At 58.0% G+C, this 115,343-nt stretch carries 91 protein-coding genes (2 of these 91 running past the window's edge); 43 read left to right on the top strand and 48 right to left on the bottom strand.

Annotated elements, in window-relative coordinates; translation table 11 throughout:
* From IF654_RS08735 to mtnA, 12 genes are all read right to left on the bottom strand, one after another.
* Positions 1–1,440, bottom strand: partial view of an MBL fold metallo-hydrolase RNA specificity domain-containing protein gene (locus IF654_RS08735; protein ID WP_047275321.1) — the 5' portion only. Its footprint begins 18 nt before the window's first position; 1,440 of the gene's 1,458 nt are visible here — the first part of the coding sequence; its start codon is at positions 1,438–1,440; its stop codon lies off the left edge, out of view.
* A 79-nt stretch (positions 1,441–1,519) separates the two neighbouring features.
* On the bottom strand, positions 1,520–2,890 hold the full coding sequence (locus tag IF654_RS08730) for a Wzz/FepE/Etk N-terminal domain-containing protein (RefSeq protein WP_099421416.1): 1,371 nt from the start codon (positions 2,888–2,890) through the stop codon (positions 1,520–1,522).
* A gap of 309 nt (positions 2,891–3,199) precedes the next feature.
* Positions 3,200–3,448: a lipopolysaccharide assembly protein LapA domain-containing protein gene (locus IF654_RS08725; protein ID WP_047282581.1), complete on the bottom strand. Its 249-nt coding sequence runs from the start codon at positions 3,446–3,448 to the stop codon at positions 3,200–3,202.
* An 11-nt stretch (positions 3,449–3,459) separates the two neighbouring features.
* On the bottom strand, positions 3,460–3,768 hold the full coding sequence (ihfB, locus tag IF654_RS08720; RefSeq protein ID WP_047275326.1) for an integration host factor subunit beta: 309 nt from the start codon (positions 3,766–3,768) through the stop codon (positions 3,460–3,462).
* A gap of 342 nt (positions 3,769–4,110) precedes the next feature.
* Complete coding sequence (rpsA, locus tag IF654_RS08715; RefSeq protein WP_016780248.1) at positions 4,111–5,805, bottom strand: 30S ribosomal protein S1; 1,695 nt, start codon at positions 5,803–5,805, stop codon at positions 4,111–4,113.
* A 123-nt stretch (positions 5,806–5,928) separates the two neighbouring features.
* Positions 5,929–6,618, bottom strand: coding sequence for a (d)CMP kinase (gene cmk / locus IF654_RS08710; RefSeq protein WP_047275329.1), 690 nt, complete (start codon positions 6,616–6,618; stop codon positions 5,929–5,931).
* On the bottom strand, positions 6,615–8,822 hold the full coding sequence (locus IF654_RS08705; RefSeq protein ID WP_047280465.1) for a bifunctional prephenate dehydrogenase/3-phosphoshikimate 1-carboxyvinyltransferase: 2,208 nt from the start codon (positions 8,820–8,822) through the stop codon (positions 6,615–6,617). The genes cmk and IF654_RS08705 overlap by 4 nt, the downstream gene beginning before the upstream one ends.
* 28 nt (positions 8,823–8,850) lie before the next feature.
* Entirely contained in the window at positions 8,851–9,963 is a 1,113-nt protein-coding gene (gene hisC / locus IF654_RS08700) for a histidinol-phosphate transaminase (protein WP_194862581.1), read from the bottom strand.
* Between the two features lie 11 nt (positions 9,964–9,974).
* Positions 9,975–11,069 carry a prephenate dehydratase gene (pheA, locus tag IF654_RS08695; protein ID WP_047275333.1) on the bottom strand — a complete coding sequence of 365 codons (1,095 nt, stop codon included), beginning with the start codon at positions 11,067–11,069 and terminating at the stop codon, positions 9,975–9,977.
* On the bottom strand, positions 11,069–12,154 hold the full coding sequence (serC, locus tag IF654_RS08690) for a 3-phosphoserine/phosphohydroxythreonine transaminase (RefSeq protein ID WP_047275388.1): 1,086 nt from the start codon (positions 12,152–12,154) through the stop codon (positions 11,069–11,071). The genes pheA and serC overlap by 1 nt, the downstream gene beginning before the upstream one ends.
* Before the next feature lie 149 nt (positions 12,155–12,303).
* The gene (gyrA, locus tag IF654_RS08685) at positions 12,304–14,967 is read right to left on the bottom strand and encodes a DNA gyrase subunit A (protein WP_047275335.1); all 2,664 of its coding nucleotides are present in this window, start codon (positions 14,965–14,967) and stop codon (positions 12,304–12,306) included.
* Between the two features lie 273 nt (positions 14,968–15,240).
* Positions 15,241–16,317 (bottom strand): S-methyl-5-thioribose-1-phosphate isomerase, encoded by a 1,077-nt coding sequence (gene mtnA / locus IF654_RS08680; protein WP_047275390.1) that lies wholly within the window; start codon positions 16,315–16,317, stop codon positions 15,241–15,243.
* Between the two features lie 108 nt (positions 16,318–16,425).
* Between mtnA and IF654_RS08675 the strand changes: the two genes are divergently transcribed.
* From IF654_RS08675 to IF654_RS08660, 4 genes are all read left to right on the top strand, one after another.
* The gene (locus tag IF654_RS08675; RefSeq protein ID WP_194862582.1) at positions 16,426–17,757 is read left to right on the top strand and encodes a TRZ/ATZ family hydrolase; all 1,332 of its coding nucleotides are present in this window, start codon (positions 16,426–16,428) and stop codon (positions 17,755–17,757) included.
* A gap of 63 nt (positions 17,758–17,820) precedes the next feature.
* Positions 17,821–18,519, top strand: a complete 699-nt coding sequence (gene ubiG / locus IF654_RS08670; RefSeq protein WP_047275338.1) for a bifunctional 2-polyprenyl-6-hydroxyphenol methylase/3-demethylubiquinol 3-O-methyltransferase UbiG — start codon at positions 17,821–17,823, stop codon at positions 18,517–18,519.
* A 3-nt stretch (positions 18,520–18,522) separates the two neighbouring features.
* The gene (gene mupP / locus IF654_RS08665; RefSeq protein WP_047275340.1) at positions 18,523–19,194 is read left to right on the top strand and encodes an N-acetylmuramic acid 6-phosphate phosphatase MupP; all 672 of its coding nucleotides are present in this window, start codon (positions 18,523–18,525) and stop codon (positions 19,192–19,194) included.
* Positions 19,195–19,239: 45 nt separating this feature from the next.
* Positions 19,240–19,980 carry a YciK family oxidoreductase gene (locus tag IF654_RS08660; protein WP_083333915.1) on the top strand — a complete coding sequence of 247 codons (741 nt, stop codon included), beginning with the start codon at positions 19,240–19,242 and terminating at the stop codon, positions 19,978–19,980.
* Positions 19,981–20,057: 77 nt separating this feature from the next.
* Here the strand turns inward: IF654_RS08660 and IF654_RS08655 are convergent, their stop codons facing one another.
* The 7 genes from IF654_RS08655 to IF654_RS08625 all read right to left on the bottom strand — a co-directional run bounded on the left by IF654_RS08655 (position 20,058) and on the right by IF654_RS08625 (position 27,872).
* On the bottom strand, positions 20,058–20,846 hold the full coding sequence (locus tag IF654_RS08655) for a TenA family transcriptional regulator (protein WP_047275344.1): 789 nt from the start codon (positions 20,844–20,846) through the stop codon (positions 20,058–20,060).
* A gap of 44 nt (positions 20,847–20,890) precedes the next feature.
* The gene (locus IF654_RS08650) at positions 20,891–23,347 is read right to left on the bottom strand and encodes an EAL domain-containing protein (RefSeq protein WP_194862583.1); all 2,457 of its coding nucleotides are present in this window, start codon (positions 23,345–23,347) and stop codon (positions 20,891–20,893) included.
* 202 nt (positions 23,348–23,549) lie between these two features.
* Entirely contained in the window at positions 23,550–25,430 is a 1,881-nt protein-coding gene (locus IF654_RS08645) for an ABC transporter ATP-binding protein (protein WP_230683769.1), read from the bottom strand.
* Entirely contained in the window at positions 25,360–25,995 is a 636-nt protein-coding gene (locus tag IF654_RS08640) for a DsbA family protein (RefSeq protein WP_047275348.1), read from the bottom strand. The genes IF654_RS08645 and IF654_RS08640 overlap by 71 nt, the downstream gene beginning before the upstream one ends.
* Positions 25,996–25,998: 3 nt before the next feature.
* Entirely contained in the window at positions 25,999–26,937 is a 939-nt protein-coding gene (gene trhO / locus IF654_RS08635) for an oxygen-dependent tRNA uridine(34) hydroxylase TrhO (RefSeq protein WP_047275350.1), read from the bottom strand.
* A gap of 102 nt (positions 26,938–27,039) precedes the next feature.
* Entirely contained in the window at positions 27,040–27,345 is a 306-nt protein-coding gene (locus tag IF654_RS08630) for a BolA family protein (protein WP_194862584.1), read from the bottom strand.
* 11 nt (positions 27,346–27,356) lie between these two features.
* The gene (locus IF654_RS08625; RefSeq protein ID WP_047275353.1) at positions 27,357–27,872 is read right to left on the bottom strand and encodes a DUF2059 domain-containing protein; all 516 of its coding nucleotides are present in this window, start codon (positions 27,870–27,872) and stop codon (positions 27,357–27,359) included.
* 194 nt (positions 27,873–28,066) lie between these two features.
* Between IF654_RS08625 and IF654_RS08620 the strand changes: the two genes are divergently transcribed.
* Entirely contained in the window at positions 28,067–29,458 is a 1,392-nt protein-coding gene (locus tag IF654_RS08620) for a class II fumarate hydratase (protein WP_047282588.1), read from the top strand.
* Between the two features lie 66 nt (positions 29,459–29,524).
* On the opposite strand, the gene pap is transcribed toward IF654_RS08620, so the two are convergent.
* Positions 29,525–31,039: a polyphosphate:AMP phosphotransferase gene (gene pap / locus IF654_RS08615; RefSeq protein WP_047280440.1), complete on the bottom strand. Its 1,515-nt coding sequence runs from the start codon at positions 31,037–31,039 to the stop codon at positions 29,525–29,527.
* A 141-nt stretch (positions 31,040–31,180) separates the two neighbouring features.
* Here pap and mnmC point away from each other — a divergent pair, with 141 nt between their 5' ends.
* Positions 31,181–33,160: a bifunctional tRNA (5-methylaminomethyl-2-thiouridine)(34)-methyltransferase MnmC2/FAD-dependent 5-carboxymethylaminomethyl-2-thiouridine(34) oxidoreductase MnmC1 gene (mnmC, locus tag IF654_RS08610; RefSeq protein WP_194862585.1), complete on the top strand. Its 1,980-nt coding sequence runs from the start codon at positions 31,181–31,183 to the stop codon at positions 33,158–33,160.
* 7 nt (positions 33,161–33,167) lie between these two features.
* Here mnmC and IF654_RS08605 read toward each other — a convergent pair whose 3' ends face one another.
* Positions 33,168–37,982 (bottom strand): NEL-type E3 ubiquitin ligase domain-containing protein, encoded by a 4,815-nt coding sequence (locus tag IF654_RS08605; protein WP_194862586.1) that lies wholly within the window; start codon positions 37,980–37,982, stop codon positions 33,168–33,170.
* Positions 37,983–38,566: 584 nt separating this feature from the next.
* On the opposite strand from IF654_RS08605, the gene IF654_RS08600 reads away from it, so the two are divergent.
* The 3 genes from IF654_RS08600 to IF654_RS08590 all read left to right on the top strand — a co-directional run bounded on the left by IF654_RS08600 (position 38,567) and on the right by IF654_RS08590 (position 43,347).
* Positions 38,567–40,339, top strand: coding sequence for an N-acetylglutaminylglutamine amidotransferase (locus IF654_RS08600; RefSeq protein ID WP_094987905.1), 1,773 nt, complete (start codon positions 38,567–38,569; stop codon positions 40,337–40,339).
* A gap of 3 nt (positions 40,340–40,342) precedes the next feature.
* Positions 40,343–42,088: an N-acetylglutaminylglutamine synthetase gene (ngg, locus tag IF654_RS08595; RefSeq protein ID WP_097191963.1), complete on the top strand. Its 1,746-nt coding sequence runs from the start codon at positions 40,343–40,345 to the stop codon at positions 42,086–42,088.
* 71 nt (positions 42,089–42,159) lie between these two features.
* Positions 42,160–43,347 carry an osmoprotectant NAGGN system M42 family peptidase gene (locus IF654_RS08590; RefSeq protein WP_194862587.1) on the top strand — a complete coding sequence of 396 codons (1,188 nt, stop codon included), beginning with the start codon at positions 42,160–42,162 and terminating at the stop codon, positions 43,345–43,347.
* A gap of 38 nt (positions 43,348–43,385) precedes the next feature.
* On the opposite strand, the gene cysG is transcribed toward IF654_RS08590, so the two are convergent.
* The 6 genes from cysG to IF654_RS08560 form a co-directional block, all read right to left on the bottom strand.
* Positions 43,386–44,780, bottom strand: a complete 1,395-nt coding sequence (gene cysG, locus IF654_RS08585; RefSeq protein ID WP_047277719.1) for a siroheme synthase CysG — start codon at positions 44,778–44,780, stop codon at positions 43,386–43,388.
* Positions 44,781–46,061, bottom strand: a complete 1,281-nt coding sequence (gene serS / locus IF654_RS08580) for a serine--tRNA ligase (RefSeq protein WP_070411984.1) — start codon at positions 46,059–46,061, stop codon at positions 44,781–44,783.
* Positions 46,062–46,077: 16 nt separating this feature from the next.
* Complete coding sequence (gene crcB / locus IF654_RS08575) at positions 46,078–46,452, bottom strand: fluoride efflux transporter CrcB (protein WP_047274335.1); 375 nt, start codon at positions 46,450–46,452, stop codon at positions 46,078–46,080.
* Complete coding sequence (locus IF654_RS08570; RefSeq protein WP_047274334.1) at positions 46,449–47,774, bottom strand: replication-associated recombination protein A; 1,326 nt, start codon at positions 47,772–47,774, stop codon at positions 46,449–46,451. Before IF654_RS08570 ends, crcB begins: the two co-directional genes overlap by 4 nt.
* A gap of 150 nt (positions 47,775–47,924) precedes the next feature.
* Positions 47,925–48,548: an outer membrane lipoprotein periplasmic chaperone LolA gene (gene lolA, locus IF654_RS08565; RefSeq protein WP_047280445.1), complete on the bottom strand. Its 624-nt coding sequence runs from the start codon at positions 48,546–48,548 to the stop codon at positions 47,925–47,927.
* 52 nt (positions 48,549–48,600) lie between these two features.
* On the bottom strand, positions 48,601–51,003 hold the full coding sequence (locus tag IF654_RS08560; RefSeq protein WP_047274332.1) for a DNA translocase FtsK: 2,403 nt from the start codon (positions 51,001–51,003) through the stop codon (positions 48,601–48,603).
* A 425-nt stretch (positions 51,004–51,428) separates the two neighbouring features.
* Between IF654_RS08560 and aat the strand changes: the two genes are divergently transcribed.
* The 3 genes from aat to infA all read left to right on the top strand — a co-directional run bounded on the left by aat (position 51,429) and on the right by infA (position 53,250).
* A complete protein-coding gene (gene aat, locus IF654_RS08555; protein WP_047277724.1) occupies positions 51,429–52,115 on the top strand; it encodes a leucyl/phenylalanyl-tRNA--protein transferase in 687 nt (228 codons plus the stop codon).
* Between the two features lie 108 nt (positions 52,116–52,223).
* The gene (locus IF654_RS08550) at positions 52,224–52,931 is read left to right on the top strand and encodes an arginyltransferase (RefSeq protein ID WP_047274330.1); all 708 of its coding nucleotides are present in this window, start codon (positions 52,224–52,226) and stop codon (positions 52,929–52,931) included.
* Between the two features lie 100 nt (positions 52,932–53,031).
* Entirely contained in the window at positions 53,032–53,250 is a 219-nt protein-coding gene (gene infA / locus IF654_RS08545; protein ID WP_002553999.1) for a translation initiation factor IF-1, read from the top strand.
* 121 nt (positions 53,251–53,371) lie between these two features.
* Here the strand turns inward: infA and clpA are convergent, their stop codons facing one another.
* Positions 53,372–55,642, bottom strand: a complete 2,271-nt coding sequence (gene clpA / locus IF654_RS08540) for an ATP-dependent Clp protease ATP-binding subunit ClpA (protein WP_047274328.1) — start codon at positions 55,640–55,642, stop codon at positions 53,372–53,374.
* 29 nt (positions 55,643–55,671) lie between these two features.
* Positions 55,672–56,034, bottom strand: a complete 363-nt coding sequence (clpS, locus tag IF654_RS08535; RefSeq protein ID WP_047274327.1) for an ATP-dependent Clp protease adapter ClpS — start codon at positions 56,032–56,034, stop codon at positions 55,672–55,674.
* Between the two features lie 224 nt (positions 56,035–56,258).
* On the opposite strand from clpS, the gene IF654_RS08530 reads away from it, so the two are divergent.
* The gene (locus IF654_RS08530; protein WP_139047502.1) at positions 56,259–56,531 is read left to right on the top strand and encodes a cold shock domain-containing protein; all 273 of its coding nucleotides are present in this window, start codon (positions 56,259–56,261) and stop codon (positions 56,529–56,531) included.
* Positions 56,532–56,605: 74 nt separating this feature from the next.
* Here IF654_RS08530 and icd read toward each other — a convergent pair whose 3' ends face one another.
* Positions 56,606–57,862 (bottom strand): NADP-dependent isocitrate dehydrogenase, encoded by a 1,257-nt coding sequence (gene icd / locus IF654_RS08525; RefSeq protein ID WP_047274325.1) that lies wholly within the window; start codon positions 57,860–57,862, stop codon positions 56,606–56,608.
* Between the two features lie 466 nt (positions 57,863–58,328).
* Between icd and IF654_RS08520 the strand changes: the two genes are divergently transcribed.
* From IF654_RS08520 to IF654_RS08395, 27 genes are all read left to right on the top strand, one after another.
* On the top strand, positions 58,329–60,551 hold the full coding sequence (locus tag IF654_RS08520; protein WP_047282596.1) for an NADP-dependent isocitrate dehydrogenase: 2,223 nt from the start codon (positions 58,329–58,331) through the stop codon (positions 60,549–60,551).
* Between the two features lie 148 nt (positions 60,552–60,699).
* Positions 60,700–61,146 carry an NUDIX hydrolase gene (locus IF654_RS08515; RefSeq protein WP_047280447.1) on the top strand — a complete coding sequence of 149 codons (447 nt, stop codon included), beginning with the start codon at positions 60,700–60,702 and terminating at the stop codon, positions 61,144–61,146.
* A gap of 59 nt (positions 61,147–61,205) precedes the next feature.
* The gene (mnmA, locus tag IF654_RS08510) at positions 61,206–62,339 is read left to right on the top strand and encodes a tRNA 2-thiouridine(34) synthase MnmA (RefSeq protein WP_047274320.1); all 1,134 of its coding nucleotides are present in this window, start codon (positions 61,206–61,208) and stop codon (positions 62,337–62,339) included.
* A complete protein-coding gene (gene hflD, locus IF654_RS08505; RefSeq protein WP_047274318.1) occupies positions 62,336–62,956 on the top strand; it encodes a high frequency lysogenization protein HflD in 621 nt (206 codons plus the stop codon). Before mnmA ends, hflD begins: the two co-directional genes overlap by 4 nt.
* A gap of 129 nt (positions 62,957–63,085) precedes the next feature.
* Positions 63,086–64,456, top strand: coding sequence for an adenylosuccinate lyase (purB, locus tag IF654_RS08500; protein WP_047274316.1), 1,371 nt, complete (start codon positions 63,086–63,088; stop codon positions 64,454–64,456).
* A gap of 83 nt (positions 64,457–64,539) precedes the next feature.
* Positions 64,540–65,706: a ribosomal protein uL16 3-hydroxylase gene (locus tag IF654_RS08495; RefSeq protein ID WP_047280448.1), complete on the top strand. Its 1,167-nt coding sequence runs from the start codon at positions 64,540–64,542 to the stop codon at positions 65,704–65,706.
* On the top strand, positions 65,699–66,121 hold the full coding sequence (locus IF654_RS08490) for a GNAT family N-acetyltransferase (RefSeq protein ID WP_047274314.1): 423 nt from the start codon (positions 65,699–65,701) through the stop codon (positions 66,119–66,121). Before IF654_RS08495 ends, IF654_RS08490 begins: the two co-directional genes overlap by 8 nt.
* A 150-nt stretch (positions 66,122–66,271) precedes the next feature.
* Positions 66,272–67,015 carry a secretin N-terminal domain-containing protein gene (locus tag IF654_RS08485; RefSeq protein WP_194862588.1) on the top strand — a complete coding sequence of 248 codons (744 nt, stop codon included), beginning with the start codon at positions 66,272–66,274 and terminating at the stop codon, positions 67,013–67,015.
* Positions 67,016–67,246: 231 nt separating this feature from the next.
* Entirely contained in the window at positions 67,247–68,572 is a 1,326-nt protein-coding gene (aceA, locus tag IF654_RS08480; protein ID WP_047274311.1) for an isocitrate lyase, read from the top strand.
* A 540-nt stretch (positions 68,573–69,112) separates the two neighbouring features.
* Positions 69,113–69,526 carry an NADH-quinone oxidoreductase subunit A gene (locus IF654_RS08475; protein ID WP_003446990.1) on the top strand — a complete coding sequence of 138 codons (414 nt, stop codon included), beginning with the start codon at positions 69,113–69,115 and terminating at the stop codon, positions 69,524–69,526.
* A gap of 10 nt (positions 69,527–69,536) precedes the next feature.
* Entirely contained in the window at positions 69,537–70,211 is a 675-nt protein-coding gene (locus tag IF654_RS08470; RefSeq protein ID WP_019412096.1) for a NuoB/complex I 20 kDa subunit family protein, read from the top strand.
* Between the two features lie 73 nt (positions 70,212–70,284).
* Positions 70,285–72,069 (top strand): NADH-quinone oxidoreductase subunit C/D, encoded by a 1,785-nt coding sequence (gene nuoC / locus IF654_RS08465; protein WP_047274306.1) that lies wholly within the window; start codon positions 70,285–70,287, stop codon positions 72,067–72,069.
* 2 nt (positions 72,070–72,071) lie between these two features.
* Positions 72,072–72,569: an NADH-quinone oxidoreductase subunit NuoE gene (gene nuoE / locus IF654_RS08460; protein WP_047274305.1), complete on the top strand. Its 498-nt coding sequence runs from the start codon at positions 72,072–72,074 to the stop codon at positions 72,567–72,569.
* Positions 72,566–73,921: an NADH-quinone oxidoreductase subunit NuoF gene (nuoF, locus tag IF654_RS08455; protein ID WP_047274304.1), complete on the top strand. Its 1,356-nt coding sequence runs from the start codon at positions 72,566–72,568 to the stop codon at positions 73,919–73,921. Before nuoE ends, nuoF begins: the two co-directional genes overlap by 4 nt.
* A 132-nt stretch (positions 73,922–74,053) precedes the next feature.
* The gene (nuoG, locus tag IF654_RS08450) at positions 74,054–76,768 is read left to right on the top strand and encodes an NADH-quinone oxidoreductase subunit NuoG (RefSeq protein ID WP_194862589.1); all 2,715 of its coding nucleotides are present in this window, start codon (positions 74,054–74,056) and stop codon (positions 76,766–76,768) included.
* Positions 76,765–77,772, top strand: coding sequence for an NADH-quinone oxidoreductase subunit NuoH (gene nuoH / locus IF654_RS08445; protein ID WP_047274301.1), 1,008 nt, complete (start codon positions 76,765–76,767; stop codon positions 77,770–77,772). Before nuoG ends, nuoH begins: the two co-directional genes overlap by 4 nt.
* Positions 77,773–77,784: 12 nt before the next feature.
* A complete protein-coding gene (gene nuoI, locus IF654_RS08440; protein ID WP_016780194.1) occupies positions 77,785–78,333 on the top strand; it encodes an NADH-quinone oxidoreductase subunit NuoI in 549 nt (182 codons plus the stop codon).
* A 9-nt stretch (positions 78,334–78,342) separates the two neighbouring features.
* The gene (nuoJ, locus tag IF654_RS08435; protein WP_047274300.1) at positions 78,343–78,846 is read left to right on the top strand and encodes an NADH-quinone oxidoreductase subunit J; all 504 of its coding nucleotides are present in this window, start codon (positions 78,343–78,345) and stop codon (positions 78,844–78,846) included.
* A 1-nt stretch (position 78,847) separates the two neighbouring features.
* Positions 78,848–79,156 (top strand): NADH-quinone oxidoreductase subunit NuoK, encoded by a 309-nt coding sequence (nuoK, locus tag IF654_RS08430; protein ID WP_003446970.1) that lies wholly within the window; start codon positions 78,848–78,850, stop codon positions 79,154–79,156.
* Positions 79,153–81,006 (top strand): NADH-quinone oxidoreductase subunit L, encoded by a 1,854-nt coding sequence (nuoL, locus tag IF654_RS08425; protein ID WP_047277731.1) that lies wholly within the window; start codon positions 79,153–79,155, stop codon positions 81,004–81,006. Before nuoK ends, nuoL begins: the two co-directional genes overlap by 4 nt.
* A 38-nt stretch (positions 81,007–81,044) precedes the next feature.
* Positions 81,045–82,577 carry an NADH-quinone oxidoreductase subunit M gene (gene nuoM / locus IF654_RS08420; RefSeq protein ID WP_047274294.1) on the top strand — a complete coding sequence of 511 codons (1,533 nt, stop codon included), beginning with the start codon at positions 81,045–81,047 and terminating at the stop codon, positions 82,575–82,577.
* Positions 82,578–82,584: 7 nt separating this feature from the next.
* Entirely contained in the window at positions 82,585–84,054 is a 1,470-nt protein-coding gene (nuoN, locus tag IF654_RS08415) for an NADH-quinone oxidoreductase subunit NuoN (protein ID WP_047274292.1), read from the top strand.
* Positions 84,055–84,487: 433 nt separating this feature from the next.
* Complete coding sequence (locus IF654_RS08410) at positions 84,488–85,339, top strand: alpha/beta fold hydrolase (RefSeq protein WP_194862590.1); 852 nt, start codon at positions 84,488–84,490, stop codon at positions 85,337–85,339.
* A 401-nt stretch (positions 85,340–85,740) separates the two neighbouring features.
* On the top strand, positions 85,741–85,872 hold the full coding sequence (locus IF654_RS23100) for a hypothetical protein (RefSeq protein ID WP_255164158.1): 132 nt from the start codon (positions 85,741–85,743) through the stop codon (positions 85,870–85,872).
* A gap of 52 nt (positions 85,873–85,924) precedes the next feature.
* Positions 85,925–87,157, top strand: a complete 1,233-nt coding sequence (locus tag IF654_RS08405) for a YcaO-like family protein (RefSeq protein WP_194862591.1) — start codon at positions 85,925–85,927, stop codon at positions 87,155–87,157.
* A gap of 4 nt (positions 87,158–87,161) precedes the next feature.
* Entirely contained in the window at positions 87,162–88,118 is a 957-nt protein-coding gene (locus IF654_RS08400; RefSeq protein ID WP_194862592.1) for a class I SAM-dependent methyltransferase, read from the top strand.
* 85 nt (positions 88,119–88,203) lie between these two features.
* Complete coding sequence (locus IF654_RS08395) at positions 88,204–90,321, top strand: TonB-dependent receptor family protein (protein WP_194862593.1); 2,118 nt, start codon at positions 88,204–88,206, stop codon at positions 90,319–90,321.
* On the opposite strand, the gene IF654_RS08390 is transcribed toward IF654_RS08395, so the two are convergent.
* On the bottom strand, positions 90,318–91,400 hold the full coding sequence (locus IF654_RS08390) for an AI-2E family transporter (protein WP_047274288.1): 1,083 nt from the start codon (positions 91,398–91,400) through the stop codon (positions 90,318–90,320). The genes IF654_RS08395 and IF654_RS08390 overlap by 4 nt on opposite strands.
* A 160-nt stretch (positions 91,401–91,560) precedes the next feature.
* Between IF654_RS08390 and trhP the strand changes: the two genes are divergently transcribed.
* Positions 91,561–92,916: a prephenate-dependent tRNA uridine(34) hydroxylase TrhP gene (gene trhP / locus IF654_RS08385; RefSeq protein WP_194862594.1), complete on the top strand. Its 1,356-nt coding sequence runs from the start codon at positions 91,561–91,563 to the stop codon at positions 92,914–92,916.
* A 30-nt stretch (positions 92,917–92,946) separates the two neighbouring features.
* Here trhP and IF654_RS08380 read toward each other — a convergent pair whose 3' ends face one another.
* Together IF654_RS08380 and htpG are read right to left on the bottom strand one after the other, a co-directional pair.
* Positions 92,947–93,675: a dienelactone hydrolase family protein gene (locus IF654_RS08380; RefSeq protein ID WP_047274284.1), complete on the bottom strand. Its 729-nt coding sequence runs from the start codon at positions 93,673–93,675 to the stop codon at positions 92,947–92,949.
* Positions 93,676–93,733: 58 nt separating this feature from the next.
* Positions 93,734–95,638, bottom strand: a complete 1,905-nt coding sequence (htpG, locus tag IF654_RS08375) for a molecular chaperone HtpG (RefSeq protein ID WP_047274282.1) — start codon at positions 95,636–95,638, stop codon at positions 93,734–93,736.
* Between the two features lie 336 nt (positions 95,639–95,974).
* Here htpG and IF654_RS08370 point away from each other — a divergent pair, with 336 nt between their 5' ends.
* Positions 95,975–96,253, top strand: coding sequence for a hypothetical protein (locus IF654_RS08370; protein ID WP_047274280.1), 279 nt, complete (start codon positions 95,975–95,977; stop codon positions 96,251–96,253).
* Between the two features lie 67 nt (positions 96,254–96,320).
* Here the strand turns inward: IF654_RS08370 and IF654_RS08365 are convergent, their stop codons facing one another.
* The 12 genes from IF654_RS08365 to sdhC all read right to left on the bottom strand — a co-directional run bounded on the left by IF654_RS08365 (position 96,321) and on the right by sdhC (position 110,914).
* The gene (locus IF654_RS08365) at positions 96,321–96,722 is read right to left on the bottom strand and encodes an MAPEG family protein (protein ID WP_047274278.1); all 402 of its coding nucleotides are present in this window, start codon (positions 96,720–96,722) and stop codon (positions 96,321–96,323) included.
* Positions 96,719–97,459: a DUF599 domain-containing protein gene (locus tag IF654_RS08360; protein WP_194862595.1), complete on the bottom strand. Its 741-nt coding sequence runs from the start codon at positions 97,457–97,459 to the stop codon at positions 96,719–96,721. Before IF654_RS08360 ends, IF654_RS08365 begins: the two co-directional genes overlap by 4 nt.
* Positions 97,460–97,611: 152 nt before the next feature.
* Complete coding sequence (gene brnQ / locus IF654_RS08355) at positions 97,612–98,925, bottom strand: branched-chain amino acid transport system II carrier protein (RefSeq protein WP_047274274.1); 1,314 nt, start codon at positions 98,923–98,925, stop codon at positions 97,612–97,614.
* A gap of 577 nt (positions 98,926–99,502) precedes the next feature.
* Positions 99,503–100,384, bottom strand: a complete 882-nt coding sequence (sucD, locus tag IF654_RS08350) for a succinate--CoA ligase subunit alpha (RefSeq protein WP_016780174.1) — start codon at positions 100,382–100,384, stop codon at positions 99,503–99,505.
* On the bottom strand, positions 100,384–101,550 hold the full coding sequence (gene sucC, locus IF654_RS08345) for an ADP-forming succinate--CoA ligase subunit beta (protein ID WP_047274270.1): 1,167 nt from the start codon (positions 101,548–101,550) through the stop codon (positions 100,384–100,386). The genes sucD and sucC overlap by 1 nt, the downstream gene beginning before the upstream one ends.
* Before the next feature lie 226 nt (positions 101,551–101,776).
* Complete coding sequence (gene lpdA / locus IF654_RS08340) at positions 101,777–103,213, bottom strand: dihydrolipoyl dehydrogenase (RefSeq protein ID WP_047274268.1); 1,437 nt, start codon at positions 103,211–103,213, stop codon at positions 101,777–101,779.
* Between the two features lie 106 nt (positions 103,214–103,319).
* The gene (gene odhB / locus IF654_RS08335) at positions 103,320–104,540 is read right to left on the bottom strand and encodes a 2-oxoglutarate dehydrogenase complex dihydrolipoyllysine-residue succinyltransferase (RefSeq protein ID WP_047274266.1); all 1,221 of its coding nucleotides are present in this window, start codon (positions 104,538–104,540) and stop codon (positions 103,320–103,322) included.
* A gap of 39 nt (positions 104,541–104,579) precedes the next feature.
* A complete protein-coding gene (locus IF654_RS08330; RefSeq protein ID WP_047274264.1) occupies positions 104,580–107,411 on the bottom strand; it encodes a 2-oxoglutarate dehydrogenase E1 component in 2,832 nt (943 codons plus the stop codon).
* Positions 107,412–107,670: 259 nt separating this feature from the next.
* Positions 107,671–108,375, bottom strand: coding sequence for a succinate dehydrogenase iron-sulfur subunit (locus tag IF654_RS08325; RefSeq protein WP_047274262.1), 705 nt, complete (start codon positions 108,373–108,375; stop codon positions 107,671–107,673).
* 11 nt (positions 108,376–108,386) lie between these two features.
* Positions 108,387–110,162: a succinate dehydrogenase flavoprotein subunit gene (gene sdhA, locus IF654_RS08320; protein ID WP_047274260.1), complete on the bottom strand. Its 1,776-nt coding sequence runs from the start codon at positions 110,160–110,162 to the stop codon at positions 108,387–108,389.
* A gap of 3 nt (positions 110,163–110,165) precedes the next feature.
* The gene (sdhD, locus tag IF654_RS08315) at positions 110,166–110,534 is read right to left on the bottom strand and encodes a succinate dehydrogenase, hydrophobic membrane anchor protein (RefSeq protein ID WP_003446906.1); all 369 of its coding nucleotides are present in this window, start codon (positions 110,532–110,534) and stop codon (positions 110,166–110,168) included.
* The gene (sdhC, locus tag IF654_RS08310) at positions 110,528–110,914 is read right to left on the bottom strand and encodes a succinate dehydrogenase, cytochrome b556 subunit (RefSeq protein ID WP_070411961.1); all 387 of its coding nucleotides are present in this window, start codon (positions 110,912–110,914) and stop codon (positions 110,528–110,530) included. The genes sdhD and sdhC overlap by 7 nt, the downstream gene beginning before the upstream one ends.
* 351 nt (positions 110,915–111,265) lie before the next feature.
* Here sdhC and gltA point away from each other — a divergent pair, with 351 nt between their 5' ends.
* Positions 111,266–112,555: a citrate synthase gene (gltA, locus tag IF654_RS08305; protein ID WP_047274256.1), complete on the top strand. Its 1,290-nt coding sequence runs from the start codon at positions 111,266–111,268 to the stop codon at positions 112,553–112,555.
* Between the two features lie 328 nt (positions 112,556–112,883).
* Here gltA and IF654_RS08300 read toward each other — a convergent pair whose 3' ends face one another.
* The 3 genes from IF654_RS08300 to IF654_RS08290 all read right to left on the bottom strand — a co-directional run.
* Positions 112,884–114,542 (bottom strand): cation acetate symporter, encoded by a 1,659-nt coding sequence (locus IF654_RS08300; RefSeq protein ID WP_047274254.1) that lies wholly within the window; start codon positions 114,540–114,542, stop codon positions 112,884–112,886.
* Positions 114,539–114,850 carry a DUF485 domain-containing protein gene (locus IF654_RS08295; protein ID WP_047274253.1) on the bottom strand — a complete coding sequence of 104 codons (312 nt, stop codon included), beginning with the start codon at positions 114,848–114,850 and terminating at the stop codon, positions 114,539–114,541. Before IF654_RS08295 ends, IF654_RS08300 begins: the two co-directional genes overlap by 4 nt.
* Before the next feature lie 225 nt (positions 114,851–115,075).
* Positions 115,076–115,343: the 3' portion of a glycine betaine ABC transporter substrate-binding protein gene (locus IF654_RS08290; RefSeq protein WP_047274250.1), read on the bottom strand. 584 nt of this gene lie beyond the right edge of the window; 268 of the gene's 852 nt are visible here — the last part of the coding sequence; its start codon lies beyond the right edge, outside the window; it ends in the stop codon at positions 115,076–115,078.

The following is a 115,343-nucleotide window of genomic DNA, read 5'->3' as shown; positions in this document are numbered from 1 at the left end:
TAGCTCGAGTGATTGGCTTCGAGTGTTGTAGAGCTTGTAGAGTTCATTCCCTAAGGTTTCTTTTGCAAAAAGCTCGCCGTGCACCAAGCGTATTTGTTTGGGCAACGGGTCGATACCGGATACAAAATTGAGCAAATCTTGTTGGTCAGCATGGGCAGAATATCCGCCTAAGCTCGAAACGCCTGCACGGATAATACAGCGCTCACCTTCTAACTCAACAAAACCACCTGTCGATCCGTATTTTTGAATATTTGCGCCAACTGTACCCTGCGCTTGATAACCCACAAAAAGTACATTATGCCTTGGGTCTGAAAGCATGGCTTTGAGGTAATTAACAATTCGACCGCTGGAGCACATGCCACTTGCCGCTATCACAATGGCGGGGCGACCCGTGCTGCTTAGATAGTTGACTGTTTGCAGGTGTTTTGCGTGGCTATCGATAGTGATTAATTGTTCAAAAAGCAGAGGGTTACGATTATCGCTCAAGTGCTCACGTGCAGACCCATCCCAGTAAGGTTCCAGTTGGCGATATGCAGCTGTTAGCCGACCTGCCAGGGGGGAATCGACGATGACAGGCAATTGCGGCCAATTGACCGGCAAGGATTGATCCTTGTTTGCCGCTGCAGGATTCACTGCAAGCATTGCTTTTCGGTGCAGGATGTCTTCAATTTCGCAGAGCAGTTCTTGGGTACGGCCTATGCTGAATGCCGGAATCAACAAAGTGCCGTGGTCTGCCAATGCCTTGTCGATGGCGTGTTCAAGCTTGAACTGACGGCAAGCCCTGCCCTCATGTAAACGATCGCCGTAGGTGCTTTCCAGGACCAGTACATCCGCACGTTCGGGAGATTGAGGAGACGGTAACAAAGGGGTATGCGGGGCACCTAAATCGCCAGAAAACACGATCCTCAGGTTCTGGTCATGAGCCGGGTAGCTCAGATCACATTCCACATACGCCGAACCCAGGATGTGGCCTGCGCGCTGTAAGCGGATTCGCGGCAGTACATGCTCACCGGATTCAATCGCGTGCCATTGGCCGTAAGGCAACGCCACAATGCGGGCATCTACATACTCTAGATAACGCTCAACTTTTTTGGAGTCGCGACTTATTTCAAGCTTGAAAGCATCCTCAAGAACCAATGGCAAAAGCTTGGCCGAGGGTTCGCTACAAATGATTGGCCCCTCGAAACCCGCTGCCAGCAACCAAGGAATTCGACCCACGTGGTCAGCATGCACATGCGTAACCACCAACGCCTTGATACCTTCCAGGCAAAAATCGATGCCTTGCTGCTGGCTATGAACGCTGGCATTGGCACTTTTTTCAGTTCCCTGAAAAAGGCCACAGTCAATCAACAGACTGGCGTCAGCATCCATCACCAGTTGGTGGCATGAACCTGTGACGCCATTAACGGCCCCATGGTGAATGATGTGTGGATACGGCATAGGCTTGCTCTCGGCTCAACTCCATGAAGAGGCAATTAGTCCACAAGTCAGGTCGAGATGCATCCAGGCATCTAACCGATCAGCGACGATCACTTTGCAAGACTTTTCCGTTACCGCTCACCACACCCTGTGCTCCACTTAACGTCGCAGAGAGCACCGGGGACAGTCTTTGCTGCTGAAGTCGATGCGACTTGACCAAGTACCGCATTAGCACAATGAAGACTCCAAACATGCCACCGAGCAACAAACCCATCACTACAATCAACGACTTTTTGGGTTTAACAGGCGCCATCGGTTCCAACGCTTTACGGTCGATGGAAACAAGCTTCAGGTTTGTGAAATCCAGATTGTTCAAGTTGCCCAACCGTACGACTTCTGCACGCAGAGGTTCAACCCCACTCAAAAACACGTCTTCATTTTGACGCTGCTTGAGCACTTCTACTTCCCTGTTGCTTTGCAGTAATTGCAACTCACGGGCGATCTGTGCAATGCGCCCTTCGGTGAAGTCATCCGTTTTACGCTGCTGCAAGGCCGCACGCTCCGCCTCCAGGGCTTCAACACCCATAAAGTAGAGAGGAATCTGCTGGTTGTTGATTTCGGTGCGCATGACGCTGGTATCGCCCGAACGTACAGAGTCGCCCAAGGCAGAAGGCGTAGTCGGCTTTTGAATCCCCAAGGTTTTGGCAATGCCAATCGCTTCTGACAATTGCGCCATTCTGTCTGAACGCGCTACTTTCAGCTGCTGACGCAAGGCTTTCAACTCGTCTTGTAGCTGAGCACGCTTGAGGTTATCTGCTTCCTGCAACGTGGCGATACGAGCTGCCTTGTCATTTTCATAACTTGAGCGGGCAGCGTCGATCTTGCCTTTGAGCTCAGTCAGACGGTTATTGACGATGACTTTCAGGTCAGCAGCGATCTGCTCGCGCTCTGCATTGATTGCGTAATCAACAAAGCCATTGAGAATCTGCACACCATCCACGCCCTTAGGGTAATTCAGCTCAAGACCAATGAACGCACTGAGTGCATCCGCTTTTTTAGGGTCTGGCAAAACCAGCTTGAGCGAGTCACGGTTGAACTCTTCAAAACTTTGCTCAAGTGTCCGGCCTGGACGCTTGAATTGTCTGAAGAGTTCCTGATTGTCCCGGAAGAAGCCCAGGCGCGAATCGTATGACTCCAGGCTGGCCCCCACTTTCATCAACGCTTCGCTGGGCGGCAGCGTGTAGACGCCTGAGCGATTGAGCGCGTCCAGCTCATTGATCGCCGCAGGGCGAAGAACGCTGGTGACTTGATATTCAGGCGTTGCGTAATAGGCATAGCCCAGTGCTATCATCCCGCTGATGATAGTTGTGGCAATGATAATTTTCTTTTGCTGCCAAATCGCCTGAAATAAAGCAATCAGGTCAATCTCATCCGATGATGAGCCACTGGGTATACGAGAAATACTGGTCACAACAAGGGCCTGCCTTCAAAAGAAACTGCGGGCTCGTCATGCAGAAATTTTTCTTGCGTGCTTGAAATACGATTTATTTTCAACCGGGTAATGGCATCACTGCGCACCTGGTGAAGCACAAAAAATAGCTGGCAATCGAGAACAGCCCGCATTCTGCCAGTATTACAAAACAATACAAGGCTTGAGCATAAGTAGGGATTCTCCTGAGAAATCACTTACACAGAAAAAGCCGTATTTCTTACACCGCCTCACTCAACGCGCCTGACTCGCCTCGTAAAAGCTCAAGCGCATGAACGTTGAACGCGTAGGTCAGTTAAGGTGCATGCGGCGCTTCAAGCCGGCGGATTTTCGCCAGTAGGCAAGAAAACCTATAAGCGGGCCAATCGCTAGCCCTAACAACAGCGCACCGACAAAGAACAATGCTGCTGGCAGCTGTGGCGTATTCCAGCCAAGAAACGTCAGTGATGTCGCTTGCTGATTTTCAAGAATGAAAATAATCACGCCAAAGAAAATCAGCAGAGACACCACCACGACGGCTGTGCGCTTAATAGCACGCATGAGCAGCTCCTTTACTCTTCAGGATTAAAGTCATCTTCCTCGTCCTCATTCACCCGATCCCGCAATTCCTTGCCCGGCTTGAAATGAGGGACGAACTTGCCGTCCAAGCTGACAGACTGTCCGGTTTTTGGGTTACGCCCCACACGAGGTGCACGGTAGTGCAGCGAAAAACTACCAAAACCGCGGATCTCTATTCGATCTCCGGTCGCCAGGGACTGTGACATTTGTTCAAGCATAGTCTTGATGGCCAGCTCCACATCCTTGGATGAGAGTAGCCCTTGATGGGTGACAATTCGTTCGATCAACTCCGACTTCGTCATATTTTTCCCTTCTTTTTCAAGCAGCTAGATCAGCGCTTGAAAGGTTTTAGCATGATCAAGTGACTTTGAACAGCCCAGGGATTGACTTATCTGAAGAAATATTGAAGGGGAACTTTTAGGTAGGTTCGGGTTAATGAAGAGAACCACAGACACGCTGCGATCAGCCCTGCAATAAGCGACACCTGGATTGGCTTGAATTCGACTCAACCAGCGAGAACGCTACACAACCTCGCAGGCATGAGAACCCCAGGAAAGCAAAGCACAGAGGATAGAAAACACTATCAAACTCGCGCGCACAAAAAAGGGCGACCGAAGTCGCCCTTTTTAATGGTCAATCAGAACTTAGTTCTGCTTTTCCATTTGTGCACGCAGCAGGTCGCCCAAAGTGGTCGGACCAGCAGCAATGTCAGAGGTAGCTGGCTTGTCGCGCAGGCTCTGGATTGCTTCTTTCTCTTCAGCATCATCTTTCGACTTGATGGAGAGTTGGATTACGCGGCTCTTACGATCAACGCTGATGATCTTGGCTTCTACTTCTTCGCCTTCTTTCAGAACATTGCGCGCGTCTTCAACGCGGTCACGGCTGATTTCGGAGGCTTTCAGAGTCGCTTCGATATCGTTGGCCAGAGTGATGATGGCGCCTTTAGCGTCAACTTCTTTCACGATGCCCTTAACGATTGCGCCTTTGTCGTTCTCTTGTACGTACTCGGAGAACGGATCGCTTTCCAGCTGCTTGATACCCAGGGAGATGCGCTCACGCTCTGGGTCAACAGACAGGATAACGGTGTCCAGCTCGTCGCCCTTCTTGAAACGACGTACGGCTTCTTCGCCCACTTCGTTCCAGGAGATGTCGGACAGGTGAACCAGACCGTCGATGCCGCCGTCCAGACCAATGAAGATACCGAAATCGGTGATCGACTTGATGGTGCCGGAGATTTTATCGCCCTTGTTGAACTGGCCAGAGAAATCTTCCCATGGGTTAGATTTGCACTGCTTGATGCCCAGGGAGATACGACGACGCTCTTCGTCGATGTCCAGAACCATAACTTCCACTTCGTCGCCGACTTGTACGACTTTCGAAGGGTGGATGTTTTTGTTGGTCCAGTCCATTTCGGACACGTGTACCAAACCTTCAACGCCTTCTTCCAGCTCAGCGAAGCAGCCGTAGTCAGTCAGGTTGGTAACACGAGCGGTAACGCGAGTGCTTTCTGGGTAACGGGCTTTGATAGCAACCCATGGATCTTCGCCCAGTTGCTTGAGGCCCAGGGAAACACGATTGCGCTCGCGATCGTACTTCAGAACCTTTACATCAATCTCGTCGCCAACGTTGACGATTTCGGAAGGATGCTTGATGCGCTTCCACGCCATGTCAGTGATGTGCAGCAGGCCGTCAACGCCACCCAGATCCACGAACGCGCCGTAGTCGGTGAGGTTTTTAACGATACCTTTAACTTGCTGACCTTCTTGCAAGGATTCCAGCAGCGCTTCGCGCTCTGCCGAGTTCTCTGCTTCCAGTACGCTGCGACGCGAAACAACAACGTTGTTGCGCTTCTGGTCAAGTTTGATGACCTTGAATTCCAGCTCTTTACCTTCCAGGTGCGTGGTGTCGCGCACTGGACGAACGTCAACCAGAGAACCTGGCAGGAACGCACGGATGCCGTTAACGTCGACAGTGAAGCCGCCTTTAACCTTACCGTTGATAACGCCCTTGACCACTTCTTCTGCTGCGAAGGCTGCTTCCAGAACGATCCAGCATTCAGCGCGCTTGGCTTTTTCACGGGACAGTTTGGTTTCGCCAAAGCCGTCTTCGACCGCGTCCAGCGCAACGTGAACTTCATCACCGATGTTGATGTTCAGTTCGCCAGCGTCGTTGTGGAACTGCTCCAGCGGGATGAGGCCTTCAGACTTCAAACCAGCGTGAACGGTAACCCAACCAGCTTGGTAATCGATATCAACGATGATAGCGGTGATGATCGAGCCAGCCTGAAGATTCAGGGTTTTTAGGCTTTCTTCAAAGAGTTCTGCAAAGCTTTCGCTCATTTTAATTCCTGTTGAATAAGGGCGAAGGAATACGCCCATCTGCCACATTCCAGACAATGTGGGTTACGTTCATATAAAAGAAGGCATACAGGACTATTTCTGGTCTCCTGCATGCTTTCTTGGTCATCCAGCGATATCGCGCAGGGCGATTTCACTTCTGATGCGTTCAAGCACCTGCTCGACAGACAACTCCGTAGAGTCAAGCTGTATGGCATCAGCCGCCGGCTTGAGCGGGGCTATTGCACGCTGCGTATCACGCTGATCGCGGGCACGTATCTCGTCCAGCAGACCCGGGAGACTAACATCATCGCCCTTTGCCTTCAACTGCAAGTAGCGACGCCTCGCTCTTTCTTCGGCGCTGGCGGTGAGGAAGATCTTGAGCGGAGCGTCCGGAAAAACTACCGTCCCCATATCACGCCCATCTGCGACCAGGCCCGGCAACTCCTTAAAATTTCGCTGACGCTGCAGCAAAGCCTCACGAACAGCGGGCAACGCCGCCACAGCGGATGCACCCGCCGCTACCGCTTCATTGCGAATATCCAGTGTGACATCCGTCCCCTCCAGGATGATCTTGGCAGGTTGACCATTTGTCGCTCCGACGAACTGCACATCCAGATGCGCCGCCAACTGCTGCAGCAACGTCTCGTCATTCAGCGCGACACCATGATCCCGGGCTGCCAGCGCCAGCAGACGATACAAGGCACCTGAATCCAGCAGCTTCCAGCCCAACTCCGTGGCCAGCCGCCCCGCTACGGTGCCTTTACCCGAACCGCTCGGTCCGTCAATGGTAATCACCGGCGCCAACGGATTCACGACTGCGCCTCTTCAGCGACATTCATGCCGACCTGCTTGCACAGCGCCAGGAAGTTGGGGAAGGACGTGGCAACGTTTGCGCAGTCATGGATGCGAATAGGTGCAGTGGCACGCAACGAAGCCACGCTGAACGCCATCGAAATACGATGATCACCATGGCCATGGACTTCGCCGCCCCCTATCGCGCCACCGTCAATGATGATGCCGTCCGGGGTCGTCTCGCACTTTACGCCCAGTGCTTGCAAGCCATCAGCCATCACCTGAATACGGTCCGACTCCTTCACGCGCAACTCTTCAGCGCCTCGCAGTACAGTCCGGCCTTCTGCCACCGCAGCCGCCACAAACAATACCGGGAACTCGTCAATAGCCAGTGGAACCAATGCTTGCGGGATGTCGATACCTTTGAGCTTCGCTGCACGCACATGCAGGTCTGCAACCGGCTCGCCACCCACCTCGCGCAGGTTCTCGAGGGTAATATCGGCCCCCATCAAACGCAGAATGTCGATCACACCGGTACGGGTCGGATTAATCCCGACATGCTCAAGCACCAGATCCGAACCTTCAGCGATCGAAGCGGCAACCAGGAAAAACGCAGAGGAGGAGATATCACCCGGCACTTCAATGTGTGTTGCTGTCAGCTTATGGCCTGACTCAACAGAAGCAGTGGCACCGTTGACTGTCACCGGATAGCCGAAGCCACGCAGCATGCGCTCGGTATGGTCGCGGGTTGGTGCAGGCTCGGTCACCGAGGTCTTGCCTTCAGCGTATAAGCCAGCCAGTAGCAGACAGGACTTAACCTGGGCACTTGCCATCGGCAGGGTGTAATTCATGCCCTTGAGCGCATGCCCGCCTCGAATCGTCATTGGCGGACGCCCTTCGGCGGCGGTTTCAATGACGGCGCCCATTTCACGCAATGGATTGGCCACGCGATTCATTGGACGCTTGGTCAGCGAGGCATCCCCGGTCAGGGTGGTATCAAACGGTTGCGCCGCCAACAAACCTGACAGCAAGCGCATCGAGGTGCCGGAATTGCCCAGATAAATAGGCCCCGGTGGCGCTTTCAGGCCGTGCAGCCCGACACCGTGAATCGTGACGCGCCCCTGATGCGGCCCTTCAATGACCACGCCCATGTCACGAAAAGCCTGCAATGTTGCCAGCGCATCTTCGCCTTCAAGGAACCCTTCCACTTCGGTCGTGCCTTCAGCCAGCGAGCCAAGCATGATCGAGCGGTGGGAAATGGACTTGTCGCCTGGTACACGGATGCGGCCGGTTGCGTGTCCACCAGGATTTGCCAGGAAAATCAGATCATTCGTATTCATAGGGTCCACATATGCCCGGCGGGCCAGGATTTTACCGAAATGCTCGCGAGCAACACGGGCGCGTGTGAACACGCCCAATAATTGATGCCCGTCCCCTGCATCGACCGCGTCGCGCAAGGCGTCGAGATCTGTGCGAAATGTATCCAATGTGCGCAGCACTGCCTCGCGATTGGCGAGGAAAATGTCATGCCACATCACCGGGTCGCTGCCCGCGATTCTTGTGAAATCGCGAAAGCCACCCGCAGCGTAGCGAAAAATATCCAGATTCTCGTTGCGCTTGGCCAGAGAATCCACCAGACCAAATGCCAGCAAGTGTGGCAAATGGCTAGTCGCCGCAAGGACTTCATCGTGACGCTCAACCTGCATGTGCTCGACGTCAGCCCCAAGGGCGCGCCACATCGCATCCACAACCTTGAGCGCTCCGGGGTCCGTGTCGGCTACCGGGGTCAAAATAACTTTGTGCCGCTCGAACAGACGCGCATTTGACGCTTCTACCCCACTTTGCTCAGAGCCCGCAATCGGATGACCCGGGACAAAGCGCGGCGGCATGCTGCCAAACGCTTGAGTAGCTGCGCGCACAATATTGCCTTTGGCGCTGCCGACATCGGTCAGGATGGCCTGGCCCAGATCCATGCCCGCCAATTGAGCGAGCATTTTTTCCATGGCCAGGATCGGCACCGCCAACTGAATCACATCAGCGCCGCGGCAGGCTACTGCCAGATCCGCCTCACAGCGATCAACCACGCCCAGCTCTACGGCCAGGGCACGGGATGCAGCATTGAGATCGACGCCGACCACTTCCACGCACAACCCGCTTTCACGCAGCCCCTTGGCAAAGGAGCCGCCGATGAGCCCCAATCCGACCACTACCAGTCGGCCCACCAAGGGCTTGGCCGACTGTTTCGAGATGACATCACCCACGAGCAAGAACCCTGGTCAACGCTTCAAGCAAGCGGGTGTTTTCAGCGGGCAGCCCCACGGTGATGCGCAGGTGGTTCGGCATGCCGTAGTTGGCGACAGGGCGCACAATCACCCCCTCCTGCAGCAACCCCTGATACACGGGCGCTGCGTCTTGCCCTACATCCAGCGCAATGAAATTGCCTTTGGACGCAATCCAGCTCAGACCCAGCGCCTGGAAACCATCTTGCAACTGCTGCATACCGGCCTGGTTCAGACGCCGGCTTTGTGCCAGATACTCCACATCGCGTAACGCAGCACAGGCAGCCGCCAATGCCAGACTGTTGACGTTGAAGGGCTGACGCACGCGGTTCAGCACATCTGCCACGCCGGCCGCTGACAGGCTGTAACCCACACGCAATGCCGCCAAGCCGTAAGCCTTGGAGAAGGTACGTGATACCAGCAGGTTCGGATAAGCAGACAGAAATTCCAGACCATCTGGCAAATCGCCGCCATCCGCGTATTCGATGTAGGCCTCATCCAGCACCACCAGCACCCGTTGCGGAACATCCTGCAAAAACTCGTTCAACGCATTCGCATCGAACCAGGTCCCGGTCGGGTTGTTCGGGTTGGCAATGAACACCACTCGCGTGGACTCGTCGATCGCGGCCAGCATGGCGGGCAGGTCATGGCCCCAAGCTTTGGCTGGCACTACGCGCGCTTGCGCACCCACAGCCTGCGTGACGATCGGGTACACCGCAAACGCATGCTCGCTGAAGACGGCATTCAGGCCCGGCCCCAGATAGGCTCGCGCCACCAATTCCAGAATGTCATTGGAACCATTCCCCAGCGTGACCTGATCCAGCTCGACGCCACACTGCTCTGCCAGCAATGTCTTGAGGGCGAAACCGTTGCCATCGGGATAACGCGTGAGCTCTGCCAGCGCGTCGCCAATAGCCGCCAACGCTTTAGGGCTGGGCCCCAACGGGTTTTCGTTACTCGCCAACTTGACGATCGTGTCCGGGTTAATCCCCAGCTCGCGCGCCAGCTCGTCCACAGGCTTGCCTGGGACGTAAGGCGAAAGTTGTTGCACGCCCGGCAATGCCAGGGCGAGAAAATCACCGCTCATGTGAAATCGCCTTAAAGAACCGCTTTCGGGTAGGAACCCAACACTTTGAGTGCTACCGCTTCCTGACTGATCTGTTCCAGCACGCTTTTGACCAACGGATCTCGGTGGTGGCCAGCAAAGTCAATGAAGAAAACGTAAGTCCATTTACCACTGCGCGAGGGACGCGTCTCGATGCGCGTGAGATCGATGCCGTTTTCATGAAACGGCACCAGCAACTCATGCAGCGCACCCGGCCGGTTGCTCATGGACACAATGATCGATGTTTTGTCATCACCGGTCGGTGGCACTTCCTGATTGCCGATCATCAAGAACCGCGTGGAGTTGTCCGGGCGGTCTTCAATCTTTTCGGCCAGTCGCGTCAACCCGTAGAGGCCCGCTGCCATATCGCCAGCAATGGCTGCCGAGTTCCACTCACCTTTCACGCGCTTGGCCGCTTCGGCGTTGCTCGATACAGCAATACGCTCGACGTTCGGATAGTGCGCGTCCAGCCACTTGCGGCACTGGGCCAGCGACTGGGCATGGGAATAGATACGGCTGATGCTGTCGGTCTTGGTGTTCTCGCCCACCAGCAAGTGATGGTGAATGCGCAGCTCAACCTCGCCGCAAATCACCATATCGTGCTCAAGGAAGCTATCCAGCGTGTGGTTAACGGCCCCTTCAGTGGAATTTTCCACCGGCACCACACCAAAATTCACTGCCCCGGCCGCCACTTCACGAAACACCTCATCGATGGCAGCCATTGGCTTGCTGATGACGGCATGACCGAAGTGTTTCATTGCGGCGGCTTGCGTGAAGGTCCCTTCAGGCCCCAGGTAAGCCACTTTAAGCGGCTGCTCCAGCGCCAGGCACGACGACATGATTTCGCGGAACAAGCGCGCCATCTCTTCGTTACCTAGCGGGCCTTTGTTGCGCTCCATCACCCGCTTGAGTACCTGCGCCTCACGCTCAGGCCGGTAAAACACCGGCACCTCGCCCTCCGCCAGCGAGCCCATTTTGACGCGCGCGACCTCTTGCGCGCAGCGCGCACGCTCACTGATCAGCTCCAGGACCTTTTCATCCAGGCTGTCAATGCGCAAACGCAGGGCTTTAAGTTCCTGTTCGGACATTAGCCGTGTTCCTTCTCGAACGCCGCCATGTAATCCACCAGCGCATTGACGGCGTTGATGTCCACAGCGTTATAGATCGAAGCCCGCATACCGCCTACCGAACGGTGACCCTTAAGGTTCAACAGGCCGCGTGCCTCGGCACCCGCCAGGAACGGTTTGTCGAGACGGTCATCGGCCAGACGGAACGGGACGTTCATCCACGAGCGGTCGGTCTTGTTGATCGGGTTGCTGTACAGGCCGCTGGCATCGATGAAGTCGTAAAGCGTGCGCTTTTTCACTTCATTGAGCTTGCCAATGGCTTCTACGCCACCCTGCTCTTTCAGCCACTCGAACACCAGGCCAGACAAGTACCACGCCAGGGTCGGCGGCGTGTTGTACATCGAGCCGTTATCGGCCGCGACCTTGTAATCAAGCATCGTCGGGCAGATGGAGCGCGCACGCCCCAGCAGGTCTTCACGGATGATATTGACCACGATGCCGCTCGGACCGATGTTTTTCTGCGCGCCGGCGTAAATCATGCCAAAGCGCGATACATCCACAGGGCGCGACAGGATGTCAGAGGACATGTCGGCCACCAGTGGCACATCACCGGTTTGCGGAATCCAGTCAAACTCCAGACCACCAATGGTTTCGTTAGGCGCGTAATGCACATAGGCCGCGTCCTTATTCAGATTCCACTCGTTCTGACCCGGGATCGCGAAGTAGTCATAAGGCTTGGCCGTGGCAGCCACATTGACCGCACCAAAACGCGACGCTTCTTCAATGGCCTTCTGGGACCAGATGCCCGTGTCGATGTAATCGGCCTTGCCATTTTCCGGCAGCAGGTTCAGCGGGATCTGAGCAAACTGCTGACTTGCGCCGCCTTGCAGAAACAGAACCTTGTAGTTCGAGGGGATAGACAGCAGGTCACGCAGGTCCTGCTCAGCCTTGGTGGCAATGGACACGAACTCATCGCTGCGATGGCTCATTTCCATGACCGACAGGCCTTTGCCATGCCAGTCGAGCAACTCGGACTGGGCACGCAACAGGACAGCTTCAGGAAGCGCAGCTGGACCTGCGCAGAAGTTATAGGCTCGTTTGCTCACATCCACTCTCGCTCTGATTTGGTGGGTCATGCAATAAATCGGTTCTCGGCACTGCGGTTGAACGCGAGACCGCGCCCACGGGGATGCCGATTTTTCATACGGGACAAACAACAAGGGGGCGAATTCTCATCCGCCCCCTGTGTGTCCGCTTATTCTTGCGGTGCTTCTTCGTCAGCGGCAGCCTCTAGCGGTTGCTCGTCGTCAGCGCCGTCCCGGAGGACCTCGCCTTCGATCTCGATACCGTCTTCGCCCTCACCTTCGAGTTCTTCGCCTTCGACTTCCGAAGGCTCCTGAACCCGCTCAAGCCCGACCAGCGTTTCATCGCTTGCCAGCTTGATCAAGGTGACGCCCTGTGTGTTACGTCCCAGGCTCGATACTTCATCGACCCGGGTACGCACCAGAGTGCCCTGATCGGAAATCAGCATGATCTCTTCACCGTCCAGCACCTGAACCGCACCGACCAGACGGCCATTGCGCTCGTTGCTGACCATGGCAATCACGCCCTGACCGCCACGCTTGTATTCAGGGAACTCACTGATCGGGGTGCGCTTGCCATAACCACGCGCCGAAGCCGTCAGGATCTGGCTGCCCTCTTCAGGAATCAGCATCGAAATCAGCTTCTGGCCTTCCGGCAGACGCATGCCGCGCACGCCTCGCGCCGTACGGCCCATGGCACGCACGTCAGACTCTTTGAAGCGCGTCACCTTGCCGCCATCGGAGAACAGCATGACTTCGCGCTCGCCGTCAGTGATCGCGGCGCTGATCAGCACGTCGCCTTCATCCAGTTCCAGGGCGATCAGGCCGACGCTGCGCTGGCGGCTGAAGGCTTCCAGAGGGGTCTTCTTCACAGTGCCGTTGGCAGTGGCCATGAAGATGAAGTGACCTTCGGTGTATTCCTCGACCGGCAGCATGGTGGTGATGTATTCGCCATCATCCAGCGGCAGCAGGTTGACCAGCGGACGACCCCGGGCTGCACGGGAGGCTTCCGGAATTTCATAGGTCTTGAGCCAGTACACCTTGCCTTTGCTGGAGAACAGCAACAGCGTGGTGTGGCTGTTGGCTACCAACAGGTGAGCGATGTAGTCCTCATCCTTGACACCGGTAGCCGACTTGCCCTTGCCGCCACGGCGCTGAGCCTGATAAGCCGCCAGTGGCTGGGTCTTGGCGTAACCACCGTGGGAAATGGTGACCACACGCTCTTCTTCCGGAATCATGTCGCCCAGCGTCAAGTCGAGACGGGCATCCAGGATTTCAGTACGACGCACATCACCGTATTCGGCGCGGATCACTTCCAGCTCTTCGCGAATCACTTCCATCAAGCGCACAGCGCTGTTGAGGATACGGATCAGCTCGCCGATCTGGTTCAGGATTTCCTGGTATTCGGCCAGCAGCTTCTCGTGCTCAAGACCGGTCAGGCGGTGCAGACGCAACTCAAGAATGGCCTGAGCCTGCTCAGGCGACAGGAAGTATTTGCCATCACGCAGGCCGTATTGCGGGTCCAGGTTTTCCGGACGGCAGGAATCGGCACCTGCGCGCTCGACCATGGCCACCACGGCAGTGGACTCCCAAGGCGTGCTGATCAACGCTTCCTTGGCTTCCGACGGCGTAGGCGACGCTTTAATCAGGGCAATCACAGGGTCGATGTTGGACAGTGCAACGGCCTGACCTTCAAGGATGTGACCGCGCTCGCGAGCTTTGCGCAGCTCGAATACCGTACGGCGGGTAACGACTTCGCGGCGGTGGCGCACGAAGGCTTCCAGCAGATCCTTGAGGTTCAGGATGCGCGGACGACCGTCGATCAGGGCCACGATGTTGATGCCGAACACGCTTTGCAGCTGTGTCTGGGCATACAGGTTGTTCAGGATGACTTCCGGGACTTCACCGCGACGCAGCTCGATCACGACACGCATACCGTCTTTGTCGGACTCGTCGCGCAGCTCGGTAATGCCTTCGAGCTTCTTCTCTTTGACCAGTTCGGCGATCTTTTCGATCAGACGCGCCTTGTTCAACTGGTAAGGCAGCTCGGTGATCACGATCTGCTGGCGACCACCGACCTTGTCGATGTCTTCGATGATCGAACGAGCACGCATGTAAATACGGCCACGACCGGTGCGATAGGCTTCGATAATGCCGGCACGGCCGTTGATGATGGCCGCTGTCGGGAAGTCCGGCCCAGGGATGAACTGCATCAGTTCATCGACGCTCAGCTCAGGGTTGTCGATCAGCGCCAGGCAGCCGTCGATCACTTCACCCAGGTTGTGCGGGGGAATGTTGGTGGCCATGCCCACGGCGATACCGCTGGAGCCGTTGACCAGCAAGTTGGGAATACGGGTTGGCATGACCGCCGGGATCATTTCCGTGCCGTCGTAGTTCGGCACCCAGTCCACGGTCTCTTTGTGCAAGTCGGCCAGCAGTTCGTGGGCCAACTTGGTCATGCGCACTTCGGTGTATCGCATGGCGGCGGCGTTGTCGCCGTCGACCGAACCGAAGTTACCCTGACCGTCTACCAGCAGGTAGCGCAGGGAGAATGGCTGAGCCATTCGAACGATGGTGTCGTACACCGCAGTATCACCATGCGGGTGATACTTACCGATTACGTCACCGACCACACGGGCAGATTTCTTGTACGGCTTGTTCCAGTCGTTGTTCAGTTCGCTCATTGCAAACAGCACACGCCGGTGCACGGGCTTCAAGCCATCGCGTGCATCAGGCAGTGCCCGCCCGACAATTACGCTCATTGCGTAGTCGAGGTAGGACTGTTTCAGCTCGTCTTCGATATTGACCGGGAGGATTTCTTTGGCCAGTTCGCCCATGAGAAGCCTGATTCCTTTTTCGGGTGAAACTTCGCCACATCCATTCGGGACGAACGAAGCTCGCCGATGCTGGCCACGTGCCAAGCAACGACTTACGACAAATCAACGAGTTATGACACGGATTTGCGCATTAAGGGCAACCCCTACGGGCCACCCTGGAAACCGCCGGATGTTATCACAATCGCCGCCACGCACCTATCCCCCAGATGCGCATGGCACACAGTAAGCGCACCAATTATCGGCTTAAACGCGCTCTGGGGAGCCGAGAGCGTCTTAATGCAGCCGTTTGCGACACATTAACTGGGCCATTTTGGCGGCATCCGGACGTTCGACGATGCCCTTTTCGGTCACGATCACATCGATCAGGTCCGCGGGCGTGACGTCAAACACCGGATTGAACGCTGACACCTGCGCGCCCACGCGCTTGCCGCCCACGCTCAGCAATTCTTCGCCGTCCCGCTCCTCGATCGGGATCGACTCACCGCTGTCCAGCGCCATGTCAATGGTCGAGCTAGGGGCGACCACCATAAACCGCACGCCATGGTGCATGGCATTGACGGCCAACTGGTAGGTGCCGATTTTGTTCGCCACATCGCCGTTTGCCGTGATGCGGTCAGCCCCCACAATCACCCATGTCACCCCTTTGGTTTTCATGATATGCGCCGCCGCCGAGTCGGCATTCAACGTCACCGGAATCCCTTCATTGGCCAATTCCCAGGCAGTCAGGCGCGAACCTTGCAGCCACGGCCGGGTTTCATCGGCATAGACCTGCTCAATCATGCCTTCTAGGAAGGCCGCACGAATCACCCCCAGCGCCGTACCAAAACCGCCGGTCGCCAGCGCACCGGTATTGCAGTGGGTCAACACCGCCTGGGCGTTGCCTTGATGCCGACGAATCACATCGACACCCAGTTGCGCCATGGTCAGGTTGGCTTCGCGATCACTGTCGTGAATGGCCAGGGCTTCGGCTTCGAGCGCCTCCAGCGCATCCTCGCGATGCTGCACGCGGGCCAGGCGCTCGCGCATACGGTTCAGCGCCCAAAACAGATTGACCGCCGTCGGCCGCGAATCAGCCAATAGCAAAAAGTCGGCTTCCAGCGCCGCCACCCAATCACCGCCAGCCGCCTTGCGCGTGCGTGCAGCGAGCACCACGCCGTAGCCGGCGGCGATACCGATCGCCGGCGCGCCACGCACCACCATGTCGCGAATGGCCTGCGCGACACCCTCAGCGCTGGTGTAGGGCAACCAGCTTTCTTCGAACGGCAAAATACGCTGATCCAACAGATACAGGGCCTCGCCCCGCCAGTCGATGGCCTTCACCTTTTCCGCCGACAACAGTCGATCGCGCATGCCTTCCCCCATCACCCAGAAACAAAGCCGCCGATTATAGCGAGCCCTCCAGCAAGACGCTCGGGTATACTTCGCCTCCTTTTTATAAAGCACTGGACACCCTTTTCGATGCCGACTGCGACTGCGCCCCTCGACTTATTACTGTTGCCAACCTGGTTGGTGCCTGTCGAACCGGCCGGCGTCGTACTCAAGGACCACGGTGTCGGTATTCGTGACGGGCGCATCGTGTTCATCGGCCCGCGCGCAACCGCCCTGAAGCTCACCGCCGTCCAGACCCGCGAGCTGCCCGACAATCTGCTTTGCCCGGGGCTGATCAACGCCCACGGCCATGCAGCCATGACGCTGTTTCGCGGGATGTCCGACGACCTGCCGCTCATGACCTGGCTGCAAGACCATATCTGGCCCGCCGAGGGCAAGTGGGTCGACGAAGCGTTCGTGCGCGACGGCACCGACCTGGCGATTGCCGAACAGCTTAAAGGCGGTATCACCTGCTTCAGCGACATGTACTTTTTCCCCAAGGTCGCCTGCGACCGTGTTCATGAAAGCGGCATCCGCGCGCAAGTCGCGATTCCGATCCTCGACTTCCCGATCCCCGGCGCGAGTTCGGCGGACGAGTCGTTGCGCCAGGCGGTGGAACTGTTTGGCGACCTTAAATTTCATCCAGGGATCAAAATCGCTTTCGGCCCGCATGCGCCCTACACCGTCAGCGACGAGAACCTGGAAAAAATCCGCGTGGTGGCCGATGAGCTGGACGCGTCGATTCATATGCACGTGCACGAAACCGCCCATGAGGTGCATCAGGCGCTGGCGCACACGGGCGAGCGGCCGCTGGCCCGCCTCGCTCGCCTGGGGTTGCTGGGTCCGCGCTTCCAAGCCGTTCACATGACCCAGATCAGCGATGACGACCTGGCGATGCTGGTAGAAAGCAACGCCAGCGTGATTCACTGCCCCGAGTCCAATCTGAAACTGGCCAGTGGCTTTTGCCCGGTCGAGCGTTTATGGCAGGCCGGGGTGAATGTGGCGGTAGGCACAGATGGCGCGGCCAGTAACAATGACCTCGATTTGTTGGGCGAAACCCGCACCGCTGCCTTGCTGGCCAAGGCCGTCGCAGGCTCGGCCACGGCGCTTGACGCTCACCGCGCGTTACGCATGGCGACCCTTAACGGCGCCCGCGCCTTGGGCCTTGAAAGCGATATCGGCTCCATTGAACTCGGTAAATATGCAGACATGGTGGCTTTCGACTTGAGCGGGCTGGCCCAGCAGCCGGTCTACGACCCCGTGTCGCAACTGATCTACGCCACAGGTCGGGACTGCGTCCAGCACCTGTGGGTGGGCGGCAAGCAGTTGGTCGAAGACCGGCGCCTGACCCGCCTGGATGAACAACAGCTGATCGCGAACGCCAAAGCCTGGGGCGAGCGCATCGCCAGCCACACCCATTGAGACCCACGCGGGGGTGTCAGCCCGCCGCATTACCCGGATTTTTCAGTTTTAGAGGATTGACCCATGAGCAACGTTGACCACGCCGAGATCGCCAAATTCGAAGCGCTTGCCCATCGCTGGTGGGACCGTGAGAGCGAATTCAAGCCACTGCACGACATCAACCCGTTGCGCGTCAACTGGATTGACGAGCGCGTGCAACTGGCCGGCAAAAAAGTCCTCGACGTGGGCTGCGGCGGCGGCATTCTCAGTGAATCCATGGCCCAGCGCGGCGCCCAGGTGACGGGCATCGACATGGGCGAGGCGCCATTGGCCGTAGCCCGCCTGCATCAACTTGAGTCCGGCGTGGAAGTGGATTACCGCCAGATCACCGCCGAAGCGCTGGCCGAAGAAATGCCAGAGCAGTTCGACGTGGTCACCTGCCTTGAAATGCTTGAGCACGTGCCCGATCCGGCCTCGGTCATCCGCGCCTGCCATCGTCTGGTCAAACCGGGCGGCCAGGTGTTCTTCTCCACCATCAACCGCAACCCGAAAGCCTATCTGTTCGCGATCATTGGCGCCGAATACATCATGAAGCTGATCCCGCGCGGGACCCACGACTTCAAGAAGTTCATTCGCCCTTCCGAGCTGGGCGCATGGAGCCGTCAGGCCGGACTGAGCGTCAAAGACATCATCGGCCTGACCTACAACCCGCTGACCAAGCATTACAAGCTGGAGTCGGACGTCGACGTCAACTACATGATTCAGACCCTGCGCGAGGAGTAACCCATGCGTTTAAGAGCAGTTCTTTTTGACATGGACGGCACCCTGCTCGATACCGCGCCGGACTTCATTGCCATCTGCCAGGCGATGCGGGCCGAACGCGACCTGCCACCTATCGCTGACAAGCTGATCCGCGACGAAATCTCCGGCGGCGCACGCGCCATGGTAGCCGTGACGTTCAACATGGACCCAGAGTCCCCGGGGTTCGAAGCCCTTCGCCTGGAGTTCCTGGAACGCTACCAGCACAATTGCGCCGTTCACACGCGGCTGTTCGATGGCATGGCCGAGCTGTTGGCCGACATCGAAAAAGCACACCTGATCTGGGGCGTCGTCACCAACAAACCGGTGCGCTTTGCACAGCCGATCATGGAGCGGCTGGGGCTGGCCGAGCGCTCGGCACTGCTGATCTGCCCGGACCATGTCACGCGCAGCAAACCGGACCCCGAGCCGCTGACACTGGCGTGCAAGATGCTCGATCTCGACCCGGCCAGCGTGCTGTACGTCGGTGACGACCTGCGCGATATCGAATCGGGCCGCGATGCAGGCACCAAGACCGCCGCCGTGCGCTTTGGCTATATCAATCCCGACGACAACCCGGATCACTGGGGCGCTGACGTCGTGGTCGATCACCCCTGCGATTTGCGCAAAGTATTGGATAACGCGATGTGCAGTTGCTAAGCAGCAAGCGCCGCCTTAGACCCCATCTTCTCGTAGAGGCTTTATATGTTTGATTACACCGCCCGCCCCGACCTGCTTCAGGGCCGCGTCATTCTCGTTACCGGCGCTGGCCGGGGCATCGGCGCTGCCGCCGCCAAAACCTACGCAGCCCATGGCGCCACGGTGCTGCTGCTGGGCAAAACCGAGGCCAATCTGAGCCAGGTGTACGACGAAATCGAAGCCGCTGGCCACCCGCAGCCTGCGGTTATCCCGTTCAATCTGGAAACGGCACAGCCACATCAGTACGACGAACTGGCCGCCATGATTGAAAGCGAATTCGGTCACCTGGACGGCGTGCTGCACAACGCCTCGATCATCGGGCCGCGCACGCCTTTGGAGCAGTTGTCGGGCGAGAACTTCATGCGCGTGATGCAGGTCAACGTCAACGCCATGTTCATGCTCACCAGCACCCTGCTGCCGCTGCTCAAGCTGTCGCAGGACGCTTCGGTGATCTTCACTTCAAGCAGTGTGGGTCGCAAAGGCCGGGCTTATTGGGGGGCGTACGGCGTGTCCAAGTTTGCCACCGAAGGTTTGATGCAAACCCTGGCCGACGAAGTGGACGGCATCGCGCCGGTTCGCGCCAACAGCGTCAACCCGGGCGCAACCCGCACCAGCATGCGGGCGTTGGCATACCCGGGCGAAAACCCGGAAAACAACCCGCTGCCCGAAGCGATCATGCCGGTGTACCTGTACCTGATGGGCCCGGACAGCACCGGCATAAACGGTCAGGCCTTCGACGCGCAGTAAGCGTCAAGTAAAAAACCGCAGGTTGCGCTGTACGCGACCTGCGGTTTTTTTATGCGCTCACGTTCAAATCAAACGCCTTAACCGGCCTCGACCATCTCCAGGCGCTCGCGCGCCACGGGCGCCTTCTCGTACTGCAGGCAGCTTTGCAGGAACAGGTATTTGTAGTCATAACTTTTGCAAATCGCTTTACGCAGTTCAGTTTGCAGCGCCTCGCTCGGGTTCAAGCCGGCCAGCGTGCAAATAATCTCCAGGGCTTCCCAGGGATGCTCGTCATCGTACTGAGCATGCATCTTCAGCCACTTCATGGCGCGCTTGCGCCCCTCCTGCGGGAATGAGTCCTCATACACCGTGCTGGAACAGACCACTGCTGACCATTCACCCACGGCGCCCTCAATGGCGTAGTTGGTCGCTGCCATCGAGACCGCCAGCGAGTCCGCCGTACACGTGTGCCAGCACCAGTCGTTCAATGCCTGGAATTCTGCCGGGATCTCCTGGGCGATCATGTCGTCCAGGCTCACATCATGGGCACGCGCCCAATGCACCCAGTAATCGGCATGGTTGAGTTCGACGCGAATGTTGCGAATCAGCCAGCGACGCGCCATGTCTTCGCCGGGGTGGCGGCCATAGCGGGTTTTGCCCAGGTTATGCCCCATGTACAGCGAGAATTGCTCGACAACCGGCCAGCCACCGATCAGGTACATGCGCATGGTTTTGGGGTTGATCGTGTTGTCGCGCATGCGTTGATAAATTTCATGCTCCACGACCCGGCGTTTGCTCGGCGCGCAGTCACGAATCAGCTGCTGAGCCCATTGCGGATAACTGGTGGCTTCCATGAGCGGGCCAGTACGAACAAATGTATCGATCACAATCGGGTTCCTTTTGAGAGGTGATTAGACAGACCTGCAAAACCTCAACGCAACGAGCCCGGCGCCTTCAAAGCCAATGGCCATGAGCGCTTGGGGCGGGACAACAGGCTGTCACTGGTGAACAATCGCGGCCGTTCAATGATGTAACCCTGAGCATAATCGACACCAATCTCGATCAATGCCTGCTCAATCTGCGGCGATTCAACGAACTCTGCAATAGTGCGTTTGCCCATAACATGCCCGATATGGTTAATAACCTCAACCATAGCGCGGTTAATGGGATCGTCCAGCATATCCTTTACAAAACTGCCATCGATCTTCAAAAAGTCGACGGGCAGGTGCTTGAGGTACGCAAACGATGACATTCCGGCGCAAAAATCATCCAGCGAGAAGTGGCAACCCAACGCTTTGAGGTCATTGATAAAGCGGATCGCACTGCCCAGATTGGAAATCGCGCTGGTTTCGGTTATTTCGAAACACACCCGCTCCGGCGCCACGCCATAACACGCGAACTGTTCATGCAGGAACTGCAAAAAGTCCTCATCACCGATGGTGGAGCCCGACAAGTTGATGGCACACATTGCCATCGGCTGATCAGAACCCAAGGCCGAGCATTCAGCAATCACTTTGAACACGTTCTCGACCACCCAGCGGTCAATCGATGTCATCAAGCCATAGCGCTCTGCGGCCGGAATAAAGCTGTCGGGCAGGATGATGTGCCCCGACTCATCGTGCAGCCGCAGCAGGATTTCGATATGCCCGTCTTGCACGCCCTGCCCCAGCGGCGTGATTTCCTGGGAATACAGGCAAAACCGGTTCTCTTCCAAGGCCACGTGCAGGCGTTGCACCCACGCCATTTCGCCAAAACGCAAAGACAACTCCGAGTCGTCGGCATGGTAGACCTGCACCCGGTTACGGCCTTTTTCCTTGGCCATGTAACAGGCCATGTCCGCTGCGCGCAACGAGCCTTCCAGCGTCACAGGGGCCTGGTGAATGTGTACCAGACCAATGCTGATGGTGTTAAGGAAAGGACGGCCCTTCCACGCAAAATGCAGGCTTTGAACGGTCTGACGCAAACCTTCGGCAATTTTTTCCGCCATATCCGGCGCGCAGTTCTCCAACAGGATGCCGAACTCATCACCGCCCAGACGCGCCAAGGTATCGCCCTCGCGCAAACCCGAATGCAGCAGCGCACAAATATGGCGCAACAACTCATCGCCTGCCGCATGGCCACAGGTGTCATTGACCAGTTTGAACTGGTCCAGGTCGAGGAACATCAAGGCGTGCCGCCCCTGCTGACGCCCCAGGTTTTGCAGCACCAGATCCAGGCGGTACTCAAACTCACGGCGGTTGGCCAGTCCGGTCAGAGCGTCGTGGGTCGCTTGCCAGGAGAGATTGGCGATGTATTGACGCTCCTGGGTCATGTCATGCAGCACCAGCACAGCGCCGCTCACTTTACCTGCACTGAAAATAGGCGCGCCCATCAGCGTCACGGCGACCGTGGTGCCATCCATGCGCTGGATCAGCTTGGAGTGGTCGCTGCTGTTGCCCAGTTGGCCACTCAGAATATGGTCGATCAATTTAAAACCATCATCAGGCGCATTTTCATCTAGCAACCTGAACAACGCCGCCAGCGGCACACCCTGCGCCTGTTTGGAGTTCCAGTGAGTGAGGTGTTCGGCAGCCGGGTTCATGTAGTCGATGGCGCCATTGACATCGGTGGTAATCACCCCGTCGCCAATCGACTCCAACGTCACCAGCGCACGCTCTTTCTCCACCTGCAACGCCTCGGCAAAGGCCCGGCGCTGCGCCAGGATTTTATGCGTGCGCAACAGGGCCAGCAGAATCAGCATCAGGGCGGTGGCGAGGTTAATGAAGATCAACAACTGTTGAATGAAGCGCGAACCTTCACCCAGGGCGTCACTGAACGCTTTGGCGGCCGGAGTCACGCCTTCGTTGATCTCGAAAATCCGCTGCTTCCAGCGCTGCACGTCGGCGTCGGTGGCCTGATTGGCACTGATTTTTTGGTGCATTTCCTGCGCCAGCGTATCGAGCTGGATCAGGTAGTCGTCACCCACCGTCCATTTTTGGATAGCGGTGTCCAGGTAACTGAAATGGCGAAAGTTGCGATAGAACCAAATGATGCTCGTCACATCATCCGGGCTGTTGCCGCCCTGCAAAATGCCTTCGCGTGCAGCATTCAGATCGGGGGGGGACTGATCCAGCGCCAACCGCAGATTGTGACCACCTTGCGGCACCCGGATAGCCTGGTGGTACTTGTCAAAAATGGCCGGATCGCGGCTGTCCGCGTACAGATTGAGGTAGTAAATGGCATCTTTTTGACCCTTGGACCACAGGCTTTCGCCCGCCACATAACCCCGAACCGCCGAGAGCATATACAGGCTCACGCAGCCCAATAACGCCTGGAACAGCACCACCGCGATAAACGGCCACACAATGCCCAACAGCCGCGGTGTACCAAGTTCACGTTTACGCTTCATGAGTTCCCTTTCATTCAGATTGCTGGATGAAAACCAGAGAAAATGCCTCACAGCTACTTGAGACTAGGTCAATTTCTGACAACCAAAACAACCAGACGTGCAGACCCTCTCTAAAGGCTTCGGGCGGGCAATCAGGCACAAAAAAGAGATTGATGTTGGGGATTCAAGCACTCAACAGGGAAAACGCAACGTCGCCACAGGCTCAACTTTGCTGCAAGTGCCCGTATAACTTGGCGTAGAGCCCGCCTTCAGCCATAAGCTGTTGGTGATCGCCCTGCTCGGCAATGCGGCCGCCATCAAACACCAATACTCGATCCGCCTGTTTTACCGCAGATAGGCGGTGGGCAATGATCAAAGTCGTGCGCCCGCTCAAGAATTTTCCCAAAGCGTGATGCAGGTTGTATTCCGTGGCAGCGTCCAGCGCACTGGTCGCCTCATCGAGGATCACCACTTTGGGATCGGCCAACACCATGCGCGCGATGGCCAGCCGCTGACGTTGACCGCCGGACAGGCGCACGCCGGAGCGCCCGACAATGCTGTCCAGCCCTTGGGGCAAGGTATGAATGGTGCCGTCGAGCTGGGCGATTTCCAGCGCCCGCCAGCAGGCTTCGTCGGTGCGCTCGCGGCCCATGGTCAGGTTGGCGCGCACCGTGTCGTTGAACAGGGCCGGATGCTGCAAGACCACGGCAACATGCTCACGAATGGTGTCGAGCCCGATGGCTGGCTGGCTTTCGCCAGCAAAGAAGATGCTGCCTGACTGAGGCGTGTACAGCCCCAACAGCAACTGCACAAGGGTACTTTTGCCGCCACCGCTGGCCCCGACGATGGCCACCTTTTCGCCCGGTGCAATGGTCAGGTTCAAGTGATCGAGCACGCGCTCTTCGCCATAGCTGAAACACAAGTCCCGCACTTGCACCCCGACGGTCTGCCGGCCCGTGAACGGATCGGCCCCACCGGGGTACTGCGGCTCGTCAGCGCGGGCCAACAATTGGTTGATACGCGTCACCGCCCCGCCCGCCGCATAAAACGCATATTGCAGGTTCAGCAACTGCTCAACGGGGCCGATCATGAACCACAGGTAACTGAAAACCGCGAGCATCTGGCCAATCGACAAGTCCGAGAACAGCACGGTCAACATCGCGGCAGCGCGGAAAATATCGATCCCGAACTGAAACAACAACCCGCTCGCCCGGTTGGAGGCGTCGCTTTTCCATTGCGAGGCCACGGCGAAATCGCGCACCTCTTTAGCCCGGTGCCCAAGGCGCCCGAGGAAGTAGCCCTGACGATTGCCGGCGCGCACCTCCTGGATAGAATCCAGGGTTTCAGTCAGCGCCTGAGTGAAGCGCGCAGTGCTGTCGTTTTCGAGCTTTTTGAGGTGCTTGACCCGCTTACCCAACTGCACCGTGGCGTAAATCACCAGCGGGTTGAACAGCAGGATCAACAGCGCCAGCTGCCAGTGCATCCACAACAAAATCGCGGACGTGCCGACCAGCGTCAGCATCGCCACCAAAAACCGGCTCAGGGTCTCGCCCACGAACTTGTCAAGGGTGTCCAGGTCGGTCACCAAATGCGTGGTCACGGTACCGCTGCCCAAGCTCTCGTATTCCGCCAGCGAGATGCGTTTCAGGCGTTCGATCAACCGCAGGCGGATGCGAAACACGATGTCCTTGGCCAACCGCGAAAACAACCGCGCTTGCAGCACGTTGAACAACAACGCGCCACAACGCAGCATCAACGTCACCAGCAGCATCAGGCCGATATACCCCACTGAAGACTGCAGCGTGGTCGGCAAGAACTGATTCATCACCTTGAGCGCGGCATCGCCATTGCCCAGCAGCACTTCGTCCACGAGCAAGGGCAGCAACAACGGGATCGGCACGCTGCACAGGGTGGCCAGCACTGCGACGCCATTGGCAATCCACAGCGCTTTTTTGTGACGCAGGGCCAGCCGACGGATTTCAGCCCAGGTCAGGCGATCCGGTTGGGAAGTACTCAGAGGGGATTCCTTGGGGTTACCCACGCGCGGCACGGTCCAGCCAGCGCCCGAGCAGATCAGATAAAGGGTCGAGCGGTTGATAGCCATTGGTGAGCAACGCCAGCTGGCCATTGCGCTCAGCCAGCAGCGTTGGGAACCCGGCAATGCCCAAATCTTGCACCCATGTAAAATCAGCCGCCGTCGCGGCGTGTTGCTCGACACTGTCGAAGGCCGCCGCAAATTCGATGCGCGGCACACCGGCTGTTTCAGCCAGCTCCACCAGCACACTGGCCTGGGTCACATCACGGCCCTGCACGTAGAACGCCTGCTGGATCAAACCCGTCAGGGTCCACGCACAATCGGGGGCCAGGCTGCGCGCGGCAACGATCGCCCGACAGGCGGGTTCGGTGTCATACACAAAACCCTCGGGCAACGCTCCGTCAACCGTAAACGGCTGGCCGGTGGCCTCAGTGACCGCCTGCCAATGCTCCAAAATGTAGCGTCGGGTGTGCGGTTCGAGGGCTGATCCACTGCCCGTGCGCAACCCGCCGACCACCAGATGCAACTCCACTGCGGCGGCTTGCGCCTGCTCGACCAAGGCCCGGGCGACGGGCGCAAAGCCCCAGCACCACGAACACATGGGGTCCATCACATAGAGCAGGCGCGCTGACATGGCTCAGGCCTCGGCAGGTTTACGGTAGTTGTGGCCAATCGGGTGCGGCTGGTTACGGGCTTTGGCCAATTCGATCTGCTTTTGGCGGTCGATGGCGCTGCGACGGGTTTTCTCGCTCAGTTTGTCCCAGCAATGCGGGCAGCTGATACCCGGCTGATAATGCTCGGACTCACGGTCGGCCGCGCTGATCGGCGTACGGCAGGCGTGGCATTGATCGTACTCGCCTTCGGTCAGGTCATGGCGCACGGTGACGCGGTTGTCGAACACGAAACAGTCACCCTGCCATTTGGTTTCTTCCTGCGGCACCTCTTCAAGGTATTTCAGGATTCCGCCCTTGAGGTGATACACCTCGTCAAAACCTTGGCTGAGCATGTAGCTGGAGGCTTTTTCGCAACGAATGCCGCCGGTGCAGAACATGGCGACTTTCTTGTGTTTGGCCGGGTCGAAGTTGGCTTTGATGTAGTCCGGGAACTCACGAAAACTGGTGGTTTTCGGATCGATAGCGCCTTCGAACGTGCCAATGGACACTTCGTAGTCATTGCGGGTATCGATCAGCAAAACTTCTGGGTCGCTAATCAGCGCGTTCCAGTTTTCGGGGTCGACGTAGGTACCGACTTTCTTGTTCGGGTCTACGCCTTCAACGCCGAGGGTGACGATTTCTTTCTTGAGCTTGACCTTGGTCCGGTAGAACGGCTGGTCGTCGCAGTAGGATTCCTTGTGGTCGATATCGACCATGCGCGGGTCATTCCTGAGCCAGGCCATCAGCCCGTCGATGCCTTCCCGGCTGCCGGAAACCGTACCGTTGATGCCTTCTTCAGCGATCAGCAAAGTGCCCTTGATGCCATTGTCGACCATGGCCTTGAGCAGCGGCTCACGCAGTTCGACGTAGTCTTCAAGGGTGACGAATTTATACAGTGCAGCGACAACGATTGGCGCAGTCATGGGACTCTCTCCAGGTGGCTACCCTCGTAAGGGGTGAACCGGATGCAAAAAAAACGCGCCGGCTAAGCGGCGCGCTGCGGATTCTAGCAAAAAGCCCGCGGGTTAAGCCAACGGGCGATCACCGCCAGCACAGGTCGGCGATGCCGGGGCCGTGCCGATTTTCGCCCATTCTTCAGGCGTGTACGTGTGCAAGGCCAACGCATGGAACTCGCCCATCAAGTCACCCAGGGTGGCGTATACCTTTTGGTGACGCTTGACGCTGTTGAGACCGGCAAACTGCTCGCTGACCAGCACGGCCTTGAAGTGCGTCTGCAACCCGCGGCTGTGCATGTGGCTTTCATCGAGCACGCTCAGGTGCACGAGCTGCAAGGCGGCAAGCGTCGATTCAATACGTTGTTGCATGTTCATTGAGGCTCCGCTTACTTCTTCTTGGCCGGGGCCGCTTTTGGCTCCAGCTCTGCGGTCATGTCTGCCAGCAGCTTGTTGACCACCGGTACGGCACTTTCGAGTTTGGCCTGGGTCATTTGTGCCGATTGCTGGGTCAGCTGAGGCATTTTTTCCAGGACTTTTTTACCCAGTGGCGACTGGTAGAACGCAACCAGTTCCTTGAGCTCGGGTTCGCTGAAGTTGGTGGTGTACAGCTTGACCATGTCCGGCTTGAGCTTGTCCCAGCCAATGGCCTGATCCAGCGCAGTGTTGGCCTTGGCCTGGTAGGTTTCCAGCAGGGCTTTCTTGGCGGCAGGTGCCTTGGTCTGCTCAAAGCGTTGAGCGAACATTTGCTGCACTTGCATGTAGACCGGGGTACCCAGCTTGTCGGCATGGGCCAGCTTCAGGAAGGTTTCAGCACTGGCAGCGTGGCTGGCTGCATCGGCAAAAACCTGGCCGCTGGCGCATACCAGAGCAACTGCTGTACAGATGGCGCGAAGACGGGTCATCGAGTTTCCTTTATCTAGCAAGCGAGGTCGAACCCCAAGGGCGCCCATTCTGCGCCTAACAAAGTGTGTCACTCAACCCCGAGGGTGATAAGGGTTCTCATCCTGTCGACAAAAGTCGATAAAACCAAAGATTGAACCCCTTTCCCCGATCCGGGCCTAAGCTCAGTGATCCATTTCTGAGAGGAAGCCACCAGATGAGCCGTATCGAAACCGACAGCCTGGGTGAAGTGAATGTGCCAGAGGAGGCCTATTGGGGCGCGCAGACCCAACGTTCGCTGATCAACTTTGCCATCGGCAACGAGAAAATGCCGCTGCCCGTGCTGCATGCCCTGGTGCTGATCAAAAAAGCCGCTGCCCGGGTCAATGATCGTAATGGCGACTTGCCTGCCGACATCGCCCGCCTGATCGAACAGGCCGCCGATGAAGTGCTGGCCGGTGAACACGATGACCAGTTCCCGCTGGCCGTCTGGCAAACCGGCAGCGGCACCCAAAGCAACATGAACGCCAACGAAGTGCTGGCCGGACGCGCCAACGAGCTGGCGGGCAAGGGCCGGGGTGGCAAGTCGCCGGTGCACCCCAATGACCACGTCAACCGCTCCCAAAGCTCCAACGACTGCTTCCCCACCGCCATGCACATCGCCGTGGCCAAAGCGGTGCATGAGCAATTGCTGCCCGCGATCAGCGAACTGACCGGCGGCTTGGCGGAGCTGTCGGCACGACACATGAAGCTGGTGAAAACCGGGCGTACCCACATGATGGACGCCACGCCGATTACCTTTGGTCAGGAAGTGTCGGCGTTTATCGCGCAACTCGATTACGCCGAACGCGGCATCTACGCGGCCCTGCCTGCGGTCTACGAGTTGGCCCAGGGCGGCACCGCCGTCGGCACCGGCCTGAACGCGCCCCACGGGTTTGCCGAAGCGATTGCCGCTGAACTGGCCGCGCTGTCCGGCCTGCCCTTCGTCACTGCACCCAACAAATTCGCCGCGCTGTCGGGGCACGAGCCCTTGACCAACTTGTCAGGTGCGCTGAAAACCCTGGCGGTCATGCTGATGAAACTGGCCAATGACTTCCGCCTGTTGGGTTCCGGCCCACGCGCAGGACTGGCCGAAATCAAACTGCCCGCCAATGAGCCGGGCAGCTCGATCATGCCAGGCAAGGTCAATCCGACGCAGTGCGAAGCCCTGTCGATGCTGGCCTGCCAGGTGATGGGCAACGACGTGACCATCGGCTTTGCCGCCAGCCAGGGTCACTTGCAACTGAACGTGTACAAGCCGGTGATCGTCCACAACCTGCTGCAATCGATCCAGCTGCTGGCAGACGGCTGCAGCAACTTCCAGAAGCATTGCGTCACCGGGCTGGAAGTCGACGCGGCGAAAATGGCTGAACATCTGGAACGTGGCCTGATGCTGGTGACGGCACTCAATCCGCACATTGGTTACGACAAATCGGCCGAAATCGCCAAAAAAGCCTACGCCGAAGGCCTGACCCTGCGCGAAGCCGCGCTGGAGCTGGGTTACCTCACAGACGAAGAATTCGACCAGTGGGTGCGGCCAGAGAACATGTTGGGCACCGGTAAGCACTGACGGCAGGCGCGCAGCGACGACACCACCGTTGTCGTCGCTGCCGAACACCGAGAAAGATCGCGTTCGTTACTTCTTGTGCTTTTTATCGTGCCGGTCGCGTTTCTCGAACGCGGCTTGCAGCGCATCGTTAAGGGTGCGCAGCACTTTGACCCGCGCCCAGCGCTTGTCATTGGCTTCTACCAGAGTCCAGGGCGACACTTCAGTACTGGTGCGGTCCACCATGTCGCATACGGCCGCGCGGTATTCGTCCCACTTTTCGCGGTTGCGCCAGTCTTCCTCAGTGATTTTGAAGCGTTTGAACGGAATGGTTTCACGCGCTTGAAAACGCTCCAACTGGGTGTCCTTGTCAATCGCCAGCCAGAACTTGACCACGATGACGCCCGCATTGTGCAACTGTTCTTCGAAGTCGTTGATCTCGCCATAGGCGCGCAGCCAGTCTTGCTGGGGGCAAAAACCTTCAATGCGCTCCACCAGCACCCGCCCGTACCAGGAGCGGTCGAAGATCGTGAACTTGCCGCGCGCCGGGATCTGCCGCCAAAAGCGCCACAGGTACGGTTGTGCCCGTTCGTCTTCCGAAGGGGCTGCAATCGGTACGATGCTGTATTGACGGGGGTCCAGGGCGGCGGCCACGCGCCGGATCGAGCCGCCTTTGCCCGCCGCATCGTTGCCTTCAAACACCGCCACCAACGCGTGACGGCGCATGCGTTTATCGCGCATCAGCCCGGACAGACGCGCCTGCTCGGTAATCAACTGCTCTTCATAATCGTCTTTGTCCAGACGATGGGTCATGTCCAGACAATCGAGCAGGCTCTTGCCGTCTATAGGGTCCGGCAAAGGCGGCACCGTGATGGAGTGCGGCTTGACTTTGGGGGTATTGATTGCTGCTTGCAGGCCTTCGAGCAGGATTTTGCCCACCGTCAGGCTGCGGTAATACGGGTCCACGCCTTCAACGATGTTCCACGGGGCGAAGTCGCGGCTGGTGCGACGGATCATCCGCTCACCGAAATGCACCACCTTGTCGTATGTTTCGGACTGTTGCCAGTCCAGCGGGCTGATGCGCCAGCTGTGCAGCGGATCGTCCTTCAGGGCTTTGAGCCGGGCTTTCATCTGTTTTTTGGACAGGTGAAACCAGAACTTCAATATCACCGCGCCTTCATTGCAGAGCAGTTTTTCCAGCCGTTCAGCGCCATTGATTGCCTGATCGAGCACCGCGTTCTTGAACTGACCATGCACGCGCCCTTGCAGCATCTGGCTGTACCAGTTGCCGAAAAACACCCCCATCCGCCCCTTGGCCGGCAACTGACGCCAATAACGCCAGGCCGGCGGGTGCGCCAGCTCTTCATCGGTCTGGGTATCGAAGGTGCGCACTTCGATCAGTCGCGGGTCCATCCACTCACTCAGCAACTTGACGGTTTCGCCCTTGCCAGCCCCTTCGATGCCGTTGATCAGCACAATCACCGCAGAACGTTTCTGCTGATGCAGCTCGTATTGCGCTTCGAGCAAGGCCTCACGCAACGCGGGCACTTCGTTGTCGTAAGTTTCTTTGTCGATGACATGGCCAATTTCAGCGGATTCGAACATGGAAAACTCCCTGGCAAGATGCCCACAAGACTAGCGGAATGATCTGTCATGCGTAGGGAAGAATGATCACAAATCTGTCATGGGTCATGCCGTCATCTGCCAATCCGCTAGAATGGCCGCCTTGCCGATGCCGAGCCCCCCATGACAATTGAAATGCCCAATGCCCAGCTCGACTGGGATGACCAGGGTCGCCCCCACTCGCGACTGTTTGACGACGTGTATTTTTCGGACAAATCCGGTCTGGAAGAAACCCGTTATGTGTTCATTGAACAAAATGCCTTGCGCGAGCGCTTTGCCGCCCTGCCCGCCCACGGGCATTTTGTGGTGGGCGAAACCGGTTTCGGCACCGGCCTCAACTTTCTGTGTACGTGGCAGTTGTTCGAAGAAACCGCCCGCCCGGACGCCCGACTGCATTTCGTCAGTGTCGAAAAATACCCGCTGACCCGCGAGGACCTGCAACGCGCCCTCAGCCTCTGGCCAGAGCTGGCGCCGTACAGCGAACCCTTACTGGCGAGCTATTTCGCGATTCATCCGGGGTTCCAGACCCTCAGTCTGGCCAACGGGCGGGTCACACTGACGTTGCTGATTGGCGATGTGCTGGAACAATTGCCGCAGCTCGATGCGCGAATCGACGCCTGGTTTCTGGACGGCTTCGCCCCGGCAAAAAACCCGGCGATGTGGACCCCTGAACTGTTTGCACAGTTGGCGCGTCTGGCAGCACCCGACGCCACGATCAGCACCTTTACCAGCACCGGCTGGGTGCGCCGCGCGCTGAATGAAGCCGGCTTCAAAATGCGTCGCACGCCAGGGATCGGGCACAAGTGGGAAATTCTGCGGGGCGTGTTTTTGGGGATGCCTGAAACTGCGGTGGCCGAACCCGGCGTCAAACCCTGGTTCGCTCGCCCGCCGCAAATCAACGGCCCGCGCACGGCATTGGTGATTGGCGCCGGGCTCTCGGGATGCGCCAGCGCCAACAGCCTGGCCAAACGCGGCTGGCAAGTGACCCTGCTGGAGCGTCACGAACGATTGGCCAAGGAGGCTTCAGGCAACCCGCAGGGCGTGTTGTACCTCAAGCTTTCCGCGCACGGCACCGCGCTGTCGCAGATGATCGTCTGCGGCTTCGGCTACACCCGTCGTGTGCTTGAACACTTGCAACGTGGTCGGGACTGGGACGACTGCGGCGTGCTGCAACTGGGTTTCAACGCCAAGGAAGCTGACCGGCAGGTACAACTGGCCGCCGCCTTTCCTGCTGCGTTGGTTCACTTGCTGGATCAACCCCAAGCGCAAGCCCTGGCCGGTGTCGAACTGGCCCATGGCGGCCTTTTCTACCCTGAGGGCGGCTGGGTTCACCCTCCGGCCTTGTGCCGCTTCCAGACACTGCACCCAAATGTGACAGTCCTGACGCACCATAACGTGCTGCAACTCGACAAGGTGGACGGCCAGTGGCACGCGTTGCACAACGATCGCGTGCTGGCCAGTGCTTCAGTGGCCATATTGGCGGGGGCCGCCGAGGTCAAACGCTTCCCGGCCAGCAGCGGATTGCCCCTCAAGCGCATTCGCGGGCAAATCACCCAATTGATCGAAACCCCCCGCAGTGCCGCGCTGAAAACCGTCGTCTGCGCCGAGGGTTATGTGGCGCCCGGCCGACTTGGCGAGCACACCGTGGGCGCCAGCTTTGATTTCCATAATGACGATTTGACCACCACGCCCGAAGGCCATCAGGGCAATCTGGATTTGCTGCAAGAAATTTCCCCGGATTTGGTGCAGCGTCTGGGCAAGGAACACCTTGATCCGAAGTCCCTGCAGGGCTGGGCTGCGTTTCGCTGCACCAGCCCGGACTACCTGCCCATCGTCGGGCCGCTGGCCGAACCCGACGCCTTCGCCCAGGCATATGCCGTGCTGGGCAAAGACGCCCGGCAAGTGCCGGACATCCCCTGCCCGTGGTACGAGGGCTTGTACGTCAACAGCGGGCATGGTTCGCGTGGGCTGATTACCGCGCCGCTGTCCGGTGAATTACTGGCCGCATGGATCAACGATGAGCCGTTGCCCATGCCGCGCGCCGTTGCCGACGCCTGCCACCCCAACCGCTTTGCCGTGCGCGCCCTGGTGCGCAGGCTTTAACCGCACCTCAACCGGGCAGTGGAGCCGGCAATAAGGCAAGTGTTTTGTTCAGGCTCCACGCGCTCACCGCCGCGTCCATCGCGGCGCGGATTTCATTGACCCGCCGCAGGTAACGCTCGCTGTTCATTTCCGGGGAGTTGCGCAGCAATTCGCTCAGTTGTTCAAAATACGGCGCGGTCATCCGTGAAAACTCTGCCTGATGCTTGCGCATCAAGTGCTCGCGCCAGAACGTGGTGCTGCTGACGAATTGACTCAATGCCACTGTCTTTTCGGCCTTTTCAACCCGGGCTTTGGCTTCGTCCAGATCCGCCTGGGTCACACCGGCAATTTCTTTGAACACCATGTTGCGCGGCTGGTCGGGCAGGTTCAGGTCTTGCGCCAAACCGATCCTGTACGCCAGGTGCACTTCCAGTTCATCTGGCACGTGCCCGCCCGCTGCCGCTCGGGCTTCGCAGGCTTCGCTGGCGACTTTGCCCACTTGATCGAGCCGGAACAGGCCTGTGGCGAACTGCAGCAAGTCAGTTTCCTGAGCGTGCCCCTGTGCATTGAGCATCCCCAAGTGCATCGCGACCTCCAGCGTGCTGAAGGTCAGCGCGACACTGTCGGTGCAACTGCGCGGCGAGGCCGCAATGTTCATCAGATCCACCCGCAGCGTATAGCTTTCATTGGCCGCTTCAATCATCTCCCACACCCGGCGGCTCAGGTCCTGACGCACCGTCTGCGCGTCTGCCGTGGCAGTCAGGCGGCTGATGACAGCAAAGAAGTCTTCCGTTGACGGGTCGGCCTTCAATTCGGCCCACAACGCCTCGCGCCGCAACAGCTCGTGATTGGTGATGCCTGAAGTCCAGAACTCAAAAGCGGCGGAATCGGTCATCAACGCCTCGGTGTTAATCCCGAAACTGCTGCCCCCCTGGGACACGAATCGCGCCAGTCGCAATCGGGTGGTGGCCGACAACGGGTTGCCTGACAAGGAGATATTGCGGGTGACCGAGGCCGACGCCTGATACGTCTGCTCCGGAATCTCCACCAACAGGTTTTCCCGCAGATCGGCCGCTTCCAGCAACGGCCGCGACAGCAGCCCGATGGGCCATTGCTGAATGCGGGTTCGACGCAGGTAGACCCGCCGCACGTTCGGCAGCGTGCTCAAATCCAGCAAAGTGCCCAGCAAGTTGTCATTGAGGTTCAAGGTTTCAAGCGCCTGCAATGCGCCCAACACAACAGCGTCTCCCGTCGAGAGCTGCAACAGGTTGTGGGCCAGCGAGAGATGCCGCAGACGCGACATGTTTTTCAATTGCGCAGGCAGATACACCATACGGTTGTGGTCCATCTGTAACGACGTCAACCCCGTAAACACTTCAAGAAACCCATTGGCCGTGTCGCGACAGTCCATGTTGTTGAGGTTCAAGTGGGTGACATGGCTGAAGTCTATTTCACTCGGCAGATGTGGAATATTGCCAACCCGCAGTCCATCCAGACTCAACTCACAGGCTTGATCGCGGCTGACCCAAGGCATGTGCACCGGATCTTTACGCCAACCGCGTTCAATCAGCCCCGCTACCTGATACCGGCTTTCCGGGTAGTCATGCAGCCTGTGCCCACTCAGCATCTCGGAAGGGGCCGCGTCAATCCACTGCTGCAAGGTCTGGCGCAAGCGTTTTCTCTGACGCTTGCGTTCACGTACGTACGCCAGTGCCTCAAGGTTGCTCTCGGTAATGGAATCCAGATAGGCCTGCACGTGATCGTCGGTGAACTCCGGATAGAGGTCGCGCACCCGACGCTGCAATGAGCGCGCGTAGCGCCCCTGATCCAGCCCGCACAACGGGTAACCGAGCTGACCGCTGGTCATGCGCACCGGCGGTTTGAAGCGCGGCTTGATGGACTGCATGCCCAATGCCTGGGCGGACGCTTCGCGCTGACTGACAGCCAGTGCCCCCAACGCGGCATGAAACCGGGGGGCATCAGCGACCGTTGCAAACCCCAGCGCCTCACGTTCGCTCTTGTTCAGCATCGTTAAAACGGCCTGCGAGAACACGGCCTCTTCGCCAGGCTCAAGCACGTAACGTTGGCCATTGAACACGTAACGCTGATAGCCCAGCCCGGTTTTGACAATCACACGCGAGGGCCTCGTCGAACGCCCCCAGCGCTGCAAGACCGTCCCTGCCGTTGACCCCTCGCGCAGTTCAAACGAGGCACTGGCTGGCCAGTTAGGCAACAGGTTCAGAAAATACCTGACCAGTAGCGTCGTATCTTCCGCCGCCGCTGCGGTCTGTGCGTGCAGAAAAAAACCCTCGTATGCACGATTCAAACGCCCTTCGCGCAGGTAGGCGCGGGCATGTTCGGCCAGCAGCAATGGGACTTTGCCCGCTTTCAACGTGCTGCGTTGCACATCAGTGGCGGATTCGACCAGCGACTGCGCCATCGGCTTAGGCAGCCCGCTGAACGCACGCTCAATTGGGGCAGTCAAGGCAGAATCGGAGACATTGAATCGCTCGTAAAGGTGCTCGAATAACCAGGCCCGATGATCTTCGGCGTACCGGCTCAACGCTTCGGCCAACGCAGCAACGGGCAACGGCGACAACACTGTTTCGCTGCCCAGCAGGGCCTTGATTTGCTCACCGGACAACGAGGCCAATACGGTCTCAAGCACCCGGCCCTGCTCCAGAGACCTGTGGGTGAGGGTCACAAGGTCCCGGCGATCACCATCCACAATGCCGTACTCAAGGTTGGAGCCCCCCGCACCGTTGACCAACACCAACCCCTTGCCTTGGCGCCAGCCGGGCAAATGCGGCAGCAGGGTCAATTGCAAATCGGCCCACTTTGCCTGGGTGTGGCCACCGACTTTCATGTGCTCGATAAAGCCGCTGATCTGACGGTCTATCTCGAAGCGCTTCAAGCTGACATGCAACAACGCAGGGGGTTTCAGGTTTTCCAGATGCACACGTCGCATCACATCGTGCCCGGTGCCGGTCAAGGCCTGCACCTGTTCCAGCGTGGCTTCATCCAGCGCTGCCGGGCCGTGCCCCAAACGGCCCAATAAAACGCCACTGCCCTGCCATTCCAAGGGACGCTCATGGGCGTGCTGCCAGGCGCCCTGCTGATTGTTCAGCAGCCCCGGCTTGAAAGCATTGGGGCGACGCGGATGGACAATGCGCCACTGTTTGCCCGCTGCATCCCGCTCGACGGCAAAGTGCTTGCCATTGACGGTGACGAGTTGCTTGCCATCCATCCTGAAAAAACCGTGCGCATCGCGTGTGTGCTGACGGTGCTCCGCTGCGCCGGTGTACGCGTAATGCTCGACCTGCTTGTTCCACAACCGGGCGGTGCCATCTTCGCGGCTGATCGGTTCAAAATCCTCGAAATACGCTTGGGTGGCCTCGCTCAGGCGACTGGAAGCCTTTTTGAGTGCGACGCCGCCTGCCACAGTGGCCGCCGTGGTGGCGATATCCAGAGCCACGTTGAGCATGTGCTCACGTGCGTGATCGACATCGCCATGGGCCCAATCATCAACCCCTTCGTAGACTTCACCGAGCATCTGCCCCACGGCAACCGCCAGCATCACCCCGCCAAGCACCGGGACAAACAACGACGCCACGTTAACGATAAACAGGCCGACGCTCTGATAGAGCTGCCATTTTTGCTCGCGTGCCTGCTCGTCCAGCACCCCCGTCGGCACGGCCAACACCTGGGCGTCGGCAAACATGTTCTTGACCTGGACCGCACACAAGTACTGCGCGGCGCTCATGCTCAAAGGCGTGGTCACCAGACCCAACCGTTCAGGCACAGCGTTGACCTTTTGCAAAAAGCCGGGGCGCACGCCAAGCGCAACAAACCGGGAAAAGAACTCGACATACTCCGGCCGTCGCAAACGCACCTTCAACTCATCAATGAACACCTGCAATGAACTGAACTCGTAAAACGGGGAAACCGGGTCATTGGGCAGGTAAACAATCACCCGTTCACCGGGATGCAACAGCGGTGCATTCGCCGTAAACATCACGACGCCATCAATCACTGTGTCGAGTATCGACAATGAACTCTGCACAATGGCTTTGCCGTCCAGGGTGGCGTGTGCACCGGATCGGGCGCGCACGTCCGTTGTTAACAAGCCGATAAGGGCTTTGTAAGCCGTTTCGCTGATGTGCTTTTTCAAGTAAGCAATATGCGCATCCACTTCCATGTCATAGCGTTTGAGCAGACGCAGGTTGGATTCTGTTTCCTCCTCCCTGACCGTGTGCACGGACGTACCGGTAGACGCTACGCCCAAAAAATCCTGCAAGTACTGCTGGTATTTGAGCCCGAGATTAAGCTCACGGCACAACGCCGCGAATTGATGCGGATGCACGGGACTCACCAGCCCCGGATGCCGCGCCACCCGGATTTGGCTTTGCGGGTTAAAACCGCCGGGCAGGGCTTCGTCTTCCGAGAAGTTTTGCAAGGCCGCCCACAGCAGGGTTTTGGGTTCGTCGAGTACGGTGTAATGCCGAATGGTGGCCAGCAGCGTGTCATCGGTGATCAAGTGCACGTGCACCGCATGCAGGCGGTCATGAAAAATATCGAGCACCGGGCCAAACCGGCGTTTGACTTCAGCCTCCAGCAGTGGCGCGCAATAGGCTTCGATGCCTTCGAGCTCGGAAAACCGCTGCCCGGACAGGGCATGGTAAGCACGGCTCTGAGCCATGGCGGTGTCAAGCGCCTTGATAATGTCAGCCGGGGCATCGACCAGCCACTTGGGCAGATGCCCGCGAACCAGCTCGAGGGGTTCTAAATCACTGAGGGTGGCGTCGCGGGCATCCAGGGCTAACGTTGCAGGGGTATCAGTCATATCAACAGCTCTACGCAGGGACGAAGGAGGCCCCCACGCTATCCCTGCGCTGCTTGCCCCATGACCTAGATAAATATGACCGACCCACAGAAAGGGGAGCATCGATAAATCGGCCCGCTGCAACCCTGTTTGGCTGAAGGCATGGATCAAAAAAGATCGCCCCCGTGACCGCTCGTAAAGTTTTTTGAACGATCGCGCTTTTCAGGGACTCACAAAAACCATGTCACTAACAGCGGCGCGCTCTGACTGTGTATTCGCGCCGGAAGGATCGGGAGACAGGTCAGAGCTTTACGTCCGATCCAAAACAGGGCCTGAACGCTACTGGTTGTTAGCACTGCGCACGCTGGGTGTGAGGCACCGCAGGATGCCTGACACCCGGCACACGTTTGCCAGGGTGTGTTTGATGTCTACCGCCCGACTTGTTCCACGCCAGCAGACCGTGCTTTTAACCAGTGCAACACGCAGCCACTGCTCCATGACGGGGTGCGGGCTGTACACGCTGAACATCCTGCCACACGGTGCCCAGTGCGCACCGCAACCCGGCAGTAGCGTGAAAGGCCCCGATTTAAAAGGGTTCAAGCAGTATGTGCGGATTAGCTGGAGAGTTACGTTTTGATCAACAACCTGCCGACCTGGCAGCCATCGAACGCATCACCCACCACCTTGCACCCCGTGGTCCCGATGCCTGGGGATTTCACAGTCAAGGGCCGATAGCCCTCGGCCATCGCCGCCTGAAAATCATGGACCTGTCCGATGGTTCTGCGCAGCCCATGATCGACAGCCAATTGGGCCTTTCCCTGGCGTTCAACGGGGCGATCTACAACTTCCCTGAACTCCGCGCCGAACTGGAAGCCTTGGGGTATGCCTTTTATTCCGGGGGCGACACCGAAGTACTGCTCAAGGGGTATCACGCGTGGGGCGAGGCGTTGCTGCCCAAGCTCAATGGCATGTTTGCCTTTGCCATTTGGGAGCGGGACGCCAAGCGCCTGTTCATTGCCCGCGACCGTTTGGGCGTCAAGCCGCTGTACCTGTCGCGCACCGGCGAACGGTTGCGCTTCGCTTCAACCCTGCCAGCCCTGCTCAAGGGTGGCGATATCAGCCCGATGCTCGACCCGGTTGCGCTTAACCATTACCTGAATTTTCATGCGGTGGTGCCGGCCCCGCGCACGCTGGTTGCGGGTATTGAAAAGCTGCCGCCTGCGACGTGGCTACGCATCGATGCCCAAGGCAATACGGAGCAGAAAACCTGGTGGACCTTGCCCTATGGCCCCCACGCCGACGAGGCTCACTTCACACTCGAAGACTGGCGCGACCGCGTACTCGACAGCACCCGTGAAGCCGTGGCCATTCGTCAACGCGCGGCGGTGGATGTCGGCGTGCTGCTCTCCGGCGGTGTGGACTCCAGCTTGTTGGTAGGGTTACTGCGCGAGGTTGGCGTACAAGACTTGTCGACCTTTTCCATCGGTTTTGAGGACGCAGGCGGTGAACGGGGTGATGAATTCCAGTATTCAGACCTGATTGCCAAGCATTACGGCACCCGTCATCACCAGCTGCGCATTGGCGAACACGAAATCATCGAGCAATTGCCTGCGGCTTTCCGCGCCATGAGCGAGCCGATGGTCAGCCATGACTGCATCGCCTTTTACCTGCTGTCGCGCGAAGTCGCCAAGCATTGCAAAGTGGTGCAGAGCGGTCAGGGCGCCGATGAGCTGTTCGCCGGTTATCACTGGTATCCGCAGGTCGATGGCGCCAGCGATCCGTATGCGGCCTATCGCGAGGCGTTCTTTGATCGCAGCTACGACGAATACAAAGCCACCGTGCAGCCACAATGGCTCACGGCCAATGACGCTGCCGGGGACTTTGTGCGCGAGCACTTCGCCCAGCCGGGTGCCGACGCAGGCGTGGACAAGGCGCTGCGCCTGGACAGCACGGTGATGCTGGTGGATGACCCGGTCAAACGGGTCGACAACATGACCATGGCCTGGGGCCTTGAGGCACGAACGCCGTTTCTTGACTACCGGCTGGCCGAACTCTCGGCGCGTATCCCGGCACGTTTCAAACTGCCCGATGGCGGCAAGCAGGTGCTTAAAGAAGCCGCCCGGCGGGTGATCCCCAGCGAGGTGATCGACCGTAAAAAAGGGTACTTCCCGGTCCCCGGCCTGAAACATTTACAGGGCGACACCCTGAACTGGGTGCGTGACTTGCTGCTCGATCCGAGCCAAGACCGCGGCCTGTTCCAGCCCGCCATGCTGGACCGCTTGCTGACCCACCCGCAAAGCCAGTTAACGCCGCTCAATGGCTCCAAACTGTGGCAACTGGCAGCCCTGAACCTGTGGCTGAGCGAACAAGGAATCTGACCCATGAAACCCCTTGCCACCGCTTACAGCCAACGCTTGCTGCGCGGACAAGCACCCTCCTACGAACGCCTGCAAGCGCGCTTCGCCGAAGACGGCAGCGCACTGGACACCCAACCGGTTGCTGTGCACTGCGGATGGGGACGCCTGCTGATCGGGCATACCTTTCCCGACCCGGCCAGCCTGGCCAACGAACTGCTGAATGAGCAAACCGGCGAGCGTGACATCGCCCTGTATGTGGCCGCGCCGCAACAGGTGCTGGCGCAGTCGCCGCAACAGTTGTTTCTCGACCCCTCGGACACCTTGCGCCTGTGGTTTACCGATTACCGCCAGGCCACCCGCGTGTTTCGCGGCTTCCGCATTCGCCGGGCGCAAACCGATGCTGACTGGGAGGCCATCAATTCGCTGTACATCGCCCGCAGCATGTTGCCGATTGACCCGACCCTGCTCACGGCCCGCCATCAGGGCGGCCCGGTGTACTGGATTGCGGAAGATGAAGACAGCGGCGCCGTGATCGGCAGCGTCATGGGTTTGAATCACCACACCGCGTTTCACGACCCGGAAAACGGCAGCAGCCTGTGGTGCCTGGCGGTCGATCCGCTGTGCCCGCGACCCGGCGTAGGCGAGGTGCTGGTGCGCCATCTGGTGGAGCATTTCATGAGCCGTGGTCTGAGCTACCTCGACCTGTCGGTGCTGCACGACAACCAACAGGCGAAGAACCTCTACAACAAGCTGGGGTTTCGTACCCTGTCGACCTTTGCCATCAAGCGCAAGAACGGCATCAATCAGCCTCTGTTCCTGGGCCCCGGCCCTGAAGTCGGGCTCAATCCTTATGCGCGGATTTTGGTGGAAGAAGCCTACAAGCGCGGGATTGACGTGCAGATTGATGACGCCACCGCCGGTCTGTTTACCCTGAGCCACGGCGGGCGGCGCATTCGGTGCCGCGAGTCGCTGTCGGACCTGACCAGCGCCATCAGCATGAGTTTGTGTCAGGACAAAAGCCTGACCCACAAGGTGTTGAGTGAGGCGGGCCTGAGCTTGCCTACGCAACAACTGGCGGGCGAAGCCGACGACAACCTGGCGTTTCTGGAGCAACACGCACGCATCGTGGTCAAACCGCTGGACGGCGAGCAAGGCAATGGCGTGGCCGTTGACTTGAGCGACATTCAGCAGGTGCAGCAGGCCATTGAAGCCGCACGGGCGTTTGACAGTCGCGTGCTGCTTGAGAGTTTCCACGAAGGCCTAGACCTGCGCATTGTGGTGATCGGCTTTGACGTGGTGGCCGCCGCTATCCGGCGACCAGCCCAAGTGGTGGGCGATGGTCATCACAGCATCCTGCAATTGATCCAAGCGCAGAGCCGCCGACGGCAGGCCGCCACCGACGGGGAGAGTCGTATTCCGATCGACGCGGAAACCGAGCGCACGGTGCAGGCTGCCGGGTATGAATACGCCAGTGTGCTGCCCGCGGGCGAAACGCTGGCGGTGCGCCGCGCTGCCAATCTGCACACCGGCGGCTGCCTAGAAGATGTCACCGACATCTTGCACCCGGTGCTCGCGGATGCCGCTGTGCGGGCCGCACGCGCACTGGATATCCCGGTGGTCGGGCTCGACTTGATGGTCCCCGCCGCCGATCAACCCGAGTACGTGTTTATCGAAGCCAATGAGCGGGTCGGGCTGGCCAACCACGAGCCGCAACCCACCGCTGAGCGCTTCATCGACTTGTTGTTTCCTCACCGTCAGCCTGCGCCCTAGGCCAGCCGCTGAACATCCCGTCAGGCCCGCCGCACGCCGTGCGCGCGGTGGGCCTCGTTTCAGGAGTCTTTATGAACCGCACTGTTCCCGAACCCGACCTCGATTACCTGCAACGGGTATTGCTGGAAATGCTCGCCATCCCCAGCCCCACCGGTTTCACCGACACCATTGTGCGTTACGTAGCAGAGCGCCTTGAGGAGCTGGGCATTCCCTTTGAACTGACCCGTCGCGGCACTTTGCGCGCCACCCTCAAGGGGCAGAAAAACAGCCCGGATCGCGCCGTGTCTGCGCATTTGGACACCATTGGCGCCAGCGTGCGTGCGATCAAGGACAACGGCCGTCTGGTGCTGGCCCCGGTTGGCTGCTGGTCCAGCCGTTTTGCCGAAGGCAGCCGCGTGAGCCTGTTTACCGACAACGGCGTGATCCGTGGCAGCGTGTTGCCTTTAATGGCATCAGGGCATGCCTTCAACACCGGCGTCGATGAACTGCCGATCAGTTGGGACCACATTGAGCTGCGCCTTGATGCGTACTGCGCGACCCGCGCCGACTGCGATTCGCTGGGGGTCAACGTGGGGGACTTCGTGGCGTTCGACCCATTGCCGGAATTCACCGAAAGCGGCCACATCAGCGCCCGGCATCTGGATGACAAAGCCGGGGTGGCCGCTTTGCTGGCCGCGTTGAAGGCGATTGTGGAAAGTGGCGAACAGCCGCTAATCGACTGTCACCCGCTGTTCACCATCACCGAAGAAACCGGTAGCGGGGCTGCTGCCGCCCTGCCTTGGGACGTGAGTGAGTTTGTCGGGATCGACATTGCCCCGGTGGCCCCCGGCCAGCATTCCAGCGAACACGCGGTGAGCGTGGCGATGCAGGATTCAGGCGGCCCGTATGACTATCACCTGTCGCGGCATTTGCTGCGCCTGGGCGCGGAGAACGAATTGCCGGTACGCCGGGACATGTTTCGCTACTACTTCAGCGATGCGCACTCAGCGGTCACGGCGGGGCACGATATTCGCTGTTCGCTGCTGGCATTTGGCTGTGATGCCACGCATGGCTATGAACGCACCCACATCGACAGTCTGGCGGCGTTAAGTCGCTTGCTCGGGGCGTACATGATGAGCCCGCCGGTGTTTGCCAGCGATGCGCAGCCTGCGCAAGGCTCGCTGGACAGGTTCAGTCACCAGCTGGAGCACGACACGCAAATGGAGAGCGACACACGGGTGCCGTCAGTGGATAGCCTGGTGGGCGATAACCGCACGTGATAAAAGCCCCTCACCCAGGCCAGGGTGAGGGGTGGAACTTAGACCTCGGCCTGCGCCCCTTCAAACCACGCAAGTTTCTCACGCAGCAGTACGACTTCGCCCACGATCACCAAGGTAGGTGCATGGACTTCGTGCTCAGCGACCAGCGTGGCCAGATTGCCCAGCGTGCCGGTGAATACCCGCTGATTGGTGGTCGTGCCCTGCTGGATCAAGGCGGCCGGGGTGTCCGCAGAACGACCATGGCGGATCAACTGTTCGCAGATAATCGGCAACCCCACCAGCCCCATGTAAAACACCAGGGTTTGCGCCGGGGCGACCAGATCGCTCCATGGCAAGTTGCTGGTGCCGTCTTTGAGGTGACCGGTGACGAATCGCACAGACTGCGCGTAGTCACGATGGGTCAGCGGAATACCGGCATACGCCGCACACCCGCTGGCGGCCGTAATGCCCGGCACCACCTGAAACGGAATCCCGTGGGCGGCCAGTTCTTCGATTTCCTCCCCCCCGCGACCAAAGATGAACGGGTCGCCCCCTTTTAGGCGCACCACACGCTTGCCCTGCTTGGCCAGATCCACCAACTGCTGGTTGATCTGGTCTTGCGGGACCGCATGATCGGCACGGCGCTTACCGACATAAATACGTTCGGCATCACGGCGGCACAGTTCCAGAATCGCAGGCGCCACAAGGCGGTCGTACAGCACCACATCGGCCTGTTGCATCAAGCGCAGTGCGCGGAAGGTCAGCAAGTCCGGATCGCCCGGCCCGGCTCCCACAAGGTAAACCTCGCCGGTCGCCAGCGTCGCTTCGCCATTGATTTTGGCGAGCAACAGACGCTCGGCTTCTGCACCCTGCCCGGCCAGTTGGCGGTCAGCAATCGGCCCCTGAAACACGTCTTCCCAAAACGCTCGACGCTGTTGCACGTCAGGGAACAGGCCTTTGACCTGGGCACGAAAACGCGCAGCCAGACCCGCCAGTTGACCGTAGGTCGAAGGAATCCAGGTTTCGAGCTTGGCGCGGATCAAGCGGGCCAGCACGGGCGCATCGCCCCCGCTGGACACCGCAATCACCAACGGAGAGCGATCGACGATCGCCGGGAATATCACACTGCACAACGCAGGCGCATCCACCACATTGACCGGCACGCAACGCCGATGAGCGTCGGCGCTGACTTGGGCATTGAGCGGTTCGTCGTCCGTTGCGGCAATGATCAGCACACACCCTTGCAGGTCTGCCTCCTCATAGCCGCGCAAGACTTGCTCACCACCGCTGCTGTCGATCAACGCGCACAACTGCGGCTCAATGGCGGGTGCAACCACCCGCAACACCGCGCCGGCGTCTGCCAGCAGGCGGGACTTGCGCAAAGCAATCTCCCCGCCGCCGACCACCAGGACACGGCTGCCACGCAGGTTATGAAACAGCGGCAGAAACTCCATTTAGCCGATGACCTCGATGCCGCCCATGTAAGGCTTGAGCACGTCCGGTACACGGATCGAACCGTCTGCCTGCTGGTAGTTTTCCAGCACCGCCACCAGCGTACGGCCCACCGCCAGACCCGAACCGTTCAAGGTGTGCACCAGCTCCGGCTTGCCGGTTTCCGGGTTACGGAAACGCGCCTGCATGCGGCGCGCCTGGAAATCGCCACAGTTGGAGCACGAGGAAATTTCGCGGTATTTGTCTTGGCTCGGAATCCACACTTCCAGATCGTAGGTCTTGACCGCACTGAACCCCATGTCCCCGGTGCACAGCGCCAGGGTGCGGTACGGCAGTTCAAGCAGTTGCAACACTTTTTCCGCGTTACCCACCAGGCCTTCCAGCGCATCCATCGAGGTGGACGGCTCGACGATCTGCACCATTTCAACCTTGTCGAACTGGTGTTGGCGGATCATGCCGCGTGTATCGCGACCCGACGCACCGGCTTCACTGCGGAAACACGGGGTGTGAGCCACGAACTTGATCGGCAGATTTTTGTGGTCGACGATTTCGCCGGACACGATATTGGTCAACGACACTTCAGCGGTCGGGATCAGGTACAGGTCCGCTTCGCCTTCGCGGCTGATCTTGAACAGGTCTTCTTCGAACTTGGGCAACTGGCCAGTCCCCTGCAACGCCGGGGCCTGAACCAGGTAAGGCGTGTAGGCCTCTTCATAGCCGTGTTCATTGATGTGCAGGTTCAACATGAACTGCGCCAGGGCGCGGTGCAGGCGGGCAATCGGGCCACGCAACAAGGCAAAACGTGCTCCGGACAATTTGGCGGCCGTTTCGAAATCCAGCCAGCCGTGTTGCTCGCCGAGCGCGACGTGGTCCTTGATATCGAAAGCGAACGCAGCCGGTGTACCCCAGCGACGGATCTCGACGTTGTCGTCTTCGTCCGCGCCCACAGGCACAGAAGCGTCCGGCAGGTTAGGCAGGCTCAGCAGGATCGAATCCAGTTCAGTCTGGATGGCGTCCAGCTCAACCTTGCCGTTGGCCAGATCGCTGCCCATGGTTTCTACGCTGGCCATCAGCGGCGCGATGTCTTCGCCGCGCGCCTTGGCTTGACCGATACTTTTGGAGATCGCATTACGCTCTGCCTGCAGCTTCTCGGTCAGGGTCTGGACTTCCTTGCGCTTGGCTTCGAGCGCGTCAATGCGCGCCACGTCCAGCGTGAAGCCTCGGGATGCCAGGCGGTCCGCTACGTCCTGAAGGTTGCTACGTAACAGTTTGGAATCGAGCATGTCGGTTTCTCGTTTATCAAAGTTTGGTCAGGGACAGGCCAGCCCAGGTTGCGAGCAGCCCGCCGAATACGCTGAGAGCCGCATAGCCCAGTGCCAGTGGCACTTGCCCGCTTTCAAGCAGGCGCACCGTATCCAGTGAAAAGGATGAAAAGGTGGTCAAACCGCCCAGGAAACCCACCAGGAGTCCGGCACGGACCTCGATCGGTACTTCCGGGCGGATCAGGAAAAGTCCGTAAAGAATGCCAATCAGCAGGCAGCCCACGATATTAACGGCCAATGTCGCGGTATAGAAGTGCCGCGGCCAATTGGCGTTGATCCAGTTTCCGGTCGCAAAGCGCAACAACGTGCCGGCGACACCGCCGATAGAAACAGCTGCGACCAATGGAATCAAGGTTTTCTCCGCTGCAAGGGGCTGGCACGGTCCAGTGCGGCCAAGTGCTTGAGCTTCTCGCCGATTTTAAGCTCAAGGCCGCGCGGCACCGGTTGATAGAGCGGCAAAGGCTCCAGTTCATCGGGGAAATAATCCTCCCCCGCTGCGTAGGCATCCGGCTCATCGTGGGCGTAACGGTACTCGTCGCCATAACCGAGCTGCTTCATCAGTTTGGTCGGCGCATTGCGTAAGTGCAGCGGCACTTCAAGCGAGCCATATTCCGACGCACTGCGCAGCGCAGCTTTGAACCCCATGTACACCGCATTGCTTTTAGGCGCGCAGGCCAAGTAGGTAATGGCCTGCGCCACAGCCAGTTCGCCTTCAGGGCTGCCGAGACGCTCTTGTACGTCCCAGGCGGCCAGACACAGGCTCAGGGCCCGTGGATCCGCGTTACCGATGTCTTCACTGGCCATGCGCACCACCCGGCGCGCGATGTACAGCGGGTCGCAGCCGCCATCGATCATCCGCGCGAACCAGTACAGCGCGCCGTCGGGATTGGAGCCGCGCACCGATTTGTGCAGGGCCGATATCTGGTCGTAGAACGCTTCGCCGCCTTTGTCGAAACGTCGCTGGGTATCGCCGAGCAAGCTTTGCAGCAGGTCAGTCCCGATTTCGCTGTGGTCTTCAGCCAGGTCAGCCGCGTTTTCAAGCAGGTTGAGCAGGCGCCGACCGTCGCCGTCGGCAGCCCTGAGCAGCACGTGAAAGCCCTCATCGCTGAGGGTCAGCCCCCGCTTGCCCAAGCCCTTTTCTTCGGTCAGGGCGCGTTGCACCAACTTGAGCAAGGCCGCTTCATCCAGACTTTTGAGTACGTACACCCGCGCCCGCGACAGCAGTGCGTTGTTGAGCTCGAAAGACGGGTTTTCGGTGGTAGCGCCGATAAAAATCAGTGTGCCGTCTTCAACATACGGCAGGAACGCGTCCTGCTGCGACTTGTTGAAACGGTGGACTTCATCGACGAACAGGATGGTGCGACGGCCATATTGACCGGCCTGTTGCTTGGCCACTTCCACGGCCTGGCGAATCTCTTTAACCCCCGCCAGCACCGCTGACACGGTTTCAAAGTGCGCGTCAGACACTTGCGCCAGCAACCGCGCCAACGTGGTTTTGCCCACGCCCGGCGGGCCCCAGAAGATCATCGAGTGCAACGCGCCCTGTTCCAGCGCTTCACGCAGGGGCTTGCCGCGGGCCAACAGATGTTGCTGGCCCACGTACTCATCCAGATTGGCGGCGCGCAAACGGGCTGCCAGAGGCTGAGCGATTGGTGCACTTCGAAACAGGTCCATCACTGTTTAAACAACCTCACGTGTGTGCTGCGGGCCAATGCCATGGCGATGCTCACGCCCTGCCACGGGGGCGCTGACTGCGCGAAAAAACCGCTCTGGCACGGCCAGAAAAATACTAGCCGCGCGTCACCGCCCGATCGGCACAGTGAGTTACTCCTGGATGACATCAGCACCTTTGGGCACGACAAACTTGAATGTGCTGGCAGGAATGTCTTCATTCACCTTCACACCGCTGAACAGGATATTGGTGCGCTGACCGACACTGTCGATCAATTGCATATCGTTGATCTTGCCGTTGCGGAAAGACAACCTGAGCGAGTCGAACAGGGTGTCTTTGGTTTTGGGTTTCAACATGAACTCCAACACCTCTCCCGACGGCTTGGAGGTGACGTCAAAACTCTGATCAATTTTTGAGACGTCTCCCGACAACAGCAAAGCAGGGGTCTGGTTCAAACGCTCATCCAGCTTCTTGATGGTCACCTGCTCCAGGTCCGGGTCCCAAAGAGTGACTTTCTTGCCATCCGAGATCATGGTCTGTTCTTGAGGCGCATCGGTGTGCCAGTAGAACAGCCCCGGGCGCTTGACCGACATGACACCGGCCGTTTCCTGCAATTGAGTGCCGCTGCCATCCAGCGTCAACTGACTGAAACGGGCCGAGATGGTATTGGACTGTCCCAACAGTTGGCCTAACCGTTTTACGTCCTGTTCGCCGGCATGAGCCGCAAGAGAAGACATAGCCAGAACCGGTAGCAACAGCATGCTGAAAAAACGCATGAAAACCCTCTTTGATTAGTTAAACCCGGCCCGCGAGTGCGCCGCGGGCCGATCAGTCGCGTAGTGGGGCCGGCGCCAGAACTTCACGCGAGCCATTGGTGTTCATGGAGGTTACAACCCCGGCCATTTCCATGGATTCAATCATGCGGGCCGCGCGGTTGTAGCCGATTTTCAATTTTCGCTGAACGGCTGAAATAGAGGCGCGACGGCTTTCCAGTACAAACTGGACAGCTTCGTCATACAAGGCGTCGGTTTCTGCATCATCACCGCCTTCGCTACCACCGCCCTCAAAGCCGCTGCCTGCTTCTTCCACCCCGCTGAGGATGTCGTCGTTGTAATCCGGGCTGCCGCGCAGCTTCCAGGCTTCAACCACACGGTGCACTTCTTCGTCGGACACAAACGCGCCATGCACGCGAATCGGCAAGCTAGTGCCAGGCGGCATGTAGAGCATGTCACCGTGCCCCAGCAGTTGCTCGGCACCGCCCTGGTCGATGATGGTCCGGGAGTCGATCTTGCTCGACACCTGAAACGCCATGCGGGTCGGAATGTTGGCCTTGATCAGACCGGTGATCACATCCACCGAAGGACGCTGGGTCGCGAGAATCAAGTGAATCCCCGCCGCCCGGGCCTTTTGCGCAATGCGGGCGATCAGCTCTTCCACCTTCTTGCCGACGATCATCATCATGTCGGCAAATTCGTCGACCACCACGACGATGGTCGGCAATTTGGTCAGCAGCGGCGCTTCGTCGTGGATGCTTTCGCGCTTGTACAGCGGATCGGTCAACGGCTCGCCCGCTTCTTGGGCGTCCTTGATCTTCTGGTTGAAGCCCGCGAGGTTACGCACGCCCATCTTGGCCATCAGCTTGTAGCGACGCTCCATCTCTGCCACGCTCCAGCGCAATGCGTTGGCGGCGTCTTTCATGTCGGTCACTACCGGGCACAGCAAGTGCGGGATGCCTTCGTAAATCGACAGTTCGAGCATTTTCGGGTCAATCATGATCAGCTTGGCGTCTTCCGGACCCGACTTGAACAGGATCGACAGAATCATTGCGTTGACGCCAACCGACTTACCGGAACCCGTAGTACCGGCTACCAGCAAGTGCGGCATTTTCGCCAGATCGGTAATCACCGGTTTGCCGCCGATGTCATGCCCCAGGGCCAGGGCAACGGGCGACTTGGCATTATCAAATTCGGGGGTCGACAGCACTTCGCTGAAGCGCACGATCTGGCGGTCTTCGTTAGGAATCTCGATACCCACGGTGGTTTTACCCGGAATGACTTCAACCACCCGCACGCTGGTTACCGCCAGAGAACGTGCAAGGTCCTTGGCCAGGTTGGCAATGCGACTGACTTTGACGCCTGCTGCGGGCTGAATCTCGTAACGGGTAATGACCGGGCCCGGGTGGATGGAGTCCACCGAGACCTCTACGCCGAACTCCTTGAGCTTGATCTCGAGCAGATGCCCCACCGCCGCCAGTGATTCAGGGGAGTAGTTGAGCTGCTTCTTTTCGGCCGGGTCGAGAATCGAGATCGGTGGCAGCGTGCCTTCAACCGCACTGTCGACAAACAGCGGCACCTGCTTCTCTTTCTGCACACGCTTGCTGGGCTCCGGCGCCTTGGTGGGCACTGGGGTAATCACGGCCGGCACGTGTTTTTCACGTTCAGACATGTGCTTGCTCAGGGCCTGTTCGCGCTCGATCAGGCGCTCCTTGGCCTTGGCCTGCTCGCGCTTGTCGGAAACGCTGGGAGCCACCACTTCACTGACACGGGTGTCGACTTCTCGCAGTTGCGCTTGCAGTTGCTTGCGTTCAGCACGATCTGACCACCAGCGATTGGCAGCGCCCTGAATCAACTCAAACAGATCAAGGGTGATCTTGCCCGTCAGGTCCATCACCTTGAACCACGACAAGTCCGTGAATACGGTCAGGCCAAACAGGAACAACGCAATCAGCAGCAGCGTACTGCCCTGCACGTTCAACGCGTTCCTGGCCAGATCCCCCAGACTTTCGCCCAGTGCACCACCGGCACCCGCCGGCAGGCCGGAAGCCGAGTGAAAATGAATGTGGGCCAGGGCCGCGCCGGACAGCACCAGAAACACCAGCCCGATCAGACGCCACGAAAACAGCCAGCCGCTCCACTGCCAGGGCTGATGCCGCTCACGGAAGATCTGGTAAGCCTTGACCGCCAGCAGCAGCGGAAAGATGTAGGCGAAGTAGCCCAGCACCATGAACAGGATGTCCGCGCTGTAAGAACCGGCAGGCCCGCCGAAGTTCTGCACATCCACCACGCGGCTGTTATGACTCCAGCCGGGATCGTCTTTGGCATAGGTCAGCAACGCCATCATCAGGAACAGGCAAAGGGCGCCAATCGCAATCAACGCACCTTCCTTGAGCCGGTAGTGCAATTGCTGACGCCAGAGAGGAACTTCTTTAGGTGCTGCTGTGGATTTCTTCAAAACGCGTGTTTTCCTGCGCCTGTGGCGCGCCCTACTATGGATTGACTGCAAAAATACTGCTCACGGCGAGCAGGTGACAAGTTCAGACATGAAACTGGACTAGCCTTACACACAGCCTTGTACTATTACGTGTTTTTTCATGACCAGCCCGCCATGTAAAACAGTGAATACTGTGCAGCTTAGAACAGCTCAAACAGGCGGGCCATTGTACGGGTTTGAGCCGCCGATGCCATGCTGGCACCCGAGGTTACAGAAATTGTCTTGTGCTACGCCCCAAAGCGCCAATTTGAGCATGCATTGCCTTGTGTGACAAAGACTTATAACAGGCGCCCCACAGCCCCTGAATTGACTGCCAGATCGACTGAGACCGCACTTGCGCGACAGAGTTGCAGCCGCCCTCCCCTTCTACTGTAAGACTCAATGCCATGCTGACCTGGTTGAAACGCGACTCCCTGACATTCCCCCCCTTGGCCAACGCCATGCGCGAGCCCAATGGTTTACTTGCCGCAGGCGGCGATTTGTCGGCCGACCGCCTGGTCCAGGCCTATCGTCATGGCTGTTTTCCGTGGTTTTCCGAAGGCCAGCCCATCCTGTGGTGGTCGCCAGACCCGCGCACGGTGCTATTTCCGGATGAGCTGCATGTTTCACGCAGTTTGGGCAAAGTGCTGCGCCAGCAGCGATACACCGTTACCTACGACCGGGATTTTGTGGCGGTCATCCAGGCCTGCGCGGCACCACGCGCCTACGCCGATGGCACGTGGATCACGGACGACATGCAAAATGCTTACATCGAACTGCACGAACGTGGACACGCCCATTCTGTTGAGGTGTGGGAGAACGATGAACTGGTGGGCGGGTTGTACGGCCTGGCGATGGGCCAGCTGTTTTTTGGCGAATCCATGTTCAGCCGCGCCGACAACGCGTCCAAAGTCGGATTTGCCACCCTGGTCAAACAGCTTCAGGCCTGGGGATTTGTCTTGATTGACTGTCAGATGCCTACCCGCCATCTCGAAAGCCTCGGCGCACGCTCCATCCCGCGCGCGCAGTTCGCCGATTACCTGCACAACCATCTCGACCAACCGACAACCGCCTGCTGGCCCCGCCAAGCATGACCGTAGCGCAAAGTTGCCCGCGCCGAGTGCGGGAGAACACTCCAGGTTTAACGGGCGAGTTTTCCGAGCTGGCTTACACTTAATTCAAGGATTCACCGAGGGCCGATCATGACCGAGCTGGCGCGTTTGAAGTTTTATGCCACTCAACCTCACGCTTGCAGCTACCTGCCCGACGAACAAGCCACAACGCTGTTCCTCGATCCCAGCCAGCCGATGGACGTGCAGGTGTACGCCGACTTGTCCGAAATGGGCTTTCGCCGCAGTGGCGACCACCTTTACCGCCCACACTGCCTGCGATGCGATGCATGCACGGCAACACGCATCCCTGTGGCGCTTTTTAACCCGAGCCGTCAGCAAAAGCGCATCTTCAAGCGCAATGCAGACCTGCACGTGCAGGTAGCCAGGCCGGGGTTCAGCGAAGAACACTTCGACCTGTATCAGCGCTACATCGAGCAACGCCATGCCGATGGCGATATGTACCCGCCCAGCCGCGATCAATTTTCGACGTTTCTGGTGCGCGACCTGCCATTTTCCAGATTCTATGAATTCAGGCTGGACGGACGGCTGCTGGCAGTGGCCGTGACAGATGTGCTGCCTAACGGCCTGTCTGCGGTTTACACCTTTTATGATCCTGACGAAGAGCGCCGCAGCCTGGGCCGCTATTGCATCCTGTGGCAAATCACGGAAGCCGAGCGCCTTGGACTGGAAGCGGTTTACCTCGGTTACTGGATCAAAAACTGCAAAAAAATGAATTACAAGACCGAATACAGGCCTATTGAACTGCTGATTAACCAAAGATGGAGCACTCTTTACTGAACCCCCTTGGCGTGAACCCCACTTTTCGGGCACAATGCACGCCGCTTTTGCCTGGCGCAGTTGCACCGGGCCATTCACTGGACACCGAGGGCTTTACTGCATGTCGAAAGAAGACAGCTTCGAAATGGAAGGCACTGTCGTCGACACCCTGCCCAACACCATGTTTCGCGTGGAGTTGGAAAATGGGCACGTCGTAACCGCGCATATCTCCGGCAAGATGCGCAAGAACTACATTCGTATTCTTACCGGTGACAAAGTGCGCGTCGAGCTGACGCCCTATGACTTGAGCAAAGGGCGCATCACTTACCGCGCTCGCTAATCAAGTCAATACAAAACGCCCGGTTCTGCCGGGCGTTTTTGTTTGCCTGCGATTTGTCAGCATCCGGATCACCACGCCATAAAAAAAGCGCCTTTCGGCGCTTTTTTTATGCTGGGCTGATTTAAGCCATTTCAACCGCGGTTTCAAACTCGAAGGTCAACTCGCCGTCTTTCAGGTCGATGTGAACCACACCGCCATGATCGGCCAATTCGCCAAAGAGGATCTCTTCCGCCAGCGGGCGCTTGATCTTGTCCTGAATCAGACGCGCCATCGGGCGCGCACCCATCAGCACATCGTAACCACCCGCTGCCAGCCAGCCACGTGCCGCGTCTGTGACATCAAGCTGCACGTGTTTGTCTTCCAGCTGCGCCTGAAGCTCGGTAAGGAACTTGTCCACCACACTTTTGATGACCTCGTGACTGAGGCGACCAAACTGAATAATGGTGTCCAGGCGGTTGCGGAACTCCGGCGTGAAGCTTTTCTTGATCGCTTCCATCGCATCGGACGAGTGATCCTGGAAGGTAAACCCGATCGAAGCCCTGGAAGCGGTCTCGGCCCCGGCATTGGTGGTCATGATAATGATCACGTTACGGAAGTCGGCCTTACGCCCGTTGTTGTCGGTGAGCGTCCCGTGGTCCATGACCTGCAACAACAGGTTAAAGACTTCAGGGTGCGCCTTCTCGATTTCATCGAGCAGCAACACGCAATGCGGCTGCTTGGTGATTGCCTCCGTCAGCAACCCCCCCTGATCAAACCCTACGTACCCGGGAGGAGCGCCGATCAGACGCGAGACGGTGTGCCTTTCCATGTACTCGGACATGTCAAAGCGCACCAGCTCAACACCCAGCGCCTTGGCCAGTTGACGGGCCGCTTCGGTTTTACCCACGCCCGTCGGGCCTGCGAACAGGAAGGAACCGACCGGTTTGTCAGGCGATTTGAGTCCTGCACGCGAGAGCTTGATAGCCGTCGACAACGAATCAATGGCCGCATCCTGACCAAATACGGTCAGTTTCAAGTCACGCTCAAGGTTGCGCAGGAGTTCTTTATCGGAACTGGACACATGCTTAGGCGGAATTCGGGCGATTTTCGCCACGATGTCTTCCACCTGCTCGACCTCAATACGCTTGACGCGCTTCTCAACCGGCTGCAGGCGCTGGTAAGCACCCGCCTCGTCGATGACATCAATGGCCTTGTCGGGCATATGGCGATCGTTGATGTAGCGTGATGCCAGCTCAGCCGCGGCACGCAGCGATTCGTCGCTGTATTCGATGCTGTGGTGCTGCTCAAAACGCCCTTTCAGCCCGCGCAGAATGCCGATGGTGTCTTCAACCGACGGCTCGGACACGTCCACTTTCTGGAAGCGACGCGCCAGTGCACGGTCCTTCTCGAAAATGCCACGAAATTCCTGGAACGTCGTGGAACCGATGCAGCGGATGTCCCCGGAAGACAGGAGCGGCTTGAGCAGATTGGACGCGTCCATCACGCCACCCGATGCAGCGCCAGCACCAATAATGGTGTGGATCTCATCGATAAACAGGATGGCTTGCGGGCGCTTCTTCAGCTCACCCAGCAACGCCTTGAACCGCTTCTCGAAATCGCCACGGTATTTGGTACCGGCCAGTAACGCACCCAGGTCCAACGAATAGACGATGCTATTGGCCAACAAGTCCGGCACTTGATTATCAACAATACGCTTAGCCAGGCCTTCAGCAATTGCGGTTTTACCCACCCCGGCCTCACCGACCAGCAACGGATTGTTTTTACGGCGACGCGCAAGGATTTGAGCCACGCGCTCGACTTCGTGCTCACGCCCAACCAGCGGGTCAATGCGACCCTGACGAGCCAGCTCGTTCAAGTTGCTGGCATAGGCGTCCAGCGGATTGCTCGAAGAGGAGGTTTCACCGCCTTCCTCATCTTGCATGTCCTGTTCGCCGTCGGAATGTTCACCGTGGCCCGGCACTTTGGAGATGCCGTGTGCAATGAAATTCACCACATCGATGCGGGCAACGCTTTGTTGCTTGAGCAGGAATACCGCCTGGCTTTCCTGCTCGCTGAAAATGGCCACGAGCACGTTGGCGCCGGTCACTTCACGCTTGCCCGAACTTTGGACGTGAAATACCGCACGCTGCAGGACCCGTTGAAAACCGAGCGTAGGCTGGGTTTCACGGTCTTCATCGTGAACGGGGATCAGAGGGGTTGTGGAATCAATAAACTCTTGCAGGTCATGCTTGAGTTTGTCGAGGTTTGCGCCGCAGGCGCGTAGAACGGTTGCGGCTGCCTCATTATCTAAAAGCGCAAGAAGGAGGTGCTCAACCGTCATGAACTCATGACGCTTGGAGCGGGCTTCCTTGAAGGCAAGATTGAGGGTGACTTCGAGCTCGCGGTTTAACATGGCTTCACCTCATACCCAAGTGGTCGGCGTTAACCGTCCTTCTCGATTTCACAGAGTAGCGGATGCTGGCTTTCGCGTGCGTACTGATTTACCTGCATGGCCTTGGTCTCGGCAATGTCGCGGGTAAAGATGCCGCACACTGCCCGTCCTTCTGTATGAACGGCCAGCATGACCTTGGTCGCCAATTCGCGATTCAAGTTAAAAAACACCTCAAGTACTTCGACGACGAAATCCATGGGTGTGTAGTCATCGTTGAACAAAACCACCTTGTACATCGGCGGCGCCTGAAGTGCGGGCTTAGCCTCTTGCACAGCCAAGCCAGCGGAGTCGTCGTCATCAAAATCGGGTCGATCCTGATTGAATGTTAGTCGAATCTGGCTGATTGCATGCATGGAAAGAAAGGTTCGTCGTTGTGCGGTTACAGTGATGGAGGCAGGCGCGTCAAATTTCAACAGCGCCGCCGCGTGACCTTGACTATCGGTAAAACGGTGTTACAACCATTGGTACCCAATGTGGGGAGTAAAGGTCCGCACAGTCAACCACTTTCAGGGTCGATGTGCGAGTGAACTGGATGATACTCCAGTGATGGAGTCGTTTGCAGCAGAGGGATATGAGTATGCAAGGCACGGTCAAGTGGTTCAACAATGCCAAAGGCTTCGGCTTTATCAACACGGACGCCAAGGAAGGCAAAGATGAACAAGGAGACAAGATCGACTTTTTCGCCCACTTTTCAGCCATTGAAATGGACGGCTACAAGACGCTCAAAGCGGGCCAGCCAGTCAATTTCGAAATCACTCAAGGCCCCAAAGGCCTGCACGCAGTGAAGATCACCAGCAATAAAGTCACCTCCCCCACGACTGCGACAGAGGCCAACACCCTCTCGGTCTGACCCGCCGATCCCACAGTCAGTGCAAAAAAGGCCGATTCACTCACATGAATCGGCCTTTTCTGTCATTTAAAGCCCTACATATGGGCAATCAGCGCATCGCCAAAACCTGAAGACGACACCAACGTAGCGCCTTCCATCAGGCGTTCGAAGTCATACGTCACGGTTTTGGCCGAAATCGCACCATTGGTGCCTTTGATAATCAGGTCCGCCGCTTCGGTCCAGCCCATGTGTCGCAGCATCATTTCAGCAGACAGGATGAGTGATCCGGGGTTGACCTGATCCTTGCCCGCGTACTTGGGCGCCGTGCCGTGGGTGGCCTCGAACATTGCGATGGTGTCCGATAGGTTGGCGCCCGGCGCAATACCGATACCGCCCACTTCTGCTGCAAGCGCATCGGACAGGTAGTCACCGTTGAGATTAAGCGTGGCGATCACGTCATATTCGGCGGGACGCAGCAGAATCTGCTGGAGCATGGCGTCGGCAATGGCGTCCTTGACGATGACATTGCGCCCGGTTTTAGGGTTCTTGAATTGCATCCACGGGCCACCGTCGAGCAGGGTTGCACCGAACTCCTCGGCCGCCACTTCATAGGCCCACTCCTTGAAGGCACCTTCAGTGAACTTCATGATGTTGCCTTTGTGCACGATGGTCAGCGACTCGCGGTCGTTGTCCACCACATATTGCAAGGCTTTGCGCGCCAGACGCTTGGTGCCTTCTCGGGAGACCGGTTTGACGCCGATGCCGCAGTCCTGGTCGAAACGGATTTTGGTCACACCCATTTCTTCTTTCAGGAACTTGATCACCTTGTTCGCTTCAGGCGAACCGGCTTTCCATTCGATGCCGGCATAAATGTCTTCGGAGTTCTCGCGGAAGATGGTCATGTCGACGTCGCCCGGCTTTTTGACCGGACTGGGCACGCCTTCAAACCAACGCACGGGGCGCAGGCAGACATACAGATCGAGTTGCTGGCGCAGGGCTACGTTCAAGGAGCGAATACCGCCACCAACCGGCGTGGTCAGCGGGCCCTTGATCGACACGACGTATTCCTTGACCGCATCCAGTGTTTCCTGAGGCAGCCACGTGTCCTGATCGTAAACCTGAGTCGCCTTCTCGCCCGCATACACCTCCATCCAGGAGATGTTGCGCTTGCCGCCGTAGGCCTTGCTCACGGCAGCATCCACCACTTTGATCATGACCGGGCTGATATCGACACCGATGCCGTCACCTTCGATGTAAGGAATGATCGGGTTGTCGGGCACGTTCAGGGAGTGGTCTGCATTGACGGTGATTTTTTCACCTGCGGCTGGAACCTTGATCTTGTTGTATCCCATGCTGAACTCCATATGTGGGTTTAACATCTATGCCGCTCTCGAGCGTAACCCAGTTGAATGGGGACGCAAACCGAATGTTCTACATACCCGGTTACATGCCTGCCACAACCCTCCTGACAAGCCCGGATACAAAGGGGTTAGCGCCAAAATACAGGGCGATATGCGAACGCTTCTTAGACCAATGGATGACCGCTGATCCACCTCAGCCCTCGCCGGAACATTAGTGACCTATGTATACTGCGCCGGTGACCGCGGAGTCATCGCGAAGCACCACACTGCAATGAGTCTTTCAGGCCTAGAAAGGCTGAGCCGTTACCCCGGCTCGACCGCTTGACGCTCTACTGATGCATTCACATCACCGCGAAGAACCTCGACTTTCGGCTCATTGTTCACTGTGAACGAAAGCGCCTACCCTGCGCATCTCGAGAATCTGAGCACGCTCAGCAAAGAAGAGAGTTAATCCGAAATGCCCACCCGTTCGAAGATCATCTATACCTTCACCGACGAAGCTCCGGCCCTCGCCACCTATTCACTGCTGCCTATCATCGAAGCGTTCACCGCTCCGGCTGATATCGCTGTTGAGACGCGCGACATCTCTCTGGCAGGCCGAATCCTTGCCAGCTTCCCCGAGCAATTGGGTGCCAAGGCCGTAGCGGACCACCTCGCCGAATTGGGCGCCCTGGCCGTTACCCCTGAAGCCAACATCATCAAGCTGCCTAACATCAGCGCCTCGGTCCCGCAATTGCAGGCCGCGATCAAAGAACTGCAAGCGCAGGGCTTCGATATCCCGGATTACCCCGAGTCAGTCACCACTGATGCCGAAAAAGACGTCAAAGCGCGTTACAGCAAAGTCATGGGCAGCGCCGTAAACCCGGTACTGCGCGAAGGCAACTCCGACCGCCGCGCACCGCTGTCGGTGAAAAACTACGCACGCAAGCACCCGCACAAAATGGGCGCCTGGGCCGCAGACTCCAAGTCTCACGTGGCTCACATGAGCGAAGGCGACTTCTACGGCAGCGAAAAAGCAGCCCTGATTGAAGCCCCGGACAGCGTCAAAATCGAATTGATTGCTCAAGACGGCACGACCACCGTCCTGAAAGAAAAAACGGCCGTACAGGCCGGCGAGATCATCGATTGCTCCGTCATGAGCAAAAAAGCCCTGCGCCAGTTCGTAGCGGCCGAAATCGAAGACGCCAAGAAACAAGGCGTACTGTTCTCGGTTCACTTGAAAGCCACCATGATGAAGGTCTCCGACCCGATCATGTTTGGTCAGATCGTGGCCGAGTTCTACAAGGACGCGCTGGAAAAACACGCTGACGTCCTGAAAGAAATCGGTTTCAACCTGAACAACGGCATCGGCGACCTGTACGCCCGCATCAAGGCCCTGCCGGCAGACAAGCAAGCCGAAATCGAGGCGGACATCCAGGCGGTCTACGCCATTCGCCCTGCGCTGGCGATGGTTAACTCCGACAAAGGCATCACCAACCTGCACGTGCCGAGCGACGTCATCGTCGACGCCTCGATGCCCGCCATGATCCGTGACTCCGGCAAAATGTGGGGCACCGACGGTCAACTGCACGACGCCAAGGCCGTGATCCCGGATCGCTGCTACGCAACCATCTACCAGGCGGTTATCGAAGACTGCAAGCAACACGGCGCCTTCGATCCGACCACCATGGGCAGCGTGCCAAACGTTGGCCTGATGGCCCAGAAAGCCGAAGAGTACGGCTCCCACGACAAGACTTTCCAGATCAAGACCGATGGCGTGGTTCGCGTGAGCGACAGCAACGGCAACGTGTTGATGGAACAAAAAGTCGAAGCGGGCGATATCTGGCGCATGTGCCAGGCCAAAGACGCGCCGATCCGCGACTGGGTCAAACTGGCCGTCAACCGCGCTCGCGCCAGCAACACCCCTGCTGTTTTCTGGCTGGACCCACAACGTAGCCACGACGGCGTGATGATCGAGAAAGTTCAGGCTTACCTGAAGGATCACGACACCAGCGGCCTGGACATTCGCATCATGTCCCCGGTTGAGGCCATGAAGTTCACGCTGGAGCGCACCCGCAAGGGTCTGGACACCATTTCGGTGACCGGTAACGTTCTGCGCGACTACCTGACTGACCTGTTCCCGATCATGGAACTGGGCACCAGCGCCAAAATGCTGTCGATCGTTCCGCTGATGAATGGCGGCGGCCTGTTCGAAACCGGCGCAGGCGGTTCGGCACCCAAGCACGTACAGCAACTGCTGGAAGAAAACTTCCTGCGTTGGGACTCGCTGGGTGAATTCCTGGCACTGGCTGCTTCCCTGGAGCACCTGGGCACGACCTACAACAACCCGAAAGCGTTGGTGTTGGCCAAAACCCTGGACCAGGCCACTGGCCAGTTCCTCGACAACAACAAATCGCCATCGCGCAAAGTTGGCAATATCGACAACCGCGGTAGCCACTTCTACCTGGCTCTGTACTGGGCACAAGCCCTGGCAGCCCAGACCGAAGACAAAGACTTGCAAGCCCAGTTTGCCCCAGTGGCAAACGCCATGGCCGAGAACGAAGCAACCATCGTTGCCGAACTCAACGCCGTTCAGGGCAAGCCGGTCGACATCGGTGGTTACTACCACGCCGATGCCGACAAGGTCAGCAACGTTATGCGCCCTAGCGCCACACTGAACGCGATCATCGCTTCGGTGTAAGAGCAACACCGCAACACCGCAAACCCCGGCCCACGACGCCGGGGTTTGTGTTTTTCGGCTTCCCACTGTCGACACTTGCAGAGGTTGGGGTTGGCACACACTTTCTGTAGGATCCAGAACCCACCCCCCTTCAAGCCGAGCACATTTTATGGAATGGAAACCCCACATTACAGTTGCCACGGTCGTCGAAGACCATGGTCGCTTCCTGATGGTCGAAGAGCTCAAGCACGAGCGTGCTGTGCTTAATCAGCCTGCCGGGCATCTGGACCCCAATGAAAGCCTGATCCAGGCCGCGATTCGCGAGACCTTCGAAGAAACCGGCTATGACGTTGAATTGACTGGCGTGATCGGCATTTACCTGTACACCGCCCCCAGCAATGGTGTGACCTATCAGCGCGTGTGCTTTGCAGGCAAAGTGCTCAAGCATCACCCCGACTCACCGCTCGATACCGGGATTATTGGCCCGCAGTGGTTGACCCGCGACGAGTTGCTCGCACAACGCCACCGCTGGCGCAGCGAACTGACCTTGCTGTGCATCGACGATTATCTGGCCGGCAAATTGTTTGACCTCTCGTTAATCCGCCCTTCGGTTTAGCCTTGAGCGCTCGGGCCTGCTAGAATCGCGTCCTTTTTCAAGACACTCATTGAAACCCTATGCGTGATCCAGCCTTAGTCGCCCCCGAAAAACAGCGCGTCATTGTCGGCATGTCCGGCGGTGTTGACTCTTCCGTTTCCGCCGTTCTGCTCATGGAGCAGGGCTATCAGGTGGAAGGCCTGTTCATGAAGAACTGGGAGGAAGACGACGGAACGGATTACTGCACCGCCATGGATGACCTGGCAGACGCCCAGGCCGTGTGCGACAAAATCGGCATCAAGCTGCACACCGCCAATTTTGCCGCCGAATACTGGGACAACGTGTTTGAACACTTCCTGGCCGAATACAAGGCCGGACGCACGCCTAACCCGGACATCCTGTGTAACCGTGAAATCAAGTTCAAAGCGTTTCTCGACTACGCCCTGATGCTTGGCGCCGACCTGATTGCCACCGGCCACTACGTGCGCCGTCGCGACATCGACGGCCGCACCGAGCTGCTCAAGGGCCTGGACCCAAACAAAGACCAGAGCTACTTCCTGCACGCAGTGGGCGGCGAGCAAATTGCCCGCACCCTGTTCCCGGTCGGTGAACTGGAAAAACCCGAAGTGCGCAAGATTGCCGAGCAACATGGCCTGGCGACCGCCAAGAAGAAAGACTCCACCGGTATTTGCTTCATTGGTGAGCGCCGTTTCAGCGATTTCCTCAAGCAATACCTGCCCGCTCAACCGGGCGAGATCAAAACCACCGACGGCGAAGTCATCGGCCGCCACCACGGCCTGATGTATCACACCATTGGCCAGCGGCAGGGCCTGGGTATCGGCGGCCTGAAAGACGCCAGCGACGAGCCGTGGTACGTGCTGCACAAAGACCTCGAAAACAACGAGCTGATTGTCGGCCAGGGTAACGATCATCCCTGGCTGTTTTCGCGCGCCCTGCTCGCGTCGGAGATTTTCTGGGTCAACCCGATCAACCTCGACAGCCCGCTGCGCCTGACCGCCAAAGTGCGCTATCGCCAGAGCGATCAGCCCTGCACGCTGGAAAAAACCGCCAGCGGCTACCGCGCGACCTTCGATGACCCGCAACGCGCCGTTACACCCGGCCAGTCAGTGGTGTTCTACGATGGCGAAGTGTGCCTGGGCGGCGGCGTGATCGAAGTGGCCGAACCCTGGAACCACAAGGGCGAACAGGCATGAATGCCACCCAGGAACAACTGATCGCACTCGGCGGGGTTTTTCTGGCTGCCGTGCTGGTGGACAAAATCGCCCGCACCGGTCAGGTCGGCGAAGCGGATCTGGCCTGCATGCTTGGCACATTGCTGGTGCGCGACCCGAAAGACACGCTGGAAGTGTTTGGCGGTGACGACATCAACCTGCGCGAAGGTTACCGGGCCCTCATTGGCGCCCTTGAACGCGACCCCAATACGTTGCAGCGCGAGCCTTTGCGCTACGCCCTGTCGATGCTCAACCTGGAGCGCCAGCTGGCCAAGCGTGACGACATGCTTGAACTGATCGGCAAACGCTTGCCGCAGATCCAGTCCCAAGTCGAGCACTTCGGTCCGGCCCATGAAAACGTCGTGGCGGCCTGTGGCGCACTGTATCAGGACACCCTAAGCACGCTGCGCCAGCGCATTCAGGTCCACGGCGACATGCGCAACCTGCAACAACCCAGCAACGCCGCCAAAATTCGCGCACTGCTGCTGGCCGGGATCCGCTCGGCACGCTTGTGGCGCCAATTGGGCGGTCATCGCTGGCAACTGGTATTCAGCCGTCGCAAGCTGCTCAAAGAGCTTTATCCGATGCTGCGCGGCTAACACCCGCCAGAACGCACACCTTTGTAACGTCGCTTCGCGTATGACGCCGGTCACTTGGCAACGGACCGGCCGTTTTTTTCATGTATGATACGCGCCCCATTTCGTTGCCCGACTGTCCGAGAACACCCCATGAAGCTCTCTTCGCTCACTGCGGTTTCCCCTGTTGACGGCCGCTACGCCGGCAAAACCCAGGCCCTGCGCCCTATTTTCAGCGAGTACGGCCTGATCCGTGCCCGTGTATTGGTTGAAGTTCGCTGGCTCCAGCGCTTGGCTGCCCACGCGGCCATCCCGGAAGTCCCGGCCTTCTCCGCCGAAGCCAACGCCGTTCTGAATGAACTGGCCGAAAACTTCTCTCTGGAACACGCCGAACGCGTCAAAGAGATCGAGCGCACCACCAACCACGACGTCAAAGCCATTGAGTACCTGCTCAAGGAACAGGCTGCCAAGCTGCCGGAACTGGCCAATGTCAGCGAATTCATCCACTTTGCCTGCACCAGCGAGGACATCAACAACCTGTCCCACGCGCTGATGCTGCGCGAAGGCCGTGATGAGGTGATGCTGCCACTGATGCGTCAAACCGCTGAAGCCATCCGCGAACTGGCCATCCGCTTTGCCGACGTGCCGATGCTGTCGCGCACCCACGGTCAACCGGCGTCGCCTACCACCCTGGGTAAAGAACTAGCCAACGTGGTTTACCGCCTGGAGCGCCAGATCGCTCAAGTGGCCGCCGTACCGCTGCTGGGTAAAATCAACGGCGCCGTGGGCAACTACAACGCCCACCTGTCGGCCTACCCGCAGATTGACTGGGAAGCCAACGCCCGCGCCTTCATCGAAGACGAACTGGGCCTGGGTTTCAACCCGTACACCACGCAGATCGAACCGCACGACTACATTGCCGAGCTGTTTGACGCCATCGCGCGCTTCAACACCATCCTGATCGATTTCGACCGCGACATCTGGGGCTACATCTCCCTGGGCTACTTCAAGCAGCGCACCATCGCGGGCGAGATCGGTTCATCGACCATGCCGCACAAGGTCAACCCGATCGACTTCGAAAACTCCGAAGGCAACCTGGGGATCGCCAACGCGCTGTTCCAGCACCTGGCCAGCAAACTGCCAATCTCCCGCTGGCAGCGCGACCTGACCGACTCCACCGTGCTGCGCAACCTCGGCGTGGGCTTTGCTCACAGCGTGATCGCGTACGAAGCCAGCCTCAAAGGCATCAGCAAACTGGAGCTCAACGCCCAGAAAATCGCTGCTGACCTGGATGCCTGCTGGGAAGTGCTGGCGGAGCCGATCCAGACCGTCATGCGCCGCTACAACATTGAAAACCCGTACGAGAAGCTCAAAGAGCTGACGCGCGGCAAGGGCATCAGCCCTGAAGCACTGCAGACGTTCATCGATAGCCTGGAAATGCCGGAAGCGGCCAAGGCCGAGCTGAAGCTGCTGACCCCTGCCAATTACATCGGCAACGCGGTCGAACAGGCCAAGCGCATCTGAGTGCTGTAACGACCTACTAACGCCCGGCCGTGCCGGGCGTTTTTATTCCCGAATACAAAGCGCAACTTTTCAATAGGTTACACATGAATCCTGATCTTCCTCTTCAACTTCTGGGCGGCATGACTGCACGCGAATTCATGCGCGACTACTGGCAGAAAAAACCGCTGCTGATCCGACAGGCAATCCCTGACTTCGAAAGCCCGATCGATGCCGACGAACTGGCCGGTCTGGCACTTGAAGAGGAGGTCGAATCACGACTGGTCATCGAACACGGCGAACGCCCGTGGGAGCTGCGCCGCGGGCCTTTTGCCGAAGATGAGTTCGGCAAACTGCCTGAACGCGAATGGACCTTGCTGGTGCAAGCCGTCGATCAGTTCGTGCCCGAAGTGGGCGAGCTGCTGGAGCACTTTCGCTTCCTGCCGAGCTGGCGTATTGACGACGTGATGATCAGCTACGCCGCACCCGGCGGCAGCGTCGGCCCGCACTTCGATAATTACGACGTATTCCTGCTGCAAGGGGCTGGCAAGCGCCACTGGCAGATCGGCCAGATGTGCGACTCCGACAGCGCCCTGCTGGAACACGCCGACCTGCGCATCCTGGCAGACTTCCAGGCCACCGATGAGTGGACACTGGAACCCGGCGACATGCTGTATCTGCCGCCACGCCTTGCCCATAGCGGTGTAGCCGTGGACGACTGCCTGACCTACTCGGTCGGTTTCCGCGCCCCGAGCGCCGCTGAAGTACTGACCCACTTCACCGACTTCCTCAGCCAGTACCTGCCGGATGAAGAACGTTACACCGATGCCGACGCACAACCGGTCAGCGACCCGCATCAGATCCAGCGCGATGCGCTGGACCGCTTGAAAGGCTTGCTCGCTGAACACATGAGCGATGAGCGCATGCTCCTGACCTGGTTCGGCCAGTTCATGACCGAGCCACGCTATCCGGAACTCGTCGTAGGCCCCGAGCTCGAAGAAGAAGACTTGCTCGGCAGTCTCGACCAGGGCGCGGTATTGATCCGCAACCCGAGCGCCCGCCTGGCCTGGTCCGAGGTGGATGAAGACCTGCTTCTGTTTGCCAGCGGACAGAGCCGCCTGCTGCCGGGCAAACTGCGCGATCTCTTGAAAATGATCTGTGCCGCCGATGCCTTGCATGCCGAAAACCTCGGCCCGTGGCTGGCAGATGAAGATGGCCGCAACCTGCTGTGTGAATTGGTCAAACAAGGAAGCCTGGGGTTCGCTGATGAATAAAATTCGCGTACGTGTCGCCGACTGGCAAAAGGATAACGCCGAACTTCGACGCATCCGTGAAGCGGTGTTTATCAACGAACAGCACGTTCCGCCCGAACTGGAGTGGGATTCGGACGACAGCAGCGCCGTACACTTTCTGGCCTTTGAAGGCGATTTCGCCATTGGCACGGCCCGCCTCCTGGCGGATGGCCAGATAGGCCGCGTATCCGTCCTCAAGGACTGGCGCGGACTGAAAGTCGGCGACGCCCTGATGCAGGCCACCCTCGAACAAGCCGAAGAACGCGGCTTGAAAGAGGTGAAGCTGAGCGCACAGGTGCACGCCACGCCTTTCTATGAGCGGCTCGGGTTCAAGATCGTGAGCGACGAGTTTCTGGAGGCGGGCATTCCGCACGTGGACATGGTGCGCTGCGCCTGACACGCGTGAACGCTGCTCCTGAATAAAAAACGCCCTGCCATCGTCGGATCGCAGGGCGTTTTGCTGTGTGTCATTCAACCTCGTCACATTTAGGCCGACAAACTGGCACACTGCCTTCATCCCTTTTCAAGCCTTGCGGAGATAACAGACATGGTCTTACGCCCACTCATCGCCGGTCTGATGATGCTGTTGAGCCTCAGCGCCCTTGCCGACACCCAAGTCATCACACTGAAAAACCGCACCAGCGCGGACTTACTGCCGGTGGCCCAGAACTTCATCGGCAAGGACGGCAACGTCACCGTTTACGGCAATCAACTCATCGTCGAGGCCCCGACCCAGAAAATCCAGGGCCTGGAAGACTTGCTCAGCCAGCTCGACACGCCTGCGCGCCGTTTGCTGATCACCGTCGATACCAGCGATACCAACCTGCCTGACAGCAACAGCAATACGCGGGTCTACAGCACCGCCAGCCGTGACGGCGGCGTTCAGCAGATTCAAGCCACTGAAGGTGTTCCCGCCTTGATCCAGACAGGCCAAAGCATTCCCCAGACAAGCACCCAGACCGATGCATACGGACGCCTCTCGGCACAAACCGCTTATCGCAACGTGACCAAGGGTTTTTACATCACCGCCAGCGTTACAGGTGAAACGGTACACCTGGCGATCAGCACCAACCGCGACCGCATGAGCCAGGAACAGCCGGATGTAGTGAACGTGCAAAGTACCGACACACAGGTCAGCGGCCCCCTCGGCCAATGGATCACAGTGGCGGGCATCAGCGGCCAGAACCTGGCTGGCCAGCAGGGCCAAACCCGCACCTACTCGACTCAAAGCCGGGATGACATGACATTGCGGGTCAAAGTCGACGCACTCGACCCAAAAGGCCAAAACTGACTGACGGGTCGTATTAGACCAAATATGTAGTGCCACAGAAAAAGCACTACAAAACGTTTGACGACTCAAAAAAGCGAAGGCATGATGGCCCCGCTCCCGCCGATCAGAGCCCTGCAAAGCGCCCCTGACCGCTAGCGAGAAGCCATTCACGCACGTATACGAACAAAATGGTTGTGTGCCTGGTGGAGCAAAAATTTTTCAACCCAGACCTATGCGACGAGGTTTATCACCATGGCACTGACACGCGAACAGCAAATTGCAGCCCTCGAGAAAGACTGGGCCGAAAACCCACGCTGGAAAGGCGTGACTCGCGATTACTCCGCTGCTGACGTGGTCCGCCTGCGCGGCTCGGTTCAACCCGAGCACACCTTTGCAAAAATGGGCGCCGAAAAGCTGTGGAAACTGGTGACTCAGGGCGCACACCCGTCCTTCCGTCCTGAAAAAGATTTCGTCAACTGCATGGGCGCCCTGACCGGGGGCCAGGCAGTACAACAGGTTAAAGCCGGTATCCAGGCTATCTACCTGTCGGGCTGGCAAGTGGCGGCAGACAACAACTCTGCCGAATCCATGTACCCCGACCAGTCGCTGTACCCGGTGGACTCCGTTCCAACCGTGGTCAAGCGCATCAATAACTCGTTCCGTCGCGCCGACCAGATTCAGTGGAAATCCGGCAAGAACCCGGGCGACCAAGGTTATATCGACTACTTCGCCCCCATCGTGGCAGACGCTGAAGCCGGTTTCGGCGGCGTACTCAATGCCTACGAGCTGATGAAAAACATGATCGAAGCGGGCGCTGCAGGCGTTCACTTCGAAGACCAACTGGCGTCGGTTAAAAAATGCGGGCACATGGGCGGCAAGGTATTGGTTCCCACCCAGGAAGCCGTACAGAAGCTGACTGCGGCCCGACTGGCTGCCGACGTTGCAGGCGTACCGACCATCATTCTGGCCCGTACCGATGCTAACGCTGCCGACTTGCTGACTTCCGACTGCGATCCGTACGACAAGCCATTTGTCTCCGGCGAACGCACGAAGGAAGGCTTCTACAAAGTGCGCGCTGGCCTGGATCAAGCGATTGCCCGTGGCCTGGCCTACGCGCCGTATGCCGACCTGATCTGGTGTGAAACCGCCAAGCCTGACCTGGACGAAGCGCGCCGCTTTGCTGAAGCGATCAAAAAGGAATACCCGGACCAGATTCTGTCCTACAACTGCTCGCCTTCCTTCAACTGGAAGAAAAACCTGGACGACGCGACCATCGCCAAATTCCAGCGCGAACTGTCGGCAATGGGCTACAAGCATCAGTTCATCACCCTGGCTGGCATTCACAACATGTGGCACAGCATGTTCAACCTGGCGCACGACTACGCCCGTAACGACATGACCGCCTACGTGAAGCTGCAAGAGCAGGAGTTTGCTGACGCCGCCAAGGGTTACACTTTCGTTGCGCACCAGCAGGAAGTGGGCACCGGTTACTTCGATGACATGACCACCGTGATTCAGGGTGGCTCGTCCTCGGTCACCGCCCTGACCGGCTCGACCGAAGAAGAACAGTTCCACTGATTGCCCGGCAACCAGTGAAACGACGGCCATTGCCTCGCCTGTAAAGAACAAACGCAATGCCTTGAACATAACGCCCCGACTGGTTCGGGGCGTTTTTTTATCTGAATTTCGTCAAGATCCGTCCGCACGTCGACGAAAACCTGATCCAGGTCCATAAATCGAAAACAGAATCAGGTTAGAAAACCAAGTTCGAAACTTGCAATGGCTACATATATAAGCCAACTTGCGCAGGCAGGCTAAGCTGTAAAACAACAGATTCAGATTTAAACGATATTCATTATCATTTGGGCGTCGCATTGTTCATTGCAGCGCAAACAAAACATCATCGCTGAAATAAGCTGTAATGCCCGTGCCACGTGGCCTACGTAGACTTTGGAGGAAGCTATACCACTAAAGGACTGAATTTATTCATCTTAGAAAATTTACTTGCTGGGTGTTTAGCCATAAAATCTCGCCCATCAATTGCGCTGCGACATATCGTCACTGCTTTATTACCTTTTTGAGCTCAGAGACATTGGCTCTCTGTTAAGGATTACCAGCATGCCCGAAGCGACAGGACTCATAGCCCACAACTGGGGCTTTGCCATTTTCCTTCTCGGCGTTGTCGGCCTTTGTGCCTTCATGCTTGGCGTCTCCAGCCTCCTCGGGTCAAAAGCCTGGGGCCGCAGCAAAAACGAACCGTTCGAGTCCGGCATGCTACCCACCGGTGGCGCCCGCTTGCGGCTCTCAGCCAAATTCTATCTGGTCGCGATGCTGTTCGTGATCTTCGATATCGAAGCCCTCTTTCTCTTTGCCTGGTCTGTGTCTGTTCGCGAAAGCGGCTGGACCGGATTCGTCGAAGCTCTCGTTTTCATAGCAATTCTGTTGGCAGGCCTTGTCTACCTATTTCGGGTGGGTGCTCTTGATTGGGCACCGGAAGCTCGTCGTAAGCGGCAGGCCAAGCTGAAACAATGAGGCTTTGGCGATGCAATACGAACTCACCAGGATCGACCCGGATGCTCCTAACGAGCAGTACCCGATCGGCAAACGGGAAACCGTTTCCGATCCGTTAGAAGATCAAGTCCACAAAAACATTTTCATGGGCAAGCTTGAAGACGTGCTGAACGGCACGGTCAACTGGGGGCGTAAAAACTCCCTGTGGCCGTACAACTTCGGCTTGTCGTGCTGCTACGTGGAAATGACCACCGCCTTCACGGCGCCCCACGACATCGCGCGCTTTGGCGCCGAAGTTATCCGGGCCTCGCCGCGTCAGGCGGATTTCATGGTTATTGCCGGTACCTGCTTCATCAAGATGGCGCCGATCATTCAGCGCCTCTACGAGCAAATGCTTGAACCTAAATGGGTCATTTCCATGGGTTCGTGCGCCAACTCCGGTGGCATGTACGACATCTACTCCGTGGTTCAAGGGGTGGACAAGTTTTTGCCCGTGGACGTTTACGTACCCGGCTGCCCACCCCGCCCGGAGGCTTTCCTGCAAGGCTTGATGCTCTTGCAAGAGTCGATTGGCCAGGAGCGTCGCCCACTTTCCTGGGTCGTTGGCGAGCAAGGCGTGTACCGCGCCGAGATGCCATCGCAAAAGGAACAGCGCCGCGAACAGCGTATTCAGGTGACCAACCTGCGCAGCCCCGACGAAGTCTGATCCAGCCCCGCTTCTTTTTATAGAACGAGACACTGGCTTCATTCTTTACGTTGAACGAAAGCGATAAAAAACCATGACTACAGGCTCCGCTCTGTACATCCCGCCTTACAAGGCTGACGACCACGATGTGGTTGTCGAACTGAATAACCGTTTTGGTCCTGATGCATTCACTGCCCAGGCCACGCGCACCGGCATGCCGGTGCTTTGGGTTGCCCGCGCCAAACTGGTCGAAGTCCTGACCTTCCTGCGCAACCTGCCAAAACCCTACGTCATGCTCTATGACCTGCACGGTGTCGACGAACGTCTGCGCACCAAGCGTCAGGGCCTGCCGTCGGGTGCCGATTTCACCGTCTTCTATCACCTGATGTCGCTTGAGCGTAACAGCGACGTCATGATCAAGGTGGCCCTGTCCGAAGGCGATTTGAGCCTGCCGACCGTGACCGGGATCTGGCCGAACGCCAACTGGTACGAGCGGGAAGTCTGGGACATGTTCGGCATCGACTTCGCCGGGCACCCTCACCTGTCGCGCATCATGATGCCGCCGACCTGGGAAGGTCACCCGCTGCGCAAGGACTTTCCTGCGCGCGCCACGGAGTTCGACCCGTACAGCCTGAGCTTGGCCAAAGTCCAGCTCGAAGAAGAAGCCGCACGCTTCAAGCCTGAAGACTGGGGCATGAAGCGTTCCGGCGAGAACGAGGACTACATGTTCCTCAACCTGGGCCCGAACCACCCTTCGGCTCACGGTGCCTTCCGCATCATCCTGCAACTGGACGGCGAAGAAATCGTCGACTGCGTGCCTGACATCGGCTACCACCACCGTGGCGCCGAAAAAATGGCTGAGCGCCAGTCATGGCACAGTTTCATTCCGTACACCGACCGTATCGATTACCTCGGCGGCGTGATGAACAACCTGCCGTATGTGCTCTCGGTAGAAAAACTGGCAGGCATCAAAGTGCCGGACCGGGTCGACACCATCCGCATCATGATGGCCGAATTCTTCCGCATCACCAGCCACTTGCTGTTCCTGGGGACGTACATCCAGGACGTGGGCGCCATGACCCCGGTGTTCTTCACCTTCACCGACCGTCAGCGCGCCTACAAAGTGATCGAGGCGATCACCGGTTTCCGCCTGCACCCGGCCTGGTACCGCATCGGCGGCGTCGCCCACGACCTGCCAAATGGCTGGGATCGCCTGGTCAAGGAATTCATCGACTGGATGCCCAAACGTCTGGACGAATACCAAAAAGCCGCGCTGGACAACAGCATCTTGCGTGGCCGTACCATCGGCGTTGCCCAGTACAACACCAAAGAAGCCCTGGAATGGGGTGTCACCGGTGCTGGTCTGCGGTCTACCGGGTGCGACTTCGACCTGCGCAAGGCGCGTCCGTATTCCGGCTACGAGAACTTCGAGTTTGAAGTGCCGCTGGCGGCCAATGGCGATGCCTATGACCGTTGCATCGTGCGTGTCGAAGAAATGCGCCAGAGCCTGAAAATCATCGAGCAGTGCATGCGCAACATGCCGGCCGGCCCGTACAAGGCGGACCACCCGCTGACCACGCCGCCGCCCAAAGAGCGCACCTTGCAGCACATCGAGACCTTGATTACGCACTTCCTGCAAGTTTCGTGGGGCCCGGTAATGCCGGCCAACGAATCCTTCCAGATGATCGAAGCGACCAAGGGCATCAACAGTTATTACCTGACGAGCGACGGCGGCACCATGAGCTACCGCACCCGGATTCGCACCCCAAGCTTTGCCCATTTGCAGCAGATCCCTTCGGTGATCAAAGGCGAAATGGTCGCGGACTTGATTGCTTACCTGGGTAGTATCGATTTCGTTATGGCCGACGTGGACCGCTAAGCATGAACAGCACGCTTATCCAGACAGACCGTTTCGCCCTTAGCGAAACCGAGCGCTCGGCCATCGAGCACGAGATGCATCACTACGAAGATCCGCGCGCAGCGTCGATCGAAGCCCTGAAGATCGTTCAAAAAGAACGTGGCTGGGTGCCGGACGGCGCGATCTACGCCATCGGCGAGCTGCTGGGCATTCCCGCCAGCGACGTTGAAGGCGTGGCGACGTTCTACAGCCAGATCTTCCGCCAGCCGGTCGGCCGTCACATCATTCGCGTGTGTGACAGCATGGTCTGCTACATCGGTGGTCACGAGTCCGTGGTCAGCGAGATCCAGACCAAGCTGGGCATCGGCCTGGGCCAGACCACCGCAGACGGGCGCTTCACGCTGCTGCCGGTGTGCTGCCTGGGCAACTGCGACAAAGCGCCGGCGTTGATGATCGACGACGACACATTCGGTGATGTCCAGCCATCGGGCGTTGCCACGTTGTTGGAGGGCTACCCATGACCCTGACTTCTTTCGGGCCTGCCAACCGCATTGCGCGCACGGCAGAAACCCATCCGTTGACCTGGCGTCTGCGTGACGACGGCGAGCCGGTGTGGCTTGACGAATATCAGGCCAAAAACGGCTACGCGGCGGCCCGCAAGGCATTCGCCGACATGGCTCAGGACGATATCGTCCAGACCGTGAAAGACGCCGGCCTCAAAGGTCGTGGCGGTGCAGGTTTCCCCACGGGTGTGAAGTGGGGGCTGATGCCCAAAGACGAATCCATGAACATCCGTTACCTGTTGTGTAACGCCGATGAAATGGAACCCAACACCTGGAAAGACCGCATGCTGATGGAGCAACTGCCCCATCTGCTGATCGAAGGCATGCTGATCAGTGCTCGCGCCCTGAAAACCTACCGCGGCTACATCTTCCTGCGTGGCGAATACACCACCGCGGCCGTGCACCTGCGCCGTGCCGTCGAAGAAGCCAAGGCAGCGGGCCTGCTGGGCAAGAACATCCTGGGTTCGGGGTTTGATTTCGAACTCTTCGTACACACCGGTGCCGGGCGTTATATCTGCGGTGAAGAAACCGCACTGATCAACTCCCTTGAAGGCCGTCGCGCCAACCCGCGTTCCAAACCGCCGTTCCCGGCGGCCGTGGGCGTTTGGGGCAAGCCGACCTGCGTGAACAACGTAGAGACCCTGTGCAACGTACCGGCCATCATCGGCAATGGCGTTGACTGGTACAAATCCCTGGCCCGCGAAGGCAGCGAAGACCACGGCACCAAGCTGATGGGCTTCTCCGGCAAGGTCAAGAATCCCGGGCTGTGGGAACTGCCGTTTGGCGTCACCGCTCGCGAGCTGTTCGAAGACTACGCAGGCGGCATGCGCGACGGCTTCACGCTCAAGTGCTGGCAGCCAGGCGGTGCCGGTACGGGTTTCCTGTTGCCCGAGCACCTCGACGCACAAATGTACGCCGGGGGTATTGCCAAAGTCGGTACCCGTATGGGTACGGGTCTGGCCATGGCCGTGGACGACAGCGTCAACATGGTTTCACTGCTGCGCAACATGGAACAGTTCTTCGCGCGCGAGTCGTGCGGGTTCTGCACCCCGTGCCGTGATGGCCTGCCATGGAGCGTCAAGCTGCTGATGGCCATTGAGAAAGGCGAAGGCCAGCCGGGCGACATCGAGACCCTGCTGGGTCTGGTGGGTTTCCTCGGCCCGGGCAAGACGTTCTGTGCTCACGCACCGGGCGCCGTGGAGCCACTGGGCAGCGCAATCAAGTACTTCCGTCCAGAGTTCGAAGCCGGCATTGCGCAAGCAAAACCCGGTGTTCCACCTCTGGCACGCCCGATTGTTATCGGCGCGTAACGTTCTGAATGGGGGCGGTCCGTGCCGCCCTCTGATCGTTCGATAACGCCGTAAGGCTGGGTTGCTTCGAACGAATAACAAGATTCCATTAGCCACGCCCGCTGACACCGGGCCAACGAAGACCTTTGAACCATGGCCACTATCCACGTAGACGGCAAAGAGCTCGAAGTCGATGGGGCAGACAACCTGTTACAGGCCTGTCTGTCGCTGGGACTCGATATTCCGTATTTCTGCTGGCACCCTGCCCTGGGCAGTGTTGGCGCCTGCCGCCAGTGTGCAGTCAAGCAATACACCGACGAGAACGACACCCGTGGTCGTATCGTGATGTCCTGCATGACCCCGGCCACTGACGGAAGCTGGATTTCCATCGACGACGAAGAAGCGAAAGTGTTTCGCGCCAGCGTTGTCGAATGGCTGATGACCAACCACCCGCACGACTGCCCTGTGTGCGAAGAAGGCGGTCACTGCCACCTGCAAGACATGACCGTGATGACCGGTCACAACGAACGCCGCTACCGCTTTACCAAACGTACCCACCAGAACCAGGAACTCGGCCCGTTCATCGCTCATGAGATGAACCGCTGCATCGCCTGTTACCGCTGCGTGCGCTTCTATAAAGACTATGCGGGCGGTACGGACCTCGGCGTTTTCGGCGCCCACGACAACGTGTACTTCGGTCGCGTTGAAGACGGCGTTCTCGAAAGCGAGTTCTCGGGCAACCTCACCGAAGTCTGCCCGACCGGTGTGTTCACCGACAAAACCCACTCCGAGCGCTACAACCGCAAGTGGGACATGCAATTTGCGCCCAGCATCTGCCACGGTTGCTCCAGCGGCTGCAACATCAGCCCGGGCGAACGTTATGGCGAGCTGCGCCGGATCGAAAACCGCTTCAACGGTTCGGTCAACCAGTACTTCCTGTGTGACCGTGGCCGCTTCGGTTACGGCTACGTCAACCGTAGCGACCGCCCACGTCAGCCGCTGCTGGCCGACGGCAACAAGCTGAGCGTCGACGCGGCCCTGGACAAGGCCGCCGAACTGCTGCGCGGTCGCAACATTGTGGGTATCGGTTCGCCTCGTGCCAGCCTCGAAAGCAACTACGCGTTGCGCGAGCTGGTAGGCGCCGAGCACTTCTACTCGGGTATCGAAGCCGGTGAGCTGGAGCGTATCCGCCTGGTGCTGCAAGTCCTCAAGGACAGCCCACTGCCGGTGCCAAACCTGCGCGACATCGAAGCCCATGACGCGATTTTCGTCCTGGGCGAAGACTTGACTCAGACCGCCGCTCGTATGGCGCTGTCATTGCGTCAGTCCGTCAAGGGCAAAGCTGAAGCGATGGCCGATACCATGCGCGTTCAGCCATGGCTTGACGCCGCGGTTAAAAACATCGGTCAGCACGCGCTGAATCCGCTGTTTATCGCCAGCCTGGCTGAAACCAAGCTGGACGACGTCGCTGAAGAATGCGTTCACGCTGCACCGGACGATCTGGCCCGCATCGGCTTCGCCGTGGCTCACGCCCTCGATGCCAGCGCGCCTGCTGTCGACGGTCTGGATGCCGAAGCCCAGCAATTGGCCCAGCGCATCGCAGACGCCTTGCTCGCTGCCAAACGCCCCCTGATCATTGCGGGTACGTCACTGGGCTCCAAAGCCCTGATCGAAGCGGCGGGCAACATTGCCAAAGCCTTGCACCTGCGCGAAAAAGCCGGCTCCATCAGCTTGGTCGTGCCGGAAGCCAACAGCTTGGGTCTGGCCATGCTCGGCGGCGAATCGGTAGACGCCGCACTGCAAGCCGTGATTGACGGCCAGGCAGACGCCATCGTGGTGCTGGAGAACGACCTGTTCACCCGCGTGGACGCCGTGAAGGTGAACGCTGCGCTGGACGCTGCCAAGGTCGTGATTGTTGCCGACCATCAGAAAACCGCCACCACCGACCGTGCCGATCTGGTATTGCCGGCCGCCAGTTTCGCTGAAGCCGACGGTACGCTGGTCAGCCAGGAAGGCCGCGCCCAGCGCTTCTTCCAGGTGTTCGACCCTCGTTATCTGGATTCCGCCAACCTAATCCATGAAGGCTGGCGCTGGTTGCACGCCCTGCGAAGCACCCTGCTGAACAAGCCGGTGGACTGGACGCTGCTGGATCACGTGACTCAGGCCACTGCCGCCTGCACGCCAGATCTGGCCGGCATCGTAGACGCTGCGCCTTCGGCCGAATTCCGCATCAAAGGCCTGAAACTGGCACGCGAACCGCTGCGTTACAGCGGCCGCACCGCCATGCGCGCCAACATCAGCGTTCACGAGCCGCGTACTCCGCAAGACCCGGACACCGCGTTCGCCTTCTCCATGGAAGGTTACTCGGGCTCCGTTGAGCCGCGTCAGCAAGTGCCTTTTGCCTGGTCACCGGGTTGGAACTCGCCACAAGCGTGGAACAAGTTCCAGGACGAAGTCGGCGGCCACATCCGTGCGGGTGATCCGGGCATTCGCCTGATCGAAAGCAAAGGTGATTCGCTGAACTGGTGCGCCAACATTCCAGGCCCGTTCAACCCGGCCCGTGGCACCTGGCACGTCGTGCCGTTCTATCACCTGCTGGGCAGCGAGGAGAACTCCTCGAAAGCCGCGCCGGTACAAGAACGCATCCCGGCCGCCTACATCGCGCTGGCCAAGTCCGAAGCCGATCGCCTGGGCGTCAATGACGGTGCGCTGCTCAGCCTGAACGTAGCCGGTGTGACCCTGCGCCTGCCGCTGCGTATCAATGAAGAGCTGGGGGCTGGCCTGGTGGCATTGCCTGCCGGTCTGGCTGGCATCCCGCCTGCGATCTTTGGTCTTACCGTTGACGGTTTGCAGGAGGCAGCCCAATGACCTGGTTCACGCCTGAAGTGATCGACGTGATTCTCTCGGTGGTCAAAGCCGTGGTAATCCTGCTCGCCGTGGTGGTGTGCGGTGCGCTGTTGAGCTGGGTCGAGCGCCGTTTGCTCGCCCTGTGGCAAGACCGTTACGGTCCGAACCGCGTCGGCCCGTTCGGCGCGTTTCAGATCGCCGCCGACATGATCAAGATGTTCTTCAAGGAAGACTGGACGCCGCCGTTTGCCGACAAGGTGATTTTCACCCTGGCACCGGTAGTGGCCATGAGCGCCTTGCTGATCGCCTTCGCGATTATCCCGATCACCCCGACCTGGGGTGTGGCAGACCTGAACATCGGCATCCTGTTCTTCTTCGCCATGGCCGGTCTGTCGGTGTACGCCGTGTTGTTCGCCGGCTGGTCGAGCAACAACAAGTTCGCCCTGCTCGGCAGCCTGCGCGCTTCGGCCCAGACCGTGTCGTACGAAGTGTTCATGGGCCTGTCGCTGATGGGCATCGTGGTTCAGGTCGGCTCGTTCAACATGCGCGACATTGTTGAATACCAAGCGCAAAACCTGTGGTTCATCATTCCGCAGATCTTCGGTTTCCTGACCTTCTTCATTGCTGGCGTCGCCGTGACTCACCGTCACCCGTTCGACCAGCCGGAAGCGGAGCAGGAACTGGCCGATGGTTACCACATTGAATATGCCGGCATGAAATGGGGCATGTTCTTCGTGGGTGAATACATCGGGATCGTGTTGATCTCGGCGTTGCTGGTGACTTTGTTCTTCGGTGGCTGGCACGGGCCGTTCGGCATCCTGCCGCAGATTCCGTTTATCTGGTTCGCCCTGAAGACTGCGTTTTTCATCATGATCTTCATCCTGCTGCGCGCCTCTATTCCGCGCCCTCGGTATGACCAAGTGATGGACTTCAGCTGGAAGTTCTGCCTGCCGCTGACCCTGATCAATTTGCTGGTAACCGCCGCAGTCGTGTTGTTGAACACGCCCGCCGGCGCGGTTCAGTGAGGATAGAGACCCATGTTCAAGTACTTGTTTGACATCGTGCATGGCACCTACACCCAGCTTCGCAGCCTGGTGATGGTGTTTGGCCATGCCTTCCGCAAGCGTGACACGCTGCAATACCCGGAAGAACCGGTCTACCTGCCACCGCGTTACCGTGGCCGGATTGTCCTGACCCGCGACCCGGACGGCGAAGAGCGTTGTGTTGCCTGTAACCTGTGCGCCGTGGCGTGCCCGGTGGGCTGCATCTCGCTGCAAAAAGCCGAAACCGAAGATGGCCGCTGGTATCCGGAGTTTTTCCGCATCAACTTCTCACGCTGCATTTTCTGCGGCCTGTGTGAGGAAGCCTGCCCGACCACCGCCATCCAGCTCACGCCGGATTTCGAGATGGCCGAGTTCAAACGTCAGGATCTGGTGTACGAGAAAGAAGATCTGCTGATCTCCGGTCCCGGCAAGAACCCTGATTACAACTTCTATCGTGTTGCGGGTATGGCCGTTGAAGGCAAGCCGAAAGGCGCTGCTCAGAACGAAGCCGAGCCGATCAACGTGAAGAGCTTGCTGCCTTAAGGAAGAACGATGGAATTCGCTTTCTATTTCGCATCGGGTGTCGCTGTCGTGTCCACGCTGCGCGTGATCACCAACACCAACCCTGTGCACGCCCTGCTCTACCTGATTATTTCGCTGATTGCCGTGGCGATGACCTTCTTCAGCCTCGGCGCGCCGTTTGCGGGCGTACTCGAAGTGATCGCCTACGCTGGCGCCATCATGGTGCTGTTCGTGTTTGTGGTGATGATGCTCAACCAGGGCCCGGCCTCGGTGACGCAGGAGCGCCACTGGCTCAAACCCGGCATTTGGATCGGACCGAGCATTCTGTCCGCCATCCTGTTGGCCGAATTGCTGTACGTGCTGTTTGCACAGCAGAGCGGCGCAGCCATCGGTCAAACCACCATTGATGCAAAAGCCGTCGGCATAAGCCTGTTCGGCCCGTATCTGCTGGTGGTCGAACTCGCCTCGATGCTGTTGCTTGCAGCAGCGGTGACGGCGTTCCACTTGGGCCGCAACGAGGCGAAGGAGCAATAAGATGCCTGGAATACCTTTGGAACATGGCCTTGCAGTAGCAGGTGTCCTGTTCTGCCTCGGTCTGGTTGGACTGATGGTTCGCCGTAACATTCTCTTCGTATTGATGAGTCTGGAAATCATGATGAACGCGGCTGCCCTGGCGTTCATCGTTGCCGGTGCACGCTGGGCGCAACCGGATGGACAAGTGATGTTCATTCTGGTGATCACCCTGGCAGCCGCCGAGGCCAGTATTGGCCTGGCGATCCTGCTGCAGCTGTATCGCCGCTTCCACACGCTTGATATCGATGCTGCCAGTGAGATGCGCGGATGAACCTTCTCTTTCTGACTTTCGTATTCCCCCTGATCGGCTTTTTGCTGCTGTCGTTCTCCCGTGGACGCTTCAGCGAAAACCTCTCGGCCCTGATCGGCGTTGGCTCCATCGGCCTGTCGGCGCTGGTGGCCGCGTACGTGATCTGGCAATTCAACGTTGCGCCGCCTGAAGGCGGTCACTACACGCAAGTGCTGTGGCAATGGATGGCAGTGGGTGAGTTCAAACCGAACTTCGCCCTTTACCTGGACGGCCTGTCAGTCACCATGCTCGGCGTGGTGGTCGGCGTCGGCTTCCTGATCCACGTGTTTGCCTCTTGGTACATGCGCGGTGAAGACGGCTACTCGCGTTTCTTCGCCTACACCAACCTGTTTATCGCCAGCATGCTGTTCCTGATCCTGGCCGATAACCTGTTGTTCGTGTACTTCGGCTGGGAAGGCGTGGGCCTGTGCTCCTACCTGTTGATCGGTTTCTACTACAGCAACCGCAACAACGGTAACGCCGCACTCAAAGCCTTCATCGTGACCCGCATCGGCGACGTGTTCATGGCCATCGGCCTGTTCATTTTGTTCCAGCAGTTGGGCACGTTGAACATTCAGGAGCTGTTGGTTCAGGCACCGCTGAAGTTCCAGGCCGGTGATTTCTGGATCGTGCTGGCGACCCTGATGCTGCTGGGCGGCGCGGTCGGTAAATCGGCGCAATTGCCTCTGCAAACCTGGTTGGCTGACGCCATGGCTGGCCCGACGCCCGTGTCGGCACTGATCCACGCCGCCACCATGGTGACCGCCGGTGTTTACCTGATCGCTCGTACCCACGGCCTGTTCACCCTGGCGCCTGAAGTCCTGCATCTGGTGGGCATCGTGGGCGGCGTGACACTGGTACTGGCCGGCTTTGCGGCACTGGTGCAAACCGACATCAAACGTATCCTGGCCTACTCCACCATGAGCCAGATCGGCTACATGTTCCTGGCCTTGGGCGTCGGCGCATGGGATGGTGCGATTTTCCACCTGATGACCCACGCCTTCTTCAAGGCACTGCTGTTCCTTGCTTCCGGTGCGGTGATTGTCGCCTGCCACCACGAGCAGAACATCTTCAAGATGGGCGGCCTGTGGAAAAAACTGCCACTGGCTTACATCAGCTTCATCGTCGGCGGCGCGGCCTTGTCGGCCTTGCCTCTGCTGACCGCAGGCTTCTACTCCAAGGACGAAATTCTTTGGGAAGCCTTCGCCAGCGGTAACAACGAGTTGCTGTACGCCGGTCTGGTGGGTGCGTTCATGACCTCGCTGTACACCTTCCGCCTGATCTTCATCACCTTCCACGGTGAAGCCAAGACTGAAGCCCACGCGGGCCATGGTGTTTCGTACTGGTTGCCACTGAGTGTGCTGATCGTCCTGTCGACTTTTATCGGCGCAATGATCACGCCTCCACTGGCGGGCGTACTGCCACAAAGCGTTGGCCATGCCGGCGGCGAAGCCAAGCACAGCCTTGAAATCGCCTCGGGCGCCATCGCATTGGCCGGTATCCTGCTGGCCGCCCTGCTTTACCTGGGCAAACGTCGTTTCGTGACGGCTGTAGCCAACAGCGGCATCGGTCGTTTCCTGTCGGCCTGGTGGTTCGCCGCGTGGGGCTTCGACTGGCTGTACGACAAACTGTTCGTCAAACCGTACCTGTTGATCTGCCGCCTGCTGCGCAAGGACCCTCTGGACCAGACCATCGGCCTGGTACCGAAGATGGCCAAGGCCGGGCACAACGCCCTGAGCCGCAGCGAAACCGGTCAACTGCGTTGGTACGCTGCTTCCATGGCTGCCGGTGCTGTACTGGTCATGGGCGCCATCGTACTGGTAGCGGTCTGATATGAACCTTCGACATTGCGAAAGGAATTGAGCCCGTCATGATTCTGCCTTGGCTAATCCTGATCCCCTTTATCGGCGGCCTGCTGTGCTGGCTGGGTGAACGCTTCGGCGCCACCCTGCCACGCTGGATTGCGTTGCTGACCATGTCCCTCGAACTTGCGCTCGGCCTTTGGCTGTGGGCGCACGGGGATTACCACCTTGCCCCCAACCCGGGTGCCGACCCGGTCTGGGCGCTTGAATTCAAGCACGTCTGGATCGAACGTTTCGGCATCAGCGTGCATCTGGCACTGGACGGCCTGTCCCTGCTGATGATCTTGCTCACCGGCTTGCTGGGTGTGCTGTCGGTCTTGTGTTCCTGGAAAGAAATCCAGCGTCACGTGGGCTTCTTCCACTTGAACCTGATGTGGATCCTGGGCGGTGTGGTCGGCGTATTCCTCGCCATCGACCTGTTCATGTTCTTCTTCTTCTGGGAAATGATGCTGGTGCCGATGTACTTCCTCATCGCGCTCTGGGGTCACAGTTCATCGGACGGCAAGAAAACCCGTATCTACGCAGCGACCAAGTTCTTCATCTTCACCCAGGCTTCCGGCCTGATCATGCTGGTGGCGATCCTGGGTCTGGTGCTGGTCAACTTCAATGAAACCGGCGTGCTGACCTTCAGCTATGCCGAGTTGCTGAAAACCAAGATGTCGCTCACCACCGAGTACATCCTGATGCTCGGCTTCTTCATTGCGTTTGCCGTGAAATTGCCGGTCGTGCCGTTCCACTCCTGGTTGCCGGATGCTCACGCACAAGCGCCTACCGCGGGCTCGGTCGACCTGGCCGGTATCTTGCTGAAAACCGCTGCGTACGGCCTGCTGCGTTTTGCCCTGCCGCTCTTCCCGAATGCTTCGGCCGAATTCGCGCCGATTGCCATGACACTGGGCCTGGTCGGGATTTTCTACGGCGCATTCCTCGCCTTCGCACAAACCGATATCAAGCGTCTGATCGCTTTTTCCAGTGTTTCCCACATGGGCTTCGTACTGATCGGGATTTACTCCGGCAGTCTGCTGGCTCTGCAGGGCGCGGTGATTCAGATGCTGGCGCACGGTGTATCGGCGGCGGCGCTGTTTATCCTCAGCGGTCAGTTGTACGAGCGCCTGCACACCCGTGACATGCGTGAAATGGGTGGTTTGTGGTCGAAGATCGCCTACCTGCCAGCCATTAGCCTGTTCTTTGCCGCGGCGTCGCTGGGCTTGCCGGGCACCGGTAACTTCGTTGGCGAGTTCCTGATCCTGATGGGCTCGTTCGCCAGCTTCCCTTGGGTCACGGCGATTGCAACGACCGGCCTGGTGTTTGGTTCGGTCTACTCGTTGATCATGATTCACCGCGCCTACTTCGGCCCTTCCAAGTCCGACGCCGTACTGGCCGGCATGGATGCACGTGAACTGATCATGGTGCTCGGTCTGGCGGTTCTGCTGATTTTCATCGGCGTGTATCCGCAACCGTTCCTCGACACCTCTGCTGCGACCATGAATGGCGTGCAGCAATGGCTCGGCACCGCCTTCACTCAACTCGCTTCGGCCCGGTAAGAGCGCTATGGAATTCACGATCCAACACTTTATCGCGCTTGCTCCACTGTTGATTACCAGCATCACCCTCGTTGTGGTGATGCTGGCAATCGCGTGGCGCCGCAACCACTCACAGACCTTCCTGCTTTCGGTGGCGGGTCTTAACCTGGCATTGCTGTCGATCTTCCCGGCGTTGAAAGTCGCTCCACTGGCGGTCACTCCGCTGTTGATGCTGGACAACTTTGCCTACCTGTACATCGGGCTGATTCTGGTCGCGACCCTGGCCTGCGTAACCCTTGCGCACGCTTATCTGGGTGAAGGCGGCACCGGTTACCCGGGCAACCGCGAAGAACTTTACCTGTTGATGCTGCTGGCAGCGTCGGGCGGTCTGGTACTGGTCAGCGCGCAACACCTGGCTGGCCTGTTCATCGGTCTGGAACTGCTTTCAGTGCCTGTTTACGGGCTTGTGGCTTATGCCTTTTTCAACAAGCGCTCACTGGAAGCCGGCATCAAATACATGGTGCTGTCGGCGGCCGGTTCTGCGTTCCTGTTGTTCGGCATGGCCTTGTTGTATGCCGAAGCGGGTAGCCTGAGCTTCAGCGGTATTGGTCACGCACTGGCCGCCACTGGTGCTCCGAGCGCCATTGCCCAGCTGGGTTTGGGCATGATGCTGGTCGGTCTGGCGTTCAAGCTGTCGCTGGTTCCTTTCCATCTTTGGACACCAGACGTGTACGAAGGGGCGCCAGCTCCTGTGGCTGCATTCCTGGCCACCGCCTCCAAGGTCGCTGTCTTCGCTGTGATGGTGCGGTTGTTCCAGATCTCCCCGGCGGCCACCACCGGTGTGATGAGCGATGTACTGACCGTGATCGCGATCGCCTCGATCCTGTTTGGTAACTTGCTGGCCCTGACGCAAACCAACCTCAAGCGTCTGTTGGGTTACTCGTCCATCGCCCACTTCGGCTACCTGCTGATCGCTCTGGTAGCGAGCAAAGGCATGGCCATGGAAGCCATCGGCGTTTACCTGATCACCTACGTGCTCACCAGCCTGGGTGCATTCGGTGTGATCACGTTGATGTCCTCGCCTTACAAAGGGCGTGACGCGGATGCCCTGTATGAATACCGCGGCCTGTTCTGGCGCCGTCCGTACATGACTGCCGTACTGACCGTGATGATGTTGTCGCTGGCCGGTATTCCGCTGACCGCAGGCTTCATCGGCAAGTTCTACATCATTGCTACCGGCGTTCAGGCGCAGCAATGGTGGTTGGTCGCTTCCCTGATCCTGGGCAGCGCCATCGGCGTGTTCTACTACCTGCGTGTGATGGTCACCCTGTACCTGGTTGAGCCAAAACTGCATCGCCACGATGCCCCGTTGAACTGGGAGCAGAAGGCAGGCGGCGTCATGCTGCTGGCGGTGTCGATACTGGTGTTCGTGCTGGGCGTTTACCCTCAGCCGATGCTGGAACTGGTGCAACGCGCAACACTGGGCTTGCTGGGCTAAACACCCTTCGCTCGCCCCACTACCCCGTGAAAGCCTGGCTTTCACGGGGTATTTTTTTGTCTGCGCGTTATCACACCCTACGCCGCGCAGGACCCTTAAAAATACACATCGACCCACCGACGACTGACAGTAAAAATGGCCATTTATTTAAGCCTTCTACCCTTTCGCTGATAACGCCTCTCACACGGTTTAACTGTGACTTCACGTCCAACTTAAACACATGAATCAAACATCCTTTACCTATTTAAAACGTTGCATGTAAACACACCCTCTTACGTTTACAGCTTATAAAACATACCCAACAGAATCCTGATCAACGACGCATTGACAGTCATTGTCGCCCCTCATAAATTCATCAGCCTTTCACTTTCACGTTCAACCACTTACCTGAATTCACCTTTGCACTTCACGCTTACACATACAGGAATACTTTATGCATCCCGCCATTGAACACAGCGGTCATTATTCGACGAGCGACGGTCATCAATTATATTGGGAGCGTCATGGAACCCCCCAAGGCGAGCCCATCTTCTTTCTCCATGGTGGGCCAGGCGGTTACTGCAACAACAAGCAACTGCTGTTCTTCGACCTTAATCATTTTGACGTTATTTTATTTGATCAGCGAGGCTGCGGACGCTCCACTCCCCAAGGCGAGTTAACAAACAACAACACCGATGCAGTGGTTCAAGACATAGACGATCTGCGGCACTATTTCGGTTTTGAGCGCATCAGCCTGCTCGGAGTGTCGTGGGGCAGTTGGCTGGCGTTGAAATACCAGCACCGTTTTAAGCATCGGGTAAGACGCGGCGTTGCCGCCTCCGTATTTGTACCTGTCGATGAGGTTTTCGATACCTATGACCGGATACTTCAGCAGACCCTTGAACGTTTGCCCGAGGCAGGACTGACCCTTCAGCGAACCTACAACACGTTATGCACCGGCACCCCGCAAGCCCGTCAGGCGGCGGCATTGAGCTGGAGCAAAGCGCATCTGGGAGAGTCCATGACGGATGAGCAACTGAACGCCTTTGTGGATCACTCAGCCATTGCCTCCATCCGCCTGGAACTGCATTACCACCTCAATCACTACTTTTTCATCCCTGCCGACATGCTCCTCAGGGTTGGCCCGAGGATGACCCTGATTCAGGGCATCGACGATACGTGCGGTATGGCCAGCCTTGACTGGCTTCGGAAACGGTCTCGCGCCTCAGTCGTACAGGTGAGGGCTGGCCACAATGCGCTTGAGCCAACCTTACTCAGTAAAATTCGCCACACACTGAATCCTTGAGGCTCGTGTAAGAAAATACCGACTAATGAAGTTGAATTCATCCTCATTTTTTAAAATCAATGAAAACCACTACACACGCCAGAAGATTTTCTACGCGGCGCAAACACCCTATTTAAAGTTCAACTCCAAACATCTTACACGCGCCACCTTGCACTCCAACTCAACTGCCTATTCCCTATCGGTCTGAAGCAGCACGCTAAACTGTGTGCTGCGTGACAGCACAGCGACGATATATTGAACAGTACCGAACAACTATAAACATGTAGCCAAACATTGCGCTCAACTGAAATATTGAAAATAACGTTCATTGACATGAAATAACAGACACTACTAAATTCAACGTGTGCTTTGACAGTCAAAGCCAATTCAAACCCTCCATCCAATAAGAAAAGGTTTTCGATATGGGCTACTACATGGCAATGAACACCCAAGCGCTGCCTGATACAGAAACGCTTGACTCACAAACCGAGCAACAATATCTGGAACAACTTGAACTGACCGACGCTGAGAAAGAAGAACTCACCGCAGACTGATACTTCAAAGAGGGGACGTTTGTGACGTCCCCTCCTTAAATCGGAATGTTTTATGACTCACTCGATTATTGCGCACGAACGTGAGCTTTCATTAGCCGAGGCCTATGCCCGAGTGCTTCAAGAACTGGCCTGCCTCGGGCTTGTCGGCTCGGCTCACACGCTCGGGGAACGCGTCGTGAATACCCGCGTCACGCTGACTGACGCACACTCGACGCCCAAGGGGGCCGGTTCCGGAAAAGGCTATGCTGACAACGCCTTGGTAGGAGCCTACTTCGAGGCGCTGGAACACTACCTGAGCGAACACCATGAAATGCACGCGGGGATTGAGATGCGCCCTGCGAACCGTTACGCGCGCGACGGATTCTTTCACGACGACAGTCTTCTGGATTGCGTCATTCAACACACTGAAGCTCACATCGCCAGCCGCCAATATCACAGCCCCCTCGACACTTCGACCTTCTACTACCCGGTCGCCTTCAGCTTGCCCGCGTACAACGCCAGGCCGTTGGCCGGGGACACCTTCGACTACGCCGGTATTCGGCGTTACTTCAGCAACAGCGGCATCGCCATTGGCGCCACCTACAACGAAGCAGCACTGCACGCCATTAATGAATGCCTGGAGCGCGATGCGCTTTCACTTTTCCTGCTCAGACATTTTTATTATCAACAAGACCGGCCTCTACGCCGGGTGCAGCGCCCGCAACCTCCCCATTCACTGGCCACACTCTGGCAGGACGTTGAATTAGAGTTGGATGCAGACGTGGTTCTGCTCGACATCAGCAGTGAGTTTTGCGTTCACACCTACCTCGCCTTCAGCCTTGGCGATAACCGGCCTATTGGCCTTTTCGGCTGTGGAACTTCATTAAGCGCCCCCCATGCTGCCGAACGCGCCCTGACCGAACTGGTGCAATTGCGTTTGAGCGCAACCCGTGCCGACACTGCCCGACACCTGGAACTGCAATGGCGTCACTTGGCATCGTTCCCCCGGCTCCAGCGTTGTCTGCGTCTGGATATAGACGACCTGATGAGCAAGTCCCGCCAGCAATGTGTGACGCTGCCAGCGGACTGCGAACACCGCACGCTGGACGAACAGATTCGCGTCATTGCCCATAACGTGCGCAGCCACAACCGCGAACTGGGGATCAGCATCCTCTATCAAACCGACAGCGGTACTACGTTGGCCAATGTGGTGATTCCGGGGCTTGAACGTTTTTATATCGTAAGCACCGGTAACGTTGTCATCCCGCAAGCCCGCGGACAGGCGCTCAATGAGTGTTACGGGTGACCTTATGAATCATGGCCTGAGCGTCCACCACGAGCAGCAGGTCATGCAGCAGATCCGTGAGATCTGCTGCATGAAGACCCACCAACACGCGTCGTGGACAGAACCCGTCGGTCCCGGGCTTAACAACCTGTTCATGCTTACTATCAAGGACACCCTTTGGGTGGGCCGTAAAACACTTATAACCGCCTTCGAAGGCAGACAGCACCTGTCTAGCCTGATCCTGCCGTCCATGTTGCTGGGACGTTTTACCCGTGTTGTTTATGAGAACGATGGCATCACCGTGCAGTTCATTACGGCGTGCGAGCAAGAAAAAACTCAGCTCTTTCTCCTGGCATCCAACCTGACGGACAGCGCGCTCTACTTCCCCTACCCTGTCCTCGATAACCGCGCACAGGAACACGTCATGCGCGAGGAGCACTGGCGCTTCAGCGAAGCACTGGCCCATACACTGGACAGGGATGAACAGCACTTTCGAGAGCATTGCATCGCCCTGCTGCAATCGCGACTCACGCCCGGTGCTCAACTCCTCGACCCGGCGTGTTCCACCGGTGCGTTCATGGCGTCCATTGCCCGCGCCCTGCCCCATACCCGTTGCACGGGGGCCGATTGCTCATCAAGCATGATCGACCAGGCTCGCGCCCGCCATCGATTACCCAATCTGGAATTTCACCATCGTGCGGCCCAAGCAACGCTGGAGCCGGCGGCAGAATGCGATGTTATGTTTCTGCGCTTTCTCAACGCCGAGGTGATGAGTCGCGATCAAGCCCAACACCTGCTGGTGCTGCTTTTGAAGCAATTGAAGCAGGGGGCGATGGCAATCGTGTTCGGCCATACCCCGGTGCTACCCAATATGGGGTATTGGGCGGGCGTATTGGGCTTGAACCTCATGTCCTCCCTGGCCGCGCGGCCGGGCCAACTGGAGTTGTTTGAATGCTATGTGCTGCAATCACCGACTGATTAAACCTTCAGCCCCAAGTGCTGGTTGCGAGCGATTCTTGCCTTGTATAGGCTTGCGCGCCGCCCGACCACTCCTGGACCTGTCATACATGCGTTCTCTCTGTTATCCGCTACTGCCTTTGGCCCTTGCCTGTGCATCGCCCTCCTTCGCAGGGCCACTTGAGCTGGGGGAAGTTCAGGTTCGCAGTGAAGAAAGCAGCGAGTTGGACTTGGCCCGAGCCCGGATGAACGAAGTGCCCGGCGCTAGCAATGTGATTGACCTGAACACGGTTGAAACCGGACGAACAGGCAGCAATACCGACGTGCTCGCGTACCAGCCCGGCGTCTATGCGCAGTCAGCGGGCAATGACGGTGCCAAGGTTTCGGTGCGCGGTTCTGGCCTCAATCGGGTACCCGGCGCGCACGGTTCAGGTTTGTACGTGATGTTCGACGGGTTGCCGCTGACCGGTCCCGGTGGCACACCCTATGAGTTGTTTGAACCGTTATGGCTCAGCCGCGCCGAAGTCCTGCGCGGCGCCAATGGTTTTGACGCAGGAGCACTGGCACTGGGCGGCTCGATCAACTACGTCACCCATACCGGCTACGACGCCGCCCCGCTGCAAGTGCGGTATGAGGCAGGGAGTTACGGCTATCAAAAGCGCCAGATCAGTTCGGGGCAAGTACTGGGCGATCTGGATTACTACATTTCCCTGAATGACTCCGATACCAACGGTTATCAAGACCATACCCGTGGCAGCAGCAAAGGTATGGCGGCGAACATCGGTTATCGTTTCAGCCCGCAATTGGAGACGCGCTTTTATTTGCGTTATCGCGAAACTGATAACCAACTGGCAGGCCGGGTCACTAAAGATCAGATCAAGCATCATCCCCGCTCGGCCAACCCGGTCTATGTCGCCGGAGATTACAGCCGTCCTCAACCCGGCAGTACGTGGTTCGCCAACAAGACGACGATGTACCTGGACGACAATTCGCAACTTGAAGCTGCGATGGTGTATCACGACTACCCGATGGACCTGCGTGAAGGCCCTAACCGGCTGAAAGTCGCCTACACCGATGTCAGCGGCACCTTGAACTACAAGCGTCGTGACACGCTGTTCGGACAGCAAAGCAACACCACCGTGGGCTTGCGCAGTACCAAGCACCTGCCCAATAGCGGGGCTTCGGAGTATGTGCGAATTCCGGCGGGCAACACCGCAGCGTACCCTCCGGGTACAAAGATGCGTGACTTCAGCTACCAAGGCTCGGACACCGTGCTGCACGCCAGCAACGATCTGGAACTGATACCCGATGTATGGCTCACCACAGGCATGGCCCTGATCTATACCCGCCGTGAAAGCGAGGTGAGCTACCCCGAGAGCGGCGGCAAGGTCAGCCAGCATGATTGGGACTACGCGCCACGTATCGGCCTGCGTTATGAATTCAGTCCCCAATTACAGGTGTATGGCAATGTGAGTCGCTCCGTTGAGCCGCCTCACCCATGGTCAATGATCTGGGGCTCGCCCATCACCTTCCCCGTCGGGAATGGCCCTGCCACAGGCCGTCAAAGCACACCTGTTGCCTTACGCAATCAGACAGCCACGACTCTTGAGTTGGGGACACGCGGCGACTCATGGCTCGGCCAATGGGATCTCGCCTGGTACTACTCGGCCATTCGCCATGAATTACTCAGCGTCGAAACTCAGGCTGCAACCGCCACTCAAGCACCGATTGTGGGCGAATCCAACGCCAGCCCCACTGTTCATCAAGGGATTGAAGCCGGGCTCAACAGTCTGTTGTGGGAGAAAGACGGGGTTGGCAACGTCTCTTTGCGACAGGCCTACACATTCAGTGACTTCCACTACCGAAACGACGATCGTTTTGGCAGTAACGCGCTGCCCGGCATTCCCCGCCATTACTACCAGGCCGAGCTTCGCTACAACCATCCGCGCGGGTTCTACGCGGGTGTCAACACGCAGGTGGCTTCACCCATGGCCGTGGATTACGCCAACTCGTATTACACCTCTTCGTACAGGCTGTGGGGCGCCACATTCGGGTATGCCTCACCCAAGAAAGACTGGCAAACCTGGCTCGACCTACGCAACCTGACCCGCCAGCGCTACACCGCAACGGTCACGCCCGGTTATGACGATATGGGCAAGGACGCTGCGCGCTCGACCCCCGGCGAAGGCATGGGCGCCTACGTCGGGGTGTCTTACAACTTCCGCTAGTCGCGTGGCTGAATGTCAGCGGGCAGTCGCACTTTGCGACGCGTTCCGCTGAACAGTCCCCAGCTGGAGAGAAAAAGGGCTGCGATCAACGGCCCGATCACAAAGCCATTGAGACCAAAAATGGCCATGCCGCCCAAGGTGGAGATCAGGATCAGGAAGTCCGGCATTTTGGTGTCTTTGCCCACCAGAATCGGGCGCAGTACGTTATCCACCATGCCGATCACCAACACCCCATACAGCGCCAGAACCACGCCCTCCCACACCTGGCCCGTCACCAGAAAGTAGATGGCCACCGGGGCCCAGACAATACCGGCGCCGACGGCGGGCAGCAGCGACAGAAACATCATCAGCACCGCCCAGAACAACGAGCTGTGGATGCCCAGAAACCAAAACATCAGCCCGCCCAGAGCACCCTGTGTGATAGCGACTGCCAGGTTGCCCTTGACCGACGCCCGCACCACGCGACGCAGTTTGAGCTGCAGCAAACGCTTCTGCTGCTCAGCCAGCGGCACCGCATTACGAATGCTGCGCACCATCTGCTGGCCATCACGGATAAAGAAATACAGCAGGTACAACATGATGAAAAAGCTCACCACCAACTCGAAGGTACTCTGGCCAAAACTGAAGACCTGCGTGGCAAAGAACTGGCTGCCTTCCAACGCGCCTTTGGACACTTTTTCACTCAAACCGGCGATATTGCCCAGACCAAAGCGGTCCAGCCAATTCTGAACATTCATCGGCAAGATGTCTTTGAACTGCATGACGTAGCTTGCGACGTTGATCTTGCCGCTTTGCACGTCGTTGTAGAGCATCGCCACTTCCTGCACCAGCAGGGCGGTGGTGACGATGACCGGCAAAATGGCGATCACGGTACATATGCCCAAGGTGGCGAAGGTCGCCAGGTTGCGTTGCCCCTTGAGCTTGAGCAGTAATTTACGTTGCAAGGGGGCGAAGAGAATCCCCAGTGCGACTGCCCAGAAAATGGCGCCGTAGAACGGCAACAGAATCCAGATGAAAGCAATTGTGACCAAGGCCAACAATAACAGCAGGGTTTTGCGTTGCAGGCTTGTTTCGTTCATAGGCCGTCCATGTCAGTAAGGCGCACATTCGTCGGTTAGCGCCAGCTTAGTCCGCAAAGCGTCTGCCAAGTGCCATCGTTGCTGCATAAAGCATAGATCCAGATCAACATTCCACTGTTTAAGCTCGATTAACATCGCGCCCTTTGCGAATGGCTCGACTATGTCCCTTGCATCGCCCGAACTCCTCGCCCCTGCCGGCACTCTGAAGAACATGCGTTACGCCTTCGCTTATGGCGCCGATGCCGTGTACGCAGGCCAACCGCGCTACAGCTTGCGGGTGCGCAATAACGAATTCGACCACGACAACCTGGCCATCGGCATTAAAGAAGCGCAAGCCCAAGGCAAACGCTTTTACGTCGTGGTCAATATCGCGCCACACAATGCCAAGCTGCGCACCTTTCTCAAGGATCTGGAGCCGGTGATCGCGATGGCCCCGGATGCGTTGATCATGTCTGATCCGGGCCTGATCATGCTGGTGCGCACGCACTTTCCACACATGCCGATCCACCTGTCGGTGCAGGCCAATACGGTGAACTGGGCGAGCGTCGAATTCTGGCGCCAGCAGGGGCTGAGCCGAATCATCCTGTCCCGCGAATTGTCCCTGGAAGAAATCGAAGAGATTCGTCAGCAAGTGCCTGACATGGAGCTGGAGATTTTCGTGCATGGCGCGCTGTGCATGGCCTATTCGGGGCGTTGCCTGTTGTCCGGCTACATGAACAAGCGAGATGCCAATCAGGGCAGTTGCACCAACGCTTGCCGCTGGAAGTATGAAGCTGCGCCCGCCACCGAGAATGAATTGGGCAATATCGTCAACGTGGTTGACCCGTCTGTGGAGCCGACCCTGGGCATAGGCCAGCCGACCGACGAGGTGTTTATGTTGCATGAAGCCAATCGTCCTGAAGAGCCCATGGCGGCGTTTGAAGACGAGCATGGCACATACATCATGAACTCCAAGGACCTGCGCGCCGTTCAGCACGTGTCCCGACTGACGCACATGGGCGTGCATTCGCTGAAAATCGAAGGCCGCACCAAGTCGCACTTTTACTGCGCCCGGGCCACGCAGGTATACCGCAAGGCCATTGATGACGCCGTGGCAGGCCGTGATTTTGACCGAAGCCTGATGACTGACCTGGAGTCTCTGGCGCAACGCGGGTACACCGAAGGCTTCCTGCGCCGCCATGTGCATGACGAGTACCAGAACTACCTGCATGGCAGTTCACTGTCCCAGCGTCAGCAGTTCGTGGGCGAGCTGACAGGGGAACGGCGCAACGGCATGGCCGAGGTCAAGGTTAAAAACCGGTTTGCCGTGGGCGATCATCTGGAACTGATGACCCCGCGCGGCAACTACCACTTTGACCTTTATCAATTACGCAGCAGTGCCAACTTGCCAATCGAGGTTGCGCCCGGTGATGGCCATACGGTGTACCTGCCGATTCCCGATCAAGTGGACCTGAGCTATGCATTGCTGATGCGGGACCTGACCATCAGCGAGACGATCAAACACACAGCGCTGTAACAGCCAGCGTCATTGCTGCGGGTGAAGCGATCAATCCCTGAACACTTCATCCAGCAGGTTATGCATCGCGATAAAAGCGCGTTTCGCAGTTTTGGCGTCGTACATCATCTTGCCCGGGACGTTGGCGTGAGGGTCTGTGAACGAGTGCACAGCGCCACCATAGCTGAGCAACTGCCAGTCAACGCCCGCTGCATTCATCTCGTTTTCAAACGCCGGAAGTTGCTCGCGCGGTACCAAGGGGTCGGACGCCCCGTGCAGCACCAGAACGGCGCCCTTGATGCTGTTGGCATCAACAGGATTGGGGGTATCCAGAGTACCGTGGAAGGATACCGCTGCTTTCAACGGCGCTCCGCCACGGGCCAGCTCCAGCGAGCAACAGCCGCCGAAACAAAAGCCGAAGGTTGCGAGTTTGGCGCTGTCGACCTTGGCAAACGAGGTCGTACGCAAGTTATCGTAGGCGGCCCACATGCGTTTACGCAGCAAGGCACGGTCGTTTTTCAGCGGCATCATCGCCGCACCCGCCTCGTCAGCGTTCGAAGGACGGACACCCTGACCATACAAGTCGGCAATCAGTACAACGTAGCCCTGTTCGGCCACGGACTTGGCAATCTCTTCAGCCCCGGTACTGATACCCATCCAGTTGGGCGCCATCAGCAACCCCGGCAACGGATCCGCACGGCTCGAATCATAGGCAAGACGGCCCTCGTAAGGCTGGCCATCAATTTGGTAGATCACCGATTGGAGCGTTATTGATTCCATTGAAAACCTCTGAATTTGAAACAAAAAAAACCCGCCGAAGCGGGTTTTTATAGACGTCTTACACGGACAACTCAACTAACAACTTATTGAGTCTACGGACATAGGCCGCCGGATCTTTCAGGCTGTCGCCTGCCGCGAGTGCCGCCTGGTCGAACAAGATGTGCGACAGATCGCCGAAACGCTCTTCACTCTGTTCCGCATCCAGTTTTTCGATCAACGGGTGAGCCGGGTTGAATTCGAAAATGGGCTTGGAATCCGGCACTTTCTGACCGCTGGCTTCAAGGATCTGACGCATTTGCAAACCAAGATCCTGCTCGCCAATGGCCAAAATGGCCGGGGAGTCCGTCAAACGGTGCGATACACGCACTTCACTGACGCTGTCGCCCAAGGCCGTCTTGATGCGCTCTACCAAACCTTCTTTGGCCTTGGCCACTTCTTCTGCGGCTTTCTTGTCCTCTTCGGAGTCCAGATTGCCCAGATCGAGGTCGCCACGGGCTACGTCAACAAAGGTTTTGCCGTCGAATTCGCTGAGGTAGCTCATCAGCCACTCATCAATACGGTCGGTCAACAGCAGCACTTCGATGCCTTTCTTGCGGAAGACTTCCAGGTGCGGGCTGTTTTTGACCTGAGCGTAGGTTTCACCGGTCAGGTAGTAGATCTTGTCCTGGCCTTCTTTGGCACGCTCAAGGTATTGCGCCAGGGAAACCGTCTGCTCGCCGCCTTCTTCGTGGGTAGACGCGAAGCGCAGCAGACCGGCGATTTTTTCTTTGTTGGCGAAATCTTCAGCCGGGCCTTCTTTCATCACCTGACCGAAGTTTTTCCAGAAGCCCTGGTATTTCTCGGGCTCGTTCTTCGCCAGTTTTTCCAGCATGTCCAGGACACGCTTGGTCAGCGCCGACTTCATGGAGTCGATGATCGGGTCTTTTTGCAGGATTTCACGCGACACGTTCAACGAGAGGTCGTTGGAATCGACCACGCCTTTGATGAAGCGCAGGTAAAGCGGCAGGAAGGACTCAGCCTGATCCATGACGAATACGCGCTGTACGTACAGCTTCAGGCCTTTAGGCGCTTCACGCTGGTACAGGTCAAACGGAGCGCGGGCAGGCACATAGAGCAACGAGCTGTATTCCAGCTTGCCTTCGACCTTGTTGTGGCTCCAGGCCAGCGGGTTTTCGAAGTCATGGGCGATGTGCTTGTAGAACTCCTGATATTCCTCGTCCTTGACTTCAGTGCGAGGACGGGTCCACAAGGCGCTGGCGCGGTTAACGGTTTCCCATTCCAGCGCAGGCGTTTCTTCGCCTTCTGCAGCGGCCTGTTCTTTTGGCAGCTCGATCGGCAAGGCGATGTGGTCAGAGTACTTTTTAATGATGTTGCGCAGGCGCCAGCCATCGGCGAACTCTTCTTCGCCGGACTTCAGGTGCAGAACGATCTTGGTGCCGCGCTCAGGTTTTTCGATCGTGGCAACTTCAAACTCGCCCTCGCCTTTGGACGCCCAGTGCACGCCTTCGCTGGCAGGTGTACCGGCACGACGACTGAACACGTCGACTTTGTCAGCGACGATAAAGGCGGAGTAGAAACCCACGCCGAATTGACCGATCAAGTGCGAATCTTTCTTTTGATCGCCCGAGAGGTTTTTCATGAAATCGGCTGTGCCGGACTTGGCAATCGTACCCAAGTGGGTGATGACGTCGTCACGGTTCATGCCGATACCGTTGTCTTCGAGGGTGACGGTCTTGGCGTCCTTGTCGAAGCTCACACGGATTTTAAGTTCATCGCCGCCTTCCAGAAGTTCTGGCTTGGACAGCGCTTCAAAACGTAATTTGTCGACAGCGTCGGAGGCGTTCGAGATCAATTCGCGAAGGAAGATTTCCTTGTTGGAATACAGCGAATGGATCATGAGGTGCAACAGTTGCTTGACCTCGGTCTGGAAGCCCAGGGTTTCCTTTTGAGTTTCCACGCTCATTGTTATAAAACTCCAATTTGATGGCATGAGCCACGCCCTAGAGGGTTGGCGGCGGGATGTCATGAACGTTGGGGCTGGCATCGAAATTTCAAGGCCTGTGTTTTGAATCAAAACGGACCCATTGCTTTTCTCCGGTTGCTGCACCGTGTCGAGCCTCTCTATACAGGGCATTACGACGATATTACCGGGCCATTACTAATGTGCTTGGCTTGTCCGCCGGTGACTGCGTAGAATTCGCGCGCGGCGTGCATTTATATATCTGCACACCCAAGGAACTTAAGCTATCGGCCTGTGCTCAAACGGCCGGTAGATATACTCAATAAGGAGAAACACCCCATGCGTAAGACTTTCGCTGTTGCCTTGATGTTGGCTGCTTCCCTCGGTCTCGCTGCTTGCGACAAAAAATCCGAAGACAAAGCACAAGATGCTGCTCAACACTCCGAGCAAGCTCAAGAAAAAATGAATGAAGCACAAGACAAAGTAAACGAAGCAGCAAAAGAGAACGCTGAAGCGGCTAAAGCTCAAGCTGAATCGAACAAAGCTGCTGCTGAAGAAGCCGCTCCGGCTGCTCCAGTTGCACCGGCTGCTCCAGAAGCCGCTCCTGCTACCAAGTAATTCCTTTACTTGGCTGCAAAAGAAAGCCCGCTTGATGCGGGCTTTACTTTGTCTGCAATTTGACCGATCAGAGCAACAGCGTCTTGAACGTCGGGCTCAACATTAACAACAGCGTGCAAAGCATTCCGACCACCCAGGCCACGGAGCGTTGCCACGCCAGATCTGCCCAATAGCACAGCAAAAACACACACCGCGCACAGACAAAAACGATGGCCAAAGTGTCAATCACAAAGCCCTGAGTCTGGGTGGTGTGTGCCATCAATACAGCGGCGGCAAACAGCATGAAGGCTTCAAAACTGTTTTGATGCCCCGCCAGAGCCCGAGCCCCCAAACCGGTCAAACGTGCCTGTTGTTCACGGGGCAATTGGTTGTCATAACCGCCCTGCTCTTTCATGGCTTTTGCTACGGGTATGCGTGCAATAAAAATCAGCAACGCGCTGATAAACACACACCAGAACGGAATACTCATGGGGTTGCGTCCTTGTTTGGCTCAGGCAATAGCGCCTCAGTCGGGGTGTAGACCATGACACTCAACACGTCGGAATGAAACTCGCGTCGGTATAAAACCACGACGACACCCGCACTCATGAGCATGAATAACCACGGGCTGACGAACCACGCCAGCATGGTCATGCCGAAGTAATACGAACGCAGGCCAAAGTTGAACTGGTTGGCCGCCATCGAAATCACTTTGGCGGCGCGCAAGGCAAACGCCTTGCGCTCTTGTTCCGCCACATCGCGCTCGCCAATCATGGGCGCCGAGCCAATGAGGATGGCGGCAAAGTTGTATTGGCGCATGCACCAGCTAAAGGTGAAAAAGGCATAGACGAACACCAGTGCCAGGCACAACAACTTGATTTCAGACATGCCCTGCGACGCTTGTTGCACCATCGGGATGTCGGCCAACAGGGACACTGCCCGCTCCGATGCACCCAGCACGGTCAGAATACCCGCCAGGATGATCAACGTGCTGGAAGCAAAAAACGATGCATTGCGCTCCAGATTGCCAATCACGCTGGCGTCGGCAATGCGGTTGTCGCGCAGCAGCATGCGGCGCATCCAGTCCTTTCGATACAAGTGCAGCACACTGGCCAGACAAGCCGTGTCGTGCGCTTTCCAGGTGGCATAGCGGGTGTAGCCACCCCAGCACACGACAAACCAGAGAGCGGCTAAAAGATGAGTCCAATTTGACTGAATGAACGACATGGGGTTTCCCGAAGCGCACGTGAAGGTGAGAGTTATGCACGTTCGTTCGACGCTTTGGCCAGCAAAAAGGCACGCCCATAAAAAATGCCCTGTATCAAATTGATACAGGGCATTTTGATCGGTTCATCGCCCGCTTTTGGCGGACTGAACAATCACGCCAAGGCTTCGTGACGCTTGCCCAGCATGCGGTCGCAAATCACCGCCCCGAGCAGAACGACCAGCGAAGGCACCAGCCACGCCAGACCTTGCTCACTGAACGGCATGTTGACCAGTTGGGTCGGAATCCAGCCCGCCATGCCAGCGCCTTTGAGTGCGTCAATGGAACCGAAGATGAACGACACCAGCATGACCGGGCCTACAATCCTGGCTTGAGCATGCCACAGGCCTTTGCAGAAACTCAGCGCCACCAGCACGATGCACGGCGGGTAGATCGCTGTCAGCAACGGGATGGAGAACGCGATCAACTGCGTCAGGCCCAAGTTGGACACGCCCAGCGAGAACAAGGCCAGTATGACCACCAGAGCCTTATAGGACAGTGGCAGAACAGTACTGAAGTACTCGGCACAGGCACAGGTCAGACCCACTGCTGTCACCAGGCAAGCCAGTGCAATCAACACGGCAAGGAAGCCACTGCCCAGCGAGCCGAAGGTGTGCTGAACGTACGCGTGCAGCACCGCCGCGCCGTTGGTGGCGCCGGCGGCAACTTCATGACTGCCCGAGCCGAGACGGAACAGGCTGACATACACCAGTGCCAAACCGACGCCTGCAATCAGGCCCGCAATGATGGCATAGCGGGTAATCAGCTTGGGCGATTCCACGCCACGGGAGCGGATGGCGTTAACGATCACGATGCCGAATACCAGGGCGCCCAGCGTGTCCATGGTCAGGTAACCATTGATGAACCCTTGGGAGAACGGCGCTGCAACGTATTCCGGGGTGGCCACGCCAATGTCGCCCGCCGGCAATGCAAATGCAGCGATACCGAGGATCGCCAGCGCGATGATTTTCAGCGGCGCCAGAAAACGCCCCACGGTGTCCAGCAGACGGCCTGGGTACAGTGAAACGAAAAACACGATAAGGAAGTACACCGAGCTGTACAGGAACAGCGCGAGCGGGCTTTCCCCGGTCAGGGGCGCAAGACCGACTTCAAACGATACAGTGGCCGTACGCGGGGTCGCGAACAGCGGACCTACCGCCAGGTACGCAACAGCAGCCAACAAGCCACCGGCGATTTTACCGATCGGACTGCTCAGCGCATCCATGCCACCGCCGACTTTCGCCAGCGCCACAACGGTGATGACTGGCAGGCCTACAGCGGTGATCAGAAAGCCCAACGCGGCAATCCAGACATTCGGTCCGGCTTGCAGGCCAACGATCGGCGGGAAAATGATATTGCCAGCCCCAACGAACAGGGCAAACGTCATAAACCCAAGTGCCAGGATGTCCTGGCCTTTCAATACTTTCATTACGGAAATACCACACTACTGAATCGGAATTTAGAGGGGGAATTTCCCGTGCGGATGTGGGAAATGCTGTCGAACTGTATAAGTCCAACCCGTCTAGCGCGTGGCTTCCTTGTGGGATGCGAACGCAGAATTGGCCGTCAGATTACCCATTTTTTTCCTGCAACGCACTGTTGCAGGGCGTTCTGTCCGATGAACGCATGCAGTTGTCGCTTTGATGACATCGAAATTCGCCTTGGTGTGCTTTTCCTACATGGCAGCACATAACAACCTACGCACCCATTCACTAAACGGCTGGGAGTCCGGCAACAGGTTGTACGGGATTTGTCGCTGATGGCGATCAGCACGACGCTGCTTCGAGGGAACTTCGCCCCGTCAAAGACGCTATTGAACGCCTCAATCGAACGCAATGCCTGGGAGGTAGCATTCCTGTGCAGCCGAACCTGAAGCGACCAGCCCCCACGAAGGCTACAGCCTGACGTCTGTTTAACGGCGGCTTTTCAAAGTCCCGGGGCCTGAACGCACAAAGGCCACCCGAAGGTGGCCTTTGTCTGGTGTAGCACTCAATCAAGCACGTGGCTTATTTGATAGCCCAGCCAGTCAGCTCGGACAGAGCCTTGCCAATGTCTGCCAGCGAACGCACGGTTTTAACACCTGCGTCTTCCAGAGCAGCAAACTTCTCGTCTGCAGTGCCCTTGCCGCCGGAGATGATTGCGCCCGCATGGCCCATGCGCTTGCCTGCAGGGGCAGTCACACCGGCAATGTAGGAAACAACCGGCTTGGTCACGTTTGCCTTGATGTAGGCAGCCGCTTCTTCTTCAGCCGAACCGCCGATCTCACCGATCATCACGATCGCTTCGGTCTTCGGGTCTTCCTGGAACAGCTTCAGGATGTCGATGAAGTTGGAGCCAGGAATCGGGTCACCACCGATGCCCACGCAGGTCGACTGACCGAAACCGGCGTCAGTGGTCTGCTTGACGGCTTCGTAAGTCAGGGTGCCGGAACGCGACACGATGCCTACTTTGCCTGGCAAGTGGATGTGACCTGGCATGATGCCGATTTTGCATTCGCCCGGCGTGATCACGCCTGGGCAGTTAGGGCCGATCAGGGTCACGCCCAGCTCGTCGCACTTAACTTTAGCGTCCAGCATGTCCAGGGTAGGAATGCCTTCAGTGATGCACACGATCAGCTTGATGCCACCGAACGCCGCTTCAAGGATGGAGTCCTTGCAGAACGGAGCCGGTACGTAGATAACGCTGGCTGTTGCGCCAGTCGCCGCTACTGCTTCTTTTACCGTGTTGAAAACAGGCAGGTCCAGGTGAGTGGTGCCGCCTTTGCCCGGCGTCACACCGCCGACCATTTTGGTGCCGTACTCAATGGCTTGCTGGGTGTGGAAGCTGCCCTGCGAACCGGTGATGCCTTGGCAGATAACTTTGGTGTCTTTATTGATCAGGACGCTCATTACTTGCCCTCCGCAGCTTTGACAACTTGTTGAGCAGCGTCGGTCAAGCTGGTAGCAGCGATGATGTTCAAGCCGCTTTCTGCCAGTACTTTAGCGCCCAGTTCAGCGTTGTTGCCTTCAAGGCGCACAACCACCGGGATTTTAACGCCGACTTCTTTCACTGCACCGATGATGCCTTCGGCAATCATGTCGCAACGAACGATGCCGCCGAAGATGTTGACCAGTACTGCGGCAACATTGCTGTCGGACAGAATGATCTTGAACGCTTCAGTCACGCGTTCTTTGGTAGCACCGCCGCCAACGTCGAGGAAGTTGGCAGGCTTGCCGCCATGCAGGTTGACGATGTCCATGGTGCCCATGGCCAGGCCAGCGCCGTTAACCATGCAGCCAATGTTGCCTTCCAGCGCTACGTAGTTCAGTTCGAACTGGGCAGCGTGCGCTTCGCGCGGATCGTCCTGAGACGGATCGTGGAAAGTTTTCAGCTTCGGCTGACGGTACATGGCGTTAGCGTCGATGTTGATTTTCGCATCGAGGCAGTGCAGATCGCCGTCAGTCTTGATAACCAGCGGGTTCACTTCCAGCAGGGCCAGATCGTGGTCCTGGAACAGTTTGGCCAGACCTACGAAGATCTTGGCGAACTGGGAAACCTGCTTGCCTTCCAGACCCAGCTGGAAAGCCAGCTCACGACCCTGGAATGGCTGAGCGCCAACCAGTGGATCAATCGTGGCTTTAAGAATTTTTTCAGGAGTGTCGTGCGCGATTTTCTCGATGTCCACGCCACCTTCGGTGGAAGCCATGAACACGATACGGCGGCTCGAACGGTCAACGACAGCGCCCAGGTACAGCTCTTTAGCGATATCAGTGCACGATTCAACCAGGATCTTGGTGACCGGCTGACCATTGGCGTCAGTCTGGTAGGTCACCAGACGCTTGCCCAACCACTGTTGTGCGAATGCTTTAGCGTCTTCTTTGCTGCGAACCAGCTTTACACCGCCCGCTTTACCGCGACCACCTGCGTGAACCTGGGCTTTTACAACCCATTCGGTCCCGCCGATTTTGTCGCATGCTTCTGCGGCCGCTTCCGGGGTGTCTACTGCATAACCCTTGGATACTGGCAGGCCGTATTCAGCGAACAGCTGCTTACCCTGATACTCGTGAAGATTCATGCTTTTTACCGTCTTCGTTAGGTACTGCGCATTCGGCGCTGCACTTTTATTAGTGCCGCACCACCTGTGACTGCTGCTTGCACTGTTTCAACAAACCCGACACCCGCGTGGGCGGAGTCGGGCCTGATTGAAACGGGACAAGACTGCGTCCGGCGGAAGTTCCGCGGTGAGGCTTGCGAGCAAGGCTCACGACGGGCAAACCGCCGTGGTTTCTTATTGTCTGGTCTTAACGTTTCTTACGGTTGGCAATGTGGATGGCGCCGCCATTCACTGCCAGCGCTGCTTCGTGCAACGCTTCGGACAGGGTTGGATGGGAGAAAACCATCATGCCCAGATCCTCGGCACTGGTGCCGAATTCCATACCAATAGCGCCCTGCTGTACCAGCTCTGCTGCGCTCGGGCCAATCACGTGGACGCCCAGTACGCGGTCAGTTTTGGCATCAGCAATGACTTTTACAAAGCCACCGGTGTCGTTTGCTGCCATGGCACGGCCACTGGCGGCGAACGGGAAGGTGCCGACGTTAACTTCAACGCCTTCAGCTTTCAAGGCCTGTTCGGTTTTACCGACCCACGCGATCTCCGGGTGAGTGTAAATAACCGATGGAATCAGGTCGTAGTTCATCTCGGTCTTGTGACCTTTGATGCGCTCGACAACCATGATGCCTTCTTCGGAAGCCTTGTGAGCCAGCATCATGCCGCGCACTACGTCACCAATGGCGTATACGCCCGGTACGCTGGTGGCGCAATGATCGTCAACAAACACGAAACCGCGCTCGTCGATGGTCACGCCGCTGTCGGCTGCCAGCAGCTCGGTGGTCACCGGACGGCGGCCTACCGCTACGATCAGCTTGTCGAAGGTGATGGTCTGTTCGCCGTTGGCGTCGGTGTAGGTCACAACGACTTCTTCGCCGTTAACCTTGGAACCGGTAACGCGGGCGCCCAGTTTGATGTCCAGACCTTGCTTGGTCAGGGTTTTGTAGGCTTCCTTGGACACAGCAGCGTCAGCCGCCATCAGGAAAGTATCCAGGGCTTCAAGAACCGTCACCTGAGCACCCAGACGCGACCATACCGAACCCAGCTCCAGACCGATCACACCAGCACCGATCACGCCAAGACGCTTGGGTACGGACTGGAATTCCAGGGCGCCGGTCGAATCAACGATGACGTTGTTATCAACTGGAGCTGGCGGAATGTCGATCGGGCGCGAACCCGAAGCCAGAATCACGTTCTCGGCTTCGATGATTTCAACGCTGCCGTCAGGCTTGGTCAGTTCAACTTTCTTGCCGGCCAGCAATTTGCCGTGACCTTGCAGGGACGTCACACCGTTGGCCTTGAACAGGGTTGCAACGCCGGAAGTCAGACCTTTAACGATGTTGGCCTTACGGCCTACCATCGCTGGCACGTCCATCTTCACTTCACCGGTGCTGATACCGTGGATGGCGAATGCATCCTTGGCTTCGTGGTACTTCCAGGAGCTGTCCAGCAGCGCCTTGGATGGAATGCAGCCAACGTTCAGGCAGGTACCGCCCAGCGCCAGTTTGCCTTCCTTGTCGGTGTATTTTTCGATGCAAGCAGTCGAAAGGCCCAGTTGAGCGGCCTTGATGGCTGCAACGTAGCCCCCAGGGCCCGCACCAATCACTACAACGTCAAATTTCTGAGACATGTAAAAGAATCCTCTTTTAGCGACAAGCTTCAAGCCGCGAGCTGCAAGCCAAAGCCAGGTCGCGAACGACCGCAGGCTTCAGACTTGCAGCTCATGGCTGCTTCTATCAGATATCCAGCAGCAGACGCGCTGGATCTTCCAGCAGGTTTTTGATTGCTACCAGGAAACTTACAGCTTCTTTGCCGTCGATCAAGCGGTGATCGTAAGACAGAGCCAGGTACATCATCGGACGGATGACAACCTGACCGTTGACGGCCATAGGACGCTGAAGGATGTTGTGCATGCCCAGGATCGCAGCTTGCGGCGGGTTAACGATCGGGGTCGACATCATCGAACCGAAAGTACCACCGTTGGTGATCGTGAACGTACCGCCGGTCATTTCGTCAATCGACAGTTTGCCGTCACGGGCTTTTTTGCCGTAGGCAGCGATGCCGCCTTCGATTTCCGCCAGGCTCATCAGCTCTGCGTTACGCAGAACAGGCACTACCAGGCCGCGGTCGCTGGACACGGCAACGCCGATGTCTGCGTAGCCGTGGTAAACGATGTCGGAACCGTCGATCGAAGCGTTGACAGCCGGGAAGCGTTTCAGCGCTTCAGTGGCGGCCTTCACGAAGAACGACATGAAGCCCAGACGCACGCCGTTGTGGGACTTCTCGAACAGGTCCTTGTACTTCGAACGCAGTGCCATGATTTCAGTCATGTCCACTTCGTTGAAGGTGGTCAACATCGCCATGTTGGACTGCGCTTCAACCAGACGCTTGGCCACAGTGGCACGAACGCGGGTCATCGGAACGCGTTTTTCAACGCGGTCGCCAGCAGCGAATACCGGTGCAGTTGCAGCAGGCGCAGCCGCTTTGGCAGGTGCAGCAGCAGGCGCGGCTTTTTTGGCCGCTACAGCAGCAACGACGTCTTCCTTGGTCACACGACCACCTTTGCCAGTACCGGCAACGGAAGCGATGTTGATGCCGTTTTCTTCAGCAATTTTGCGCGCAGCCGGTGCAGCGATCGGGTCATCTTCGCCATCAGCAGCAGGTGCAGCGGCCTGAGCGGCAGGAGCAGCAGCGGCCGGTGCAGCTGGAGCCGCCGCGCCGCCTTCAACGATAGAGCCCAGCACTTCGTCAGACAGAACGGTGTCGCCTTCGTTCTTGACGATTGCGCCCAGTACGCCATCAGCGGTGGCCAGTACTTCCAGCACAACTTTGTCGGTCTCGATATCAACAATCAGGTCATCACGCTTTACAGCGTCGCCCGGTTGCTTGTGCCAGGTGGCAACGGTGCCGTCGGCAACCGATTCCGGAAAAGTTGGGGCTTTAATCTCGATAGCCATGTTCGTGGTTCCTTTAATTCGGTTCAGTGCGCGAAGGCGTTAAACAGTAAACGCGTCTTGCAACAGTTTGGCCTGTTGCTCGGCGTGCATCGATGCATAACCACAAGCAGGTGCAGCAGAAGCGTCACGGCCCGCGTACTCAAGTACGAGCGACTTGTCGTGACCGCCAATGATGCGGCGCATGTGATGTTGGCTGCAGTACCAGGCACCCTGGTTCATCGGCTCTTCCTGACACCAAACAATGTGTTTGACGTTTTTGTACGGAGCCAGGACTTCAATCAAGTCGTCCTCAGGGAACGGATACAGCTGCTCAAGACGCACGATGGCGATGTCTTCACGACCTTCGGCACGGCGTTTTTCCAGCAGATCATAGTAGACCTTGCCGCTACACAGGACGATGCGCTCGACGTTCGCCGGATCCTGCGCGTCGATTTCCGGGATAACGGTCTGGAACGAACCTTCCGCCAGATCTTCGAGGGTCGACACGGCCAGTTTGTGGCGCAGCAACGACTTCGGCGTCAGTACCACCAGCGGCTTGCGCAGCGGACGGATGACCTGACGGCGCAGCAGATGGTAGATCTGTGCCGGAGTGGTCGGTACGCACACCTGAATGTTGTGCTCGGCGCACAGCTGCAGGTAACGCTCAAGACGTGCCGAGGAGTGCTCGGGGCCCTGACCTTCATAACCGTGTGGCAGCAACATGGTCAGACCGCACAGGCGACCCCACTTGTGCTCGCCGCTGGTGATGAACTGGTCGATCACAACCTGCGCACCGTTGGCGAAGTCGCCGAACTGGGCTTCCCAGATCACCAGCGCGTTTGGCGTGGTGGTCGAGTAGCCGTATTCAAACGCCAATACCGCTTCTTCCGACAGCAACGAGTCGTACAGGTCAAAGCGAGGCTGACCTTCGTACAGGTGCTGCAACGGAATGTAGGTGCTGGCGTCTTTCTGGTTGTGCAACACGGCGTGACGGTGCGAGAACGTACCGCGGCCGATGTCCTGACCCGTCATGCGGATCGGGTGACCTTCGAACGCCAGGGTCGCGTATGCCATGGTTTCGGCATAACCCCAGTTGATCGGCAGGCCACCGGCTTGCATTTTTTGACGGTCTTCGTAGATCTTCGACACCTGACGCTGCATGACGAAGCCTTCTGGAATTTCCAGCAGCTTGGCCGACAGCTCTTGCAGGGTTTTGAGATCAAAACGCGTGTCGTGACGCGCAGTCCAGGCATGGCCCAGGTACGGACGCCAGTCTACGAACAGCTCTTTGTTAGGCTCTTTGACCAGGCTTTTTACCACATGCAGACCGTTGTCCAGCGCGTTGCGGTATTCGTCGATCTTGGCCTGAACGCGATCTGTGTCAACCACACCTTCCTGAGTCAGACGGTCGGCATACAGTTCACGGGTGGTGCGCTGTTTGGCGATCTGCTGATACATCAGCGGCTGAGTGCCGTTTGGCTCGTCGGCCTCGTTGTGACCGCGACGGCGGTAGCAGAACAGGTCGATCACGACGTCACGCTTGAACTGCATGCGGTAGTCGATAGCCAGCTGGGTCACGAACATGACGGCTTCCGGATCATCACCATTGACATGGAGGATCGGCGCTTGAATCATTTTCGCGACGTCGGTGCAGTACTCGGTGGAACGCGAGTCCAGCGGGTTGCTGATGGTGAAGCCCACCTGGTTGTTAATCACCAGGTGTACGGTACCGCCAGTCTTGAAGCCGCGTGTTTGCGACATCTGGAAGGTTTCCATGACCACGCCCTGACCTGCGAACGCAGCGTCACCGTGGATGGAAATCGGCAGAACCTTGTCGCCCGTCTTGTCGTTACGACGATCCTGGCGTGCACGTACAGACCCTTCAACCACTGGAGAAACGATTTCCAGGTGGGACGGGTTAAACGCCATGGCCAGGTGAACTTCGCCACCGGAGGTCATGACGTTGGAGGAGAAGCCCTGGTGGTATTTAACGTCACCGGAACCCAGCTCGATCTTTTTCTTGCCTTCGAACTCGTCGAACAACTCGCGCGGGTTTTTGCCGAAGGTGTTCACCAATACGTTCAGACGACCACGGTGGGCCATGCCGATGACGATTTCTTTGGTGCCGTAGTTGCCCGAACGCTGGATCAGCTCGTCCAGCAAAGGAATCAGGCTCTCGCCACCTTCCAGGCCGAAACGCTTGGTGCCCGGGTATTTGGTGCCCAGGTATTTTTCCAGACCTTCGGCAGCCGTGACGCGCTCAAGCAGATGGCTTTTGACTTCAGCCGAATACGTTGGGCGGCCGCGCACGCTTTCGAGGCGCTGTTCAAACCAGTGGCGCTGCTCGGAATCGACGATGTGCGTGAACTCTGCGCCAATGGTGCGGCAATATGTCTGCTGCAACGCTTCGAGAATTTCGCGTAGGCTCGCTTCCTCTTTGCCGATGTACAGGTCGCCGGCACGGAAGGTCGTATCAAGATCGGCATTGGTCAAGCCGTAATGATTGATCGACAGGTCTGCAGGTGCAGGACGCTGCCACAGCCCCAGCGGATCAAGCTGGGCTGCCTGGTGGCCGCGCATCCGATAGGCCTGGATCAATCGCAGCACTTCAACCTGCTTCTTCTCGTGCTCACTGCTCACGCTCCCGGCGGAAACCGGTTGGGCGCGGCGCTGGTTCTTTGCCAGCAGCACGAAATGGTCGCGGATTGTGGAGTGCGAAACATCGTTGGCAGAGTTGCCGTCAGTCGGCAACGTCTGAAATTTGGTGCGCCATTCTTCTGGCACAGCGTTAGGGTCGTGCAGGTAGAGCTCGTAGAGCTCTTCCACATAGGCAGCGTTACCACCTGAAAGATAGCCGCTGTTCCACATGCGCTGCATCACGCTTTCTTGCATGCTTGGTCACCCTCGGTTAGGGGACACCATCGACGAGAACACCAGAGCATGCTTGAGAAAGTCCGAATACAGCGACTAAAACAAGCCACTTAGGATCACGCTGATAGTCCGGGTACCAGCCCGGATGCCCCTGCTGGTCTCATTTCTTCAAAATAAGAGCCGCAACTTTGTGAGCTGCTGCTCAGGTTAAAACTACGGCGCCGGTTGAAGCCTGCGCCGCAGCATCTTCGGTTACAGCGATCTACGGTAGAGCGGTGTATCAGACGCCGCTTTGCAGCAGCATGCTACGCACGTGGCCGATGGCCTTAGTCGGGTTCAGACCCTTCGGACACACGTTCACGCAGTTCATGATCCCGCGGCAGCGGAATACGCTGAACGGGTCATCCAGTGAAGCCAGACGCTCGCTGGTCTTGGTGTCACGGCTGTCAGCCAGGAAACGGTAGGCTTGCAGCAGTGCAGCAGGGCCCAGGAACTTGTCCGGGTTCCACCAGAAGGACGGGCACGAAGTCGAGCAGCAAGCGCACAGGATGCACTCGTACAGACCGTCGAGCTTTTCACGCTCTTCTGGCGATTGCAGACGTTCGATGGCCGGGGCCGGCGTATCGTTCTGCAGGAACGGCTTCACCTTCTCGTATTGCTTGTAGAAGATGCTCATGTCGACGACCAGGTCACGGATAACCGGCAAACCTGGCAGCGGACGGATCACCAACTTGTTACCTTTTACGACAGCGGACAGCGGCGTTACGCACGCCAGGCCGTTCTTGCCGTTGATGTTCATGCCGTCGGAGCCACACACGCCTTCGCGGCAAGAGCGACGATAGGAAAAACCTTCGTCCTGCTCTTTGATCAGGGCCAGAACGTCCAGCACCATGAGGTCTTTACCATTGGTATTGACCTGGAACTCTTGCATGAACGGTGCAGCGTCCTGATCCGGGTTGTAGCGATAAACACTGACTTTCAACATATCGGCCACCCTTAGTAAGTACGAACCATTGGCTGGAAGGTCGGAACGGTTTTCGGCGAGAAGTTCACCGCACGCTTGGCTACGCGTTTCTCACCCGGGAAGTACAGGGTGTGGCACAGCCAGTTAACGTCGTCACGATCTTCGTAGTCTTCACGGGCGTGAGCACCGCGCGATTCTTTACGGGTTTCAGCAGCGATTGCAGTGGCTTCAGCCACTTCAAGCAGGTTTTGCAGCTCAAGTGCTTCGATACGGGCCGTGTTGAATGCCTGGCTCTTATCGTTGATTTTCACGTTGGCGATGCGCTTGCGCAGCTCTTGCAACTGGGCAATACCCTTCTGCATGTATTCGCCGGTACGGAATACACCGAAGTAGTTCTGCATGCAGCTTTGCAGCTCTTTACGCAGGGTAGCCACGTCTTCGCCATCAGTGCGCGAGTTCAAGCCATCCAGACGTGCCAGGGCAGCGTCGATATCAGCCTGACGTGGACGGGCGTAATCAACGCCTTCTTTCAGGGTCTGCTCAAGGAACAGGCCAGCCGCACGACCGAACACCACCAGGTCGAGCAACGAGTTGCCGCCCAGACGGTTGGCACCGTGAACCGATACGCACGCCACTTCACCGACCGCGAACAGGCCAGGAATGATTGCGTCATTGCCTTCAGCGTCCTGAGTAATTGCCTGACCATGAATGTTGGTGGCAACACCGCCCATCATGTAGTGGCAAGTAGGAACTACTGGAACTGGCGCCAGAACCGGGTCAACGTGCGCGAACGTTTTGGACAGTTCGCAGATGCCTGGCAGACGGCTGTGCAGCACTTCTTCACCCAGGTGATCGAGTTTCAGCATCACGTGGTCGCCATCCGGACCGCAACCGTTGCCCGCGATGATTTCTTTAACCATCGAGCGAGCTACTACGTCACGTCCAGCCAGGTCTTTGGCGTTCGGCGCATAACGCTCCATGAAACGCTCGCCGTGCTTGTTGATCAGGTATCCACCTTCACCACGGCAACCTTCTGTAACCAGTACACCCGCGCCGGCGATACCGGTTGGGTGGAACTGCCACATCTCGATGTCCTGCACCGGAACGCCTGCACGCAGCGCCATGCCAATACCGTCACCGGTGTTGATCAGGGCGTTGGTGGTGGAGGAGTAGATACGGCCTGCACCGCCAGTCGCCAACACGGTTGCGTTCGCGCGAACGTAAGAGGTTTCACCTGTTTCAATGCAGATGACGATCATGCCGACAAAGGCGCCGTCTTCGTTCTTGACCAGATCGACACCGTAGTATTCGTTCAGGAATACAGTGCCAGCCTTCAGGTTGGCCTGGTACAGGGTGTGCAGCAGGGCGTGACCGGTACGGTCAGCTGCGGCGCATGTACGGGCAGCCTGGCCGCCCTTACCGAAATCTTTCGACTGGCCGCCGAAAGGACGCTGATAAATGCGACCCTGTTCGGTGCGGGAGAACGGCAAGCCCATGTGTTCAAGCTCGAACACGGCTTCCGGTCCTACGGAACACATGTATTCGATAGCGTCCTGGTCACCGATGTAGTCGGAACCCTTGACGGTATCGTACATGTGCCAGCGCCAGTCATCGTTCGGGTCTGCAGACGCGATGGCGCAGGTGATGCCACCCTGTGCCGATACGGTGTGCGAACGGGTCGGGAAGACTTTGGTGATTACAGCAGTCTTGTGACCGCCTTGTGCCAGCTGCAGGGCAGCACGCATGCCAGCACCGCCGCCGCCTACAATGATGGCGTCGAACGAAAGTGTATTAACTGTGTTAGCCATGACTCAGATACCCCAAAGAATCTGCACACCCCAGACGAAGTAAGCGAACATTGCAACGCCGCATACTGCCTGGAAGAGGAAACGTACTGCTGTCGCGGACTTGCCCAGCGCCATCGGCGTCAGGTAGTCGGTCGCGATGGTCCACATGCCGACCCAGGCGTGAGCGCCGAGTGCAACAAGGGCCAGCAGACTGAAGATACGCATCCAGTTGCTTGCGAACAGCTCATGCCATTGGGCGTAGCCAATGCCAGGGTTCGCAACGAGGTACCCGATCAGGAAGATGAAATAAGCCGCTAGAACGACCGCAGACACACGCTGTGCCATCCAGTCATAGAGGCCCGAACGCGACAGGTTCGTAACGCTGGTTACCATATCCAAACTCCCGCCAGAACGATCATCACCACGGAAATGACGATTACGATTTTCGAGCCCAGTTTGCCGCCTTCCAGCGTCTCACCGATGCCCATGTCCATGATCAAATGGCGAATACCTGCCACCAAGTGGTACAGCAAGGCAGAGAGCAGGCCCCACGCTACGAATTTGGCCAGCGGACTGGTCAAGCATGCCTTCACCTCGGCAAAACCTTCTTCCGAACCCAGGGATTTGCTCAATGCATAAAGCATGATGCCCAGGCCGAGAAAGAGAATGATGCCCGATACACGGTGCAGAAATGACGTAACGCCGGTAATGGGGAGTTTGATGGTCCTTAGGTCTAGGTTTACAGGTCGTTGGCTATTCACGGCTTTTTTCACACTGAAGAGCCCCTAACAATCAGGGCAAGTTTGTTGGGATGTGCACTGGTCAGGTACCCACCACCCAGGGAGTGACGACCCCCATCTAAACGGGCCCAAAAGCCCCTGGCGGTCGGCTGCCGAGTATAGACAGTTAGGTCACTAATGACAACGCAATCACCTCCCCCTAATAGCTCATTGCAATGAAGCTACAAAAGGCGTAAACGGCAGGGATAATCGCTAAAAAATGCTCCTGAAAGCCTTGTACAGCAAGACTTTAGGCAAATTGACATTCAAATTTATCTCACTATAGTGGTGCGGGCCCTGCGTGGGGGGTCTGTCTGATGATTTCAAGCATAAATAGGAGGCCACATGGCTGACAAAAAAGCGCAGTTGATCATCGAGGGCGCAGCCCCCGTCGAGCTGCCCATTTTAACTGGCACCGTGGGTCCCGATGTAATCGATGTGCGAGGCCTCACGGCCACGGGCCGGTTCACATTTGACCCTGGCTTCATGTCGACCGCGTCCTGCGAGTCGAAGATCACCTATATTGATGGTGACAACGGTATCCTGCTGCACCGCGGCTACCCGATCGAACAACTGGCCGAACACTCTGACTACCTTGAAACCGCTTATCTGCTGCTGAACGGCGAACTGCCGACCGCAGAGCAGAAAGCCCAGTTCGTCAGCACCGTCAAGAACCACACCATGGTTCACGAACAGCTGAAGACCTTTTTCAACGGCTTCCGTCGCGACGCCCACCCGATGGCCGTCATGTGCGGCGTAGTCGGCGCCCTGTCTGCCTTCTACCACGACTCCCTCGACATCAATAACCCGCAGCATCGCGAGATTTCCGCGATCCGCCTGGTTGCCAAGATGCCGACCCTGGCCGCAATGGTTTACAAGTACTCCATGGGCCAACCCATGATGTACCCGCGTAACGACCTGAGCTACGCCGAAAACTTCCTGCACATGATGTTCAACACCCCGTGCGAGATCAAACCGATCAGCCCGGTACTGGCCAAGGCCATGGATAAGATCTTTATCCTGCACGCCGACCACGAACAGAACGCGTCGACGTCCACCGTACGCCTGGCAGGCTCTTCGGGTGCCAATCCGTTCGCCTGTATTGCGGCGGGCATCGCTGCACTGTGGGGCCCTGCTCACGGCGGCGCCAACGAAGCCGTACTGACCATGCTCGACGAAATTGGCGATGTCTCCAACATCGACACGTTCATCGCCAAGGCCAAGGACAAGAACGACCCGTTCAAACTGATGGGCTTCGGTCACCGCGTTTACAAAAACCGCGACCCGCGCGCAACGGTCATGAAAAAGACCTGCGACGAAGTGCTTAAAGAACTGGGCATCCAGAACGATCCGCAACTCGAACTGGCCATGCGCCTGGAAGAGATCGCCCTGACCGACCCGTACTTCATCGAACGCTCGCTGTACCCGAACGTCGACTTCTACTCGGGGATCATCCTCAAGGCGATCGGCATTCCAACCAGCATGTTCACCGTGATCTTTGCCCTGTCGCGTACCGTGGGCTGGATCTCGCACTGGAAAGAAATGCTCTCCAGCCCGTACAAGATTGGCCGTCCGCGCCAGCTGTACACCGGCTACGAGCAGCGTGACCTGACCAAACTCGAAGACCGCAAGTAAGCGTCCGTCTAACGACCGCGCGACACCTGCAATAAATACGGCCTCTCTCCAGAGGCCGTATTTTTTTGCCCTGAATTCTCCCCCGCCGCCCCAACACAGCGCGCACGCATAACGCAACGCTACCCGCCCCAGACCCTGCCGTTACTGGCAAGCACGCGCCCTCGGCCTCAAATCAACCCCCCCAGCGCGCCTGAAGATTAAACTCACCACGCACCACAACTGCCTCGGTTGCCGCACGGCACCAACGACCCCCTTTTTCAGGCATGCAAAAAATCCCCCTGCCTTTCGACAGGGGGATTTCAGGTTATTCCAGCCTTACAGCATGACCTTAGTGAGAAACCGCCCCGCTTGCCCCCAGGCCCGTCTGTGAACGCACAAACTGAGGGAAGAACAGCGCACGCTCTTTCTCGGCCGATTTGGACTTGTCAGTGATCGAGAAGAACCAGATACCCACGAATGCAATGATCATGGAGAACAGCGCAGGGTATTCGTAAGGGAAGATGGCTTTTTCATGATGAAGGATCTGCACCCAAATGGTCGGGCCTAGAACCATCAAGCCAACGGCACTGACCAGCCCCAGCCAGCCGCCAATCATTGCACCGCGCGTGGTGAGGTTTTTCCAGTACATGGAAAGCAGCAACACCGGGAAGTTACAACTGGCTGCAATGGAGAACGCCAGGCCCACCATGAACGCAATGTTTTGGCTTTCAAACAAAATCCCAAGGCCAATTGCCAGCACACCGAGAGCGATGGTGGTGATTTTCGAGACGCGAATCTCGTCCTTGTCGTTTGCCTTGCCCTTTTTGATGACGCTGGCATACAAGTCGTGAGACACCGCCGAAGCACCTGCCAACGTCAGGCCCGCTACCACCGCCAGAATCGTTGCGAAAGCGACAGCCGAAATGAAGCCCAGGAAGATACTGCCACCCACGGCATCGGCCAAATGCACGGCCGCCATGTTATTGCCGCCCAGCAGCGCGCCTGCCGCGTCTTTAAACGCAGGGTTCGTGCTGACAAGGATGATCGCGCCGAACCCGATGATGAACGTCAGAATGTAGAAGTAACCAATGAAGCCAGTCGCATAGAGCACGCTCTTACGGGCTTCCTTGGCATCACTCACCGTGAAGAAGCGCATGAGAATGTGTGGCAGGCCAGCCGTACCGAACATCAGGGCCAGACCCAGTGAAAACGCCGAGATCGGGTCCTTCACCAGACCGCCAGGGCTCATGATGGCTTCACCTTTGGGGTGAACCTGCACCGCTTCGGCAAACAGCGAATTGAAGTCGAAGTTGACGTGCTTCATCACCATGACAGCCATGAACGTCGCACCGGATAACAACAGCACCGCTTTGATGATCTGTACCCACGTGGTGGCCAGCATGCCGCCGAACAGCACATACAGGCACATCAGGATGCCCACCAGGATTACCGCAACGTGGTAATCAAGACCGAACAGCAGCTGGATCAGCTTGCCCGCACCCACCATCTGGGCGATCAGGTAAAACGCCACCACCACCAGCGATCCGCAGGCCGACAAAGAGCGGATCTGAGTTTGCCCAAGACGGTAGGACGCCACGTCGGCAAAGGTGTACTTGCCCAAGTTACGCAGACGTTCCGCAATCAGGAACAGGATGATGGGCCAGCCCACCAAAAAGCCGATGGAATAAATCAGGCCATCGTAGCCCGAGGTGTACACCAGTGCGGAAATACCCAAAAAGGACGCGGCCGACATGTAGTCACCCGCAATCGCCAGACCGTTCTGGAAACCGGTGATCTTGCCGCCCGCGGCGTAGTAGTCCGCTGCCGACTTGTTACGCTTGGAGGCCCAATACGTGATGCACAGTGTGGCGCCTACGAACACCACAAACATGATGATCGCCGACACGTTGAGAGGTTGCTTCTGCACTTCGCCGGTTAGGGCTTCGCCCGCCCAGACGCCAGAAGACAAGGCTGCCAGGCCCAGTGTTGCCAATAGACGCCGGATCATTGCGCAGCCTCCTTGAGAATTGCATTGTTCAGGTCGTCAAACTCGCCATTGGCACGGTGTATATAAATAGCTGTCAGCACAAACGCTGAAACAATCAGCCCGACACCGATCGGTATTCCCCAAGTAATGGACGAACCGGGGCTCAACTTCGCCCCCATGATGTGCGACCCGTAGGCAATCAACAGGATAAAACCGGCATACAACCCAAGCATGATCGCCGAAAGAATCCAGGCGAAACGCTCTCTTTTTTTAACCAGCTCCTTGAAACGGGGGCTGTTTTGAATCGTGAGGTAAATGCTGTCGTTCATTATTTTTGTCCTCGCAGCACAGATGAGATGGAACGATTTCACTATTAGGGGGCTTCAATTTCTAAGCCAGACGACTTTAGTAGTAGAACCACCCATTCACTGTAGCCCCCGGTTTATCTGGCCTGCATGGAAGTTGACATCATTTTGCCTGCCCCAGAAACGCAAAAACCGCCTGACGCACGCATCAGACGGTTACGCAAACACCGGGCTAGACACCTCGCCGTTTTATTGAGTCCACTCAGCGACTCGATCGGGGTGTTTGGCTACCCACTCCCGAGCCGCCACTTCTGGCTTCTCACCTTCCTGTATGGCCAGCATCACTTCGCCAATTTCGTCTTTCGATGCCCACTGGAATTTTTTCAAAAAGGCCGCCACCTCCGGCGCTTTGCTGTCCAGCGCTTTGCTGCCAACACTGTTAACGGTTTCTGCGGCCCCATAGACCTGCTTTGGATCATCGAGAAAACGCAATTTCCATTTGGCAAACATCCAGTGC

It is taken from the genome of Pseudomonas lundensis (genome assembly GCF_015377145.2).
Classification (GTDB): domain Bacteria; phylum Pseudomonadota; class Gammaproteobacteria; order Pseudomonadales; family Pseudomonadaceae; genus Aquipseudomonas; species Aquipseudomonas lundensis.
This window is presented reverse-complemented; position numbering and strand designations above follow the sequence as displayed.

Bases quoted from the DNA above. Each gene is read 5' to 3' on its own strand.
- IF654_RS08725 (WP_047282581.1), bottom strand. From the start codon at position 3,448: ATGCGTGCTATTAAGCGCACAGCCGTCGTGGTGGTGTCTCTGCTGATT.
- ihfB (WP_047275326.1), bottom strand. From the start codon at position 3,768: ATGACGAAGTCGGAGTTGATCGAACGAATTGTCACCCATCAAGGGCTA.
- rpsA (WP_016780248.1), bottom strand. From the start codon at position 5,805: ATGAGCGAAAGCTTTGCAGAACTCTTTGAAGAAAGCCTAAAAACCCTG.
- hisC (WP_194862581.1), bottom strand. From the start codon at position 9,963: ATGAGCGGTGATTTTCTCGCCCTGGCATTGCCGGGCGTGCAACAACTT.
- pheA (WP_047275333.1), bottom strand. From the start codon at position 11,069: ATGTCCGAACAGGAACTTAAAGCCCTGCGTTTGCGCATTGACAGCCTG.
- gyrA (WP_047275335.1), bottom strand. From the start codon at position 14,967: ATGGGCGAACTGGCCAAAGAAATCCTCCCGGTCAATATCGAAGACGAG.
- mtnA (WP_047275390.1), bottom strand. From the start codon at position 16,317: ATGCGCGATCGACTGTTGTCGGCGGAAAAGGTGAAGGCCATCGACTGG.
- IF654_RS08675 (WP_194862582.1), top strand. From the start codon at position 16,426: ATGCCGACTGCGACTGCGCCCCTCGACTTATTACTGTTGCCAACCTGG.
- ubiG (WP_047275338.1), top strand. From the start codon at position 17,821: ATGAGCAACGTTGACCACGCCGAGATCGCCAAATTCGAAGCGCTTGCC.
- mupP (WP_047275340.1), top strand. From the start codon at position 18,523: ATGCGTTTAAGAGCAGTTCTTTTTGACATGGACGGCACCCTGCTCGAT.
- IF654_RS08660 (WP_083333915.1), top strand. From the start codon at position 19,240: ATGTTTGATTACACCGCCCGCCCCGACCTGCTTCAGGGCCGCGTCATT.
- IF654_RS08650 (WP_194862583.1), bottom strand. From the start codon at position 23,347: ATGAAGCGTAAACGTGAACTTGGTACACCGCGGCTGTTGGGCATTGTG.
- IF654_RS08645 (WP_230683769.1), bottom strand. From the start codon at position 25,430: ATGGCTATCAACCGCTCGACCCTTTATCTGATCTGCTCGGGCGCTGGC.
- IF654_RS08640 (WP_047275348.1), bottom strand. From the start codon at position 25,995: ATGTCAGCGCGCCTGCTCTATGTGATGGACCCCATGTGTTCGTGGTGC.
- trhO (WP_047275350.1), bottom strand. From the start codon at position 26,937: ATGACTGCGCCAATCGTTGTCGCTGCACTGTATAAATTCGTCACCCTT.
- IF654_RS08630 (WP_194862584.1), bottom strand. From the start codon at position 27,345: ATGAACATGCAACAACGTATTGAATCGACGCTTGCCGCCTTGCAGCTC.
- IF654_RS08625 (WP_047275353.1), bottom strand. From the start codon at position 27,872: ATGACCCGTCTTCGCGCCATCTGTACAGCAGTTGCTCTGGTATGCGCC.
- IF654_RS08620 (WP_047282588.1), top strand. From the start codon at position 28,067: ATGAGCCGTATCGAAACCGACAGCCTGGGTGAAGTGAATGTGCCAGAG.
- pap (WP_047280440.1), bottom strand. From the start codon at position 31,039: ATGTTCGAATCCGCTGAAATTGGCCATGTCATCGACAAAGAAACTTAC.
- mnmC (WP_194862585.1), top strand. From the start codon at position 31,181: ATGACAATTGAAATGCCCAATGCCCAGCTCGACTGGGATGACCAGGGT.
- IF654_RS08605 (WP_194862586.1), bottom strand. From the start codon at position 37,982: ATGACTGATACCCCTGCAACGTTAGCCCTGGATGCCCGCGACGCCACC.
- IF654_RS08600 (WP_094987905.1), top strand. From the start codon at position 38,567: ATGTGCGGATTAGCTGGAGAGTTACGTTTTGATCAACAACCTGCCGAC.
- ngg (WP_097191963.1), top strand. From the start codon at position 40,343: ATGAAACCCCTTGCCACCGCTTACAGCCAACGCTTGCTGCGCGGACAA.
- IF654_RS08590 (WP_194862587.1), top strand. From the start codon at position 42,160: ATGAACCGCACTGTTCCCGAACCCGACCTCGATTACCTGCAACGGGTA.
- cysG (WP_047277719.1), bottom strand. From the start codon at position 44,780: ATGGAGTTTCTGCCGCTGTTTCATAACCTGCGTGGCAGCCGTGTCCTG.
- serS (WP_070411984.1), bottom strand. From the start codon at position 46,061: ATGCTCGATTCCAAACTGTTACGTAGCAACCTTCAGGACGTAGCGGAC.
- IF654_RS08570 (WP_047274334.1), bottom strand. From the start codon at position 47,774: ATGGACCTGTTTCGAAGTGCACCAATCGCTCAGCCTCTGGCAGCCCGT.
- lolA (WP_047280445.1), bottom strand. From the start codon at position 48,548: ATGCGTTTTTTCAGCATGCTGTTGCTACCGGTTCTGGCTATGTCTTCT.
- aat (WP_047277724.1), top strand. From the start codon at position 51,429: ATGCTGACCTGGTTGAAACGCGACTCCCTGACATTCCCCCCCTTGGCC.
- IF654_RS08550 (WP_047274330.1), top strand. From the start codon at position 52,224: ATGACCGAGCTGGCGCGTTTGAAGTTTTATGCCACTCAACCTCACGCT.
- infA (WP_002553999.1), top strand. From the start codon at position 53,032: ATGTCGAAAGAAGACAGCTTCGAAATGGAAGGCACTGTCGTCGACACC.
- clpA (WP_047274328.1), bottom strand. From the start codon at position 55,642: ATGTTAAACCGCGAGCTCGAAGTCACCCTCAATCTTGCCTTCAAGGAA.
- clpS (WP_047274327.1), bottom strand. From the start codon at position 56,034: ATGCATGCAATCAGCCAGATTCGACTAACATTCAATCAGGATCGACCC.
- IF654_RS08530 (WP_139047502.1), top strand. From the start codon at position 56,259: ATGCAAGGCACGGTCAAGTGGTTCAACAATGCCAAAGGCTTCGGCTTT.
- icd (WP_047274325.1), bottom strand. From the start codon at position 57,862: ATGGGATACAACAAGATCAAGGTTCCAGCCGCAGGTGAAAAAATCACC.
- IF654_RS08520 (WP_047282596.1), top strand. From the start codon at position 58,329: ATGCCCACCCGTTCGAAGATCATCTATACCTTCACCGACGAAGCTCCG.
- IF654_RS08515 (WP_047280447.1), top strand. From the start codon at position 60,700: ATGGAATGGAAACCCCACATTACAGTTGCCACGGTCGTCGAAGACCAT.
- mnmA (WP_047274320.1), top strand. From the start codon at position 61,206: ATGCGTGATCCAGCCTTAGTCGCCCCCGAAAAACAGCGCGTCATTGTC.
- hflD (WP_047274318.1), top strand. From the start codon at position 62,336: ATGAATGCCACCCAGGAACAACTGATCGCACTCGGCGGGGTTTTTCTG.
- purB (WP_047274316.1), top strand. From the start codon at position 63,086: ATGAAGCTCTCTTCGCTCACTGCGGTTTCCCCTGTTGACGGCCGCTAC.
- IF654_RS08495 (WP_047280448.1), top strand. From the start codon at position 64,540: ATGAATCCTGATCTTCCTCTTCAACTTCTGGGCGGCATGACTGCACGC.
- IF654_RS08490 (WP_047274314.1), top strand. From the start codon at position 65,699: ATGAATAAAATTCGCGTACGTGTCGCCGACTGGCAAAAGGATAACGCC.
- IF654_RS08485 (WP_194862588.1), top strand. From the start codon at position 66,272: ATGGTCTTACGCCCACTCATCGCCGGTCTGATGATGCTGTTGAGCCTC.
- aceA (WP_047274311.1), top strand. From the start codon at position 67,247: ATGGCACTGACACGCGAACAGCAAATTGCAGCCCTCGAGAAAGACTGG.
- IF654_RS08475 (WP_003446990.1), top strand. From the start codon at position 69,113: ATGCCCGAAGCGACAGGACTCATAGCCCACAACTGGGGCTTTGCCATT.
- IF654_RS08470 (WP_019412096.1), top strand. From the start codon at position 69,537: ATGCAATACGAACTCACCAGGATCGACCCGGATGCTCCTAACGAGCAG.
- nuoC (WP_047274306.1), top strand. From the start codon at position 70,285: ATGACTACAGGCTCCGCTCTGTACATCCCGCCTTACAAGGCTGACGAC.
- nuoE (WP_047274305.1), top strand. From the start codon at position 72,072: ATGAACAGCACGCTTATCCAGACAGACCGTTTCGCCCTTAGCGAAACC.
- nuoF (WP_047274304.1), top strand. From the start codon at position 72,566: ATGACCCTGACTTCTTTCGGGCCTGCCAACCGCATTGCGCGCACGGCA.
- nuoG (WP_194862589.1), top strand. From the start codon at position 74,054: ATGGCCACTATCCACGTAGACGGCAAAGAGCTCGAAGTCGATGGGGCA.
- nuoH (WP_047274301.1), top strand. From the start codon at position 76,765: ATGACCTGGTTCACGCCTGAAGTGATCGACGTGATTCTCTCGGTGGTC.
- nuoI (WP_016780194.1), top strand. From the start codon at position 77,785: ATGTTCAAGTACTTGTTTGACATCGTGCATGGCACCTACACCCAGCTT.
- nuoJ (WP_047274300.1), top strand. From the start codon at position 78,343: ATGGAATTCGCTTTCTATTTCGCATCGGGTGTCGCTGTCGTGTCCACG.
- nuoK (WP_003446970.1), top strand. From the start codon at position 78,848: ATGCCTGGAATACCTTTGGAACATGGCCTTGCAGTAGCAGGTGTCCTG.
- nuoL (WP_047277731.1), top strand. From the start codon at position 79,153: ATGAACCTTCTCTTTCTGACTTTCGTATTCCCCCTGATCGGCTTTTTG.
- nuoM (WP_047274294.1), top strand. From the start codon at position 81,045: ATGATTCTGCCTTGGCTAATCCTGATCCCCTTTATCGGCGGCCTGCTG.
- nuoN (WP_047274292.1), top strand. From the start codon at position 82,585: ATGGAATTCACGATCCAACACTTTATCGCGCTTGCTCCACTGTTGATT.
- IF654_RS08410 (WP_194862590.1), top strand. From the start codon at position 84,488: ATGCATCCCGCCATTGAACACAGCGGTCATTATTCGACGAGCGACGGT.
- IF654_RS23100 (WP_255164158.1), top strand. From the start codon at position 85,741: ATGGGCTACTACATGGCAATGAACACCCAAGCGCTGCCTGATACAGAA.
- IF654_RS08405 (WP_194862591.1), top strand. From the start codon at position 85,925: ATGACTCACTCGATTATTGCGCACGAACGTGAGCTTTCATTAGCCGAG.
- IF654_RS08400 (WP_194862592.1), top strand. From the start codon at position 87,162: ATGAATCATGGCCTGAGCGTCCACCACGAGCAGCAGGTCATGCAGCAG.
- IF654_RS08395 (WP_194862593.1), top strand. From the start codon at position 88,204: ATGCGTTCTCTCTGTTATCCGCTACTGCCTTTGGCCCTTGCCTGTGCA.
- IF654_RS08390 (WP_047274288.1), bottom strand. From the start codon at position 91,400: ATGAACGAAACAAGCCTGCAACGCAAAACCCTGCTGTTATTGTTGGCC.
- trhP (WP_194862594.1), top strand. From the start codon at position 91,561: ATGTCCCTTGCATCGCCCGAACTCCTCGCCCCTGCCGGCACTCTGAAG.
- IF654_RS08380 (WP_047274284.1), bottom strand. From the start codon at position 93,675: ATGGAATCAATAACGCTCCAATCGGTGATCTACCAAATTGATGGCCAG.
- htpG (WP_047274282.1), bottom strand. From the start codon at position 95,638: ATGAGCGTGGAAACTCAAAAGGAAACCCTGGGCTTCCAGACCGAGGTC.
- IF654_RS08370 (WP_047274280.1), top strand. From the start codon at position 95,975: ATGCGTAAGACTTTCGCTGTTGCCTTGATGTTGGCTGCTTCCCTCGGT.
- IF654_RS08365 (WP_047274278.1), bottom strand. From the start codon at position 96,722: ATGAGTATTCCGTTCTGGTGTGTGTTTATCAGCGCGTTGCTGATTTTT.
- IF654_RS08360 (WP_194862595.1), bottom strand. From the start codon at position 97,459: ATGTCGTTCATTCAGTCAAATTGGACTCATCTTTTAGCCGCTCTCTGG.
- brnQ (WP_047274274.1), bottom strand. From the start codon at position 98,925: ATGAAAGTATTGAAAGGCCAGGACATCCTGGCACTTGGGTTTATGACG.
- sucD (WP_016780174.1), bottom strand. From the start codon at position 100,384: ATGAGCGTCCTGATCAATAAAGACACCAAAGTTATCTGCCAAGGCATC.
- sucC (WP_047274270.1), bottom strand. From the start codon at position 101,550: ATGAATCTTCACGAGTATCAGGGTAAGCAGCTGTTCGCTGAATACGGC.
- lpdA (WP_047274268.1), bottom strand. From the start codon at position 103,213: ATGTCTCAGAAATTTGACGTTGTAGTGATTGGTGCGGGCCCTGGGGGC.
- odhB (WP_047274266.1), bottom strand. From the start codon at position 104,540: ATGGCTATCGAGATTAAAGCCCCAACTTTTCCGGAATCGGTTGCCGAC.
- IF654_RS08330 (WP_047274264.1), bottom strand. From the start codon at position 107,411: ATGCAAGAAAGCGTGATGCAGCGCATGTGGAACAGCGGCTATCTTTCA.
- IF654_RS08325 (WP_047274262.1), bottom strand. From the start codon at position 108,375: ATGTTGAAAGTCAGTGTTTATCGCTACAACCCGGATCAGGACGCTGCA.
- sdhA (WP_047274260.1), bottom strand. From the start codon at position 110,162: ATGGCTAACACAGTTAATACACTTTCGTTCGACGCCATCATTGTAGGC.
- sdhD (WP_003446906.1), bottom strand. From the start codon at position 110,534: ATGGTAACCAGCGTTACGAACCTGTCGCGTTCGGGCCTCTATGACTGG.
- gltA (WP_047274256.1), top strand. From the start codon at position 111,266: ATGGCTGACAAAAAAGCGCAGTTGATCATCGAGGGCGCAGCCCCCGTC.
- IF654_RS08300 (WP_047274254.1), bottom strand. From the start codon at position 114,542: ATGATCCGGCGTCTATTGGCAACACTGGGCCTGGCAGCCTTGTCTTCT.
- IF654_RS08295 (WP_047274253.1), bottom strand. From the start codon at position 114,850: ATGAACGACAGCATTTACCTCACGATTCAAAACAGCCCCCGTTTCAAG.